General features: G+C 59.2%; 108 protein-coding genes and 3 pseudogenes (1 of these 111 cut by a window edge). 63 read left to right on the top strand and 48 right to left on the bottom strand.

The annotated features are described in order from the left end of the window. Positions 1-446, bottom strand: partial view of an AmpG family muropeptide MFS transporter gene (locus F8N85_RS10975; protein WP_150803644.1) — the start only. It extends 1,099 nt beyond the left edge of the window; the window shows 446 of its 1,545 coding nt (coding positions 1-446); its start codon is at positions 444-446; its stop codon lies off the left edge, out of view. Positions 447-488: 42 nt separating this feature from the next. Continuing rightward, a complete protein-coding gene (locus tag F8N85_RS10970; protein ID WP_150803643.1) occupies positions 489-842 on the bottom strand; it encodes an MGMT family protein in 354 nt (117 codons plus the stop codon). A gap of 163 nt (positions 843-1,005) precedes the next feature. Between F8N85_RS10970 and F8N85_RS10965 the strand changes: the two genes are divergently transcribed. Continuing rightward, on the top strand, positions 1,006-2,013 hold the full coding sequence (locus F8N85_RS10965; RefSeq protein ID WP_150803642.1) for a DUF481 domain-containing protein: 1,008 nt from the start codon (positions 1,006-1,008) through the stop codon (positions 2,011-2,013). A 648-nt stretch (positions 2,014-2,661) separates the two neighbouring features. On the opposite strand, the gene F8N85_RS10960 is transcribed toward F8N85_RS10965, so the two are convergent. Next, the gene (locus tag F8N85_RS10960) at positions 2,662-2,871 is read right to left on the bottom strand and encodes a cold-shock protein (RefSeq protein ID WP_014336857.1); all 210 of its coding nucleotides are present in this window, start codon (positions 2,869-2,871) and stop codon (positions 2,662-2,664) included. Between the two features lie 355 nt (positions 2,872-3,226). Between F8N85_RS10960 and dcd the strand changes: the two genes are divergently transcribed. Both dcd and F8N85_RS10950 read left to right on the top strand, forming a co-directional pair. Further along, positions 3,227-3,793 (top strand): dCTP deaminase, encoded by a 567-nt coding sequence (gene dcd, locus F8N85_RS10955; RefSeq protein ID WP_150803641.1) that lies wholly within the window; start codon positions 3,227-3,229, stop codon positions 3,791-3,793. A gap of 107 nt (positions 3,794-3,900) precedes the next feature. Continuing rightward, positions 3,901-4,110 carry a hypothetical protein gene (locus tag F8N85_RS10950; RefSeq protein WP_150803640.1) on the top strand — a complete coding sequence of 70 codons (210 nt, stop codon included), beginning with the start codon at positions 3,901-3,903 and terminating at the stop codon, positions 4,108-4,110. A 145-nt stretch (positions 4,111-4,255) separates the two neighbouring features. Here the strand turns inward: F8N85_RS10950 and F8N85_RS10945 are convergent, their stop codons facing one another. The 7 genes from F8N85_RS10945 to F8N85_RS10915 form a co-directional block, all read right to left on the bottom strand. Then, positions 4,256-5,020: an ABC transporter ATP-binding protein gene (locus tag F8N85_RS10945; protein ID WP_150803639.1), complete on the bottom strand. Its 765-nt coding sequence runs from the start codon at positions 5,018-5,020 to the stop codon at positions 4,256-4,258. 13 nt (positions 5,021-5,033) lie between these two features. Then, a complete protein-coding gene (locus F8N85_RS10940; protein ID WP_150803638.1) occupies positions 5,034-6,152 on the bottom strand; it encodes a succinylglutamate desuccinylase/aspartoacylase family protein in 1,119 nt (372 codons plus the stop codon). Between the two features lie 9 nt (positions 6,153-6,161). After that, positions 6,162-6,872, bottom strand: coding sequence for an ABC transporter permease (locus tag F8N85_RS10935; RefSeq protein ID WP_150803637.1), 711 nt, complete (start codon positions 6,870-6,872; stop codon positions 6,162-6,164). Further along, positions 6,869-7,597, bottom strand: a complete 729-nt coding sequence (locus F8N85_RS10930; RefSeq protein WP_150803636.1) for an ABC transporter permease — start codon at positions 7,595-7,597, stop codon at positions 6,869-6,871. The genes F8N85_RS10935 and F8N85_RS10930 overlap by 4 nt, the downstream gene beginning before the upstream one ends. Before the next feature lie 57 nt (positions 7,598-7,654). Beyond that, positions 7,655-8,437, bottom strand: a complete 783-nt coding sequence (locus F8N85_RS10925; protein WP_150803635.1) for a transporter substrate-binding domain-containing protein — start codon at positions 8,435-8,437, stop codon at positions 7,655-7,657. Between the two features lie 236 nt (positions 8,438-8,673). Beyond that, positions 8,674-11,124, bottom strand: coding sequence for a penicillin acylase family protein (locus F8N85_RS10920; protein WP_150803634.1), 2,451 nt, complete (start codon positions 11,122-11,124; stop codon positions 8,674-8,676). A gap of 195 nt (positions 11,125-11,319) precedes the next feature. Continuing rightward, a complete protein-coding gene (locus F8N85_RS10915) occupies positions 11,320-11,964 on the bottom strand; it encodes a glutathione binding-like protein (RefSeq protein WP_150803633.1) in 645 nt (214 codons plus the stop codon). 145 nt (positions 11,965-12,109) lie between these two features. Between F8N85_RS10915 and F8N85_RS10910 the strand changes: the two genes are divergently transcribed. Continuing rightward, on the top strand, positions 12,110-12,667 hold the full coding sequence (locus F8N85_RS10910; RefSeq protein ID WP_150803632.1) for a cysteine hydrolase family protein: 558 nt from the start codon (positions 12,110-12,112) through the stop codon (positions 12,665-12,667). A gap of 242 nt (positions 12,668-12,909) precedes the next feature. On the opposite strand, the gene F8N85_RS10905 is transcribed toward F8N85_RS10910, so the two are convergent. From F8N85_RS10905 to F8N85_RS10890, 4 genes are all read right to left on the bottom strand, one after another. Continuing rightward, complete coding sequence (locus F8N85_RS10905; protein WP_150803631.1) at positions 12,910-13,131, bottom strand: SEC-C metal-binding domain-containing protein; 222 nt, start codon at positions 13,129-13,131, stop codon at positions 12,910-12,912. 5 nt (positions 13,132-13,136) lie between these two features. Next, entirely contained in the window at positions 13,137-13,625 is a 489-nt protein-coding gene (locus tag F8N85_RS10900; RefSeq protein WP_150803630.1) for an LEA type 2 family protein, read from the bottom strand. Positions 13,626-13,693: 68 nt separating this feature from the next. Continuing rightward, the gene (locus F8N85_RS10895; RefSeq protein ID WP_150803629.1) at positions 13,694-14,170 is read right to left on the bottom strand and encodes a YchJ family protein; all 477 of its coding nucleotides are present in this window, start codon (positions 14,168-14,170) and stop codon (positions 13,694-13,696) included. A gap of 4 nt (positions 14,171-14,174) precedes the next feature. Then, the gene (locus tag F8N85_RS10890) at positions 14,175-14,672 is read right to left on the bottom strand and encodes a DUF6231 family protein (protein WP_150803628.1); all 498 of its coding nucleotides are present in this window, start codon (positions 14,670-14,672) and stop codon (positions 14,175-14,177) included. 186 nt (positions 14,673-14,858) lie between these two features. On the opposite strand from F8N85_RS10890, the gene F8N85_RS10885 reads away from it, so the two are divergent. The 3 genes from F8N85_RS10885 (at position 14,859) to F8N85_RS10875 (ending at position 16,836) form a co-directional block, all read left to right on the top strand. Beyond that, positions 14,859-15,554 (top strand): OmpA family protein, encoded by a 696-nt coding sequence (locus F8N85_RS10885; RefSeq protein ID WP_150803627.1) that lies wholly within the window; start codon positions 14,859-14,861, stop codon positions 15,552-15,554. Between the two features lie 267 nt (positions 15,555-15,821). Beyond that, complete coding sequence (locus tag F8N85_RS10880) at positions 15,822-16,085, top strand: DUF1145 domain-containing protein (RefSeq protein ID WP_150803626.1); 264 nt, start codon at positions 15,822-15,824, stop codon at positions 16,083-16,085. Next, positions 16,078-16,836, top strand: a complete 759-nt coding sequence (locus F8N85_RS10875; RefSeq protein ID WP_150803625.1) for a collagen-like protein — start codon at positions 16,078-16,080, stop codon at positions 16,834-16,836. Before F8N85_RS10880 ends, F8N85_RS10875 begins: the two co-directional genes overlap by 8 nt. Positions 16,837-16,954: 118 nt before the next feature. Here the strand turns inward: F8N85_RS10875 and F8N85_RS10870 are convergent, their stop codons facing one another. Continuing rightward, positions 16,955-17,419: a CopD family protein gene (locus F8N85_RS10870; protein ID WP_150803624.1), complete on the bottom strand. Its 465-nt coding sequence runs from the start codon at positions 17,417-17,419 to the stop codon at positions 16,955-16,957. 98 nt (positions 17,420-17,517) lie between these two features. On the opposite strand from F8N85_RS10870, the gene dinG reads away from it, so the two are divergent. From dinG to pdxH, 5 genes are all read left to right on the top strand, one after another. Continuing rightward, entirely contained in the window at positions 17,518-19,662 is a 2,145-nt protein-coding gene (gene dinG / locus F8N85_RS10865; protein ID WP_150641636.1) for an ATP-dependent DNA helicase DinG, read from the top strand. A gap of 95 nt (positions 19,663-19,757) precedes the next feature. Then, a complete protein-coding gene (locus F8N85_RS10860; protein WP_150803623.1) occupies positions 19,758-22,181 on the top strand; it encodes a beta-agarase in 2,424 nt (807 codons plus the stop codon). Positions 22,182-22,411: 230 nt separating this feature from the next. Then, entirely contained in the window at positions 22,412-23,557 is a 1,146-nt protein-coding gene (locus F8N85_RS10855) for a serine hydrolase domain-containing protein (protein WP_150803622.1), read from the top strand. Positions 23,558-23,698: 141 nt separating this feature from the next. Continuing rightward, positions 23,699-24,826, top strand: coding sequence for an OmpA family protein (locus F8N85_RS10850; RefSeq protein WP_150803621.1), 1,128 nt, complete (start codon positions 23,699-23,701; stop codon positions 24,824-24,826). A gap of 24 nt (positions 24,827-24,850) precedes the next feature. Beyond that, the gene (gene pdxH / locus F8N85_RS10845) at positions 24,851-25,498 is read left to right on the top strand and encodes a pyridoxamine 5'-phosphate oxidase (protein WP_150803620.1); all 648 of its coding nucleotides are present in this window, start codon (positions 24,851-24,853) and stop codon (positions 25,496-25,498) included. 5 nt (positions 25,499-25,503) lie between these two features. On the opposite strand, the gene F8N85_RS10840 is transcribed toward pdxH, so the two are convergent. Continuing rightward, the gene (locus F8N85_RS10840; protein WP_150803619.1) at positions 25,504-25,740 is read right to left on the bottom strand and encodes a hypothetical protein; all 237 of its coding nucleotides are present in this window, start codon (positions 25,738-25,740) and stop codon (positions 25,504-25,506) included. Between the two features lie 158 nt (positions 25,741-25,898). Between F8N85_RS10840 and F8N85_RS10835 the strand changes: the two genes are divergently transcribed. Further along, the gene (locus F8N85_RS10835; RefSeq protein ID WP_150641629.1) at positions 25,899-26,363 is read left to right on the top strand and encodes a glycine zipper 2TM domain-containing protein; all 465 of its coding nucleotides are present in this window, start codon (positions 25,899-25,901) and stop codon (positions 26,361-26,363) included. Between the two features lie 77 nt (positions 26,364-26,440). On the opposite strand, the gene nhaA is transcribed toward F8N85_RS10835, so the two are convergent. Continuing rightward, complete coding sequence (nhaA, locus tag F8N85_RS10830) at positions 26,441-27,628, bottom strand: Na+/H+ antiporter NhaA (RefSeq protein ID WP_150803618.1); 1,188 nt, start codon at positions 27,626-27,628, stop codon at positions 26,441-26,443. Positions 27,629-27,930: 302 nt separating this feature from the next. Between nhaA and F8N85_RS10825 the strand changes: the two genes are divergently transcribed. Further along, complete coding sequence (locus F8N85_RS10825) at positions 27,931-29,028, top strand: PLP-dependent cysteine synthase family protein (protein WP_191636162.1); 1,098 nt, start codon at positions 27,931-27,933, stop codon at positions 29,026-29,028. Positions 29,029-29,140: 112 nt separating this feature from the next. Here the strand turns inward: F8N85_RS10825 and F8N85_RS10820 are convergent, their stop codons facing one another. Then, entirely contained in the window at positions 29,141-30,754 is a 1,614-nt protein-coding gene (locus F8N85_RS10820) for an NAD(P)/FAD-dependent oxidoreductase (RefSeq protein ID WP_150803616.1), read from the bottom strand. Positions 30,755-30,864: 110 nt separating this feature from the next. After that, positions 30,865-31,536 carry a COG3650 family protein gene (locus F8N85_RS10815; RefSeq protein ID WP_150803615.1) on the bottom strand — a complete coding sequence of 224 codons (672 nt, stop codon included), beginning with the start codon at positions 31,534-31,536 and terminating at the stop codon, positions 30,865-30,867. 174 nt (positions 31,537-31,710) lie between these two features. Here F8N85_RS10815 and F8N85_RS10810 point away from each other — a divergent pair, with 174 nt between their 5' ends. Next, on the top strand, positions 31,711-32,058 hold the full coding sequence (locus F8N85_RS10810; RefSeq protein ID WP_150803614.1) for a hypothetical protein: 348 nt from the start codon (positions 31,711-31,713) through the stop codon (positions 32,056-32,058). A 38-nt stretch (positions 32,059-32,096) separates the two neighbouring features. Here F8N85_RS10810 and F8N85_RS10805 read toward each other — a convergent pair whose 3' ends face one another. Continuing rightward, a complete protein-coding gene (locus F8N85_RS10805; protein ID WP_150803613.1) occupies positions 32,097-32,696 on the bottom strand; it encodes a short chain dehydrogenase in 600 nt (199 codons plus the stop codon). Positions 32,697-32,800: 104 nt separating this feature from the next. Between F8N85_RS10805 and F8N85_RS10800 the strand changes: the two genes are divergently transcribed. Then, positions 32,801-33,709, top strand: coding sequence for a LysR family transcriptional regulator (locus tag F8N85_RS10800; RefSeq protein WP_150803612.1), 909 nt, complete (start codon positions 32,801-32,803; stop codon positions 33,707-33,709). A 134-nt stretch (positions 33,710-33,843) separates the two neighbouring features. On the opposite strand, the gene F8N85_RS10795 is transcribed toward F8N85_RS10800, so the two are convergent. The 5 genes from F8N85_RS10795 to F8N85_RS10775 all read right to left on the bottom strand — a co-directional run bounded on the left by F8N85_RS10795 (position 33,844) and on the right by F8N85_RS10775 (position 38,833). Beyond that, on the bottom strand, positions 33,844-34,545 hold the full coding sequence (locus F8N85_RS10795; RefSeq protein ID WP_150803611.1) for an ABC transporter ATP-binding protein: 702 nt from the start codon (positions 34,543-34,545) through the stop codon (positions 33,844-33,846). Beyond that, positions 34,546-35,313, bottom strand: coding sequence for a high-affinity branched-chain amino acid ABC transporter ATP-binding protein LivG (gene livG, locus F8N85_RS10790; protein WP_150803610.1), 768 nt, complete (start codon positions 35,311-35,313; stop codon positions 34,546-34,548). After that, entirely contained in the window at positions 35,310-36,566 is a 1,257-nt protein-coding gene (locus F8N85_RS10785; RefSeq protein WP_150803609.1) for a high-affinity branched-chain amino acid ABC transporter permease LivM, read from the bottom strand. The genes livG and F8N85_RS10785 overlap by 4 nt, the downstream gene beginning before the upstream one ends. After that, entirely contained in the window at positions 36,563-37,486 is a 924-nt protein-coding gene (gene livH, locus F8N85_RS10780) for a high-affinity branched-chain amino acid ABC transporter permease LivH (protein WP_150803608.1), read from the bottom strand. The genes F8N85_RS10785 and livH overlap by 4 nt, the downstream gene beginning before the upstream one ends. 225 nt (positions 37,487-37,711) lie before the next feature. Then, positions 37,712-38,833, bottom strand: a complete 1,122-nt coding sequence (locus F8N85_RS10775; protein ID WP_150803607.1) for a branched-chain amino acid ABC transporter substrate-binding protein — start codon at positions 38,831-38,833, stop codon at positions 37,712-37,714. Positions 38,834-39,171: 338 nt separating this feature from the next. Here F8N85_RS10775 and F8N85_RS10770 point away from each other — a divergent pair, with 338 nt between their 5' ends. Beyond that, positions 39,172-39,477, top strand: a complete 306-nt coding sequence (locus tag F8N85_RS10770; RefSeq protein ID WP_150803606.1) for a DUF2288 domain-containing protein — start codon at positions 39,172-39,174, stop codon at positions 39,475-39,477. A gap of 308 nt (positions 39,478-39,785) precedes the next feature. On the opposite strand, the gene F8N85_RS10765 is transcribed toward F8N85_RS10770, so the two are convergent. Then, complete coding sequence (locus F8N85_RS10765) at positions 39,786-41,966, bottom strand: hypothetical protein (protein ID WP_150803605.1); 2,181 nt, start codon at positions 41,964-41,966, stop codon at positions 39,786-39,788. A gap of 198 nt (positions 41,967-42,164) precedes the next feature. Here F8N85_RS10765 and F8N85_RS10760 point away from each other — a divergent pair, with 198 nt between their 5' ends. Then, positions 42,165-43,061: an NAD(P)-dependent oxidoreductase gene (locus F8N85_RS10760; RefSeq protein WP_150803604.1), complete on the top strand. Its 897-nt coding sequence runs from the start codon at positions 42,165-42,167 to the stop codon at positions 43,059-43,061. Here F8N85_RS10760 and F8N85_RS10755 read toward each other — a convergent pair. Next, a pseudogene (locus tag F8N85_RS10755) lies at positions 42,952-44,104 on the bottom strand (EAL domain-containing protein); the annotation flags it as partial. The gene F8N85_RS10760 and the pseudogene F8N85_RS10755 sit on opposite strands and share 110 nt — an antisense overlap. Positions 44,105-44,469: 365 nt before the next feature. Between F8N85_RS10755 and F8N85_RS10750 the strand changes: the two are divergent. Then, a complete protein-coding gene (locus F8N85_RS10750) occupies positions 44,470-45,816 on the top strand; it encodes a spinster family MFS transporter (protein ID WP_150803603.1) in 1,347 nt (448 codons plus the stop codon). 190 nt (positions 45,817-46,006) lie between these two features. On the opposite strand, the gene rapA is transcribed toward F8N85_RS10750, so the two are convergent. Next, positions 46,007-48,853 carry an RNA polymerase-associated protein RapA gene (rapA, locus tag F8N85_RS10745; protein ID WP_150803602.1) on the bottom strand — a complete coding sequence of 949 codons (2,847 nt, stop codon included), beginning with the start codon at positions 48,851-48,853 and terminating at the stop codon, positions 46,007-46,009. 155 nt (positions 48,854-49,008) lie between these two features. Between rapA and F8N85_RS10740 the strand changes: the two genes are divergently transcribed. From F8N85_RS10740 to ccoM, 3 genes are all read left to right on the top strand, one after another. Beyond that, entirely contained in the window at positions 49,009-49,350 is a 342-nt protein-coding gene (locus tag F8N85_RS10740) for an aspartate-semialdehyde dehydrogenase (RefSeq protein ID WP_150803601.1), read from the top strand. A gap of 165 nt (positions 49,351-49,515) precedes the next feature. Beyond that, positions 49,516-49,677 carry a hypothetical protein gene (locus tag F8N85_RS34530; protein WP_007935839.1) on the top strand — a complete coding sequence of 54 codons (162 nt, stop codon included), beginning with the start codon at positions 49,516-49,518 and terminating at the stop codon, positions 49,675-49,677. 143 nt (positions 49,678-49,820) lie between these two features. Continuing rightward, entirely contained in the window at positions 49,821-49,937 is a 117-nt protein-coding gene (ccoM, locus tag F8N85_RS35570; protein WP_318183215.1) for a cytochrome c oxidase subunit CcoM, read from the top strand. A gap of 180 nt (positions 49,938-50,117) precedes the next feature. On the opposite strand, the gene F8N85_RS10735 is transcribed toward ccoM, so the two are convergent. Both F8N85_RS10735 and F8N85_RS10730 read right to left on the bottom strand, forming a co-directional pair. After that, complete coding sequence (locus tag F8N85_RS10735) at positions 50,118-51,593, bottom strand: inorganic phosphate transporter (protein ID WP_150803600.1); 1,476 nt, start codon at positions 51,591-51,593, stop codon at positions 50,118-50,120. 378 nt (positions 51,594-51,971) lie between these two features. Beyond that, positions 51,972-52,172, bottom strand: a complete 201-nt coding sequence (locus F8N85_RS10730; RefSeq protein ID WP_150641610.1) for a hypothetical protein — start codon at positions 52,170-52,172, stop codon at positions 51,972-51,974. Between the two features lie 211 nt (positions 52,173-52,383). On the opposite strand from F8N85_RS10730, the gene F8N85_RS10725 reads away from it, so the two are divergent. The 12 genes and pseudogenes from F8N85_RS10725 (at position 52,384) to pcaC (ending at position 62,619) form a co-directional block, all read left to right on the top strand. Further along, a complete protein-coding gene (locus F8N85_RS10725; RefSeq protein ID WP_150803599.1) occupies positions 52,384-52,698 on the top strand; it encodes a hypothetical protein in 315 nt (104 codons plus the stop codon). 186 nt (positions 52,699-52,884) lie between these two features. After that, a complete protein-coding gene (gene pcaR / locus F8N85_RS10720; protein WP_150803598.1) occupies positions 52,885-53,727 on the top strand; it encodes a pca regulon transcriptional regulator PcaR in 843 nt (280 codons plus the stop codon). Between the two features lie 103 nt (positions 53,728-53,830). Further along, positions 53,831-54,036, top strand: a pseudogene (locus F8N85_RS10715) (aromatic acid/H+ symport family MFS transporter); the annotation flags it as partial. Between the two features lie 146 nt (positions 54,037-54,182). Then, positions 54,183-55,040: a CoA transferase subunit A gene (locus F8N85_RS10710; RefSeq protein WP_150803597.1), complete on the top strand. Its 858-nt coding sequence runs from the start codon at positions 54,183-54,185 to the stop codon at positions 55,038-55,040. After that, positions 55,037-55,819, top strand: coding sequence for a CoA-transferase subunit beta (locus F8N85_RS10705; RefSeq protein ID WP_191636161.1), 783 nt, complete (start codon positions 55,037-55,039; stop codon positions 55,817-55,819). The genes F8N85_RS10710 and F8N85_RS10705 overlap by 4 nt, the downstream gene beginning before the upstream one ends. Further along, a complete protein-coding gene (gene pcaF, locus F8N85_RS10700) occupies positions 55,816-57,021 on the top strand; it encodes a 3-oxoadipyl-CoA thiolase (protein ID WP_191636160.1) in 1,206 nt (401 codons plus the stop codon). The genes F8N85_RS10705 and pcaF overlap by 4 nt, the downstream gene beginning before the upstream one ends. Positions 57,022-57,052: 31 nt before the next feature. Then, a complete protein-coding gene (gene pcaH / locus F8N85_RS10695; protein ID WP_150803594.1) occupies positions 57,053-57,757 on the top strand; it encodes a protocatechuate 3,4-dioxygenase subunit beta in 705 nt (234 codons plus the stop codon). A gap of 1 nt (position 57,758) precedes the next feature. After that, positions 57,759-58,325, top strand: coding sequence for a protocatechuate 3,4-dioxygenase subunit alpha (gene pcaG, locus F8N85_RS10690; protein ID WP_150803593.1), 567 nt, complete (start codon positions 57,759-57,761; stop codon positions 58,323-58,325). A 372-nt stretch (positions 58,326-58,697) separates the two neighbouring features. Beyond that, complete coding sequence (locus F8N85_RS10685) at positions 58,698-59,993, top strand: MFS family transporter (RefSeq protein WP_150803592.1); 1,296 nt, start codon at positions 58,698-58,700, stop codon at positions 59,991-59,993. 49 nt (positions 59,994-60,042) lie between these two features. Then, positions 60,043-61,404 (top strand): 3-carboxy-cis,cis-muconate cycloisomerase, encoded by a 1,362-nt coding sequence (locus tag F8N85_RS10680; protein ID WP_150803591.1) that lies wholly within the window; start codon positions 60,043-60,045, stop codon positions 61,402-61,404. 11 nt (positions 61,405-61,415) lie between these two features. Further along, positions 61,416-62,216 (top strand): 3-oxoadipate enol-lactonase, encoded by an 801-nt coding sequence (pcaD, locus tag F8N85_RS10675; protein ID WP_150803590.1) that lies wholly within the window; start codon positions 61,416-61,418, stop codon positions 62,214-62,216. Positions 62,217-62,226: 10 nt separating this feature from the next. Next, positions 62,227-62,619, top strand: a complete 393-nt coding sequence (pcaC, locus tag F8N85_RS10670; RefSeq protein ID WP_150803589.1) for a 4-carboxymuconolactone decarboxylase — start codon at positions 62,227-62,229, stop codon at positions 62,617-62,619. 146 nt (positions 62,620-62,765) lie between these two features. On the opposite strand, the gene F8N85_RS10665 is transcribed toward pcaC, so the two are convergent. The 4 genes from F8N85_RS10665 to F8N85_RS10650 form a co-directional block, all read right to left on the bottom strand. Continuing rightward, on the bottom strand, positions 62,766-64,028 hold the full coding sequence (locus F8N85_RS10665; RefSeq protein WP_150803588.1) for an OprD family porin: 1,263 nt from the start codon (positions 64,026-64,028) through the stop codon (positions 62,766-62,768). A gap of 334 nt (positions 64,029-64,362) precedes the next feature. After that, a complete protein-coding gene (locus F8N85_RS10660; RefSeq protein WP_150803587.1) occupies positions 64,363-65,151 on the bottom strand; it encodes an OmpA family protein in 789 nt (262 codons plus the stop codon). Positions 65,152-65,207: 56 nt separating this feature from the next. Then, the gene (locus tag F8N85_RS10655; RefSeq protein ID WP_150803586.1) at positions 65,208-65,621 is read right to left on the bottom strand and encodes a DUF4398 domain-containing protein; all 414 of its coding nucleotides are present in this window, start codon (positions 65,619-65,621) and stop codon (positions 65,208-65,210) included. Between the two features lie 283 nt (positions 65,622-65,904). After that, positions 65,905-66,249 (bottom strand): pilin assembly protein, encoded by a 345-nt coding sequence (locus tag F8N85_RS10650; protein WP_150803585.1) that lies wholly within the window; start codon positions 66,247-66,249, stop codon positions 65,905-65,907. A 201-nt stretch (positions 66,250-66,450) separates the two neighbouring features. Here F8N85_RS10650 and ppc point away from each other — a divergent pair, with 201 nt between their 5' ends. From ppc to F8N85_RS10615, 7 genes are all read left to right on the top strand, one after another. Next, positions 66,451-69,081 carry a phosphoenolpyruvate carboxylase gene (gene ppc, locus F8N85_RS10645; protein ID WP_150803584.1) on the top strand — a complete coding sequence of 877 codons (2,631 nt, stop codon included), beginning with the start codon at positions 66,451-66,453 and terminating at the stop codon, positions 69,079-69,081. Between the two features lie 289 nt (positions 69,082-69,370). Next, positions 69,371-70,018: an adenylate kinase gene (gene adk / locus F8N85_RS10640; protein ID WP_150803583.1), complete on the top strand. Its 648-nt coding sequence runs from the start codon at positions 69,371-69,373 to the stop codon at positions 70,016-70,018. Between the two features lie 90 nt (positions 70,019-70,108). After that, entirely contained in the window at positions 70,109-70,783 is a 675-nt protein-coding gene (gene tsaB / locus F8N85_RS10635; protein ID WP_150803582.1) for a tRNA (adenosine(37)-N6)-threonylcarbamoyltransferase complex dimerization subunit type 1 TsaB, read from the top strand. Between the two features lie 340 nt (positions 70,784-71,123). Continuing rightward, positions 71,124-71,429 (top strand): hypothetical protein, encoded by a 306-nt coding sequence (locus tag F8N85_RS10630; RefSeq protein WP_150803581.1) that lies wholly within the window; start codon positions 71,124-71,126, stop codon positions 71,427-71,429. Beyond that, positions 71,429-72,289, top strand: a complete 861-nt coding sequence (locus F8N85_RS10625; protein ID WP_150803580.1) for a DUF72 domain-containing protein — start codon at positions 71,429-71,431, stop codon at positions 72,287-72,289. Before F8N85_RS10630 ends, F8N85_RS10625 begins: the two co-directional genes overlap by 1 nt. A 32-nt stretch (positions 72,290-72,321) precedes the next feature. Continuing rightward, a complete protein-coding gene (locus F8N85_RS10620; protein ID WP_150803579.1) occupies positions 72,322-73,143 on the top strand; it encodes an isocitrate lyase/PEP mutase family protein in 822 nt (273 codons plus the stop codon). A gap of 16 nt (positions 73,144-73,159) precedes the next feature. Beyond that, a complete protein-coding gene (locus tag F8N85_RS10615; RefSeq protein WP_150803578.1) occupies positions 73,160-73,858 on the top strand; it encodes an extensin family protein in 699 nt (232 codons plus the stop codon). 14 nt (positions 73,859-73,872) lie between these two features. Here the strand turns inward: F8N85_RS10615 and F8N85_RS10610 are convergent, their stop codons facing one another. Next, the gene (locus F8N85_RS10610; protein ID WP_150803577.1) at positions 73,873-74,493 is read right to left on the bottom strand and encodes an energy transducer TonB; all 621 of its coding nucleotides are present in this window, start codon (positions 74,491-74,493) and stop codon (positions 73,873-73,875) included. 93 nt (positions 74,494-74,586) lie between these two features. Here F8N85_RS10610 and F8N85_RS10605 point away from each other — a divergent pair, with 93 nt between their 5' ends. Beyond that, entirely contained in the window at positions 74,587-75,369 is a 783-nt protein-coding gene (locus F8N85_RS10605; RefSeq protein WP_150803576.1) for a class I SAM-dependent methyltransferase, read from the top strand. A gap of 124 nt (positions 75,370-75,493) precedes the next feature. On the opposite strand, the gene F8N85_RS10600 is transcribed toward F8N85_RS10605, so the two are convergent. Then, positions 75,494-76,129: a TetR/AcrR family transcriptional regulator gene (locus F8N85_RS10600; RefSeq protein WP_150803575.1), complete on the bottom strand. Its 636-nt coding sequence runs from the start codon at positions 76,127-76,129 to the stop codon at positions 75,494-75,496. A gap of 94 nt (positions 76,130-76,223) precedes the next feature. On the opposite strand from F8N85_RS10600, the gene F8N85_RS10595 reads away from it, so the two are divergent. The 4 genes from F8N85_RS10595 to F8N85_RS10580 all read left to right on the top strand — a co-directional run bounded on the left by F8N85_RS10595 (position 76,224) and on the right by F8N85_RS10580 (position 83,853). Next, entirely contained in the window at positions 76,224-77,324 is a 1,101-nt protein-coding gene (locus F8N85_RS10595) for an efflux RND transporter periplasmic adaptor subunit (protein ID WP_150803574.1), read from the top strand. A 6-nt stretch (positions 77,325-77,330) separates the two neighbouring features. Further along, positions 77,331-80,402: an efflux RND transporter permease subunit gene (locus tag F8N85_RS10590; protein WP_150803573.1), complete on the top strand. Its 3,072-nt coding sequence runs from the start codon at positions 77,331-77,333 to the stop codon at positions 80,400-80,402. A 172-nt stretch (positions 80,403-80,574) separates the two neighbouring features. Next, positions 80,575-81,930 carry a Fic family protein gene (locus F8N85_RS10585; RefSeq protein ID WP_150803572.1) on the top strand — a complete coding sequence of 452 codons (1,356 nt, stop codon included), beginning with the start codon at positions 80,575-80,577 and terminating at the stop codon, positions 81,928-81,930. Between the two features lie 252 nt (positions 81,931-82,182). Beyond that, positions 82,183-83,853: an alpha/beta fold hydrolase gene (locus tag F8N85_RS10580; RefSeq protein ID WP_191636156.1), complete on the top strand. Its 1,671-nt coding sequence runs from the start codon at positions 82,183-82,185 to the stop codon at positions 83,851-83,853. 211 nt (positions 83,854-84,064) lie between these two features. Here F8N85_RS10580 and F8N85_RS10575 read toward each other — a convergent pair whose 3' ends face one another. The 6 genes from F8N85_RS10575 to F8N85_RS10550 all read right to left on the bottom strand — a co-directional run bounded on the left by F8N85_RS10575 (position 84,065) and on the right by F8N85_RS10550 (position 89,632). After that, positions 84,065-84,754: a DUF4197 domain-containing protein gene (locus tag F8N85_RS10575; RefSeq protein WP_150803571.1), complete on the bottom strand. Its 690-nt coding sequence runs from the start codon at positions 84,752-84,754 to the stop codon at positions 84,065-84,067. A 27-nt stretch (positions 84,755-84,781) separates the two neighbouring features. Continuing rightward, entirely contained in the window at positions 84,782-85,180 is a 399-nt protein-coding gene (locus F8N85_RS10570) for a YbaY family lipoprotein (RefSeq protein ID WP_150803570.1), read from the bottom strand. A 97-nt stretch (positions 85,181-85,277) separates the two neighbouring features. Next, the gene (locus F8N85_RS10565; RefSeq protein WP_191636155.1) at positions 85,278-85,964 is read right to left on the bottom strand and encodes a YbaY family lipoprotein; all 687 of its coding nucleotides are present in this window, start codon (positions 85,962-85,964) and stop codon (positions 85,278-85,280) included. Positions 85,965-86,179: 215 nt separating this feature from the next. After that, positions 86,180-86,425, bottom strand: coding sequence for a YbaY family lipoprotein (locus F8N85_RS34915; RefSeq protein ID WP_224795670.1), 246 nt, complete (start codon positions 86,423-86,425; stop codon positions 86,180-86,182). Positions 86,426-86,553: 128 nt separating this feature from the next. Then, on the bottom strand, positions 86,554-89,049 hold the full coding sequence (gene plsB / locus F8N85_RS10555; protein WP_150803568.1) for a glycerol-3-phosphate 1-O-acyltransferase PlsB: 2,496 nt from the start codon (positions 89,047-89,049) through the stop codon (positions 86,554-86,556). Positions 89,050-89,254: 205 nt separating this feature from the next. Further along, entirely contained in the window at positions 89,255-89,632 is a 378-nt protein-coding gene (locus F8N85_RS10550) for a hypothetical protein (protein ID WP_150641582.1), read from the bottom strand. Positions 89,633-89,831: 199 nt separating this feature from the next. On the opposite strand from F8N85_RS10550, the gene F8N85_RS10545 reads away from it, so the two are divergent. The 3 genes from F8N85_RS10545 to def all read left to right on the top strand — a co-directional run bounded on the left by F8N85_RS10545 (position 89,832) and on the right by def (position 91,681). Beyond that, positions 89,832-90,023, top strand: coding sequence for a CsbD family protein (locus F8N85_RS10545; RefSeq protein WP_150803567.1), 192 nt, complete (start codon positions 89,832-89,834; stop codon positions 90,021-90,023). Between the two features lie 174 nt (positions 90,024-90,197). Then, positions 90,198-91,145: a YihY/virulence factor BrkB family protein gene (locus F8N85_RS10540; protein ID WP_150803566.1), complete on the top strand. Its 948-nt coding sequence runs from the start codon at positions 90,198-90,200 to the stop codon at positions 91,143-91,145. Then, positions 91,142-91,681: a peptide deformylase gene (gene def / locus F8N85_RS10535; protein WP_150803565.1), complete on the top strand. Its 540-nt coding sequence runs from the start codon at positions 91,142-91,144 to the stop codon at positions 91,679-91,681. Before F8N85_RS10540 ends, def begins: the two co-directional genes overlap by 4 nt. 144 nt (positions 91,682-91,825) lie before the next feature. On the opposite strand, the gene F8N85_RS10530 is transcribed toward def, so the two are convergent. The 4 genes and pseudogenes from F8N85_RS10530 to F8N85_RS10515 form a co-directional block, all read right to left on the bottom strand. Then, positions 91,826-92,281, bottom strand: a complete 456-nt coding sequence (locus tag F8N85_RS10530; protein ID WP_150803564.1) for a GNAT family N-acetyltransferase — start codon at positions 92,279-92,281, stop codon at positions 91,826-91,828. Between the two features lie 400 nt (positions 92,282-92,681). Next, positions 92,682-93,191, bottom strand: a pseudogene (locus tag F8N85_RS10525) (hypothetical protein). Positions 93,192-93,381: 190 nt separating this feature from the next. After that, the gene (locus F8N85_RS10520; RefSeq protein WP_150803563.1) at positions 93,382-94,119 is read right to left on the bottom strand and encodes an NAD-dependent epimerase/dehydratase family protein; all 738 of its coding nucleotides are present in this window, start codon (positions 94,117-94,119) and stop codon (positions 93,382-93,384) included. Positions 94,120-94,251: 132 nt separating this feature from the next. After that, complete coding sequence (locus tag F8N85_RS10515; RefSeq protein ID WP_150803562.1) at positions 94,252-95,283, bottom strand: LacI family DNA-binding transcriptional regulator; 1,032 nt, start codon at positions 95,281-95,283, stop codon at positions 94,252-94,254. A 213-nt stretch (positions 95,284-95,496) separates the two neighbouring features. Here F8N85_RS10515 and F8N85_RS10510 point away from each other — a divergent pair, with 213 nt between their 5' ends. Next, on the top strand, positions 95,497-96,030 hold the full coding sequence (locus F8N85_RS10510; RefSeq protein ID WP_150803561.1) for a gluconokinase: 534 nt from the start codon (positions 95,497-95,499) through the stop codon (positions 96,028-96,030). Between the two features lie 85 nt (positions 96,031-96,115). Next, the gene (locus F8N85_RS10505) at positions 96,116-97,468 is read left to right on the top strand and encodes a GntP family permease (RefSeq protein WP_150803560.1); all 1,353 of its coding nucleotides are present in this window, start codon (positions 96,116-96,118) and stop codon (positions 97,466-97,468) included. A gap of 107 nt (positions 97,469-97,575) precedes the next feature. Here the strand turns inward: F8N85_RS10505 and alaC are convergent, their stop codons facing one another. Continuing rightward, complete coding sequence (gene alaC, locus F8N85_RS10500) at positions 97,576-98,796, bottom strand: alanine transaminase (protein WP_150803559.1); 1,221 nt, start codon at positions 98,794-98,796, stop codon at positions 97,576-97,578. A 278-nt stretch (positions 98,797-99,074) separates the two neighbouring features. Between alaC and F8N85_RS10495 the strand changes: the two genes are divergently transcribed. From F8N85_RS10495 to F8N85_RS10460, 8 genes are all read left to right on the top strand, one after another. After that, the gene (locus F8N85_RS10495; RefSeq protein ID WP_150803558.1) at positions 99,075-99,737 is read left to right on the top strand and encodes a LysE family translocator; all 663 of its coding nucleotides are present in this window, start codon (positions 99,075-99,077) and stop codon (positions 99,735-99,737) included. 68 nt (positions 99,738-99,805) lie between these two features. Beyond that, on the top strand, positions 99,806-100,294 hold the full coding sequence (locus tag F8N85_RS10490) for a GyrI-like domain-containing protein (RefSeq protein WP_150803557.1): 489 nt from the start codon (positions 99,806-99,808) through the stop codon (positions 100,292-100,294). Positions 100,295-100,612: 318 nt separating this feature from the next. Continuing rightward, entirely contained in the window at positions 100,613-100,711 is a 99-nt protein-coding gene (kdpF, locus tag F8N85_RS10485; protein WP_150803556.1) for a K(+)-transporting ATPase subunit F, read from the top strand. Between the two features lie 167 nt (positions 100,712-100,878). Beyond that, the gene (gene kdpA / locus F8N85_RS10480) at positions 100,879-102,585 is read left to right on the top strand and encodes a potassium-transporting ATPase subunit KdpA (protein ID WP_150803555.1); all 1,707 of its coding nucleotides are present in this window, start codon (positions 100,879-100,881) and stop codon (positions 102,583-102,585) included. A 10-nt stretch (positions 102,586-102,595) separates the two neighbouring features. After that, positions 102,596-103,285, top strand: coding sequence for a potassium-transporting ATPase subunit KdpC (gene kdpC, locus F8N85_RS10475; protein ID WP_150803554.1), 690 nt, complete (start codon positions 102,596-102,598; stop codon positions 103,283-103,285). Between the two features lie 11 nt (positions 103,286-103,296). After that, on the top strand, positions 103,297-105,372 hold the full coding sequence (gene kdpB / locus F8N85_RS10470) for a potassium-transporting ATPase subunit KdpB (RefSeq protein ID WP_150803553.1): 2,076 nt from the start codon (positions 103,297-103,299) through the stop codon (positions 105,370-105,372). A 54-nt stretch (positions 105,373-105,426) separates the two neighbouring features. Then, complete coding sequence (locus tag F8N85_RS10465; RefSeq protein ID WP_150803552.1) at positions 105,427-108,120, top strand: sensor histidine kinase; 2,694 nt, start codon at positions 105,427-105,429, stop codon at positions 108,118-108,120. Next, on the top strand, positions 108,117-108,809 hold the full coding sequence (locus F8N85_RS10460) for a response regulator (protein WP_150803551.1): 693 nt from the start codon (positions 108,117-108,119) through the stop codon (positions 108,807-108,809). The genes F8N85_RS10465 and F8N85_RS10460 overlap by 4 nt, the downstream gene beginning before the upstream one ends. Positions 108,810-109,273: 464 nt before the next feature. On the opposite strand, the gene F8N85_RS10455 is transcribed toward F8N85_RS10460, so the two are convergent. After that, positions 109,274-109,759 carry a GNAT family N-acetyltransferase gene (locus F8N85_RS10455; RefSeq protein WP_150803550.1) on the bottom strand — a complete coding sequence of 162 codons (486 nt, stop codon included), beginning with the start codon at positions 109,757-109,759 and terminating at the stop codon, positions 109,274-109,276. Between the two features lie 196 nt (positions 109,760-109,955). Here F8N85_RS10455 and F8N85_RS10450 point away from each other — a divergent pair, with 196 nt between their 5' ends. The 4 genes from F8N85_RS10450 (at position 109,956) to F8N85_RS10435 (ending at position 112,561) form a co-directional block, all read left to right on the top strand. Further along, the gene (locus F8N85_RS10450; protein ID WP_150803549.1) at positions 109,956-110,390 is read left to right on the top strand and encodes a YybH family protein; all 435 of its coding nucleotides are present in this window, start codon (positions 109,956-109,958) and stop codon (positions 110,388-110,390) included. 67 nt (positions 110,391-110,457) lie between these two features. Next, the gene (locus tag F8N85_RS10445; protein WP_150803548.1) at positions 110,458-110,802 is read left to right on the top strand and encodes a YciI family protein; all 345 of its coding nucleotides are present in this window, start codon (positions 110,458-110,460) and stop codon (positions 110,800-110,802) included. A 26-nt stretch (positions 110,803-110,828) separates the two neighbouring features. Beyond that, entirely contained in the window at positions 110,829-111,320 is a 492-nt protein-coding gene (locus F8N85_RS10440) for an SRPBCC family protein (protein WP_150803547.1), read from the top strand. Continuing rightward, positions 111,320-112,561, top strand: coding sequence for an RNA polymerase sigma factor (locus F8N85_RS10435; RefSeq protein ID WP_150803546.1), 1,242 nt, complete (start codon positions 111,320-111,322; stop codon positions 112,559-112,561). The genes F8N85_RS10440 and F8N85_RS10435 overlap by 1 nt, the downstream gene beginning before the upstream one ends. Positions 112,562-112,915: the final 354 nt, after the last annotated feature.

Genomic DNA, 112,915 nt, shown 5'->3' with positions numbered 1-112,915 from the left:
GCTTGCCGGCTGTCTTCGGCAATTTCCAGGCGGTAGGCGTCGACCGCGATGTCCTGGGTGGCCGAGGCGAAGGCCACGACCACTGCGATAGCGATAAGCCATGACAGGTGTTTTTGCGGGTCGCAGAAGCCCATGCCGATCAATCCGAGGATGACCAGTGCCTGGGCCAGGACCAGCCAGGAGCGACGACGACCGAGTTTGCCGAGAAACGGCAGGCGCCATTGGTCGAGCAGCGGCGACCATACCCATTTAAAGGCATAGGCGAGGCCGATCAGGCTTGCGTAGCCGATGGTTTCGCGGGCCACTCCGGCCTCACGCAACCAGACTGAAAGCGTCGAAAACACCAGCATGTAAGGCAGGCCGGCGGCGAAACCCAGCAACAACAACACGAGGGTCGAGGGGCTGGCATAGGCGGCGAGTGCGGCGCGCCAGGTTTGACGGGGCATGGGCTGGAGTCTGCCTCAGATTACGGAAACAAAGCGCGCACTCTAACCGCTGTGCTCTACCGGGCGCCAGCCATGACGCTGAATATCAACACGATTATTCAGGATACTAACGCCTTCCATGCGTAAACGTGCGCGCTGCTCATCCCCGGAAGCGCTCCCGGCCGGCAGGCTGAGGCGTCCACCAGCACCGAGCACGCGATGCCAGGGCAATTTGGTATCGCCGGGCAATTGGCTGAGGGTGCGCCCGACCCAGCGTGCGGCGCGGCCGAGCCCGGCCAGTTCGGCCAGCTGGCCATAGCTCACCACCTTGCCCGCGGGGACTTGAGCAAGTGTCAGATAGAGCGCCGTGCGTCGGATTTGCGCCGGGTTTTCGGATTCAGCAGGTGAGTCAGTCACGCTCTGGGGTCCTCAATGAGGTCGTATGACCGTCTGTAGAGTAAGTCCTTAATTGCTGGATGAGAAATGAACTCAATACTAATCGTCGGGTCAGTCCTTGCTAAGGCTTTCTCTATGGGGATAATGCCGCCTTTTTTTCGCGAACCTGAGTCCTGTTTTGCTTATGTTGTCCAGAACCCTGCTGTGCCTCGCTATTGCTAGTGCCTCCTCTCCCTTGCTTGCCGATACTGTCTGGTTGAAGAACGGTGACAAGCTAAGCGGTAAAATCAGCGTCTTTGATGGCGGCAAACTGCTGATCCAGACCGAATACGCCGGAGCTGTCCCGATTGACTGGAAACAGGTCAAGACTCTGGAGAGCGATCAGCAGCTGCTGGTCAAGCAGGATGCCTACACCGGGGAGAAGGCCAAAGCCCTGCATGCGGCGGAGGACGGCAAGGTGACCCTGGCCAACGGTGATGGTCCCAAGACCGTTGAGCTGGCGAGTATCCAGCAGATCCTCAAACCCAAGCCAGTGGTCGAAGATCTGGTATGGAAGGGCAATGTAGATATGGCGCTGGATTATCAGCGTGCGGAAAAGGATACCGACGATTACGACGTTGGTTTCAAGACCACCGCGCGTCACGGCAAGTGGCGTCATACGGCCGAAGGCGAATATAACCGCGAGTTCCAGGACGATGTGGTGACCACAGACAACTGGAAAGGCGAATATTCGCTCGACCGCTTCCTGACCGAAAAATGGTTCTGGCAGGGGCGTGCAATCTACAAACGCGACAAAGTCGAAGACCTGGCTCGCCAGCGTACCGTGGGTACCGGTCCGGGTTATCAATTCTGGGATAATGAATTGGGCGCGTTTTCCCTGGGCTCGCTGCTGAACCGAACTGACTATGAGTATGCGGACGGCGGCAAGGACAACTTCTATTCCCTGGCGATGAAGTGGGACTACAACCGTTTCCTGATCGGCAAGAGCGTCGAGTTCTTCACCAACGGCGAAGTCGGCAAGCCGCTATCGGGTGTGGCTGATTACTCCCTCGATACCGAAGTCGGTTTGCGTTACCGGGTCACGGAATGGGCATCGCTCAACCTCAAGGCGGAGAAGGATATTGTCAGTGGTTCCCAGGAGGGGGCCTTGGACAAGACCCGTTACACCGCAGGGTTTGGCGTTACCTGGTAAGCCTGTCCTTTGACAGCTCCTGCATTTGACCGGTGCACACGCGTCGCAGGAGCTGCCGCAGGCTGCGATCTCTTGATCTTGCTCCTGTGCCATCTCCAGAACCGCCACAAGATCGCAGGCTGCGCCAGCTCCTACGCCGACCGGGTACGCCTGTGAAATCGCAGGAATGCGCGATCCGACCGGGTACGCCTGTGAAATCGCAGGAGCGCGCGACCTTGTAGGAGCTGCCGCAGGCTGCGATCTCTTGATCTTGCTCCTGTGCCATCTCCAGAATCGCCACAAGATCGCAGGCTGCGCCAGCTCGCCGCCGACCGGGTACACCTGTGAAATCGCAGGGGCGCGCGATCCCGTAGGAGCTGCCGCAGGCTGCGATCTTTTGATCTTGCTCCTGAGCCATTCCCGAACCGCCACAAGATCGCAGGCTGCGCCCGCTCCTACGCCGACCGGGTACACCTGTGAAATCGCAGGGGCACGCGATCTTGTAGGAGCTGCCGCAGGCTGCGATCTTTTGATCTTGCTGCTGTGCCATCTCCAGAACCGCTAAAGGGTCGCAGTCTGCTTTCTGGCGATCTTTTACATCAGACAAAACACACAGGCACAAAAAAGCCCCGCTTTTAAGGGCGGGGCTTTTGCTGTATCAGTTACAAGTTAGATAACTTGAACTTCTTCAGCTTGCATGCCTTTCTGGCCGCGGGTAGCGACGAAAGAGACCTGTTGGCCTTCTTTCAGGCTTTTGAAGCCGTCAGATTGGATAGCTTTGAAGTGAACGAACAGGTCGTCACCGGATTGTGGAGTGATGAAGCCGAAGCCTTTTTCATCGTTGAACCACTTAACGGTACCAGTTTGGCGATTAGACATGGTGTATCTCCTTGGACAAAGTTAACTGCGACTCAGGAAAAGCCCTGGCCGAGACTGAGTGCAAAGAGCAGGAAAAATTCTTGGAGATGGTTGGATCGAAATTCAACATATCGTGTAGAGATTCTCAGTGACACAAGCAGCACAGTGGCGCTACCTTAACCCGTTTTCCGGAACGTGCCAATGGTCTTTGCGAAGGTTTCTCTATTTTCGTGACTGACGGTCCGGTGCTCATGGCTGTGTACTGTAACTATTGCTGGGCATCGACGAGAAAATCCCCCCAGACTTTGAACCCGACGGCGAGCACCGGTAAGATGCCGGACAGAATTTTTCCACCTCGCTATTCAGGACACCCGCCATGAGCATCAAATCGGACAAGTGGATTCGCCGCATGGCGCAAGAGCACGGCATGATCGAGCCCTTTGTAGAGCGTCAGGTGCGCGGCGAAGGCGCTGACCGGGTGATTTCCTACGGCGTCTCGAGCTACGGCTACGACGTGCGTTGCGCGGATGAATTCAAGGTGTTCACCAACATCAACTCGGCGACCGTCGATCCGAAGAACTTCGATGAGAAGAGTTTCGTCGACGTCAAAAGCGATGTGTGCATCATTCCGCCGAACTCCTTCGCCCTGGCCCGTACCGTGGAGTTTTTCCGTATTCCGCGCAATGTGCTGACGATCTGCCTGGGTAAAAGCACCTACGCGCGCTGCGGCATCATCGTCAACGTCACGCCGCTCGAGCCTGAGTGGGAAGGTCATGTGACCCTGGAATTCTCCAACACCACCACGCTGCCGGCGAAGATCTACGCCAATGAAGGCGTGGCGCAGATGCTGTTTTTCGAATCCGACGAAGAGTGTGAAATCTCCTATAAAGACCGTGGTGGCAAGTACCAGGGGCAGCTGGGCGTCACCTTGCCGCGTACCTGACTCCGACATCTGACGAACAGTGGGAATTCTTGAGCGGGCAGATACTCTATTGAAAGTACTGCTCCGGTTCGCGCAATGCGAGCCGGGCCAACGCTCAGGAGTGCCCTATGAAAATCGATCCGCGAATAAGTGCCGAACTGGCAAGACTCGAGCCCAATCAGGTTGGCATGCTGGCCTGGTCTTTGTTGGCGCATCCGTCGGTCACGATGGCGGGCGGCATTCCTGGCCAACCCGATCCGGATACCCCGAACGAACAACCGACCGAACCTGGTGAGCCCACCCTACCGGATGAGCCGCCTCCCGCCCCCGTAGCTTGACGCAACGGGTTCCCGGCTCCACACATTCCTCCCGTAGCAGCTGCCGAAGGTGCGTCCGGCTGTGTGTAGCAGCTGCCGAGCCTGCGGCAGCTGCTACATGGACTGCGAACGGCGTGACCGGCAACAGAGTATCCAGGGAGGGAAGTTATTTCAGGTTGCCGCTGAGAAACTGCCTGAGCCGTTCACTCTTCGGATTGCCCAGCACCTCCTGCGGCGTACCTTCTTCCTCTACCAGCCCCTGGTGCAGAAACAGCACCTGGCTCGACACCTTGCGGGCGAAGCTCATTTCGTGGGTGACCATGATCATGGTCCGGCCTTCTTCGGCCAGACCCTGGATCACCTTGAGCACTTCGCCCACCAGTTCCGGGTCAAGGGCCGAGGTCGGTTCGTCGAACAGCATGACTTCCGGTTCCATCGCCAGAGCCCGGGCGATGGCCACGCGCTGCTGTTGACCGCCGGACAGAAACGCCGGGTATTGATCGGCGACCCGGGCAGCCAGGCCGACCTTGTCGAGATAACGCCGGGCGCGGTCTTCGGCGTCTTTCTTGCTGCAACCCAGTACCCGGCGCGGGGCCATGGTGATGTTTTCCAGCACCGTCATGTGGCTCCACAGGTTGAAGTGCTGGAACACCATCGCCAAACGAGTGCGGATCCGTTGCAACTCGTCCTCGTCGGCCACGCGGATGCCATGCCGGTCCTTGATCAGGCGGATCGGCTGGTCATCCATGGTCATGGCACATTCGTTGGGCTGTTCGAGGAAGTTGATGCAGCGCAAAAAGGTACTTTTGCCTGAGCCGCTGGCGCCGATCAGGCTGATGACGTCGCCGGTTTTGGCCTTGAGCGAAACACCTTTGAGCACTTCATGGTCGCCGTAACACTTATGCAGGCCTTCAATGGTCAGTTTGTACATGGGGCATGCATCCTCAAGGCGAAAGTAGGTAGCCGCTGCGATAGGCTTCGGTGCCTGCGACATGGGCGATCACCATGCCGGCGGTGGCCATGCGCCGCAGCGAGCGGGCGTACATCAACCCGGCGTTGTTGCAATGAACGGGTGTGACGCTGTCGTTGATCGGATCGATGACTTCGGCGACCAGTTGCCCGGCCTCAAGGTATTCACCTGGCAACGCGGCAAATACCAGCAGGCCGCCCACGGACGTTGCCACCGGTTCGACGCCCGCCAGCGGCGTGGCCGGGTAGGACAGTTCGGGCAGAGGCGCCGTTTCGCCAGCGATGGCACCGTACTGTGTCAGATAGTCGATGATCGCCTGGCAGTCCAGGCTGGCCAGCCCGTGATTGACATCACCCTGACCACGCAGCTCGACGGTGACCGAAAAACTGCCCGGCGGAATCTCAAAATGCTCGCCAAAGCGCTGTTGCAATTGCCACCAGAGCAGGGTGAAGCATTCATCGAAGGATTGTCCGCCCGAATCGGTCGCCAGCAGGCTGGCTTCGGCGCCGATGTAGCGCGCCAAAGGCTCGACCTGCGGCCAGGCTTCAGGGGTGGTGTACAGGTGCGCGACGGCTTCGAAATCGCAATGCAGGTCCAGCACCATGTCCGCGTCGCAGGCCAGTCGTTGCAGGGTCAGGCGCTGGGATTGCAGTTGGGTGCTGGCTGTTTGCCGGGCCAAAGCCTTGCGCAAACAGCTGCGGATCAGTTGGAGATTATGTTTAGGGTCATCCTTGAGCTGGCCTTCGATCTCGTTACCGACCTCTTCACTGAGGTCGACGAACCAGCGATTGAAGTTTTGCCCGCTTTCCAGCTCGTAGCGGCCCAGCGGCAGGTCCATCAGCACCTGTTCCAGGCCGACCGGGTTGGCCACCGGCACTAGTACGATTTCACTGCGCAGGCGGCCTTGAGCTTGCAGCTCGGCCAACCGCAGCTTGAGGTGCCAGGCCACCAGCATGCCGGGCAGTTCGTCAGCATGCAGGGATGACTGGATGTAGATCTTGCGTTCGGCCTGCTGCGGACCGAAATGGAAACTGTGAATCTGTCGTGCAGTCCCCGGCAGCGGGGCAAGCAGGTCATGAATCTGGTGGCGCATGTGAAGGTCCTAGTGGGTCGGCCCGAGGAAAGCCAGCCATCGGCGTTCGGCGAGGCGGAACAAACCGACCAGCGCAAAGGTGACGGTCAGGTAGATCAGCGCGGCTATGCCGAACGATTGGAAGGTCAAAAAGGTCGCCGAGTTGGCGTCGCGGGCGACTTTCAGTACATCCGGGATGGTCGCGGTGAAGGCCACGGTGGTCGAATGCAGCATCAGAATCACTTCGTTGCTGTAGTTCGGTAACGAACGGCGCAGCGCCGAAGGCATGATCACATAGGCATACAACTTCCAGCCGGTCAGGCCATAGGCTTTTGCCGCTTCGACTTCACCATGGTGCATGCTGCGGATCGCCCCGGCAAAAATCTCCGTGGTGTAGGCGCAGGTGTTCAGGGCGAAGGCGAGGATGGTGCAGTTCATCGCGTCGCGAAAAAACGCATCGAGCACCGGCTGCGAGCGCACGGCGGCCAGGCTGTAGATCCCGGTGTAGCAGATCAGCAACTGAATATAGAGCGGGGTACCGCGGAACAGGTAGGTGTAGAACTCCACCGGCCAGCGGATGTAGGGTTTGGGTGAAACCCGGGCGATGGACAACGGGATCGACACCAGGAAACCGATGAAGATCGAGGCGCTGAGCAGCCACATCGTCATGGCCAGGCCGGTGATGTGGTAGCCGTCGCTATAGAGGAAGGGTCTCCAGTACTCCTGCAGAAGTTCGATCATCGTACGGCCTCCCGGGAACCAGCCGCGTAACGGCGTGCGAGCCAGCGCAGGACAACGTTCGAGGCGCTGGTGATCAGCAAGTAGATCAGGGCCGCCAGTACCAGAAAGTAGAACAGTTGATAAGTGCTTTTACCGGCATCCTGAGCCGCCTTGACCAGGTCGGCCAGACCGATGATCGACACCAGCGCCGTGGCCTTGAGCATCACCATCCAGTTATTGCCGATGCCCGGCAGGGCAAAGCGCATCATCTGCGGAAACACTACCAGACGAAAACGCTGACCGCGTTTGAGGCCATAGGCGGTGGCGGCTTCGACCTGGCCGCGAGGCACGGCGAGAATCGCGCCGCGGAAGGTCTCGGTGAAATACGCACCATAAATGAAGCCCAGGGTAATCACCCCGGCGCTGAATGGGTTGATCTCGATGTATTCCCATTCCATGAAGTCGGTAAAGGTGGTCAGCCAGGTTTGCAGGCTGTAGAAAATCAGCAGCATCAGCACCAGATCCGGCACCCCACGAATCAACGTGGTGTAGAGCTGGGCCGGAACTCGCAACAGCTTGATGGGGGAAAGCTTGGCACTGGCGCCGATCAGGCCGAGCAGAACGCTCACCAGTAGCGACAACACCGATAATTGGATGGTCATCCAGGTGCCTTCCATCAGCAGCGGGCCGAAGCCCTGCAGGCTGAGGGCGGAGAGCCCCAAGGTTTGTAACAAGTCTTCGAACATGGGTCGTGCCTTTGACAATCGAAAAAACGCCCACCGTTTTCGGTGGGCGCCAAGGGATTATTTCCCGCTGTAAAGATTCAGATCGCCAAAGTGTTTCTTCTGAATGGTGGCGTAGGTGCCATCATCGTGTAACGCTTTGATACCTTTATCGAGTAGTGCCTTGAGATCTTTGTTACCTTTCGAGATACCGATAGCAGTTTTGGATGGCAGCAGTTCGCTTTCGACCGGCTTGCTCACTTCGTAGTCAGCACCTTTTGGCGACTTCAGGAAACCCAGTTCGGCTTGCAACATGTCCTGGATCGAGGCATCGAGACGCCCGGAAGTCAGGTCGGAGTACACTTGGTCCTGATTCTGATAGGCCTGGGTTTTCACCCCCGCCTTGTCCAGTACGGCTTTGGCGTAGGCTTCCTGAATGGTGCCCTGCTCGTAACCGACGGTTTTGCCTTTGAGCGAGGCAAGGTCCGTGCTCAGGCCGGAACCCTTTTTGAAAACATAGGAGGTAGGGCCGGAGAACAGCTCATTGGAGAAGTCGATGACTTTCTCACGGGCCGGAGTCACGGTCATGGAGGAGATCACACCGTCGAATTTATTGGCTTTGAGGCCCGGGATCATGCCGTCGAAATCGCTTTCGACCCATTTGCACTTGACCTTCAGTTCGGCGCAGATCGCATTGCCCAGATCGATATCGAACCCCACCAGGCTACCGTCCGCCGCTTTGGACTCGAACGGCGCGTAGGAAGGGTCAACACCAAAACGCAGCTCTTTATATTCCTTGGCCAGCGCGGAACCGGCTGCCATGCACAACGCCAGTGCAGAAAGGGTCAGCAATGCTTTTTTCATTATTCAATCCTAAAAACCAATATGAGCGCTTGTGGCGCAGAATTATTGTTACTGGAAAGCGTAAGACCCATAGAAGGTAGCAATTTCCGAACCATAGTCCCGAACAAGTGTTTTAAAAGGTTGTTTTCTCCAGAGGTATTGTCATGGCGTGCCCGAAAACGGACAGACGCAAATGACTGCACCAGGCGGGAGCGTATGATCGCTCCCACACTTTGCGTGGGAACGATCATCGGGATTTACTTTCCAGGCACCAAGGTCAATCGCGACTTGCCATAGACCTTGTCGAAGTTCTGCGGCTGCATCGGGAAGCTCATGTATTGGCCCTTGAGCCAGGGATCGATACTGTTGAGGTAATGCGGGCTGGCCGGGTTACCGGATTGGCCGGTGCTGTTGAGGCCCATCATCGGTTCGGCTTGGCCGAAGTCGACGATAAAACGCATGGCCGGGATCAATGTGGTGTCGAAACTCTCGCCCCATGCGTACGCGGCGGTATTCAGCGTGGTGTGATCGCCGCCCGCGGGCTGTGGACCGCGCACGGGCTGGCCACCGGCGTTTTTCCACTCGTAGCGGTGCAGTTTGCCCCACTGCCAGGCGCGGTGATCGGCACCCATCTGACTGTTACCGGCAGTCATCGCCGCGGCCAGGCTGCGCGCAAGGATCGTTGGTTTATCTTCCTTGCTTGGCGTGCGGCTGTCGTCCCAGAACGGACTGTCTTCGCGGCCGAGCAGGTGGTCGGCCTGAGCCGAGTAGGACAGGTTGCCGTTGGCGACGAAGGCTTTCCAGGCCGGGCTGGATTCCGGGCCCAGTTCGTCGAGGAAGATCTGCCGGGCGCTTTCCTGCAGGAACAGCTCATAGATGGCGGCGTCTGCCGAAGTCGGGTTGAGTTTGCCGTCGAACGCCATCAAGCGGCTGTAGGCTTCGCGGGCCTTGCCTCGTTCGGCTTCAGGCAGGGCCTCGATGGCCTGCTTGAGCGGCTGGGACATACCCGGGGTTTCGAACATTTTCTTCAGCTTGGCGGCGAAGGTGGTGGTCTGGTCGTACTGCATGGCGATCATGCTGCGAGTGTCGTGTTTGCCGGCACCGGCCAGTTCAGCGATGCGCTCACCGCGCTCCGGGTAGTACCAGGAGTTGGACAACTGCATGCCGTAGCCGTGGGGGATGATCCGCTGGTTGGCGGTGCCGAGCCAACCCTGGGCCGGATCCTGATCATAGGGGTGCAGCATCGGGTCGGCGTAACCGTCCCAATCGTAGCGACCTTCCCAGCCCGGGGATGGCAGCAGTCCTTCACCTTCACGACGGTTGGGGAAGCGACCGGTGACTTGCCAGCCGATATTGTTTGCGTCGGCGAACACCATGTTCAAGGCGATGGCGCGGATCTCGCGGCTGGCGTCGGAAGCCTTTTCGACGTTTTGCGCACGGGACAGGTCGAAGAAAGCATCCAGGCTCTTGTCGTCCTTGAGGTTCGGCGTTTGCAGCGCCAGTCCGTAACCACTGCTTAGTGTGGTGCCCAGCGCGCTGTTGAGCAGCGGGCCGTGGCGGGTTTCGTACACCACTTCGCGAATCGGCCGCTGGCCTTTGACAAAGTAGGTTTCGTTACGAACGATAGCCGGCTGCCATTTGCCGTCGACTTCGTAATAGAGCGCGTTGCCCTGGCGTTTGAGTTTTTCGAGGAACAGATCCTGGTTGTCGCCCATGACCATGCTCATGCTCCACGCCACCTTGCCGTTGAAACCGGCGACGATGGCCGGGATCCCGGCGACCGAGACACCGGCAGCCTGGTATTTCGGCGCGCGCAGTTGCACGTAGTTCCATAACGACGGCACGGCAATCGGCAGATGGCTGTCGCTGGCCAGCAGGCTTTTACCGCTGCGACTGCGCTGCGGTGCAACGGCCCAGTTGTTCGACGCCGCGACGCTCAGCAGATTCAGCCCGGAAAGTTGCTCGGTGACCTTGCCAAGGTCAGCCAGGCCCGGGATTTGTCCGCTGAGGTTAAGACCCTTGAGTTTTTCCGCTTCGGCGAACGGCAGCGCTTCATCCGGGTAGGACGGAGTCAGCCAGGCAAGTTTGTCGGTGCCGACGTTTTGCGCCAGTACCAGCGAGGCGATTTCTTCCTGCAAGTTTGTCGATTGGCTGAAGTTGAGCAGGCAAAAGATCAGCGCCGAATCTTCCGGTTTCCAGTATTCGGGCTTGTAGCCAGTGGCGGCGAGGTCCGGCGGCAGCTTGTCGCGGTAGCGGAACAGGTAGGCGTTGACGCCACGCGCATAGACCTCGAAGAAGCGCTTGAGGCGGGGCGAAGCGGCGGTATACAGCTCACTGGCGTTTTTCTTCAGATTGACCGCCCGCATCAACCGGTCGGCTTCCAGTACATCAGCGCCGGACATCTCGGCCAGACGTCCCTGAGCCAGCAGGCGCATGGTGAGCATCTGGGTGATGCGATCACTGGCGTGCACGTAACCCAAGGTAAAGAGCGCATCGTGGAACGTGTTGCTCTCGATCAGCGGCATGCCCATGGCATTGCGCCGCACCGATACGTTCTGTGCCAGCCCTTTGAGCGGTTGCACGCCGGAAGTGGGGGGCACGGTGTCTTGTGTGTCCCAGGTCTGACAACCGGTCAGGCCCAGAGCACCGGCCACTGCAGCGGCAACGCCGAACCGGGGAAGAAAATGTGTGAAGGCTGGCGAGGCCATGGCAAGGCTCCTGCGGGGGTAGTGCTGATAAAGGCGCTACGTTAGTGAGCAGGAGGTTGCCGCGCAAGCGGGATGCGAGGGTTATTTCGTCTTTGTCAATTAAAGCGCTTTCGCGGGCAAGCCCGCTCCCACAGGTTTGCGATGTTTTTGTGGGAGCGGGCTTGCCCGCGAATGATCTCAAGGCCGCCGAAAAACTCAGGATTTAGGCGGATTGATTTTCGCTGCCAGGGCATAGGCCCTTACAGTCGCCGGGCGATCCAGGATGTGATTGAACCAGCGTTGCAGGTTGGGGAAGTCCTCCAGGTTCTGGCTTTGCCACTTGTGTGAGACGATCCAGGGGTAGATCGCCATGTCGGCGATGCTGTATTGGGCCCCGGCGACAAAGTCACGGTCGGCCAGTTGCTTGTCGAGGACGCCATACAATCGTGCGGTTTCATCGATGTAGCGCTTCATCGCGTAGGGGATTTTCTCCGGGGCGAATTGGCTGAAGTGATGATTCTGCCCGGCCATAGGCCCCAGGCCTCCCATTTGCCAGAACAGCCATTGCAGGGTTTGCTGGCGACCGCGCAGGTCCTTGGGCAGGAACTTCCCGGTTTTTTCCGCGAGGTACAAAAGAATTGCCCCGGATTCGAACAACGCCAACGGCTCGCCACTATCCACCGGCTCCTGGTCGACAATGGCCGGGATTCTGTTGTTCGGAGAAATCTTCAGGAATTCAGGCTTGAACTGGTCGCCGTTGCTGATATTTACCCCGTGCACTTTGTACGGCAGGCCGGCTTCTTCCAGGAACAGGGAGATTTTGTGGCCATTGGGGGTGGTCCAGTAATACAGGTCGATCATGGAGTTCTCCAGGTGAGATGCGTCTTTGGCTACGGACAGCAAACTCTGGCATCAGGTCGTCCTGTTTGCTTTCGATGGCTTGCCAGTAGGAATAGGTGATGTTGAAGTGCGGAAAATTCAATCTCACCGCAGGAGTAAATTCGGCATGGAGCTCAAGGCAAACGCGGCGCTGATTCTGATCGATCAACAAAAAGGCATTCATCACCCGAAGCTCGGACGGCGCAACAATCCTCACGCCGAGGACCGGATAGCCGAGTTGCTGGGCCATTGGCGTGACACGGCGCGGCCGGTAATTCATGTGCAGCATATGTCCCGCTTACCGGACTCGGTGTTCTGGCCGCGGCAGTCGGGTGTCGAGTTTCAGCAGCGATTTGTGCCATTGCCGGGCGAGCAGGTGATCCAGAAACAGGTGCCGGATGCGTTTTGCGCAACGACGCTGGAGGTCGGCTTGAGAGAGGCGGGGATCGAGCAATTGATCATCGTCGGCGTGGCGACCCATAACTCGGTCGAGTCCACCGCGCGCACGGCGGGCAATCTGGGCTTTCAAACCTGGGTAGTGGAAGACGCCTGCTACACCTTCGACAAGGCAGACTATTTTGGCAATGCGCATACAGCCGAAGCCGTGCATGCGATGTCGTTGGGGAATCTGAATGGGGAGTATGCGACGGTGGTTGATACCGCGCAGATTCTGAAGGAAGGCTGAAATTTGAGGGAAAGCAGTCGCACCTTGGCGCCTGCATCGTCGGAACGCCGCCCGGAGCAAGTCGGATCGCCGCACCGCCGCTCCCACATTGGATTTGCGCCGATCAGATAATCGATAGTCGGCACAGATAAAATGTGGGAGCGAGCTTGCTCGCGATGGCAATTAAACAGGCGATGCATCAGCGAGGTTAGTGTCCGAGAACACTGGAGCCCAGCTGGGGAGGCTTGTTGGACGTTACTGCATCAAGCGCCGTGGCACTTCTTGAACTTCTTGCTGCTGCCGCACGGGCAAGGATCGTTGCGGCCGACGTCTTTCAACGCATTGCGCACGGGCTCCTGGTGAGCGTGACCGCAGTCGGGGCCGTGAACATGGCCATGGTCGTGATCATGGTGCTGGTGCTGGTGCTGGTGCTGGTCATGATCGTGGTTGCAGTCAGGGCCATGGACATGAGGTTCTTGGGTCATTGAGGTCACTCCGGAGTAAAATCGGCGGGAATTATCTCGCCAATGCGCTTCAGGTGCACGTAATAGGCGATGAATAATCCGGTTTCCAGTTCACCTTCAAGTCGATAAGGGATGGGTTGCTGCGGTTTTCGCAGCAATTTCACCACTTCACGCACCTTCGGCCAGAGATTGGTGCGGATCGGCACCTGGAAATAGCCGCTGCTTTTCGGCTTCACGGTGAACCACTTTTCGTACTCGCCTTCGGTCAGCAGCATTTGCCCCAGGTGAATCCGGTATTCCAGTCCGCGCACCGTCAGGTCGCTGTCGTTGGGGTTGTCGACGCGAAAATACAGGCGAAACTTCTGCTCCAGGAGTTTGGCCCGGACCACTTCAACCTTGACCAGATGCACTTGCGGATCGATCCAGTCATTGTCCATAAACCAGGACGCGCAACCGCCCAATGACAGCAGCAGGAGCAGGCTGATTGTCCTGAATGCTCGAAAATCGGAGACCATGCCATTACCTCCTTGATACCCAGTCTAGCAACCGGGTGTTCAGGTGTTGGCCTGGCCTGGGTTGACGCTCAGCTGGCGAAATAGCTCGAGCAGCACTTCTTGAATTTCTGACCGCTGGCGCAAGGGCAGGCGTCGTTGCGTCCGGCCTTGAGTTGCACCGTGGGATCGATGAAGTACCAATGGCCACAGTTCTGCACGAACGACGAGCGTTCGCGGTGACTGTGTTCACCACCGCCATCATGCCAACGGGCGGTAAACGTCACGAACGCATGTTCGGGTTGGCCGCCGAATACCTCGGAGCTTTCCACTTCCAGGCCCAGCCAGGTGCTTTGGGCACTCCACTCACTGATTGATTGACGATCCAGGGCAGCCTGCTGTGCGGGCAGGGTGGTCGCCACCAGATAGTCCACCAGGCCCAGCACATAAGCGCTGTAGCGCGAGCGCATCAAGGACTCGGCGCACGGCGCCGGGTGGCCCGCATGGTAGTGGCCGCAGCAGACATCGAGCAGGTTGCCGCTGCCGCAGGGACAGATCGAGGTACTCATCGCATTACCACCAATACTTGCCGAAGTTTTCCGGGTTGGCCCAGAACCGGGCATTCAACCAGTCGGGCACTTGTTTGTAGTCAAGCAGATCGTAGGTAAACAGGGTCAGCTCCTGCTCGTCACGCTGGAAGCGTTCGCTGGCTTGCAGCGCCAGGGAGAAAAAATCGGTCTCCTGCCAGCCACAGGCCGAAAGATCCGCCAGCACGGCAATACGGCTGGCATTCAGATTACGAATCCCGCCTAACAGGTTCAGACCCTCGCGCTTGGGCAAATGTTCGAGGCAGTCGACCACCAGTGCCAGGTCGAAGCGGCGTGCCGCCAGTTCTGCCGGCAGAGGGCCGGGTGCGGCTTGCGCCACACAGGAGTCCGGATGCGCCAGCTTGAAGGCTGCGAGTGCCGGGAAGTCGCTGGCACCGATCAACAGCAGACGATTCGGTGCATAACGATCGAGCAAAGCGGCGAGGGCTTGCTGGGGTGTGCGCGAAGAAATACCTGCGATCATCGAAAATCCTCAATCAGAACTGCAAAGACTAGCGCGCTCGAACGCTCGGGCCTAGACCAGGTTTTACAAAGTGAAGGCATCTGCGGCGAATACCGGACAAAATCGCAGATGACGGATTGCTGGCGGAGATGAAAACTGCGGTCTTTACTTCTTGAATTGGCAGCCGGTCTTTTCAGGAGAAAGTTAATGAGCATAGTTCGGATAGCGTTACCCCTGGTTCTGCTAACCAGTGTGTTGACTGGTTGCGCAGGTTTGCAGAAAACCGACTGGCCGACCTGTGCCGCTGTCGGGGGCCTCGGTGGTGCGGCGTTGGGCGCGTTCGAGAGCACCTCCTGGGCAGGTGGTGGTGCCTTGTTCGGTGCCGGTATGGCCGCGGCCTACTGCTGGGTGCATGGCGATGGCGACGAAGACGGTGATGGCGTGCCGGACAGCCGCGACAAGTGCCCGGGGACGCCGAGAGGCGTGCAGGTCGATGCCAACGGTTGCCCTCCAGTGCCAGAGCCTGTCGTCGTTGAAGAGGTGGTGGTGGTCAAAGAGGAAACCATCGTGATCCGTGATGTGAACTTCGAGTTCGACTCGGCGAAGCTCACAGCAGCGGATAAAGCCAAACTCGACACCATTGCTACTCGTCTGAAACAAGAAGCGCCGAGTGCCCAACTGCGCGTCACTGGTCATACCGACAGTGTCGGCAGTGATGCCTACAACCAGCGGCTCTCGGAGAAACGTGCACGCTCGGTGACGGAGTACCTGATCAGCTCGGGAGTGCCTCGCAGCAACTTCGTCTCGGTGGTCGGTGCGGGTGAGAGCCAGCCGGTAGCCGACAACAAAACGGCCGACGGGCGCGCCATGAACCGTCGCACGGAAATTCAAATCAACCGCTAAACCCCTCGCATCCCGCGGCTTGTGTGGTCGCGGATGCGGGTCTTTTACTCCTGTGGAACCGGCATGGGCCGGTAACACAGGAGCATTAATCACTAAACCGGCGGGCCGAGTTGATGGCCGGACGCTGATTGGCAGCCGTCGGACCGACGATCCTCGCCGATCCGGCGGCCAAACAGCGCGTGCAGAAGAATTTTTTGTTGGCCACTGGCTAATCCCTCGAGGAACTCGTTACTGTGCATGCAAAGAACAATTCTCGACGGGTGAGCTATGAAGGTGTTGTGGGGGCTCGGAAAGTTGTTGACCTTGCTGTTCTGGTTAGTCGTGGTGGTCAATCTGCTCAGCCCGCTGATAAATCCATTCAACTTAATGATCAATATTGCCGGCAGCCTGCTGTTGCTGACCCATCTGCTGGAGCTGGTACTGTGTAATCGCAGCCTCAAAGGCCGCCCCCATCCTTGGCGTGATCGCTTGAAGATTCTGCTGTCTGGCGTTTTCCATCTGCAAACCATCCCGGAGCGCAAGCATGCGTAATCTCTGTCTGCTGGCCGCTTTGTGCAGCCCTTTGGCCTATGCCCAGGTGGTAACGGTCGAAACCAATTCGTTGCTGCGTTTGCCGAACACCACCAGTGTCCTGCAACTGGAGCGCCTGGAAGTCGCCGATTATGGCACCCTGCTGATTCCTTCCAATGTGACCGAAGTGACTGTCGGCGAACTGCATCTGGGCCATGAAGCGCGGATCGCCATAGTGCCCGCCGAGCAAAGCCTGCAATTGAACGTCAGCCATGCTCAATTGGGCAGCGGCAGCCAGATCACCTCGCGCGGTGCGCCCGGCACTTACTTCAAGGCGGCCAGGCCGGGGCGTAACCTCAATCTGCGGATCAACTCGCTGAATGCTCCCGAGCTTTCGGTGGATGCCCGCGGTGGTGCGGGTGCGCCAGGTTATGCGGGGCTGGATGGCGCCAACGGTCAGGCACCGGGTTGCGCCTGGGGCCAGGCCGGTCGTGGTGCCGACGGTGACAATGGTGGTGATGGCCATCCCGGCGCCGCCGGTGCGCAAGTTCGGCTGCAATTGCCAAAAGACTATCCGGCTGCGCAGCTTAACGTCCGGGTCGACGGTGGCACCGGAGGGGTGGCAGGAGCGGCCGGCAAGCCAGGCGCGGGCGGCAAGTCCAAAGGTTGCTTCGTTTACCGCGCCGATGGCGGCAAGAGCGGACGCCCTGGCGTTGAAGGCCAGCCAGGATCTGCCGGTGAGGCAGGATCGGTGACAGTGCAGCGGTTGTAAGCTGTTTCCGAGATGTTTGGTGCCTGACACACCGCTTTCGCGGGCAAGCCCGCTCCCACAAGGTTCGCGCACTACCTATGTGGGAGCGGGCTTGCCCGCGAAGCTCTTAAGATCTAAATCAAAACATCGGCCTTGCCGAAGCCACCGCCACCAGCAGCAACCCGATAATCAGATTGATCCCCACCAAGCGCCGGATCTTCCCCAGGGTCGCCGCTCCGTTCGGCCAATCCTCGGCCAGCACCGCTATCCTCAGCTCCGGCAGTTGCAATGCCGAAATACGGATAAACAGCGCAGTCATCACCACATACAATCCCATCATCACCTGCACATAACGCGGCGCGGTTTCAAAACCGTTGAAGCGTAAATGGATCAGGCCAACACCACTGATCGGCAAAAGCACCACAGCGACCCAAACCCACACAAAAAAACGTTGAAACACTTCTACCCACAGCTTCAGCCGTGCCGGACCTTCGAGTGCTGCCATAGCGGCCGGGCGCAGGACCAGCCAGGCGAAAAACATACCGCCGACCCAGACCAGGGCCGCCAGTACATGCAGGGTGTAAGCAAGGCTAAAGGGGGTCATTCGGGTACTCCGTTCTGCGCGGGATGAATTAGCGGGTTATGATAGCGACCGATTCGAACCACTGAAAATTTATCCAGCGTTTCTCGCGCCCGAAGACCATGATCAGCAACGAACTCAAATCCCAGATCCAGGGCGCTTATTCGCGTTTTCTCGAAGCCAAGAGCCTCAAGCCGCGTTACGGCCAGCGGTTGATGATCGCCGAAGTGGCCAAAGTCCTAGGTGACATCGCTACCGATGACGAAGGCCGGCGCAGTGGCGACCCCGCGGTAGTGGCGGTGGAAGCCGGCACCGGTACCGGGAAAACCGTGGCCTACAGTCTGGCGGCGATTCCGACCGCCAAGGCCGCCGGCAAACGCCTGGTGATTGCCACCGCGACCGTCGCATTGCAGGAGCAGATCGTTTACAAGGATTTGCCCGACCTGATGCGTAACAGCGGCTTGAACTTCACCTTCGCCCTGGCCAAGGGCCGTGGGCGCTACATGTGCCTGTCCAAGCTCGACATGTTGTTGCAGGAAGGCCATGCGAACACCGCCACGGCGCAGCTTTTCGAGGAAGAAGGCTTCAAGATCGAGGTCGACGAGACCAGTCTGAAGTTGTTTACCAGCATGATCGAAAAGCTCGCCGGGAATAAGTGGGACGGCGACCGCGACAGTTGGTCCACCGCCCTCGAGGATCAGGACTGGGCGCGTCTGACCACCGATCACAGCCAGTGCACCAACCGTCATTGCCCGAACTTCGGCCAGTGTGCCTTTTACAAGGCCCGCGAAGGCATGGGCAAGGTCGACGTGATCGTCACCAACCACGATATGGTCCTGGCCGACCTGGCGCTGGGCGGTGGTGCGGTACTGCCGGACCCGCGCGATACGCTCTATGTGTTCGACGAAGGACACCACCTGCCAGACAAGGCCATCGGCCATTTCGCCCATTACACCCGTCTGCGCTCCACCGCCGACTGGCTGGAACAGACCGCCAAGAATCTCGCCAAACTGCTGGCCCAGCATCCGCTGCCCGGCGACCTGGGCAAGCTGATCGAGCAGGTTCCTGAGCTGGCGCGGGAGATCAAGACCCAGCAACAATTCATGTTCACTGCGTGTGAGCAAGTGGCCGACTTCAAGCCCGGTGAAGACGTGGAAGGCCGTGAACGGCCGCGCCATCGTTTCGTCGGTGGGGTAATTCCCGAGCACATGCGCGAAATGGGTATCGAACTGAAGAAGGGTTTTTCGCGCCTGACCGACGTCTTCACCCGGCTCACCGAGCTGCTCAAGGAAGGCATGGATGGCGAGGTCAACATTGGCATCGCCAGCAATCAGGCAGAAGAGTGGTACCCGTTGTTCGGTAGCCTGCTTTCCCGCTCCCAGGGCAATTGGGAGCTGTGGACCGCATTCACCGCCGAAGACCCGGAAGACAACCCGCCGATGGCCCGCTGGCTGACCCTGGCTGAAAGTGGCTCGCTGTTCGATATCGAAGTCAATGCCAGCCCGATCCTTGCGGCAGAAATGCTCCGGCGCAACCTGTGGAATGTCGCCTACGGCGCGCTGGTGACCTCGGCCACCTTGACCGCGCTCGGTACCTTCGACCGCTTCCGCATGCGCGCCGGCCTGCCGAAAAAAGCCGTGACGGCGGTGGTGCCAAGCCCCTTCCATCACGCCGACGCCGGTGTGCTGCGGGTCCCGGACCTGCGCGCCGACCCTCGGGATGCCCCGGCGCATACGGCGGCGATCATCCGCGATCTGCCGTCATTGGTCGAAGGTTCGCGCGGTACCCTGGTGCTGTTCTCCTCGCGCAAACAGATGCAGGACGTGTTCGATGGCCTGGATCGCGACTGGCGCAAACAGGTGTTCATTCAAGGCAACCTGTCGAAACAGGAAACCCTGAACAAGCACAAGGCGCGGGTTGATAGCGGCGAATCCAGCGTGCTGTTCGGTCTGGCCAGTTTTGCCGAAGGCGTGGATTTGCCCGGCGCCTATTGCGAGCACGTGGTGATCGCCAAGATTCCGTTCTCGGTGCCGGATGATCCCGTCGAAGCGGCGCTGGCCGAATGGATCGAGGCCCGCGGCGGTAATCCGTTCATGGAAATCTCCGTACCGGACGCCTCGCTGAAGCTGGTCCAGGCCTGTGGCCGGCTGCTGCGCACCGAGGAGGACCGCGGCACCATCACCTTGCTTGACCGGCGCCTGGTCACGCAACGTTACGGCAAAGCCATTCTCAATGCGCTGCCGCCCTTTCGCCGGGAAATTTCTTGAGACACGGTGGGCGAAAATCGCCCACCACGTTGTCTATCTCCTATCACCGATTTTCCCCAGGCCGTTAACTGGTCGTTAGAGAGAACCTCGTTCCTATGATTCGCCGTTCGTTGCCCGCCGTTTTTGCTCTGTTGTTCGCCGCTCCGCTGCTGGCTGCGCCTGCCGGACAACAGACGCTGTTCAATTTTGTCCGCCCCGCCGATGTGGTTCAGGTGGCGACTGAAGATGCCAGCCTGCCGCAATCCAACGCCGAGCAAACGGCCGAAGGCGAAGTGTTGCGTCGGGTGACCTTCAACCCGGCAACCCGGCCGAACCTGCGCCTGACGCCGCGATCCGGTGCCTGGGACTGGTCGCAGTCGGGAGCCATGAGTCTGCGGATCCAGAGCGCGATGAACTGGCCGCTGACCCTTTACGTGACCATTCAGAGTAACGATGGCAAGACCCTGGTCAGCCGCATCGACCTGCCAGCCGGGCCGGTCCAGACCCTGTTAGTGCCATTGCAGGCCAGTTCGCCTCTGAGCCAGGGCATGAAAGCCGGGCCACCGATGCCGATGACGGTTGAGGGTCAACGGGTTTTGCTCGCCAGCAGCAGCGGTGAGCTGGATCGCAGCCAGGTGGTGTCGGTCACGCTGTCGATGGACCAGCCAAAAGTTGCCCAAAGCATCATGCTCGAGCGCTTTGGCGTGCAGGACGGTGAATCCGTGGAGAAGGCTGCTTACAGCTCGCTGGTCGATGCCTATGGTCAATCCACTCGGGCCAAATGGCCGGAGAAAGTCGCCACCGATGAGCAGCTCAAAAGCGCCGCCGGCAAGGAACAGCAACAGCTGAAAACCTGGCTTGCCGAGCGTGAACACACATCCCTGGACACCTACGGTGGCTGGAACAAGGGCCCGGCCTTCGAGGCGAGCGGTTTCTTTCGCACGCAAAAGCGTGACGGGCGTTGGTATCTGGTGACCCCGCAAGGTCACCCGTTCTATTCCCTGGGGGTCAACGCGGTCAGCGCCGATACCAACCAGACCTATGTCGCCGGTCGTGAATGGATGTTCGGCGCGCTGCCCAAGGCCGATGAGCCATTGGCCAGCTATTACGGCGAGGGTGACAACCGCGGTGGCAACGGCGTCGACAAGGGCCGCGGCTTCAACGCCGGCAAATGGTATGACTTCTATGGTGCTAACCTGCAGCGGACCTACGGTCAGCCTTGTGCACCGACCAGCGAAACCCAGGCTGGAGTAGCAGCGCCAGCCCAGGCCGATGCCAATGAGGCGCAGGTCGAGAAGCTCGCCGACACACCGGCGTCTGCACCTTGCGCCGCGCCAGTCTTCGACGAAAAGCGCTGGACCGGCCACAACCTTGATCGCCTGCAAGCCTGGGGTTTCAACACCATCGGCAACTGGAGCGAGCCGGCGCTGGGCCTCAAGGGTCGGGTACCGTACACCTTACCGTTGTCGATTGTTGGCGACTACACCAGCATCAGTACCGGCATCGACTGGTGGGGTGGCATGCCTGACCCATTTGATCCGCGGTTTGCCATGGCCACCGAGCGCGCCGTCGCCATCGCCACCCGCGATCATCGGGATGATCCCTGGGTGATCGGCTATTTCGCCGATAACGAGCTGGCCTGGGCCGGCCCCGGGGATGATCCGAAGGCCCGTTACGCGTTGGCTTACGGCACGTTGCGGATGACCACCGACGTCCCCGCCAAGCGTGCATTCCTCAAGCAGCTGCGCGACAAATATCGCAACCAGGCAGGTCTGTCGAAGGCCTGGGGTATCGACCTGCCAGCCTGGGAACTGATGGAAGACCCGGGTTTCGAGCCGCCGCTGCCAAGCGCGGAATATCCGGAAATCGAAGCCGACTTCAAATACTTCCAGAAAGTCTTCGCCGATACCTACTTCAAAACCATTTCCGACTCGCTGAAATGGCATGCGCCGAACCACCTGTTACTGGGCGGTCGATTTGCCGTCAGTACCCCTGAAGCGGTCGAATCCTGCGCGCAGTATTGCGACGTAGTGAGCTTCAACATGTACACGCTCAAACCGCAGGATGGTTATGACTTCACCCGCTTGCGCGAGCTGGACAAGCCGGTCTTGATCACCGAGTTCAACTTCGGCTCTCGGGATCGTGGGCCGTTCTGGGCCGGCGGCACCGAAGTGGCGAAGGAGGAGGATCGTGGCCCGGCCTACGCCAACTTCATCAAGCAAGCGCTGGCCGAGCCGCAGATTGTCGGCGTGCATTGGTTCCAGTACCTCGATCAACCGGTGACCGGTCGTCTGCGGGATGGCGAAAACGGCCACTTTGGTCTGGTGGGTATTACCGACGTGCCGTTCCAGGGCTTTGTCGACAGCGTGCGCAAGAGCAACCTGCAGGCGGTCGATCAACTGGGCAAAGAAACCGAGCAGGCCAAGGCCGCTGCCGATAAAATCGCGACCCACAAGGATGAAGGTGGCAAGCAAGGCAACCCGGGCAAGGGCGCGGGGCAGGGCGGACAGGCCGGTGGGCATTCGGCGAATGGCCACTAAAGGCTGATCGTCATCGTTCTTCGCGAGCAAGCTCGCTCCCACAGGTACAGCGCGGCCGTTGTGGGAGCGAGCTTGCTCCGTGCGGCGCTCCGACGAAAGCGTCCTGACCGGCACCGAAGATTTCGGATCCGACCCGTATAAGTGCGACCGCCCAGCCCAAGTCGGTTCCCAAAACCCTCAAGGGCTGGAACAATACATAACTTTGTAGGGTGTTTGTCGGAGAGGTGTGGGTGCAGATTCAGGGTCATTACGAACTCAAATTCGAAGCAGTGCGCGAAGCCTTTGCGGCACTCTTCGATGATCCCCAGGAACGCGGCGCCGCGTTGTGTATTCAGATCGGCGGAGAAACCGTCGTCGACCTCTGGGCCGGCACGGCAGACAAGGACGGTACCGAGGCCTGGCACAGCGATACTATCGCCAACCTGTTCTCCTGCACCAAGCCCTTTACCGCCGTCACGGCCCTGCAACTGGTGGCCGAAGGCAAGTTGCAACTCGATGCGCCGGTTGCCCGTTACTGGCCCGAGTTTGCTGCCGCCGGCAAGGAATCAGTCACCTTGCGCCAGTTGCTCTGTCATCAGGCCGGTTTGCCGGCGTTGCGTGAGCTGCTGGCGCCCGAAGCGCTTTACGACTGGCAAACCATGGTCGACGCCCTGGCCGCTGAGTCGCCTTGGTGGACACCTGGCGAAGGTCACGGTTATGCGGCGATCACTTACGGCTGGCTGGTCGGCGAATTGTTGCGCCGCGCCGACCGCCGCGGTCCGGGAGAGTCGATCGTGGCGCGGATTGCGCGACCATTGGGACTCGATTTTCATGTGGGCCTGGCAGACGAAGAGTTCCATCGTGTCGCGCATATCGCTCGCGGCAAGGGCAATGTCGGCGACGCCGCGGCACAGCGTTTACTGCAAGTGACCATGCGCGAGCCGACGGCCATGACTACCCGGGCGTTTACCAACCCGCCGTCGATCATGACCAGCACCAACAAGCCTGAATGGCGGCGTATGCAGCAACCGGCGGCCAATGGCCACGGCAATGCCCGCAGCCTGGCGGGGTTCTACAGCGGATTGCTCGACGGCAGCCTGCTGGAGGCCGAAATGCTCGATGAGCTGACCCGTGAACACAGCATCGGGCCGGACAAGACCTTGTTGACCCAGACCCGCTTCGGTCTGGGTTGCATGCTCGATCAGCCAGATGTCGCCAACGCGACCTACGGCCTCGGCCCTCGGGCGTTTGGCCATCCGGGTGCCGGCGGTTCCATCGGCTTTGCCGACCCGGAGTACGACGTGGCCTTCGGCTTTGTAACCAATACCCTGGGCCCGTACGTCCTGATGGACCCGCGGGCACAACAGCTGGTGCGAGTGTTGGCCGGCTGCCTGTAATGGGCGGTTGATCGACAAGGATTCGCAAATGCCGCGGAAAAATCCCTGGGCGGAACCCGGCGGTTTTTCTGCTTTCAAAGCGTCAGTTTATGCGGGGCCTGGTGCCCGATTTTTCTTCATCTCATTTTTGTGGACTATCTAATGTCATCGAATAAATATCTCGGCCTGGCGCTTTGCCTGGCAATCACCGGTTGCGCACAAACCCCGCAGAAAGATGCTGAAGGCGGTCAAAGCTGGTGGCAATTCGGCTCATCCGACAAAGTCGCCAGCAAACAGCCGGCTCCTGAGCCAGTCAAACCGGCGACCCCGGCCCCGGCCCCGGCCCCGGTCTCGGCCCCGGTCGCCAAGGCTGAAAGCACCAGCAATTGGTGGTGGCCGTTTACCGCCGACGAGGTGGTTAAAAAGGCCGAAACCAAAGTCGAGGCCAAGCCTGAAGTCAAACCCGCCGCGCCGGCAACAGTCGCTAAAGCCAATGCCGATGCAGGAAAAAATTGGTGGTGGCCGTTCGGTGGCAAGGATCAGCCCCCGGCCAAGACAGTCGTGCCGATGCCCGATCCAAAAGTCACTCAAGCCTGGCTGGATGACTATGAGCCGCGCCTGCGTGTAGCCATCAAGGACAGCAACCTGCAACTTGAGCGCCGTGAAAACGTGCTGGTAGTGACGGCGCCGGCCGATAGTTCGTTCAACCCGGATCGCCCGGCCATGCTGTTGCCAATCACCCTGGGGCCGTTCACCCGGGTGGCGAAGATCCTCGAAGTCGACCCGAGAACCTCGGTGCTGGTACTCGGCCACGCTGATACCTCGGGCGCCGCTCCAGCGAACCTGAAACTGAGCCAGGAGCGTGCGCAGTCGATCGCCGCGATCTTCCGTCTCAGCGGCTTGCAACGTGACCGCCTGATGCTGCGTGGCATGGGCTCGGAAGCGCCACGTGCGGCCAACGACAGTGTTGAAGGGCGTGCCTTGAACCGCCGGGTGGAAATCATGCTGACGCCGCAAGACACCATGGTCGCGCTGCTGAGCAAATACAATATGCCAGCGCCGCGCCCACTGACCCAGGTTGCTGTCCAGCAGGTCAAGCCGGTTGCCAAGCCTGTGGAACCGGTCGCTGAAACGAAAAAAGCCGTTCCAGCGAAAAAGGCCGCAGTGGCCAAGAAAACCCCGGCCAAGAAACAACCGGCCAAGAAAGCGACCCCGGCGAAAAAGCCAGTCCCGGCCAAAGCCGCCGCGCCAGCGAAGAAAGTCGCAGCGGCTGAACCCGTCAAGAACTGATTATTCACGCACAAGGAAAGCGCCATGACCCAAAGTCTGGCTGATATGCGTCGCGACTACACCCGCGATGGCTTGACCGAGGCCCAGGCCCCGGCCGAGCCCTTCGCGCTATTTCATCAGTGGTTCGCCGAGGCGGTGAAAACCGAACAGCCACCGGTCGAAGCGAACGCAATGACCCTGGCCACCGTCGATCAGGACGGTCGCCCGCATTGCCGCATCCTCCTGCTCAAAGGTCTCGATGAGCAGGGCTTTACCTTCTTCACCAACTACGAGAGTGCGAAGGGGCAGCAGCTGGCGGTTCGTCCATTCGCCGCCATGACCTTTTTCTGGCCGACCCTGGAGCGCCAGGTGCGCATCGAGGGCCGCGTGGTCAAGGTCACGCCGCAGGAATCCGATGCGTATTACCAGGTGCGCCCCTTGGGCAGCCGTATCGGCGCCTGGGCTTCACCACAAAGCCAGGTGATTGCCGGTCGCGATGAGCTGCAAGCGTTGCTCAAAACCACCGAACAGCGTTTCAGCGACGCTCAGCCCCATTGCCCCGAGCATTGGGGTGGCTATCGCCTGCTGCCGGAGCGTATCGAGTTCTGGCAGGGCCGTCCGAGCCGTCTGCATGATCGGCTCAACTACCGTTTTCAGGGCAGCGACTGGGCCCGCGAACGCCTGGCGCCTTAAACAGTCTACTGATCGGGATATTCTGCCGCGGCGGCTTCAAGCCAGCGCGGCAAATCCTTGCGTTTGATTTTCTGCTGCCGAGCGCTGGCCAGTTGCCGCAACATAAAGGCTTTTTTCGGCTCATCGCCATTGGCCAGCGATAACGCCAGGTCGCGGTCCATCCAGCGTTTGATCCGTACGTACAGCCACCAGTGGAAGTACAGCCCGGCAACGGTGGTGACGGCGATGATGAAGTAGTCCATGGAAATCCTTTAGCCGGCGGCGCACATAGTGGAGTTGACGCTACTGAGGTACGTCAGTCCTGTACTGTTGCTGAATGAAACCAATTTTATCTGGTCGATACCGTGACAGGCGTCAAGCTGCGGAGTTTAATGAATATCTGTCCTTTGGAGTTGATGCTATGCGTAAGTCTGTTCTGCTGGTTGCTTCTTTCACCACGATGGCGATGTTGCTCGGTGGCTGCCAATCCAGCCTGACCGGTGACTCTTACTCCCGTGACGAAGCGCGTCGTGTACAGACGATTCGCATGGGCACCATCGAAGCATTGCGTCCGGTGAAAATCGAAGGTACCAAGACCCCGATCGGCAGTGCCGCCGGTGCGGTGGTCGGTGGTGTGGGCGGTAGCTCCATCGGTGGCGGTCGCGGCAGCATTGTTGCGGCAGTGATCGGTGCGGTGGCGGGTGGCCTGATCGGCTCGGCCACTGAAGAAGGTTTCACCCGCACTCAAGGTGTGGAAATCACTGTTCGCGAAGACGACGGCAGCATGCGTGCCTATGTGCAGCAGGTTCAGGAAAACGAAGTTTTCCGTGTCGGCGAGCGCGTTCGTATCGCGACAGTCGACGGTACCAGCCGCGTTACCCACTAAGCGAAGCGCTTAAAACAAAACCCCGATCAGGTGACTGGTCGGGGTTTTGTATTTTGCGCCGGTGAAACCGTCGACGTTTACAAATGCTGCGAGGCGCTCTTGCGACTGGCCGCAGCGGTCACGGCATAGCCGATCAGCGCGGCGAGTATGGAGCCGGTGAGGATGCCCATGCGATCCATCCCGGCGTAATCGCTACTGCCCGGAATAAATGCCAGGGACCCGACAAAGAGACTCATGGTGAAGCCGATCCCGCAGAGGATCGCCACGCCGAACACCTGACCCCAGTTCGCCCCGGTGGGGAGGGCGGCGATGCCGATCTTGACAGCCAGCCAGGTCAGGCCGAAGACGCCGACTGTTTTGCCCAGCAGCAAGCCTGCGGCGATGCCCATTGGCACATGGTGAGTGAAGCTTTCGAGATTGACGCCGGCCAGCGATACCCCGGCATTGGCGAAGGCGAACAGCGGCAGAATGCCGAACGCCACCCAAGGATGCAGCGCGTGTTCCAGGCTCAGCAGGGGCGAAGGTTCGGCGTTTTTGGTGCGCAGCGGAATGCAGAACGCCAGCGTCACACCGGCCAGGGTCGCATGGACTCCGCTCTTGAGCACACAGACCCAGAGGATCAGGCCGATGATCATGTACGGCCCGAGTTTCACCACGCCGAGCCGGTTCATCGCTACCAGTGCCACCAGACATGCCGCCGCCAGCATGAGTGACAGCGTGGACAGTGCGCCTGAGTAGAAGATCGCGATGACGATGATTGCGCCGAGGTCGTCGATGATCGCCAGGGTCATCAGGAACAGTTTCAACGAGACCGGTACGCGTTTGCCCAGCAGGGCGAGTACGCCCAGGGCGAACGCGATGTCGGTGGCCATCGGAATGGCCCAACCGCCCAACGCCGCCGGGTCGTCCTTGTTGAGGAACCAGTAGATCAACGCCGGCACGACCATGCCGCCGATGGCCGCAGCGCCCGGCAGGACGATCTGCGAAGGCTTCGACAGATGGCCTTCGAGGAGTTCGCGTTTGACTTCCAGGCCAATCAGCAGGAAGAACATCGCCATCAGGCCGTCGTTGATCCACAACAGCAAGGGTTTGGCGATTTTCAAGGCGCCGATCTGTGCGACCACGGGGGTGTCCAGCAGACCGTTGTAAAGCCAGGACAGCGGTGAATTGTTGATGATCAAAGCCAGGGCTGCAGCGGCGATCAATAACAGACCGCTGGCAGCTTCCAACTGAAAGAAGCGCGTGAAAGTGCTACGCAGAGGCAAGGTCGCTCTCCATCAGATATCCAAAAGGTGGCACACCCTAACCCGTACTGTTAGTTGTTAAAACAAAAGTTATATTCTATTTTGTTATATGTGTGGGCGAGTCCCGAGTTGCCAAGGAGCCTAGCAGTTGTGTGTCTAATTGAGACGTGGCTGTATCTTTGCGTTGCGTAGGAAATTTCCTAAGATTGAGGTGTAATCCCTTGCGGCCTGGCCCGTGAATTTCCTTTTTCGGTAGGGTCCAGCGCCAATGGCGCAGCCAGATCGTCAGCGCCTTCGAGCGTGCCCGCTTCATAGAGAAACCAATCATGAGCGACAACCGACAGTGGGCCCGCGAAGCCATCCGCATCATCGAGGCCGATTTCCAGCGCAGCGCCGATACTCATTTGATCCCCTTGTCCCTACCGGGCCTGCCGGGTATCGAGCTGTACTTCAAGGATGAGTCCAGTCACCCCACCGGTAGCCTGAAACATCGCCTGGCGCGCTCGTTGTTCCTCTATGCGCTGTGTAACGGCCGGCTCAAGCCGGGCGCGCCAGTGATCGAGGCATCCAGTGGTTCGACGGCGATTTCCGAGGCGTATTTTGCAGGATTGCTGGGCTTGCCGTTTATTGCGGTGATGCCCGCCACCACCTCTCAGGAAAAGATCGCGCAAATCGCCTTCTACGGCGGCAACAGCCATCTGGTCGACGACCCGACGCAGATTTATGCCGAGTCCGAACGCCTGGCCCGCGAAAGCGGCGGGCACTTCATGGATCAGTTCACCTACGCCGAGCGCGCCACTGACTGGCGCGCGAACAACAACATCGCCGAGTCGATTTTCCAGCAACTGCGCTTCGAGCGTCACCCGGAGCCGAGCTGGCTGATTTCCAGCCCCGGCACCGGCGGCACCACGGCGACCCTCGGGCGTTATGTACGTTACCGCCAGCATTGCACCCGGGTACTGTGCGCAGATCCCGAGCGTTCGGTGTTTTTTGACTATTACCAGAGCGGTGACGCCAGCCTGCGTCTGGACTGTGGGTCGGGGATCGAAGGCATCGGTCGGCCACGGGTCGAGGCGTCGTTTTTGCCCAAGGTCATCGATGCAATGATCAAAGTACCGGATGCCTTGTCCCTGGCGGCCATGCATTACCTGGCACGGCGTCTGGGACGGCGCGTGGGCGGTTCCAGCGGTACCAATCTGATCGGCGCCTTGATTGCGGCCCGGCAGATGGTCGAGGCGGGGGAGTCGGGGTCGATCGTGGCGATTCTGTGTGATGGCGGTGAGCGCTATGCGACCACCTACTACGACGAGGATTGGCTGAAAGCCCAGGGGTATGAGTTGAGTGGCTTGATCGGCGCGGTCGCGGCCAGTGTCGAGCGCGGTGAAGCGTTGCCAGCCAGCGTGTTGCGCGCGGGGATCTGACAGACCGGATTTTTCGGTATGCCCAAAAAGATCGCAGCCTGCGGCAGCTCCTACGCCGAATGCGTACATCCTGTAGGAGCTGCCGCAGGCTGCGATCTTTTGATCTTGAGCGTTAAGCCTCAATCCCGAGCATATCCCGCGCCAGCGCTTCGGCGATGCGGATCCCGTCGACACCCGCCGACAGAATCCCGCCGGCGTAACCTGCGCCTTCGCCGGCCGGGAACAGGCCTTTGACGTTCAGGCTCTGCATCGTTTCATTACGGGTAATCCGCAATGGCGATGAGGTGCGGGTTTCGATCCCGGTCAGCACGGCGTCGTGCAGGGAGTAACCCTTGATCTGCTTCTCGAACGCCTGCAAGGCTTCGCGAATGGCTTCGATGGCGTAGTCCGGCAAAGCCAGCGCCAGATCACCCAGTGCCACACCCGGCTTGTAAGACGGCTCGACGCTGCCCAGCGCGGTGGACGGCTTGCCGGCGATGAAGTCGCCGACCAATTGCGCCGGGGCTTCGTAGTTGCTGCCGCCAAGGATGAAAGCGTGGGACTCGAGGCGTTCCTGCAACTCGATACCGGCTAATGGACCACCCGGATAATCCACTTCCGGGGTGATACCGACCACGATCCCCGAGTTGGCGTTGCGCTCGTTGCGTGAGTACTGGCTCATGCCGTTGGTGACCACTCGGTTCGGCTCGGACGTTGCGGCCACCACTGTGCCGCCCGGGCACATGCAGAAGCTGTAGACCGAGCGGCCGTTCTTGGCGTGGTGCACCAGTTTGTAGTCGGCCGCTCCGAGTTTCGGGTGACCGGCGTATTTGCCCAGGCGCGCGCTGTCGATCAGCGATTGCGGATGTTCGATGCGGAAACCCACCGAGAACGGCTTGGCTTCCATATACACGCCGCGACCGTGAAGCATGCGGAAGGTGTCCCGGGCGCTGTGGCCAAGGGCAAGGATCACATGCCGGGAATGGATCTGCTCACCGCTGGCCAACTCTATGCCCTTCAACTGGCCGTCTTCGATCAGCACATCGGTCACCCGCTGCTGGAAGCGCACTTCGCCGCCCAGGGCTTCGATCTGATGGCGCATGTTCTCGACCACCCCAGTCAGGCGGAACGTGCCGATATGCGGCTTGCTGACGTAGAGGATTTCTTCCGGCGCACCAGCCTTGACGAACTCATGCAGGACCTTGCGGCCGTGATGTTTCGGATCCTTGATCTGGCTGTAAAGCTTGCCGTCGGAGAAAGTGCCCGCGCCGCCTTCACCGAACTGCACATTCGATTCAGGGTTGAGCACGTTTTTGCGCCACAGGCCCCAGGTGTCCTTGGTGCGCTGGCGCACTTCGGTGCCACGCTCGAGAATGATCGGCTTGAAGCCCATCTGTGCCAGCAACAACCCGGCGAAGATCCCGCACGGGCCGAAGCCGACCACGATCGGCCGCTCGCTCAGGTCCTGGGGGGCCTGGCCAACGACCTTGTAGCTGACATCCGGCGCCGGGTTGACGTTGCGGTCGTCGGCGAACTTGTGCAGCAACTTCGCCTCATCGCGCACGCTGAGGTCGATGGTGTAGATGAAGCACAGTTCGGAAGACTTCTTGCGCGCGTCGTAACTGCGCTTGAACAAGGTGAAATCGAGCAGGTCATCACTGGCGATGCCCAGGCGCTGCACAATGGCAGGCCGCAGGTCTTCTTCGGGATGGTCGATGGGCAGCTTGAGTTCAGTGATTCGTAACATGACAAGGTCCGATATGCGGCGCAGTTAAGTGCGCAGGCAGTTTTACAGAACCGGCGATTATAAGCCCCAACGGTGGTTTTCCGTGAGGCTAAAACAACCGGTTCGTCGAATCAGTCGTCCCGCGAACCGCCGAACGAGGCGCAACCACGCTGTACCCGGCCATTGACCCGCAGTTCAGCGCTCATGTGTTGCACGCTACCGGTGACGTTGTCGACGCAACGCTGGGGCACCGCCCAGAGCTCGACGTGCTGGCCATTGGCTTCGGTGGCAAGGTTGAAACGCCCTTCACCCAATTGTTCCTCCAGGTAAGGCACCGCCAAGGGGGGCTGGCCTTCGCGCTCCAGGACCAGGCCCTTGCCGCTGACCTTGAGGCTCCACTCCGGCTTATGGCCACTGGCACGCAGAATCATGCGCTTGAATTCCGGGTCGTCGCAGGCAGTGTTCGAATGTTCGAGCCGATAGAGCTGCTGCACATCAACCTGACCTTCGGTGCCGGCAGCGGCGGCGGATAACTTGCCGCGCAGGTCGGCGAAAATCTTGCCGGGCTTGTCGGACAGATCCGCTGTTTCCTGCAAGACACTAGTGCCGCCGGTGTCATTCACCACATAGCGACGAGTGTCCTGGCACGGCTGGAACAGCAATTTGCCATCGGCGGCGCTGAGTTCACCCTGCAGGCGGGTCAACCCTGCCTTGGAGGGGGTTGCAGGTTGACTGCTGAACATCTGGCAGCCGGCGAACAGCGGCAGCAGGGCAAGAATCGCTATGGAACGGGCAGCACGCATCGAGTGGTCTCCTGACAAGTGCCGTCACGTTACGCAGGCTGGCGGAGCATCACAAGACCGGCATTGGCCTACGAACTTTCAGAAACATTCTGAGCATTAACCGAAGAGCATCAGCTTGGCGCAGAAGCTAAGCTTCGAAAGCTTTTTTATGACTGCGATGGATAGAAAATGCCAATGGGTTGGAAATGGGTTGTGTTGTTACTGGTCATGATGGGCGCGATGCCCGTTCAGGCTGCCGAGATCAATTTTTTGTCGGCCTCGGACTTTATCAAAATGGACCTGGTGTTAAAGGATATCCACGGTCCCAACCCCGAACTGGTGATGTTGAACGTCACACTCACTCCTCAAGCAGCCGAGCGAATACAAAAGATCAGCCGTGAGTCGATGAAGCAGCCATTGACCTTGCTGATCAATGGCCAGCGGATTAACACGGCGACCGTGCAATCTGAGCTGGGCGCGCAGCTCAGGGTTTCGATGTCACGAGAGGTTGCCCGTGACCTTTTGCCCACGCTAATCGAATGACCCTGTTTTTGCGCGCCCGGGGTTGATGCTCGAAGGCATCAGCCGACGTGAAACGTCTGCCCCGTCTGCAAGCCTTCCACACTTTTCGCGTACGCAAGCGCTACATCAATGGCTGGAACCGGTTTGAATCCACGGAAGTACGGCGCATAGCTGCCCATGGCTTCGACCAGTACGTTCGGGCTCACCGAGTTGACGCGCAATCCGCGTGGCAATTCGATGGCGGCAGCCCGGACGAAGCTGTCGATGGCGCCGTTGACCAGTGCGGCGGAACTGCCGGTGCGAATAGGGTCATGGCTAAGGACGCCGGTGGTGAAGGTGAACGACGCGCCGTCATTGGCGAACTCGCGACCGATCAGCAGCAGGTTGACCTGGCCCATCAGCTTGTCTTGCAGGCCCAGGGCAAAATCTTTCTCGGTCATCTCGGCCAGGGGGACGAAGTTGACGTTACCGGCGGCGCAGATCAGCGCGTCGAATTTTCCGGTCTGTTCAAACAGTTTGCGGATCGAAGCGCTGTCGCTGATATCCACCTGGAAGTCACCGCTTTTACGGCCGATCCGGATGATTTCATGCCGCGGCGCCAGCTCGCGATCAACGGCTGAACCTATGGTGCCGTTTGCGCCAATCAAAAGAATTTTCATCGTGCTGTTCCTCGAGCGGTTGAATGAGGTTTCAGTCTAGAGTGGTTTTTTCCATTGATAAGCGCGCTAATAGGCAACCTTTGGTTTTTAAATGGAAACAATCCATGAGTGAGATGGATGATCTGGCGGCGTTCGCGGTGCTGATCGAGGCTGGCAGTTTTACCCTGGCGGCGCAGCAACTGGGGTGCAGCAAGGGACAATTGTCCAAGCGCATCAGTCAGTTGGAGGCCCGATTTGCCGTGGTGCTGTTGCAACGCACTACCCGCCGCCTGAGTCTGACGGCAGCGGGTGCGGCGCTGCTGCCGCAAGCCCAGGCGCTGGGGGTGCAGCTCGAGCGAGCGCGCCAGGCCCTGGCCCGCTTGAAGGACGACATGGTCGGTCCGGTGCGCATGACCGTACCGGTGTCCCTCGGCGAGACCTTCTTCGATGGTTTATTGCTGGAGTTTTCTCGGCAATATCCCGAAGTGCAGATCGAACTGGAGTTGAACAACAGCTACCGCGATTTGTCCCGCGATGGCTTCGATCTGGCGATTCGCTCGGAGGTAGCCAACGATGAGCGACTGGTGGCCAAACCGCTGCTGGCCTGGCATGAAATGACCTGCGCCAGCCCGGCGTACCTTGAACAGTACGGCGAGCCACAAACGCCAGCAGATCTGGCCGGACACCGCTGTCTGCTCAACAGCCATTACAGCGGCCGTGAAGAATGGCTCTACCACCAGCAGCATGAGTTGCTCCGGGTCCGCGTCTCGGGGCCGTTTGCCAGTAACCATTACAACCTGCTGAAGAAAGCCGCGCTGGTCGGTGCCGGTATTGCTCGGCTGCCTTCCTACCTGCTGCATACGGAACTGGCCGATGGCCGTCTACGCTGGTTGCTGCGTAACTATCAGACCCGCAGCATGCCGATGTACCTGGTACATCCCTATCAGGGCGGCCTACCCAAGCGCACGCAGGTGCTGGCGGATTACCTGATCGATTGGTTCAAGCGCAGTGGCGAGGCCCTGGATCGCCTGTAGCAGCTGCCGAACGCAGGCTTCGCCAGCTGCTACGGGCATTAGGGCATGCCCCCTCGCCACAAATGCCCATCCATATGCACATTTGTGCTGGCCAAAAAAAACGGCCCGATGGCCGTTTCTTTTGAAGCGAGTGCTTAACCGCCCAGATAGGCTTCGCGCACTTTTGGATCAGTCAGCAAGTCTTCACCAGTGCCTTGCATCACTACCCGACCGTTTTCCAGTACGTAGGCACGGTCGGCGATTTTCAGCGCCTGGTTGGCGTTCTGCTCCACCAGGAACACCGTTACGCCATCGCGACGCAGCTGTTCGATGATGTCGAAGATCTGTTGAATGATGATCGGTGCCAGACCCAGCGACGGCTCGTCGAGCAGCAACAGCTTGGGCTTGCTCATCAGCGCCCGGCCGATGGCGAGCATCTGCTGTTCGCCGCCGGACATGGTGCCGCCGCGTTGGGTGAAGCGTTCCTTGAGCCGCGGGAACAGCTGCAGCACCTTGTCCATCTGCTCCTGAAAGTCGCCCTTGTCGGTGAAGAAACCGCCCATGGCGAGGTTTTCCTCCACGGTCAGGCGAGCGAACACCCGGCGACCTTCCGGCACCACGGCGATGCTCTTGCGCATGATCCGCGAGGAGTCCTGGCCTACCAGCTCTTCGCCCATGTAGCGGATGCTGCCGCTATGGGCTTGCGGCGAACCGCAAAGCGTCATCAGCAGGGTGGACTTACCCGCGCCGTTGGCACCGATCAACGTCACGATCTCGCCTTGGCGGACTTCGACGTTGACGCCGTGCAGCGCCTGGATCTTGCCGTAGAAGGTGGAAACGTTTTCGAATTGCAGCATTTACGCTTCCCCCAGATAGGCTTTGATCACTTCAGGATTGTCGCGGATCTGTTCCGGCGTGCCGTTGGCCAGAGGCGTGCCCTGGTTGATCACGAAAATGTGGTCGGAAATGCTCATGACCAGTTTCATGTCGTGTTCGATCAGCAGCACGGTGACGTTGTGTTCCTCACGCAAGACGCCGATCAGCACCTTGAGGTCTTCGGTTTCCTTCGGGTTCAGGCCGGCGGCCGGTTCGTCGAGCATGAGGATCCGCGGGCGGGTCATCATGCAGCGAGCGATTTCCAGGCGACGTTGCTGCCCGTAGGCCAGGGTACCAGCCGGACGGTTGGCGAATTGGGTCAGGTTGACCTTGTCCAGCCAGTACGCAGCGTAGTCCATCGCGTCGCTCTCGCTTTTGCGGAACGCCGGAGTCTTGAACAGACCGGCCAGGAAGTTGGTGTTCAAGTGACGGTGTTGGGCGATCAACAGGTTCTCGACCGCGGTCATGTCCTTGAACAGGCGCACGTTCTGGAAGGTCCGGACTACGCCTTTATGGGCGATCTTATGGCCCGGCAAGCCCTGGATCTCCTCGCCGTCCAGCACAATGGTGCCGGCGGTGGGCTGGTAGAACCCGGTCAGGCAGTTGAACACGGTGGTCTTGCCGGCGCCGTTGGGGCCGATCATCGACACAACCTGTTTTTCCTTGACGGTCAGGGCCACGCCATTGACCGCCAGCAAGCCGCCGAAGCGCATGCTCAGGTCAGTTACTTTCAGGATCTCGCGGCTCATTTGCGCAGCTCCAGGTGAGGACGTTGCATGGGCAGCAGACCTTGTGGGCGCCAGATCATCATCAGCACCATCAAGGCGCCGAACATCAACATGCGGTATTCGCTGAAGTCACGCATCAGCTCGGGCAGCAGGATCATCACGATCGCGGCGAGGATTACCCCCAATTGCGAGCCCATGCCACCCAATACAACGATGGCGAGGATAGTCGCCGACTCCAGAAAGTTGAACGACTCCGGAGTGATCAGGCCTTGGCGCGCGGCGAAGAAGCTGCCGGCAAAACCGGCGAAGCTGGCACCCAGGGTAAAGGCCGAGAGTTTGATCACGGTCGGGTTCAGGCCCAAGGCACGGCAAGCGATTTCGTCTTCACGCAGCGCTTCCCAGGCACGGCCGATCGGCATGCGCAGCAAGCGGTTGATGATGTACAGGGCGCACAGCGCAAGCACCAACGCGATCAGGTAAAGGAAAATCACCTTGTTGATCGAGTTGTATGGCAGGCCGAAATACTCGTGGAAGGTCTGCATGCCTTCTGCGGCCGTGCGATCGAAGGACAGGCCGAAGAGGGTTGGTTTCTCGATGTTGCTGATGCCGTTCGGGCCGCCAGTGAGCTCGGTCATGTTACGCAGCAACAGGCGAATGATTTCACCGAAACCCAGGGTCACGATCGCCAGATAGTCACCGCGCAGGCGCAGCACCGGGAAACCGAGCAGGAAGCCGAAAGTGGCCGCCATCAACCCGGCAATCGGCAGGCACATCCAGAAGCTCCAGCCGAAGTAATGCGACATCAGCGCATAGCTGTAGGCGCCGACGGCATAGAAACCGACGTAGCCCAGATCGAGCAGCCCGGCCAGACCGACCACGATGTTCAACCCAAGGCCGAGCATCACGTAGATCAGGATCAGCGTGGCGATATCCACCGCGCCGCGCGAACCGAAGAACGGCCACACCAGGGCAATCATGATCAGGCCGAGAATGATCCAGCGCTGGGTCGACGGCAAGGTCAGGAAGTTACTGGCCTTGGCCGGGATCAGCGGCATGCTCGGCGAGGACTTCCAGGCCGCGCTGATCTGCGTGTTGAACAATACCCGCAGGAACATCAGCACCGAACAGGTCGCGATGATGAACAGCGTGACGGGGCTGGTGTTGTGGACGGCAAGGTTGATACCGACGATGGTCAGCTTGAGGCCGAGCACCGGATAGGCAACCGCCCAGACCAGCAGGGCGCTGAAGAACGCCGATTTAAGATTCCTAGTCATACTTTTTCAATCTCCGGACGACCCAGCAGACCGGTTGGCCGGAAGAGCAGCACCAGTACCAACAAGGCGAACGCGACGACGTCCTTGTATTGGTCGCCGAAAATATCGGCACCAAAGGCTTCAGCCACACCCAGCACCAGCCCGCCGAGCATTGCGCCGGGGATGCTGCCGATACCGCCCAGAACAGCCGCGGTGAAGGCTTTTAGCCCGGCCATGAAGCCGGCGTTCGGGTTGATCACCCCGTACTGCATGCTCAGCAGAACCGCAGCGATCGCGGCCAGCGCAGCACCGATGACGAAGGTCAGGGCAATGATGTTGTTGGTGTTGATGCCCAGCAGGTTGGCCATCTTGATGTCTTCGGCGCAAGCGCGGCAGGCACGGCCCAGACGCGAACGGGAGATGAAGAAGGTCAATGCGAGCATGGCGATCAGCGTGACGACAAACACCATGATTTGCATGTACGAGATCAGCACTTCATGTGCACCACCTGGACCGAAGCTGATATTGCCCGGGATCAGGTTGGGGATGGATTTGTCCTTGGAGTCTTGCGAGAGCAGAACCGTGTTCTGCAGGAAAATCGACATGCCGATGGCCGAGATCAGCGGGATCAGGCGGTTACTGCCACGCAAGGGGCGGTAGGCGATCCGTTCGATACTGTAGCCGTAGGCACTGCAGACGACGATGCTCGCAACGAAGGCTGCGGTCATCAACAGCGGCAGGCTTTCCAAACCAAACGCAGCCAGCCCGGCAAGGGCGATAAAAGCCACGTAGGAACCAATCATGTACACCTCGCCGTGGGCGAAGTTGATCATTCCAATAATGCCGTAAACCATCGTATAGCCGATGGCGATCAGGGCATAGGTGCTGCCAACGGTCAGACCGTTAACCAGCTGTTGGAAGAAGTGATAGATGTCAGGCATTACAGCGCTCCTAAAAACCTGATACGCATTTCACTGGTCGAGTCATTTTCCCGCTCATGCCCTGTGGACCTGTATCCACCTGGAACCTGAGTTTTGCCAGCGAACCGCTGATGACGGTTTTGAGATTTTCAGGTGGGGAGGCTTCCGGATCACGGATGCACGGCCCATTACCTCGTAAAACAAAGCCCACGGCTCGCGCAGTGGGCTTTGGCTCAAGCTAAGTAATTACTTGGCTTCGGTTTTGGTGCCGTCTTTGTGCCAGGTGTAGACCACGAATTTGAAGTCTTTGAGGTCACCATTCTTGTCGTAGCTCAGGTCGCCGGTTGGCGTCTTGAAGGTACCGGCATGGATGGCTTCGGCCACTTTGGCAGTGTCTTCGCTCTTGGCTTTTTCGATACCGCCGGCAATCACTTGGACCGCAGCGTAGGCCGGGAACACGAATGGGCCGCTCGGGTCTTCTTTCTTCGCGTTGAAGGCTTCTACCAGGGCTTTGTTTTCAGGAAGCTGGTCGAAGGATTGCGGCAGAGTCACCAGCAGGCCTTCGGAAGCGTCCTGGGCGATTTGCGAGATCGAAGCGTTACCCACGCCTTCCGGGCCCATGAAGCCGGCTTTCAGGCCTTTTTCCTTGGCCTGACGCAGGATCAGACCCAGCTCCGGGTGGTAGCCGCCGTAGTAGACGAAGTCGACGTTGGCTTGCTTGAGCTTGGCGATCATCGAGGAGAAGTCTTTGTCACCGGCGTTGATACCTTCGAACACGGCAACCTTGACGTTTTTGCCTTCGAGGGTTTTCTTCACCGCGGTAGCGATGCCTTCACCGTATTGCTGCTTGTCGTGGATGACGGCAACGACTTTCGGTTTGACGTGATCGGCGATGAAGTTACCGGCGGCAGGGCCCTGGGCGCTGTCCAGACCGATAGTACGGAAGATCATTTTGTAACCGCGGGAAGTGATGTCCGGGCTGGTGGCAGCCGGAGTGATCATGATGATCCCTTCGTCTTCGTAGATGTCCGAAGCCGGTTGAGTGGAGCTGGAGCACAGGTGACCAATCACGAACTTGACGCCGTCGTTGACGACTTTGTTGGCTACGGCTACGGCTTGTTTTGGATCGCAGGCATCATCGTATTCTTTGGCGACGAGTTGCTTGCCAGCGACTCCGCCTTTGGCGTTGATCTGCTCGATGGCCATTTTCGCGCCACTGAACTGCATGTCGCCATATTGCGCCACAGCGCCGGTTTTCGGGCCGGCAATGCCGATGGTGATGGTGTCAGCTGCGAACGAATGGCTGGCAACCCCGGCCAGAACCATAGCGGCAAACAGTTTGGAAATCTGCTTAGTAGCCTTATTCATAGTGCTCCACTCTTACTGTTGTAATTTTTATAGTCCTGGTAGCCAAAGCTTCAGAACCGGATCAGATGACGTAAGTCTCTTTCCGGAAATGCCCCTGACAACTGTACCGGTACAGTGTAGAGCGCCGGTCGTTCGCTTGAAAAGCTGGCTGCTGGGGGCAAAACCCGGGGGTGTCGCTTAATTGAAAGAAAAAGACAGAATTGCGGCGGGTCTGACCTGAATTCAGCAGACAATCCTTGGCTTTCCTGAACTTTTGTATCAATCACTCATTTGTAGCTGGGTTTTTCTACCGGACCACCGACGTTATCATTGCGTCAATTTCTTTTCTGGTGAGACCCATGAACCAAGAACCTAGCACCCTCTATGCCAAGCTGCTTGGTGAAACCGCATCTATTACCTGGAAGGAGCTTGAGCCGTTCTTTGCCAAGGGTGCCCTATTGTGGGTCGACGCCTCTCTGGATTTGATCGAAGCAGCACAAGCCGTGGCCGAGAACCAGGCCGAGAAAGTGGCTGCCTGGTTGGCCACCGATGAACTTGCCAAGGTGTCTGCGCCGCGGGCGCAGGATCTTGTTGAACGTGATCCGCAGCTCTGGGCAGTGGTGGTTTCGCCGTGGATTCTGATCCAGGAAAGGGCTCAGGTTTGAGTGGTTGCACCAATAAGGTGCAACTGCTCGGCGAAAAAAGTGTGTAGGCGAGTAACCGCAATCAGAGTGATGGCACGGTGCCGTAGAGAAAGGCCACAGCCTGAAAAAGGCGAGGGTGACGTTCGCGTAACGGGAACAGTTGAGCGGGTGGCGAATTGGCCGCTGAATTGTTTCTGATTGTGAATAAACGTCAAAAGATCGCAGCCTGCGGCAGCTCCTACACTAGCTCTGTGTCGCCTCGGGTTATCAGGTGAACAGAAGACCGTAGGAGCTGCCGCAGGCTGCGATCTTTTCAGGCTCACACCGACTTAAAAAGCCGTCTTGCCCGTATGGTTATTCAACGAAATAACCTTGGTCTTGCCGATGCGGTGGCGATAGATCTCGCGCAAGTATTTGACGGCCTTTTTCACGCAATCGCGAGACAGGCGGATGTCGTTGATCGAGACGAACTTGTCCTTGTCGTTGATCAGCTCGCGATACTTCTTCTCATACATCGGCTTGATCGCGTACCAGTTGGTGTCGAGGATCTTCGCCGGGTTTTCGAACTCGTTGAGCAATTCGTCGATGAGGCCTTCGTCGAACTCGTCATTGATGATGAAGTCGAGGATCGAGTTGTCCAGCGTCTCGTCGAAGCGGTACGGGGTACGCGCAAAGCAGCGCTTGATGAACGCCACGATCAGGGTCAGGAAGTCGTCGGAGAGGCACGGACTTTTGGCAATCAAGGTGGTCAGCGACAGGTTCGCCGAAGCGCCGATCACCAGGGCATAACGCTTGAGCGTGGTATTGGGGAACAGGCTGTTGAGGTGAGTCTTCAGTCGGTTCAGGTCCATGTACGACAGCTTGTAGTCCTTGGGCAAGGAGACGATCGACACCACCGACGAGCAGTTCTTGAAGAAGTGCAGATCATGCAGAGCCGCAGCGTCGTAGCCCGAGGCCTTGTATTGCTCCAGGGCCGCACGGTAGCGCTTGGACTCGATCGGCAGCAGGCTGATGCCTTCGATGGCCTGGGTCACCTTGTTGAAGTGCGGCAGGTCGATGGAGCGGAAGAACAGGTCGTCGATGTTCAGCCGTTGCGGCTCTTTCTCGAAGACTTTGAACTTGTCACCCGACGGTGCCGGCGTTTCTGGTACCACGGATTCCGCGTAGGCAATCGCTACCGGGCCGGCCAGACTCATGAACAGGTCGTTGGCGTCCAGGCGAATGGTTTCGCCGATGTCGATACCGGCTCGACGGAAATAGTTCTGGTCGTAGTCGGTGGTCACCGCCTGCGCGGTGAGGATGTTGAAGATCTGTTGTGAGATGTACTGGTTGGCGTGCTTTTCCATGGCATTGACATCAATGTTCTGGATGTTGCCGTCATCGCTCTCTTCGGCGTAACGCATGATGTCGTTGGAGATCAGCATCATCGCGTTCCAGGGACGGATTCGGCCCATGACGCTGGCTTCGCTGCTGTCTTCGTTGTCGAAGTTATAGGAGAAGTCCCATTCTTCCGAGAGGTACTTGCAGAGCAAACGACCGGCGTTGATGTGCAGCGCTTCAGACATTTCGCTGCGATGATCGGAAATGTTCGGCAGTACACAAATGCCGCTGGTGAAGATCGGTTCGAAAACGAAAGCGTGGCCGCTCTTGCTGTCATGTTCGTCCATCGGTTTGGTGTCGAACGTCTTGTTCATGTACGAGTATTGCTGTGCCAGGCCGAACTCCGAGGCCATGCCCGAACCGGTACCGCCGCCGGCACTGAAGATCGAGAAGTACAGCCGTGACTGGTTGGCCTTGATCCCGCAGGAATCGATCAGGTAGGAGTGGATCATCTTCCAGTCCGGGCTGGAAAAGCGCTGGGTATCCTTGTTGAGAATGATCTTCGCCAGATACTGGCCGAGGATCGGCGCGTTACCCGCCCCCCCGGCATGGACTTCCGAAAGGTCCATGATTTTCATTTTGCTGTAGTCGCGCAGGAAACCGCTTTTTTCGCCTTTGCGGGAAAAACGGATGCGACCGGCAATGTCTTTGTCCAGGTCGCCCAACATCACTAAAGGCTCGACCAGGAACACCGGTTTACTGGCCTTGCCGGCGCCCAGGCGCAGGTTGTTGCGAATCCACTGTGCAGGGCTGTAGCCCTTGTCGGCGTAGGGCTTTTCGTCGGTGTTGAATTCGTTCAGGTAGAACTTGCGGGCGTTGTACACCAGCTCCGCCACGTCCAGCGCGATGTTCGATCCGCAGCGACCCAGGCCGATCAGGCAGACCGAAGGAAATTCCTGGTCGCGGCGCATTTCGCTGTCGTCTTCCAGGTGCGGCGCGCGGGGGAACACCATGTCGCGCAGGCCATCGAGGTTTTCGAGGATGCGATCGGTGTTGGTCTCGGTGAAGTACAGGTACTGCTGGCTGGCAAGCGGCGGCGAGCTGGTCAATGGCTTCGAGCCTGAGGGTTTATCCGGGGAGGTCAGTGTCAGTTCGGATATCGCGTTGGCAGGGATATTTTTAGAAGTCATTGTGCGCCATGTACTTGGACTGGTCGGCTCGGTGACGAGATATCATCAAGCCATCACGGAATGGGATCTCGCGACTTTACAGTGCGATATGGGCCCGAGCGATAGGGTTTAACCTTAGGGGTCGCTAGGGGGAATCCTTTCCTGAATCAGAATGAATCGGCCAATATTCGACGTTCTTTAATTCGGCAGGAGTGAGTCATGAATGCTGCATTACCTTCTTTGGCCTTTGCCGGCATCGGTTTGATGGGCTTGCCAATGTGCCGCCGCCTGCTGGCTGCGGGCTATTCGTTGACGGTCTGGAATCGCAATCCGCAAAAGTGCGCGACGCTGGTCGAGGCCGGAGCGCGGCAAGTGGCCACCCCCGCGGAACTGTGCCAACAGGCCGATGTGGTGATGCTGTGTCTGGCCGATACGGCGGTCGTGCGAGAGGTGGTATTCGGTACGGAGGGTGTGGCGCAGGGTGCAACGGCCGGGAAATTGCTGGTGGACTTTTCCAGTCTGGAGCCGACCGCAACCCGCGAGATGGCCGCGCAGTTACTCAGTGATACGGGGATGGGCTGGCTTGATGCACCGGTCTCTGGCGGCACCGCAGGAGCCGAATCCGGCAGCCTGGCGATCATGGTTGGCGGGCTCGCGACGGATGTCGAGCGTGTGCGGCCTGTCCTTCTGAATCTGGGGCAGCGGGTCACGCACATGGGCGCGGTGGGGGCAGGGCAGGTGACCAAAACCTGCAATCAGATGATCGTCGCGTGCAATGCGCTGGTGATCGCCGAGGTGGTGGCCCTGGCTGAGCGTTCAGGCGTCGATGCGAAACTGCTTGCCGAGGCACTGGCCGGTGGGTTTGCCGATTCCAGACCGCTGCAGATTCTCGCCCCGCAAATGGCCGAAAGACGTTTCGAACCGGTAAAGTGGCATGTGCGCACCTTGCTCAAGGACCTGGACGCGGCGGTGAAATTTTCCCGCGAGCAAGGCTCGGCCACGCCCATCAGCGGACTGGCTGCTCAATTGATGCGCCTGCATAGCGGCCAGGGTTATCAAGAAAAAGATCCCTCGACATTGGTCCATCTGTACCGTGGGCGATGCCCAGAAAACTGATAGCCATCGGGGTGGGCTGTCTACGCTGGTTGATTTCGTTCAGGACCGGATGCAACTCATCGAGCGGGACCGGCGGGCTGAGCAAATAGCCTTGAACGAAATCACTGCCGAAGAGCTTGAGGAAATCGTATTGCTCGACGCTTTCGATTTCATCGGGGAGTTCTTCGCGTGCCAGGTTGAGGGCCGAACAGTTCACCGCGATTTTCAGCGTTGAACACCCCTGCCGAGAAAGCGTGCTCAGGTCCTCGCAGGCTTTGCGCAGCACCCAATGATCCAGTTCAGCAATCAACCCGTTGGCTTCGGCAATACCGATAAACCGATCGGGCACCAGCAAGCCGTGGGTCGGATGTTGCCAGCGCACCAAGGCTTCAAGCTTGGTCACCTGGCCGCTTTTCAAGTCCAGGATCGGTTGGTAATAGAGCATCAGCCCGCTTTCACCGCGCAATGCGTTGCGCAACTCCTCTTCGAGTTGCAGTTCGAGGGTGGCCTTGGTTTTCAGGTTGGGACTGAAAAAATGCAGGCCGTTACGACCGTTGCCTTTGGATTGATAAAGCGCCAGATCAGCGTTCTTCAGCAGTTCCTCGCAGGTCTTGCCATCGTCGGGAAACACGCTGATGCCGATACTGGTGGTCATGACCATGCGCCGCCCGGCCAGCTCGATGGGCTCCTTCATTTTTTGCATGATCCGTAGCGCCATGAGTCGTGCTTCATCACGATCGTGGAGGTTGATCAGGATGCAGAACTCGTCACCGCCAAAGCGCGCAACCACATCGTCATGGCTGCGGGTCGCGCCTTTGATCCAGTTGGCTGAGCAGCGCGTTGACCCGGCGCAGATCGTGCTCCTTGTTTTGCAGTTTCTTATCGGCCATTGCCGTGCTGATACTGCTGCCGATGATCAACAAGGTGATGACAGCGATGGTCAGCCCCAATTGCATGTGGTTGTTGTCGGCAGGGAGTTGCTCAAGGTTGCCGGCGGGCAGTACCAGGGTCATTGACCACATGCCGGTGAAGTGCGTGCTGACGATCCCGGCCCCCAGCACCAGAAAGGGGTTATGACTGCAATCGAGTACAACCTGTCCGCTCTCTGGAAGCTCGGTAACAAAATGCAAACCAAGCCAATCCATAGCAAGCTCCGTCTCTGAGTCATTCAGCGCACAGTGCCATTAGGGATGATGAGTGGTTGGAGTATAGAGGGCGTATGTGGACTGCAAACGGTGATGGCACATTAATGTCAATGATTTGGCAATGACCCCGAGTGCGCTTAGAACCAAAAGTGACTCAGCGCCCGCGCCGGTCTCCATGAGGGGTTATCAGCTTTACGAATTATTACAGACAGGCCGGACGGCTCTGACTAGATTGCTGATTCCGGGTGGCAGCCACGCCCCAATAACAATAAAAGAGACGGACTATGCAGAACTCGAACCAAGCGGCGAATGCCTGGCGCATTCTGTTCCTGCTGTTTCTGGCCAACCTGTTCAACTTTTTCGATCGCACCATTCCGGCCATCATCATTGAGCCGATCCGGATGGAATGGCACCTGAGTGACTTCCAGATCGGCATCATCGGCACCGCTTTTACCATTGTTTACGCCATCGCCGGGCTGCCGCTGGGGCGGATGGCCGACACCGGCTCTCGCAGCAAACTGATGGGCTGGGGCCTGGCGGCGTGGAGCGGGCTGACCGCGGTCAATGGCCTGGTGGGCAGCTTCTGGGGCTTTCTGCTGGTGCGCATGGGCGTAGGTATTGGCGAGGCCAGCTATGCACCGGCCGCCAACTCGCTGATCGGCGACCTGTTTCCAGCCCACCGACGGGCACGGGCCATGGGCATCTTCATGCTCGGGTTGCCGCTGGGCCTGCTGCTGGCGTTTTTTACCATTGGCGCGATGGTCCAGGCGTTCGACAGTTGGCGCGCCCCGTTTTTTATCGCTGCGGTACCGGGATTGCTGTTGGCGGTGTTCATGTTCTTTATCAAGGAGCCGAAGCGCGGCGCGGCGGAAACCGTCCAGATCTCCCAGGAGCGGGTCGATCGACCGATTCGCCGGGTGCTGGCGATCCCGACCTTCCTGTGGCTGGTGTTGGCGGGGCTGACCTTCAACTTCGCCACCTATGCCTGTAACTCTTTTCTGGTGCCGATGCTGCAGCGCTATTTCCTGATGCCCTTGCAGGAAGCGGCAGTGGCGACCGGGGTGATCGTTGGCGTGACCGGGCTGATCGGCTTGACCCTTGGCGGCTGGGTTGCCGACAAGATTCACCAGCGAGTGGCTAACGGTCGACTGCTGTTTGCCGCCGGCAGCCTGATCATTTCGACCCTGACCACCGCGTGGGCGTTGCATGCCGGGCGGATCGAGATCGGAGTGTTTGTCGCGGTGTTCAGCCTGGGCTGGTTGTTTGCCTACAACTTCTATACCTGCGTCTACACGGCGATTCAGGACGTGGTCGAGCCACGCTTGCGGGCCACCGCCATGGCGTTGTTCTTTGCCGGGCTGTATCTGTTGGGTGGTGGGATGGGGCCGATTGTGGTGGGTGCTCTGTCCGATCACTTCGCACATACCGCGATGCTTGCGGCCGGCGCCGAGCAGATGACTGAAGCATTCAAGGCCGTTGGCCTGCACGATGCGATGTACCTGATCCCGGTGGCGTTGTTCCTGACTATGCTGTTCCTGTTCCAGGCTTCGCGTTGTTTCGTTCGGGATGCGCAGCGGATGAAGGAAGGGCTGGTTGCTGTTGAGCCGGGGATTCCGGTGGTGACTGCTTAAGATCAAAAGATCGCAGCCTGCGGCAGCTCCTACAGTGATCCTGCACACCCGCGAAGTTGCGGGTGGACACAAATTCTGTAGGAGCTGCCGCAGGCTGCGATCTTGGCGATCTTCCTCACACTGATGGTTTTCAGTGGTAAGAAAAAAGGCCCGCATTGCGCGGGCCTTTTTTCTCAAGGGGGAGCGGCAATCAGCCCGCTACCAACACCCTTATCGCTTCCAGGCGCAAAGCCGCTTTGTCGAGCATGGCCAAGCCTTGCTCGCGTTGCTGGCGCAGGGCGATCAGCTCGCTGTCGCGCACGGTCGGGTTGACCGCTTGCAAGGCGGTCAGGCGCGCCAGTTCTTCGTCGGTGTCGGCGGCCAGGCGGCGTTGAGCTTCGGCCACCCGCTCGGCGTGGCGTGGGGCGATCTTCGCTTCGCCGGCGTTGATCTTCGGTGTCAACTGATCGCGCTGGGCCTGGATGAACTTGTTGGCGCTGGCCCGTGGCACGCTTTCGAGCTGGTCGTTCAAGGTCTCGAAGGAGACCCGGGTCGACAGGTCGTTGCCATTGGCATCGAGCAGGCAGCGCAGGGCGGCCGGTGGCAGATAACGACCCAGCTGCAGCGAGCGCGGGGCGACCACTTCACTGACGTAAAGCAATTCCAGCAACACGGTCCCGGGTTTGAGCGCCTTGTTCTTGATCAGTGCGACGGCGGTGTTGCCCATCGAACCAGACAGCACCAGGTCCATGCCACCCTGCACCATGGGGTGCTCCCAGGTGATGAACTGCATGTCTTCGCGAGACAGCGCCTGATTGCGATCGTAGGTGATGGTGACGCCTTCGTCGTCGCCCAGCGGGAAGCTGGCGTCGAGCATTTTTTCGCTCGGCTTGAGGATCAAGGCGTTTTCCGAGTGGTCTTCGCTGTCGATACCAAAGGCGTCAAACAGGGTTTCCATGTAGATCGGCAGGGCGAACTGATCGTCCTGTTCATGGATCGCCTCGACCAGCGCATCACCTTCGCCGGCACCGCCGGAGTTGAGTTCCAACAAGCGGTCACGACCGCTGTGCAGCTCGCTTTCCAGATGCTCACGGGCGCTGCGCGCTTCGTCGATCAGGGCTTGCCATTCACCGTCGTCGGCGCTTTCCAACAGCGGCAACAGGCGCGGGCCGAATTGATGTTGCAGGGCGTTGCCGGTCGGGCAGGTGTTGAGGAACGCATTCAGTGCCTCGTGGTACCACTGGAACAAGCGTTGTTGCGGGCTGGTTTCCAGGTACGGCACGTGCAGTTCGATAGTGTGTTTCTGACCGATCCGGTCCAGACGACCGATACGCTGTTCCAGCAGATCCGGGTGCGACGGCAGATCGAACAGCACCAGGTGGTGGGAGAACTGGAAGTTGCGGCCTTCACTGCCGATTTCCGAGCAGATCAGTACCTGGGCGCCAAACTCTTCATCCGCGAAGTAGGCAGCGGCGCGGTCACGCTCGAGGATATTCATGCCTTCATGGAAGACCGTGGCCGGGATACCCGAGCGCACGCGCAGGGCGTCCTCGAGGTCCATCGCGGTTTCGGCGTGGGCGCAGATCACCAGCACTTTGGTTCGCTTGAGCATCTTCAGCGTGTCGATCAGCCACTCGACGCGAGGGTCGAAGCGCCACCAGCGCTCTTCTTCGTTGGCGTCCGGCTGGGACTGGAAGCTGACTTCCGGGTACAGCTCGGCGTGATCGCCCAGCGGCAACTCGAGGTATTCATCCGGGCACGGCAGCGGGTACGGATGCAGCTTGCGCTCCGGGAAGCCTTGCACGGCGGCGCGAGTGTTGCGGAACAGCACGCGGCCGGTGCCGTGGCGGTCCAGCAGTTCACGCACCAGGCGCCCGCTGGCTTCAATGTCGCCATCGTTGACGGCGGTGAGCAGGGCTTCGCCTTCGTCGCCGAGGAAACCTTGAATGGTTTTATGCGCCGCCGGGGACAAACGCCCCTGGTCCAGCAGCTCCTGAACGGCTTCGGCCACCGGGCGATAGTTTTCGCTCTCGGCGCGGAACGCGTGCAGGTCATGGAAACGGTTCGGGTCGAGCAGGCGCAGTCGCGCGAAGTGGCTGTCCTGGCCCAGCTGTTCCGGGGTCGCGGTCAGCAGCAGCACGCCAGGAATCACTTCCGCAAGCTGCTCGACCAGTGCATATTCTGCGCTGACCTGATCTTCATGCCAGACCAGGTGGTGCGCTTCGTCGACTACCATCAGGTCCCAGCCGGCAGCGAACAGCGCGTCCTGGGCCTTCTCATCGTCCACCAGCCATTCCAGAGCGACCAGTGCAAGCTGGGTGTCTTCGAACGGGTTGGCGGCATCGCTTTCGATGAAGCGTTCCTCATCGAACAGGGCAACCTGCAGGTTGAAGCGCCGGCGCATTTCCACCAGCCACTGGTGCTGGAGGTTTTCCGGAACCAGGATCAGCACCCGATTGGCGCGACCGGAGAGCAGTTGGCGATGGATCACCAAGCCTGCTTCGATGGTCTTGCCCAGGCCCACTTCGTCAGCCAGCAGAACCCGGGGTGCTATCCGGTCGGCCACTTCGCGGGCGATGTGCAACTGGTGAGCGATAGGTTGCGCACGTACGCCACCCAGGCCCCAAAGCGAGGATTGCAGCTGACGGCTGGTGTGTTCGAGGGTGTGGTAACGCAGCGAGAACCACGCCAGCGGGTCGATCTGCCCGGCGAACAGCCGGTCGCTGGCCAGGCGGAACTGGATGAAGTTCGACAGTTGGGTTTCCGGCAGGGTAACCACGTCGTTCTGCCCGTTGAGCCCGTGGTAGACCAGCAGGCCGTCGACATCGTCGACCTCGCGCACGGTCAGTTTCCAGCCTTCGAAGTGAGTGATCGAGTCACCCGGCGAAAACCGCACACGAGTGAGGGGCGCATTCCGTAGCGCATACTGACGAGTGTCGCCAGTGGCCGGATAGAGCACGGTCAGCAAGCGACCGTCCTGTGCCAGAACGGTGCCTAAACCTAGCTCGGCTTCGCTGTCACTAATCCAGCGTTGCCCCGGTTGATACTGCTGCGCCATGCTGCCTGACTCCCGCCTTGAAAAAGCCGACTATATTAACGGATCGAGGCCTCCAGACCAAAGGGTTACGGTGATGAGCGGATCACAAGTTTGCGCCCGACGGCTCAAGTCGCCACCCTGGCAGCCGACAGCCTGCTGACAGGAGACTAATAATTATGCTGCCACCGATACTTCCCTTGAGTGTCGTGCCAATCACTTCTCAGCAGGATCCGGTCCGCTCCACTCCGGATATTCCGCCTGTAGTGCCGGTGCAACCGAGCTCCAATGAAAGCACCATCGACCTGCAAAAGCGCGATGCCGAACATTCGGCGATGTTGTTGCGTGAAGAGCAGCAACGCCAGCAGGAACGCAACAAACGTCGGCATCAAGCCGATGACGACCCGCAAGTGCACCTGGCCCTGCCCGGTGACGAGCTCAACGCGGACAACACCGTGCCCGTGGCGCCACTGATGGAAGATCAGCCGCGCCAGGGGTTGTGGGTGGATGTCGAAGTTTAGCGTCAGGCTCTTTATAGGTATCAAGGCGCAAAATGTTCGCTACCCACCGCGCTGACGACTGGTCAGCGTCGGGATCACGCCGCATTATGGGCAGACCCCGGCGTGCAGTGCGGTTGACTGCTGCGCCTGAATTCGACCGCAATCCCAGACGATGCAATCAACGCCATGAGCCAAGACGACAAGCTGATAGACCTCAATTCCGAACGTGCCAAGCGCGTGCATGATCTCAATGAAAAGCGCCTGAACGAAGTGCGCCAGGCTTTCGAGCAGGCCATGCCATTGGGAAAAGCAAAAAAAAAGCCGAAAAACAAACCGAAAAAACGTTGAATCCCCCTGCGTCCGTTGACGCAGGTCAGTTATTTCCCTTCTTTACTTCTTCTTTCGGGCGCTATTGATCCCGGTCAATTTTTATCGAAGCCGGATTGGTTAACTTAGCCCTATCGCAACAGGGCAAGAGCAGGAGGCCAGTCATGTTTTTCGACAACGTAGTGATCGCCGGAGTGTTGACAGTCGGCCTCATGGTGGCGTTTTTCGCAGGGTTTGGATTCTTTATCTGGAAAGATGCACATAAGAGCAAAAAGCCTTAAGTCTTTCCGGTACACGAGCACGCAAGGCATTTTGGGCGACTTCGGTCGCCTTTTTTTTTGCCTGCGCGCCGTAGGAGCTGCCGCAGGCTGCGATCTTTTCGGGGCTGAACACATTTCCAGCGGGCATAAAAAAAGGTGCGGTCCACGCGGATCGCACCTTTTTTAGCAACAGGCTGAGGATCAGCTGCCGAGGACTTTCGACGCCAGCCAGAACAAACCGGCCGACAGGCCCACCGTCGCCGGCAGGGTCAGGATCCAGGCCAGCAGGATGGTCTTCACGGTACCGCCTTGCAGGCCGCTTTTGTTTGCGACCATGGTACCGGCGACACCCGAGGACAGCACGTGGGTGGTGGATACCGGCAGGCTGAAGATGTTGGCCATGCCGATGGCGCAGGCGGTGGTGATCTGGGCCGACATGCCCTGAGCGTAGGTCATGCCTTGTTTGCCGATCTTCTCACCGATGGTCAGCACCACGCGCTTCCAGCCGACCATGGTGCCGAGACCCAGCGCCAGGGCTACAGCCAGAATTACCCAGAACGGCGCATATTCGGTCGTCGCGGTCAGGTCTTTGCGCAGCTTGTTCAGGTCATCCTTTTCACGGGCATCCAGGCCCGGCAGCTTGCCGACTTTCTTCGCCGTGTCATCCAGGCAGAGCAGGTAACGACGCACTTCGATACGGCTTTCCGCCGGCAGCGAGTGATAGTCCGCTACACCCTTGAGCGTGCCGAGGAGCGCGGAAATAGTCGGCTCGGTCTGTTGCGGATTGCAACGGAATTTCTCCGGCAGGTCACCTTTTACGCTTTTGCCCAGGGCCAGGAACTCACCGAGCGAGGCATTGTTGCGCTGATAAAACTGGCTCAGGTGCAAGGTCGCATCGCGGGTTCGTTCGATCTGGTAGGTGGTGCTGGTCAGGTCGAGCACGAACTGCGACGGGACTATACCGATCAATACCAGCATGATCAGGCCGATGCCTTTCTGGCCATCGTTGGAACCGTGCACGAAGCTCACCGCCATGGCGGAAACCACCAGTACCATGCGATTCCAGAACGGTGGATGCTTCTTGTCATCGATCTTGCGGCGCTGGTCCGGGGTCTTGTGCATCTTGGACAGCGGACGCCACCATTTAAGACCAACGAGCACCAGACCAGCGACCAGGAAGCCGGCCATCGGCGAGAACACCAGCGAGGCACCGATATCAATCGCCTTCTGCCAGTTGACACCATCGGCCAGCGGAATGTCGTTGATCAACGCATTCGCCAGGCCTACACCGAGGATCGAGCCGATCAAGGTGTGCGAGCTGGAGGCCGGGATACCGAAGTACCAGGTGCCCAGGTTCCAGGTGATGGCGGCAGCGAGCAACGAGAACACCATCGCCAGCCCGTGACCGGTGTTCACATTGATCAGCAGCTCTACCGGCAGCAGGTGGACGATTGCATAGGCCACGCCGACCCCGCCCAGTAATACACCGAGGAAGTTGAACACACCGGAAAAGAACACGGCCAGGTGGGGTGGCATGGCTTTGGTGTAGATAACAGTGGCCACCGCGTTAGCGGTGTCATGAAAGCCGTTGATGAACTCGAAGGCGAGGACAAAGGCCAGGGCGAGCAAGAGGCTCACAAGCACCCAAGCATCCAGTCCGCTGAATAAATCGATCATGAAGGTTTTCTGACCCGGTCGTAAGGGGGCGCGATTATGCCAGAAAACCTTAGTAATCGATGCACTACGTGCTCATCGGTAACATTCTTCAACGAATTAGTTTGTAACAGCCCCCCAGACCCCGGGGTTTTAGCCGGTCAGACAAGCTATTGATTTTATTGGTGATGATCGAGAGGTCAGGGTTTTTTTGGAAGTGCCGATGCGCTGAAATAGCCGTGGGAAATTTCAACGGGATAGGCCAGCCATGAACCATTTGCTTCATTCTGGTCGGGCTGAGGCGGCAGCCGCCCGCGTGTGGCGAGCGGAATAGGGGCGGCGATCCAGCCAGCTTCTATCTGGCAGGGAAGTGGCCAGCCCGAAGGATTCAAACCGGAGCGATCATGGCTCTTCGGCTTTGAGTTCCTTTTCCATTTTCTGCAGCTCTTGAGTAAAAGCCTGATCGAGAATGCTCGCGCGTTTGCGCCAAGGTTTGCGTTCCGGCTCGGGCTGGGCGGCGTAAGTGGTGATTTCGCCGCCGTAGACATCCTTGTAGCGTTGTTCCTGGCGCTCAAGTTCCGCGCGCAGTTCGTCTTTCGTCACAGTATTACCTAATTGAGTTGAGGTGAATTCTGGTGATACATCTTGCAGCATCGTTGTTTATCAAGATGGGGTCACAGGCCGGGTTATACAAGCCCTTGGCTTTTGACAGCGGTTCGATAGACAGCATCCTTGTTGCAAGCGCTCACGGCACCAGAGAGGAACAACTGCCGTGCAACAGTTTTCGTGTGCAAGCGCTTTGGCTGAATGTTGAATGAACGCCAAGCGGTTGCTGCAGGGAGCACCGCTGGAACAGGCCCCCCTGGGTGATTGGATCCGAAGGTATAAAGAAACCCCGATCATCACAAGGATCATTATAGCGGTCGATTTGAATAACACTATCACCAAGAAGTTAAAACTCGTCAACTTTGTGCAGAAGTTTTGTTACGGATGTTTTACGTTGCATAGTGCGTTTTTTCTCCTGGGTCAGTTTTGCTCGGTATTTTCAGCCGGGATTAATGCGCACAAAGTTGTGGGGGGTAAGCCGCCGCTCTCCGGGCGCAGGTCGACTCGTCCCGGCAAAGTGTGAACGCTTGTATGTCTGCTACGTTATGCAATGACTCCGAGGGGTAGAAAATCCATCCCGCGAAAGAAGGGCGCCAATTGCGATTATCGATTAATGGTTCGATAATCGCCCAACTCGGCTGCCCGAAGCTTGCGTATCTGCTGTGCAGCAGCCTGTAATAGATGTCGATCTGTGGGCATAGGACCTGAAATGAACGATCAACTGCGCAATTCTTTCGCTTCAGTGGCCCCGCCGATCGTCGCCTCGCCGGCCAAGCGGATCCAGGCATTGACCGGTGATCCGGATTTCATGACCTCCCTGGCGCGCGGTCTGGCGGTGGTGCAGGCCTTTCAGGAGCGCAAGCGCCATCTGACCATCGCCCAGATCAGCCACCGCACGGAGATTCCTCGGGCGGCGGTGCGCCGTTGCCTGCATACGCTGATCAAGCTGGGTTATGCGACCACCGATGGGCGTACCTATTCGTTGTTGCCCAAGGTGCTGACCCTGGGCCATGCCTATCTGTCCTCGACGCCGCTGGCGGTTTCGGCCCAGCCTTATCTGGATCGAATGAGTGAACACCTTCACGAGGCTTGCAACATGGCCACGCTGGAGGGCGATGACATTCTATATATAGCCCGCTCCGCGACCACCCAGCGCCTTATCTCGGTCGATCTGTCAGTGGGCGGACGTCTGCCAGCCTATTGCACCTCCATGGGGCGGATCCTGCTGGCGGCCCTGGATGATGCCTCGCTCCATGAATACCTCGACCACGCGGAGCTGCAAGCCAAGACCAGTCGCACCTTGCACACCCCCGAAGCACTGCTCGAATGCCTGCAACAGGTCCGTCAGCAAGGTTGGTGCATCGTCGATCAGGAGCTCGAGCAGGGCCTGCGTTCCATCGCCGTACCGGTGTACGACGCCTCGGGGCAGGTGCTGGCGGCGTTGAATGTCAGCACCCATGCGGGGCGCGTCAGCCGCAATGAGCTTGAGCAGCGCTTTCTCCCGGAGCTGCTGAGCGCCAGTCGCGATCTGAGTGGGCAGTTGTTTGCCTAGGGTTGGTTGCGAGCTGATGCTCGCTCAAACCTCAGCAAACCCTAAGCTGTTCGATAACCGCACAGATACACCTTTGCTCAATTGACGCTGTTTCCCGTGCGTCATTAATGTTGCTGCAGCCTCATCCGACGCTGTGGGACACCTCAAATCCTTTATCAATGCCCAACCACTGTCCCGCTATCAGTGGCGGGTGGTGATCCTGTGTTTTCTGATTGTTTTCCTCGACGGCCTGGATACCGCGGCCATGGGTTCATTGCGCCGGCGTTATCGCAGGATTGGGGGATCGATCGGGGCAACGCAGAACCGTTAGCCTGACAACAATCTGTTCGATAAACGAACACTTAGTCGATTATCGGATTGTTTGACGATTTTTAGAGGCTTAATCTTCAGTCATCCGGCGCTGCTCATCGCGCCTTATCTTCCACATCGGTTTACTGAATTCGGGAGTCCACTCCATGGCTGAAATACTTTCGCTGCATGACGCGGTGAAGCAGTTCGTCAACGACGGCGATACCGTCGCGCTCGAAGGCTTCACTCACCTGATCCCGACAGCGGCGGGTCATGAAATCATTCGCCAGGGCAAGAAAGACCTGACCCTGGTGCGGATGACGCCTGACCTGGTCTACGACCAACTGATCGGCGCCGGTTGTGCTCGCAAGTTGATTTTCTCCTGGGGCGGCAACCCGGGTGTGGGCTCGCTGCACCGTCTGCGTGACGCAGTCGAGAAGCAATGGCCGCATGCGCTGGAGATCGAAGAACACAGTCACGCCGACCTGGCCAATGCCTACGTGGCGGGTGCCTCTGGCTTGCCCTTCGCGGTATTGCGCGCCTACGCCGGTTCCGACCTGCCGAAGGTCAATCCCTTGATCAAAAGCGTGACCTGCCCATTCACCGGTGAAGTACTGGCAGCGGTGCCTTCGGTGCGCCCGGATATCACCGTTATCCACGCCCAGAAAGCCGACCGTAAAGGCAACGTGTTGCTCTGGGGCATCCTCGGCGTGCAGAAAGAAGCGGCCCTGGCGGCCAAACGCTGCATCGTCACCGTCGAAGAAATCGTCGACGACCTGAAGGCGCCGATGAACGCCTGCGTGTTGCCGACCTGGGCCCTGAGCGCGGTCTGCCATGTGCCAGGTGGTGCGCATCCGTCCTACGCCCACGGTTACACCGAGCGTGACAACCGTTTCTACCAGGCCTGGGATGCGATTGCCCGCGACCGTGAAACCTTCACCGCCTGGATCAACGAATACATCCACGGCAGTGCTGACTTCAGTGAATTCCAGGCCAAGTTGGCCCGCGCTTCGGAGGCCAAATAATGACTTACTCCACCAATGAAATGATGACCGTCGCCGCCGCCCGCCGGTTGAAGAACGGTTCGGTATGCTTCGTCGGTATCGGCCTGCCTTCCAAGGCCGCCAACCTGGCACGGCTGACCTCTTCGCCGGACGTGGTGCTGATCTACGAATCCGGTCCGATTGGCGCCAAGCCGACTGTACTGCCGCTGTCGATCGGTGACGGTGAACTGGCCGAAACCGCTGATACTGTCGTGCCAACCGGTGAGATTTTTCGCTACTGGCTGCAGGGCGGGCGCATCGACGTCGGCTTCCTCGGTGCTGCGCAGGTCGACCGCTTCGGCAACATCAACACCACCGTGGTCGGCGACTATCACCAGCCCAAAGTCCGCCTGCCCGGTGCCGGTGGCGCGCCGGAGATCGCCGGTTCGGCGAAAAGCGTGCTGATCATCCTCAAGCAGTCGGCGCGCTCGTTTGTCGACAAGCTCGACTTCATTACCTCGGTCGGCCATGGCGAAGGCGGTGATTCGCGTAAACGTCTCGGCCTGCCAGGCGCTGGGCCAGTGGGGATCATCACCGATCTGTGCATCATGGAGCCGGAAGCCGACAGCCACGAATTCGTGGTCACCGCGCTGCACCCGGGCGTGACCCGCGAACAGGTGATTGCCGCCACCGGTTGGGCCGTGCGCTTCGCCGATCAGGTCGAGCACAGCGCTGAACCGACTGAAGTTGAGCTCACCGCTTTGCGTGATCTCGAAGCACGCACTGCGGCGGCCCACGGCCAAGCACCGGGAGAAGCCTGATGCGCGAAGTCTTTATCTGTGACGCGATCCGTACCCCCATTGGCCGTTTCGGCGGCGGCCTGGCGGCCGTCCGTGCCGATGATCTGGCCGCCGTGCCGATCAAGGCGCTGATGGAGCGCAATCCTTCGGTGGACTGGAACGCGGTGGACGAGGTGTTCTTCGGCTGCGCCAACCAGGCCGGCGAAGACAACCGCAACGTTGCGCGCATGGCCTTGTTGCTGGCCGGCTTGCCCGAGAGCATTCCCGGCGTGACCCTCAACCGTCTCTGCGCTTCGGGCATGGACGCCATCGGCACCGCGTTCCGGGCGATCGCCAGCGGCGAGATGGAGCTGACGATTGCCGGCGGCGTCGAATCGATGTCCCGTGCGCCGTTTGTCATGGGCAAGGCTGACGCAGCGTACTCGCGCAACATGAAACTGGAAGACACCACCATCGGCTGGCGTTTTATCAACCCGCTGATGAAGGCCCAATACGGCGTCGATGCGATGCCGCAGACCGCCGACAACGTCGCCGATGACTTCCGGGTTTCCCGCGCCGATCAGGACGCTTTCGCCTTGCGCAGTCAGCAACGGACCGCAGCCGCGCAAGCCGCCGGATTCTTCGCTGAAGAAATCGTCCCGGTGCGGATTGCCCATAAAAAGGGCGAAAGTGTGGTTGAGCAGGACGAGCACCCGCGCGCCGACACAACCCTGGAAACCCTGAGCAAGCTCAAGCCGGTGAATGGCCCGGACAAGACCGTCACCGCCGGCAACGCCTCGGGTGTCAATGATGGTGCCGCCGCGTTGATCCTGGCCTCGGCCGAAGCCGTGAAGAAACATGGCCTGACCGCCCGCGCCCGGGTGTTGGGCATGGCCAGTGCCGGTGTCGCGCCACGGGTCATGGGTATTGGCCCGGTGCCCGCGGTGCGTAAATTGACTGAGCGTCTGGGGTTGGCTGTCAGCGATTTCGACGTGATTGAGCTCAACGAAGCCTTCGCCAGCCAGGGCTTGGCGGTGCTGCGTGAACTGGGTCTGGCCGATGACGCCGCGCAGGTCAACCCGAACGGCGGCGCCATTGCCCTGGGTCACCCATTGGGCATGAGTGGTGCGCGGCTGGTGTTGACTGCGTTGCATCATCTGGAAAAGACCGGCGGCAAGAAAGGCCTGGCGACCATGTGTGTCGGCGTCGGCCAGGGCCTGGCGTTGGCTATCGAACGCGTTTGACGCGTTCGTTAACAAGAAAGAGGAGTGTTCCATGACTGACAAGCCTGGTTACCGCCGCCCCCAAGCAGGGACCCAGCCGGAGTATCTGCACCCGGCCTACAAATCCACCAACAGCCGCTCGCCGTCCAAGCCTTTGGTGTTTTTGCCTCATTCGTTGTCGGAAATTACCGGCCCGACCATAGGAGCCGAGTGCCTGCAGGATCAGGACAACGACCTGACCGCCCAGCATCGGGGCGAACCACTGGGTGAACGGATCATCATTCACGGCCGCGTGCTGGATGAAGACGGTCTGCCGGTGCCGGGGATTCTGGTAGAGATCTGGCAGGCTAACGCCGCCGGTCGCTACAACCATGACCGCGACCTGCACGATGCGCCGCTGGACCCGAACTTCACCGGTACCGGTCGCACGGTCACCGACGCGGATGGCGGGTACCAGTTCCAGACCATCAAGCCCGGTGCCTACCCGTGGGGCAACCACCACAACGCCTGGCGCCCGGCGCATATCCATTTTTCGCTGTTCGGCCCGAGCATCCTCACGCGCCTGGTGACCCAGATGTATTTCCCCGGGGATCCGTTGCTGGCCTACGACCCGATCTACAACTGCGTACCCGATACCAGCGCCAAAGAACGCTTGATCGCCAGCTTCGACCTGGAAAAAACCATCCCGTCCTATGCCCTCGGCTATCGCTGGGACATCGTTTTGCGTGGCCGCGAAGCCACGCCGATGGAGAAATAAGATGACGCTGACTGCGACCACTTCACACACCGTCGGCCCGTACTACCACATCGGCCTGACCTGGCTGAACCGTGAAGACCTGACCCAGCCCGAGACCCTCGGCGAGCGCGTGGCAATCACTGGGCAGGTCGTCGATGGCAATGGCGATTTCGTCAATGATGCGATGCTGGAAGTCTGGCAAGCCAACGCTGCCGGCAAGTATCGGCATGTGGAAGACGATCAGGACAAACCCCTGGACCCGAACTTCGAAGGCTTTGGCCGGGTGCCGGTGGATGCCGAAGGGCGATTCCGTTTCACCACCATCAAGCCAGGCACCGTACCGGGCCTCAATGGTACGACCCAGGCACCACATCTGGTGGTGCTGGTGTTCGCTCGCGGGCTGGTCAAGCACTTGCTGACGCGCATTTACTTCGACGGCGAACCGGCCAATGTTGCCGACCCGCTGCTCGAATGTGTACCGGCGGAGCGCCGCGGCACGCTGCTGGCCAAGGCGGATGCGTCAGGCATTTATCAGTGGAATGTGGTCCTGCAGGGCACGGATGCCGAGACGGTGTTTTTCGATTACTGAGTTCACTTGGGGAGGGGGTCATGTAGGAGCGAGCTTGCTCGCGATGGACGTTAACGATAACGCGTGGTTTCTGAATAAACGCGTCGCCCTTGAGTCCATCGCGAGCAAGCTCGCTCCTACAAGTACAGCGGTGCTCTTGTGGCAGCGGACTTTCTGTGGCGAGGGGGCTTGCCCCCGCTGGGGCGCGAAGCGGCCCTAAAATCGGTCATCGCGGTTTTTCAGACAGAACGCATTAGCCGGTTTTACGACCGCTTCGCGGTCCAGCGGGAGCAAGCTCCCTCGCCACATTGATCTGCTGTGTTCCCAGGAGATGGAACGGGACTGTTACTAAATGTGTCTAGACTCTGACAGTCCCCAAAGAGTGAAAAACCCATGACTACAACCACCAGCTATTACACCGGCGAAGAGCGCAGTAAACGAATCTTCGCGATTGTCGGTGCCTCGTCCGGCAACCTGGTCGAATGGTTCGACTTTTACGTCTATGCCTTCTGCGCGATCTATTTTGCTCCGGCATTTTTCCCCTCCGACAACCCCACGGTGCAACTGGTTAACACCGCCGGGGTGTTCGCCGCGGGGTTTTTGATGCGCCCCATTGGTGGCTGGCTGTTCGGCCGGGTGGCCGACAAGCACGGGCGCAAGAACTCCATGATGATTTCGGTGCTGATGATGTGTGCCGGCTCACTGCTGATCGCCTGCTTGCCGACTTACAAGGACATCGGCGTCTGGGCGCCGATCCTGCTGCTGGTGGCCCGCCTGATTCAGGGCGTGTCGGTGGGCGGTGAATACGGCACCACCGCGACCTACATGAGTGAAATCGCGCTCAAGGGCCAGCGCGGTTTCTTCGCCTCGTTCCAGTACGTGACATTGATCGGCGGCCAACTGCTGGCGGTGTCGTTGGTGGTGATCCTGCAACAATTCCTTACTGAGGACGATCTGCGTGCCTGGGGCTGGCGGATTCCGTTCGTGGTCGGTGCTGCCGCGGCAGTGATTTCGCTGTTCCTGCGTCGTTCGCTGGAAGAGACCACCAGCAAGGAAATGCGCGAAGACAAGGATGCCGGCAGCATTACCGCGTTGTTCAAGAACCACACCGCTGCATTTATTACCGTGCTCGGCTTCACCGCCGGTGGTTCGTTGATTTTCTACACCTTCACCACCTATATGCAGAAGTACCTGGTGAACACCGCCGGGATGCCTGCCAAGACCGCCAGTTACATCATGACCGGCGCGCTGTTCCTTTATATGTGCATGCAACCATTTTTCGGCATGCTGGCGGACAGGATCGGCCGGCGTAATTCGATGCTTTGGTTCGGTGCCCTCGGGACGCTGTTCACCGTACCGATCCTGCTGACCTTGAAGTCTGTGACCAATCCGTTCCTGGCGTTTGGGCTGATCACCCTGGTACTGGCGATCATAAGTTTTTACACCTCGATCAGTGGTCTGGTGAAAGCCGAAATGTTCCCGCCGCAAGTCCGTGCGCTGGGGGTGGGCCTGGCCTACGCAGTGGCAAACGCGATCTTCGGCGGTTCGGCCGAGTACGTGGCCTTGAGCTTGAAATCGGTAAGTATGGAAAACTCCTTCTACTGGTACGTGACGGTGATGATGGCGATCGCTTTCCTGTTCAGCCTGCGTCTGCCAAAAAAGGCGGCGTATCTGGAAGACGATCTTTGAGCTGTCGGCGCGCGCCTGAGTCGGGCGCGTGCCGCGTAAGGAACCCCCTATGCAACGACCGAGTAATCAATTGTTCGACACCTACTTCACTGCCCGTGATATGCGTGAAGTGTTTTGCGATCAGGGCCGGGTCCAGGCGATGCTCGATTTCGAAGCGGCGCTGGCTCGGGCCGAGGCGCGAGTCGGGTTGATCCCGCAGACTGCGGTCGCGCCGATCGAAGCGGCATGCCGGGCAGAACACTACGACTTCTTCGTGCTCGGCGAGGCGATTGCCATTGCGGGCAATTCGGCGATCCCGCTGGTCAAGGCACTCGGCAAACAGATCGCCAGCCAAGACGTCGAAGCCGAACGTTATGTGCATCTGGGCGCCACCAGTCAGGACGTGATGGACACTGGTCTGGTGCTGCAACTGCGTAGCGCCTTGCTGCTGATCGAGGCTCAACTGGAGCGCCTTGGCGAGATCCTGGCCATCCAGGCGCAACGCTATGTGGCCACGCCGTTGGCCGGACGCACCTGGCTGCAACACGCGACACCCGTGACCCTGGGCATGAAAATCGCCGGTTGGCTGGGGGCCGTGACCCGCAGCCGCCAACGCCTGCAGGAACTCAAACCGCGTCTGCTGGTGCTGCAATTCGGCGGCGCTTCGGGGACCCTCGCGGCCCTCGGTGAACAAGCCATGCCGATTGCCGTGGCACTGGCGCAGGAACTGCAACTCGCGCTCCCGGAACAGCCTTGGCACACCCAACGCGATCGACTGGTGGAGTTCGGCTCAGTGCTGGGCCTGATTGCCGGTAGCCTGGGCAAGCTCGGTCGCGACATCAGCCTGCTGATGCAGACCGAGGCCGCTGAGGTGTTCGAGCCCGCGGCACCGGGCAAGGGCGGATCGTCGACCATGCCGCACAAACGTAACCCGGTGGGCGCCGCGGTGCTGATCGGCGCCGCGACCCGAGTGCCGGGCTTGCTGGCGACCCTGTTCAGCGCGATGCCCCAGGAGCACGAGCGCAGCCTGGGTCTGTGGCATGCCGAATGGGAAACCCTGCCGGACATTTGCTGCCTGGTTTCCGGTGCCTTGCAGCAAGCCTTGCTGGTGACTGAAGGACTGGAAGTCGACGTCGAGCGCATGGCGAAGAACCTCGACCTGACTCAGGGGCTGGTGCTGGCCGAAGCGGTGAGCATCGTCCTCGCCCAACGGGTCGGCCGCGATGCGGCGCATCATCTGCTCGAACACTGCTGCAAGCGCGCGGTCGCCGAGCAGCGGCATTTGCGTGCGGTACTCGGCGATGAGCCGCAAGTGACCACCTACTTATCGGCCGATGAACTCGATCATCTGCTGGACCCTGCCCATTACCTCGGTCAGGCCCATACCTGGGTCGAGCGAGCCGTGGCTGAACATTTTGCCTTGAACGCATGAAGGAGACTGCTGTGGGATTCGTACAACTCACCGATGGTGAACTGAACTATCAACTCGACGGCCCGGAAGATGCACCGGTGCTGGTACTGTCCAACTCGCTGGGCACCGATCTGCACATGTGGGACCTGCAGATTCCGGCCTTTGCCGAGCATTTGCGGGTGTTGCGTTTCGATACTCGCGGCCATGGTCGTTCGCTGGTGACCCCGGGGCCGTACAGCATCGAGCAATTGGGCCAGGATGTGCTGGCGTTGCTGGATGCCTTGCATATCGAGCGCGCACATTTCTGCGGCTTGTCCATGGGCGGGCTGATCGGCCAGTGGCTGGGGATCAATGCTGGCGAGCGCCTGCGCAAGCTGGTGGTGTGCAACACCGCGGCGAAAATCGGTGATCCTTCGGTATGGAATCCACGGATCGAAACCGTGTTGCGTGATGGTCCGGCAGCTATGGTTGCACTGCGCGATGCGTCGATTGCCCGCTGGTTCACCGCGGACTTTGCCGAGGCCAATCCGCAGCAGGCCAAGCAGATCACCGACATGCTCGCCGCCACCTCGCCGCAAGGCTATGCCGCCAACTGCGCGGCGGTGCGTGATGCCGATTTCCGCGAGCAGTTGTCCTCGATCCAGGTGCCGACACTGGTGATTTGCGGCACTGAAGATGCGGTCACGCCACCGGCGGGCGGGCACTTTATTCAAGAGCACGTGCAGGGCGCCGAATACGCCGAGTTCTATGCCGCGCACCTGTCGAACGTCCAGGCCGGTGCTGCGTTCAGTGACCGGGTGTTGGCCTTCCTGTTAGCTGAACAGCGCGTTTGAGGAGCTGACCGTGGACGAGAAACAGCGTTATGACGAAGGTCTGCAGGTGCGTCGCGCGGTCCTCGGCGATGCCCATGTCGACCGCAGCCTCAATGCTCTGACCGAGTTCAACTCGGAGTTCCAGGAAATGATCACCCGTCACGCCTGGGGTGATATCTGGACCCGCCCGGGCCTGCCTCGTCACACCCGCAGCCTGATCACCATCGCCATGCTGATTGGCATGAACCGCAACGAAGAACTCAAGCTGCATCTGCGCGCCGCCGCCAGCAACGGCGTGACCCGTGCCGAGATCAAGGAAGTGCTGATGCAGAGCGCGATCTACTGCGGCATTCCGGCAGCCAACGCGACCTTCCACCTGGCGGAGTCGGTGTGGGATGAGCTGGGGGTTGAGTCGCGGGAGTAATCGGGCGGCAATCTCTTGGTGCCTCCAAAAGATCGCAGCCTGCGGCAGCTCCTACAGGATTTGCGTACACCGTTTGGTCAACGGTGTATGCGGTCAGTGTAGGAGCTGCCGCAGGCTGCGATCTTGTCCGCGAAGCTGTTTGTGACTTACAGCAAACTGATCGGGTAGCTGACGATCACCCGGTTCTCGTCGAACTCATTGTTGCTGTAGTCGCGGCGGATGCTTGAGTTGCGCCATTTGAGATTGAGGTTTTTCAGCGTGCCGCTTTGCACGGTGTAGGCCAGTTCGGTCTCACGTCCCCATTCCTTGCCGTCGGTGATGGTTCCGGTATGCACATTGTCGCCGCTGATGTAGCGGTTCATCAGGGTCAGGCCGGGCACGCCCATGGCGACGAAGTTGTAGTCATGGCGCAGTTGCCAGGATTTCTCCCGGGCGTTGTCATAGCTTGAGTTGTAGCTGTCGTTGGCCAGGGTGCCGCCGCTGGTGCCATTGACCCGCATCCAGGGGCTGTCGCCGCTGACCTTCTGCAGGCCGACATAGAAGGTGTTACCGCCGTACCTGGCCGAGAACAGCCCGGACCAGGTCTTGTTGTCCAGATCGCCGGCCCGCGCGCTGCCGTCCTCCTTGCCATAGAAGAACCCCAGATTGGCACCCAGGGTCCAGTCGCCCAAGGGCTGCGTGTGGGTCAGGTTGAGGTATTGCTGGCTGTAGATGTCCTGGAGTTCGGCGTTCCACAGACCGATCTGGGTGCGCTTTTCATTGAAGGCGTATTCGGCGCCTTCAAAGTTGAAACGGTCGGAAGTGAATCCGGCTTTACCGGTCATCGACATGTCGCTCATGCTGCTGTCGTCACGCGGGCTGTTGGCGCGGAACTGGCCGCCGTAGAGCGTCAGACCGTCGATTTCCTTTGAGGTGATCTGGCCACCACGAAAGGTCTGTGGCAACGAACGCCCATCGTCCGAACGCAGGATCGGTAACATCGGCATCCATTCGCCGACTTTCAACTCGGTCTGGGACAGCTTCGCCTTGAAGGCCACGCCCAGGCGGCCGAAGTTATCCGCCGGGCGACCGTCGTGATCCAGCGGCAGCAACTGAGTACCGCCGGTACCGCGTCCACCGTTGAGTTTCAACGAGTACAGGCCGAGCACGTCCACGCCGACACCCACCGTACCCTGAGTGAACCCGGACCTGGCATCCAGGATGAAACTCTGGGTCCATTCCTCGGCCTTGCCCTGGGTCTTGGTCGGGTTGGTGAAGTTGCGGTTGAGGTAGAAATTGCGCAGGTTCAGGTTGACCTTGGCGCCTTCGAGAAAGCCGGACTCCTCAGCCATGACCGGCAATGCCGTGCTCGTCAGTGCAATGAACATCACGGCGGGCGCAGTAGCTGAGTAAGAAGTGAATGGCTTCATGGGGATCGGGCTCTCTAATTGTCAGGGATGAAGCAGGGCGCTGCCGCGACGTCGGGTCGCAGACAAAAAAATTGAACGTGGCAGGAAGATCGGGCCGGATCAGCCGGAGCGGGCAGGGCGCGCAGTCATGGGGTCGAACCTGTTGTTATTGGTTGTTGTCGGTGCGAGGGAATGGTGCGTTGGAGGGGCGGAGCGGTTCAATTGGCCATGGCGGGTTTTGGGCGGTAATCGAACGGAAGAGGGGTGATGTTCAGACATAAAAAATCCGGAGCCCTTATCGGACTCCGGATGATCTGTTGCTCAAGGATTTACTCTAGAGACAGGTCTGAACCCATCAGTTGGAGCTGATCGCCGAGCGTGGAATGACCGGCTGGTTGTCGTTGGAAATGGTGACTTCCACACGACGATTCATCGCGCGGCCCGAAACGCTAGCGTTTTCGGCAACCGGATACTCCTTGCCATAACCCTGGGCGACGATGCGCGCGGGGTCTACGCCCATTTTCACCAGGGCCATGCGTACCGAGCCGGCGCGGCGCTCGGACAGCGACTGGTTGTAGGCCTCTGAACCGGTGGCGTCGGTGTAGCCTTCGACTATCACTTTACGGTCGGGGTTTTCCGAGAGGAATTGCGCCAGTTTGTTGATGTTGACCAGGCCGCTGGACTTCAGGTCCGCCTTGTTGGTAGCGAACAGCACATCACCGAAAGTGACCAGGGTGCCGCGATCGGTCTGCTTGGCGTTGAGGCTGGCTTGCAACTGCTTGATCTGCGCGTCGCGGGCATCCAGACGCGCCTGAGCGCGCTGGGCCGCGGAGTTTTTCAGGTTGGTTTCAGCGGCGCGCAGGTTGATGGTCTGTTTGGCTACCTCCACTCGTTGATTGGTCAGGTAGGCGAGTTGGTCGACTTTCGCCTCGTCTTCCTTGTTCTGGTAAGCCTGGTCGGCCTTGTCCAGCCAGTCGCTGGCGTCTTTGGTTTCCAGGGCGGCAATCTTGCTGGCTTGCGGGTTGGCTTGCAGCGCCGAGTAGTTGGTCCGGGCTTGCTCAAGATTCACGTTGGGTTGTGAAGAGCAGGCAGCCAGGCCAACACTCAGGGCCAGAAGGGCAGGGATCATCAGTTGCTTACGCATAATAGTTCGTCCTTTTCATCTATTAAGGGTGCAGGTTTTACGAGGTCGCGCGGTGCTTACTGCACACTGCGCATGCCTTCTTGGCGTAGTTCCTGAACACCTTTCTCGGAGTCCTTGAGGGCTTGCTCGGCTTTGCTGGCCTGGGCTTTACGTTCGGCTACGCGAGCATCCCATTCGGCCTGTTCGGCCAGACGCTTGGCTTCATCGTATTTTTTGTCGTGCATGGCCAGTTCAGCCTGTTTGAGCTTGTCCTGGGCCGACTTCATCTCCACGGCGGCGAACTCGGTGCCGCCGGCACTGACTGCGCTGTTGACCGCAGATTGCGTTACGGCGTACTGCTCGGTCGGTGGATTACCGGCACAACCGGCGAGCACCAGGCTGCTACCCAGTGCCAGTGCGGAGAGTTTGAGCCCACGCAGATAGCTGAACGAGGATTTGCCAGTACTGATTTTCATAGTCTTCAACTCCATTGGATAACTCCTGAAAAGCTTCAAATTCCATCCTGGTACTGGACCCGTCACGTCGATTCGGCGGCTTGGCCAAGGGCGCTTTTTAAACGGCCGTTCCAGTCATGGCCTACTGGCTGTGACCCGAGGCTTTTTTGAATAGTTCAGAGAAGATGGCTAATTGCTTGAAAAAACTTTGACCGGACGGACAAGGCTCTAAACCGGTATTTTTGCCACGGGCAGGGGTATTCCTGGCCCGGAACGGGCTCAGGAATACACATTTTTCTGCAGGAAAGAGGAGGGCTAATCAGTGTTTTTGCTTGTCGGTCTGAGCGGACAAATCGTGCAGGTGGCGCCGTGATAAGGCCAGATAACGGGGGGTAGGGCCAACGTCTTCGTAGAGCGGATCACCTTCTTCGTCGGTGGCGACTACCTGGGATCCCTTGACATAGGGAAAGCTCGCTTCGAGCTCTTCCAGCGCGGCACCGATCAGTTCGCCGAGCAGTTCTTCGGGATGCCGTTTGGGGTACATCTCGGCTATCGCTGCCAGGCGTGCAGCGGCTTCTACGTCCAGGCGGATCGTATAGCCGGTCTTGGTCAAGCGGCCTTTGGCATTTTCTTCCCAATGTTGGGCGAGCTCACGGATTTTCATGGCTACCTCTAATCACCTGCTCGTGGCAGGCAGTGATGAATGACCGGTGTGTGCCGGTGGCAAGCCCTTGTGTGGCTTACTGTTGAGACTAGCTTTATCGCGCAAGGTTTAAAGTCGATTCGTCGCGCCCTTGTAAGAATGTGACGCGAGCGGCACTCTTGAGCCTTCCGAGCCGCCCCGAGTCTGCTGGAGAACACCTGAATGACCGATATTGATGCACGCTTGCGCGAAGACGTACACCTGTTGGGTGAACTGTTGGGCAACACCATTCGTGAACAGTATGGAGAGGATTTTCTCGACAAGATCGAGCAGATCCGCAAGGGCGCCAAGGCCGATCGACGTGGCTCGGCGAATGCCGAACTGAGCGCCAGCCTGAACCAGTTGAGCGAGGACGAATTGCTGCCGGTAGCGCGGGCGTTCAATCAGTTTCTCAACCTGGCGAATATCGCCGAGCAGTATCAATTGATTCATCGGCGCGACGAGGCGGAGCCGGCGCCGTTCGAGTCGCGGGTATTGCCAGAGTTGTTGACGCGGTTGCTCGCTGAAGGGCATAGCGCCGACTCGCTGGCCCGGCAGTTGGGACGGCTGGAGATCGAGCTGGTGCTGACCGCGCACCCGACCGAAGTGGCGCGTCGCACGCTGATCCAGAAATACGATGCCATCGCCGCGCAACTGGCGGCGCAGGATCACCGCGATCTGACCACCGCCGAACGCGAGCAGATCCGCCAGCGCTTGCAGCGGTTGATCGCCGAGGCCTGGCACACCGAAGAAATCCGCCGCACCCGACCGACGCCGGTAGATGAAGCCAAGTGGGGCTTTGCGGTGATCGAGCATTCCCTGTGGCAGGCGATCCCCAACTACATGCGCAAGGCGGACAAGGCGCTTTTTGCCGCAACCGGTCTGCATTTGCCACTGGAAGCCGCACCGATTCGCTTCGCCTCGTGGATGGGCGGCGACCGCGACGGCAACCCGAACGTCACGGCGCCGGTCACCCGCGAGGTGTTGCTGCTGGCGCGCTGGATGGCCGCCGACTTGTACCTGCGCGATATCGATCAACTGGCCGCCGAGCTGTCGATGCAACAGGCCAGCGTCGAATTGCGGGCCAAGGCCGGAGACAGCGCCGAACCCTATCGCGCGGTCCTCAAGCAGCTGCGTGATCGCCTGCGGGCGACCCGCGCCTGGGCCCACGCATCACTCAAAGGCGCGTCAGTGGCGAGCACCGACGTCTTGCAAAACAACCGTGACCTGCTCGATCCGCTGGAACTCTGTTATCACTCGCTGCACGAGTGCGGGATGGGCGTGATCGCCGATGGTCCGTTGCTCGACTGCCTGCGCCGCGCCGTGACGTTCGGCTTGTTCCTGGTGCGCCTGGACGTGCGTCAGGACTCCTCGCGGCATTCGTCGGCGATGACCGAAATCACCGACTACCTCGGGTTGGGGCGTTATGACGACTGGAGCGAGGAGGAACGCATCACCTTCCTCATGCGTGAATTGAACAATCGCCGGCCATTGCTGCCAGCGTATTTCAAACCGTCCGGCGAGACCGCTGAAGTGCTGGCGACCTGCCGGGAAATCGCCGCGGCACCGGCGGCGTCCCTGGGTTCCTATGTGATCTCCATGGCGGGTGCGGCTTCCGATGTGCTTGCCGTGCAACTGCTGCTCAAAGAGGCCGGGGTGCTGCGGCCGATGCGCGTCGTGCCGCTGTTCGAAACCCTGGCCGACCTGGATAACGCTGGGCCGGTAATCGAGAAGCTATTGCTGCTGCCCGGCTATCGCTCGCGGTTGCAGGGGCCGCAGGAAGTCATGATTGGTTACTCCGATTCGGCCAAGGACGCCGGCACCACGGCCGCGGCCTGGGCGCAGTATCGGGCGCAGGAACGGTTGGTGGACATCTGTCGCGAGCAACAGGTCGAACTGCTGTTGTTCCATGGTCGCGGCGGCACGGTGGGACGCGGCGGTGGCCCGGCTCACGCGGCGATCTTGTCGCAGCCGCCGGGTTCGGTGGCGGGGCGCTTCCGCACCACAGAGCAGGGAGAAATGATTCGTTTCAAGTTCGGCCTGCCGGATATTGCCGAGCAAAACCTCAATCTGTACCTGGCCGCGGTGCTGGAAGCCACCTTGTTACCGCCTCCACCACCGGAACCTGCCTGGCGGGTATTGATGGACGAACTGGCCGCTGATGGTGTCAGCGCCTATCGCGCCGTGGTGCGGGACAATCCGCAGTTCGTCGAGTATTTCCGTCAGTCGACGCCGGAACAGGAACTGGGCCGTTTACCGCTGGGCAGTCGTCCGGCCAAACGCCGTGCCGGCGGCATTGAGAGTTTGCGGGCGATCCCGTGGATCTTCGGCTGGACTCAGACGCGCTTGATGCTGCCGGCCTGGCTCGGCTGGGAAACCGCGTTGAGCAAGGCCCTGGAACGCGGTGAAGGTGAACTGTTGGCGCAAATGCGGGATCAGTGGCCGTTCTTCCGCACCCGCATCGATATGCTGGAAATGGTCCTGGCCAAGGCCGACGCGGATATCGCGCAGTCTTACGATGAGCGGTTGGTCGAGCCACAATTGCGACCTTTGGGTGCGCATTTACGCGACCTATTGTCGCAGGCCTGTGCCGTGGTGTTGGGTTTGACCGGTCAGTCACAGCTGCTGGCACATAGCCCTGACACCCTTGAATTCATCCGTCTGCGCAACACCTACCTGGACCCGCTGCATCTATTACAGGCCGAACTGCTGGAGCGTTCGAGGCAACAGGACGCCGAGCAAGGCAGCCCGCTGGAACAGGCGTTGCTGGTGTCTGTGGCGGGGATTGCCGCCGGTTTGCGCAATACCGGCTAAGGCTTTTTCGGCAGTGTGCAGCGACTTGGCGCATCACCCTGATGGTTGGTTCGAGAGGGGTGGTCGCTACTGCCAGGCGACACTTTGTTGTGGGGTTGCGACTTGGAGCACCTCGTCGCAGTGGCAAATTTGTCGCGGGTTTCTGCTACTTTCGGCGGCTTGTGTGGTCCCGGTCTGCTGTGTATCTTGATCAGCCTTTGGCCGTTTGGGCGGCCACAAACCCATTTTTGAGGTTGGCCCCACGAGGCGAATCTGACGTTATCTATATAAAAAATTGAGGAGCACATCGATGCGCGTAATTCTGCTGGGAGCTCCCGGGGCCGGTAAAGGTACTCAGGCAAAGTTCATCACCGAAAAATTCGGCATCCCGCAAATCTCCACTGGCGACATGCTGCGTGCTGCCGTCAAGGCCGGCACCGAGCTGGGCCTGATCGCCAAGAGCGTGATGGACAGCGGTGGCCTGGTGTCCGATGACTTGATCATCAATCTGGTCAAGGAACGCATCAGCCAGTCTGACTGTGCCAACGGCTTCCTGTTCGACGGCTTCCCGCGCACCATTCCGCAGGCCGAAGCACTGGTCAAGGCCGGTGTCGAGCTGGATCACGTGGTTGAAATCGCCGTCGATGACGAAGAAATCGTTCAGCGTATCGCCGGTCGTCGTGTACACGAGGCCAGCGGTCGCGTTTACCACACCGTCTATAACCCGCCAAAAGTGGCAGGCAAAGACGACGTTACCGGCGAAGACCTGGTGCAGCGCAAAGACGACACCGAAGAAACCGTGCGTCATCGCCTGTCGGTCTACCATTCCCAGACCAAGCCGCTGGTGGCCTTCTACCAGAATCTGGCCGAAGGCCAGGGCAAGCCGAAGTACAGCCATATCGTTGGCGTCGGCTCGGTTGAAGCGATCACCGGCAAGGTGCTTGAAGCACTGAGCTGAAAAGTCTGCTGATGCTTCATCTTCAACGGCCCGCTTGCGGGCCGTTGTTGTTTATACTGGCGGACTTTTTTCACACCGATGGAAACACCGATGAGCACCTTGCTGGCCCTGGACACCGCGACTGAAGCTTGCTCCGTTGCCTTGCTGCATGACGGCAAGGTCACGAGCCATTACGAGGTGATCCCGCGCCTGCATGCGCAGAAGCTGTTGCCGATGATCAAGGAGTTGCTGGCCGAGGCGGGGACCAACCTGCAGGCAATCGACGCTATTGCCTTTGGTCGTGGACCGGGTGCCTTTACCGGCGTGCGGATCGCCATCGGCGTGGTTCAGGGCCTGGCCTTTGCTCTGGAGCGCCCGGTTTTGCCAGTGTCCAACCTGGCCGTGCTGGCCCAGCGGGCATTGCGTGAGCACGGTGCGCATCAGGTCGCCGCGGCCATCGATGCGCGGATGGATGAAGTGTATTGGGGCTGCTACCGCGAAACCGCCGGTGAAATGCGCCTGGTCGGCGCTGAAGCGGTGTTGCCGCCTGAAGTGGCCGCCTTGCCGGCCGATGCCAGCGGCGAGTGGTTTGGCGCCGGCACCGGTTGGGGATATGCCGAGCGGATCGGCGTCAGCCTGACGGGGCAGGACGCCGGCATGTTGCCCCATGCCGAAGACCTGTTGACCCTGGCGCGGTTTGCCTGGGAGCGCGGTGAAGGCATACCTGCCGACCAGGCGCAGCCGGTGTACCTGCGCGATAAAGTGGCGACGCCCAAAGCGCGGTAAAACCCGCTTTTTGTGGCGAGGGAGCTTGCTGTGGCGAGGGGGCTTGCCCCCGCTCGGCTGCGAAGCAGTCGCAAAATCGGTGAGCGCGGTGTGTCTGATACAACGCGTTTGTAGTTTTTAGGGCCGCTGCGCGCCCCAGCGGGGCGGGGCGGTGCGGCGTTCCGACAAGCCCCCTCGCCACAAGGGTTCGGTCAAACTCCTGCCAATCATCAGTTTCCCCCAGCAATTTCCGTCCGCTTTTAAACCTTTTGCGTTTTCTGTGTTCTAGTTATCACTTGGGGCATTTGCTTAGTCGGTGATGTGCCGCTAAATTGCCATCATCGATACCGAGCATACACTTATGCGTATAGACGGCCTTTCATCTCAGTCCTATCCCATCAAACGCGCGCCTCGCAAAGGCAATACGCTGGTGGACGAGTCCCGCGAGGATATCGATGGCGAGCTTGATCTCCAGGCCGATACGCCGCTCAGTGCGCGCTCCCAGGCTTCGGCTGGGCGAACCGCTAATCTTCCGGCCCGTCAGCAAGACATGGTTTTCCATCGCGCCATGAGTAAACACGTGGCCAATGCCCTGGCCAGCTACCTGACCACTGCCGGTTTTGTCGAGTGGGACATGGAAGTGCTGGGGCTCGATCTGCACATCTGATGTTGCTCCCTTATTACCTTGGTTGCCCTTCCTGGAGCGAAAACGCCTGGCGTGAGTACCTGTATCCGGAAAACGCGCGGCCGGCGGAGTTTCTCGGCCTGTACTCCCAAGTGTTCAATGCCGTGGAAGGCAATACCACTTTCTACGCTCGTCCTGCTGCCTCGACGGTGCAGCGCTGGGCGCAGATCATGCCTGAACACTTTCGCTTTACTGCCAAATTCCCGGGTGATATCAGCCATGGCGGCGACCTGCGCGAGCAATTGACCGCCGCCGAAACCTTCCTGCAATTGCTCAGCCCGCTGGGTGCCCGCGTCTCGCCACTGTGGCTGCAATTGCCGGCGAGCTTTGCGCCGCAGCGACTGGTGGAGTTGGCCGGTTTTATCGATGGACTGGATCGACCACTGGCGGTAGAAGTGCGCCATCGCGAGTTCTTTGCCAAAGGCGATGCCGAGCGGATGCTCAATCGGCTGTTGCTGGACCGTGGCGTGGAGCGCATCTGTCTCGATCCTCGGGCCTTGTTCAGCTGCACCTCGAGCGATCCGTCGGTGCTGCATGCGCAATCGAAAAAGCCCAAAGTTCCGCCACGTCCGGCGGCCTTCAGCCAGTTTCCGCAGGTGCGCTTTATCGGCCATCCCGAGCTTGAGGCCAACGATCCATTCCTGCTGCCATGGGTCGAGAAGATCGCTGGCTGGATCGAAGAAGGGCGTACGCCGTATATCTTCCTGCACACCGCCGATAACCTGCTCGCGGCCAAACTGGCACAGCGCTTTCACGCCAGGTTGATGCTGCGATTGCCTGGCTTGCCGGCGCTGCCTGAGCTATACAGAGAGCCCGCGGCGGAGCAACTTGGCTTGCTCTGAGGTGGACCAATCCTCTCTTCAGGAGCGAGAAAATGGATGCGCAACACCTTCGTGCCCAGGCCTTCAAGGCCCTCCATGAGCGTGACACTGCTTTCGTGATCCCTAATCCGTGGGACGCCGGCTCGGCCAAAATGCTTGCCAGTCTTGGCTATGGTGCGTTGGCGACCACCAGTGCCGGTTTTGCCTTTTCTCGAGGTCGGCCGGACGGGGCGATGTCGCTGAATGAGACCCTGGAAAACGTCCAGGCGATTGTTGGCGCAACGGATCTTCCGGTGGCGGTGGACCTGGAAAACGGTTTCTCCGACAGCCCCAAGGGCTGCGCCGAGGCTATCCTGCGCGCAGCGGCTGCCGGGGTGGTTGGTGGCTCGATTGAAGACGCCACGGGCCACGCGGATAATCCCATCTACGATTTCCTGCACTCTGTCGAACGGATCGAAGCCTCGGTCGCGGCAGCGCACAGTCTGCCGTTCCCCTTTATGCTGACCGCCCGCGCCGAAAACTTCCTGCATGGCAAATTCGATCTGGCGGACACCATTCGCCGCTTGCAGGCCTATGCCGAGGCTGGCGCCGACGTGCTCTACGCACCGAGCTTGCGCAGCGCTGAAGAGGTGTTGGCGGTGGTCCGGGCGGTGGCGCCGAAACCGGTCAATGTACTGATGTCGGGCGGGCTGAAACTGAACGTGGCGCAGCTCAGCGAGATGGGTGTCAAACGCATCAGCGTCGGCTCGGCCCTGGCATTGGCGGCCTATGGCGAGTTCTTCCGTGCAGCCCGGGAAATTCACGAACAGGGTACGTTCACCTTTACCGCGCAGTCCATGCCGTTCCAGCAAGCCAACCAATTGTTCAAGGATTGATTGATAGGGAGTTGCTGTGCGCTTTGTGAAAGGGCTCGGGCTGTTACTGCTGGTCGCTGGCGGCTTGCTGCTCAGCGTCTGGCGTGGCTGGTTGCCGTTGTCGGCGCAATGGAATCCATGGGCACCTTTGGATGTGCAAGCCACGCCGAACCTGCTGACGCGCTTCAAGCTGATGCGCCTGCGGGGCGACCCGGTGCTGTGTGATCAAGCGCTAGGCAGCTCCGGTTTGCGCGTGACGCGCCAACGTGACAGTGACCCGCAGGCGACTTGCCCGTTGCGCAATACCTTGCGCGTCGAGGGCGGCGAAGTGGCGTTGAACAGCAGTTTTCTGGCCAGTTGCCCCTTGGCGGTGGCGTTCGCGCTGTTCGAGCGCCACGCCCTGCAGCCCGCCGCGCAGGTGGTGTACGGGCAAGCGGTGACGCGGGTCGAGCATCTGGGCAGTTTCGCCTGCCGCAATATGTACAACCGCGAGGATGGTGCCCGCAGTCAGCATGCGACGGCCAACGCCCTGGACATTGCCGGGTTTGGTCTGGCCGATGGTCGAACTATCAGCGTGCTCAAGGATTGGCCGAAAGACAATGCTGATGCACGCTTTCTGCGGCAAGTCCGCGAGGGGGCCTGCGATACCTTCAGTGTGGTGCTGAGCCCGGATTACAACGCCGCCCATCACAACCATTTTCATCTGGACGTGGGGCCGTGGTCGATATGTCGCTGAGGCAGGGCGGAGGGTCAGGCGGCGAGGCGCAGGTTGTGCAGGATCAGCGGGCGAGCCCAGCCGTTATCGAAATCGAAATGTTTCTGTTGTTCGACCAGTTCTTCCGGCGGATAGGGGATGGCCGGTTTGTCCAACAGCTCGAGCTCGAACTCGGCAATTGGCAGGTGCAATGGACGGGGTTGCGGTGCCGGGCCGGGTTCGGGCAGCGGCTGGCCGGCATTGAGCACGATCGGCCGAACCCAGCCGAGGTCGAAATTCTGGTGCTGCTGTTGCGCGATGATTTCTTCTTCCGGGAACGGGATGGCCGGCTTGTCGGCCAGCTCCATTTCGAATTCGGCAATTGGCAGGAACAACGGCTCAGGCGGGCGGACCTCGGTGTCTTGAACGTCGCACAGGCGTTGGCTGACGATCTGGGTCAGCAGGTCAGTGCCACCGCTGGGCTCGATCGGGCCGTCGATGGCGACTTGGGTTTTTTCTCCAGCCACACTCGGCGCATCGCCCAACTGGTCGGCCAGTGCCCGGGCAAAAAAATCCTGCCACAGATGGCTGACGCCGCTCAGTGCTTGGGAATTGCGCAGGCCGTAATCGCCGTGGGGCGAGATAAAGCCTATCGATAGGGGACGAATGTCTGACATTTCTCTCGGTCGACGCTCAGCTCTGGCAAAATGCCTGATAGTTCTTTTATCGGCAGTTTTTGCCGATCATTAATTTTTTGAGCGTGTTTCCCCATGATTGAGCAACCAGCGGCCTGCCGCATCAAAGTCGAGGCGCTAGCCGGAGCGTCTGCCGCGCAAGCGCAGCAGTGGGCCGAGCGACTCGGTCTGCCTTTGACGATGGACGATGCCGAGTTCGCATTACAGCTCACGGAGCAGGGTTTGCAGTTGCAGCAGCTCGGCCCGGATGCGCCGGGACCGGTGCGTGTGGACTTCGTCGAAGGCGGCGCGGCCCATCGACGGCTGTATGGCGGTGGCAGTGGGCAGATGATCGCCAAGGCGGTGGGTGTCGCTCAGGGCGTACGCCCGCGAGTGCTGGATGCCACGGCAGGGCTCGGCAAGGACGCCTTTGTGCTGGCCAGCCTGGGCTGCGAAATGAGCCTGATCGAACGCCAGCCGTTGATTGGCGCATTGCTGGAAGATGGTCTGGCCCGTGGGCTTGAGGATTTCGAAGTGGCGCCCATCGTTTCACGGATGCGATTGCTCAAAGGCAACTCGATCGAGGTGATGCGTAACTGGGAAGGCGAGCCGCCGCAGGTGATCTACCTGGATCCGATGTTTCCCCATCGCGAGAAAACCGCGCTGGTGAAGAAGGAAATGCGTCTGTTCCGGCCGTTGGTGGGTGATGATCCCGATGCTCCAGCGCTGCTAGAGGCGGCGTTGGCGCTGGCCAGCCATAGGGTCGTGGTCAAACGCCCGCGTAAAGCACCGTGTATTGAAGGGCCCAAGCCGAGCCATTCGCTGGACGGCAAATCCAGCCGCTACGATATCTACCCGAAGAAAGCGCTCAAGGGTTGAGATCCGAGGTTAAGCCTGGAAGATCAAAAGATCGCAGCCTGCGGCAGCTCCTACCGGGATTTGTGTACACCCGGGATTGAACGCGGTCGACGTAGGAGCTGCCGCAGGCTGCGATCTTTTAGGCTCAAACCCGATACGCCCGCATAAACAACTCCACCACTTCCCGCACATGGGACTCGGCCGCGTCACCGCTCAGGGGCGCGCCGCAGCCATAGAGCAGGCGAAAATTCGCCGCGCCCTTGAGCAGGCAGAAGAAGTGCTCGGCGGCATTGCGTGGTTTGTCGATGCGCAAGGCACCGACCTGGTCGATCTTCGTCAGTAACCGTTCCATGCCGTGCAGCATGCGCTGCGGTCCGGCCTCGAAAAAAATCTGCGAGAGCTTCGGATCCTGGCTACCCAAGGCCATGATCAGGCGATGCAGGTTCACCGATTCATCGCTATTGATCAGCAGGTGAAAACGCCGTGCGATGTTCAGCAGCACCTGTTCGATCGGGATGCCGTCCGGCAGCTCGAAGAACAGCGTCGGCAGTTGCTCTTCACATTTGGCCACCACAGCGGCGGAGAACAGCGTCTCCTTATCGTTGAAATGGCTGTACACCGTCAGCTTCGACACACCGGCCGCCGCTGCCACCGCATCCATGCTGGTGTTGGCGTAGCCATTGCTCAGGAACAGATTTTTCGCCGCGTCGAGGATGGCCTGGCGTTTTGCCAGGTCCTTGGGGCGGCCGGGACCATTGGATGCAGAAAGATTGTTCGACATTCTTCGCTTTTAATACTGGACTGGTGAGTTTGCTATTAATAACATACCCGTCAGTATAATTATTCAAAGCACCATTAGCGAAAGGTCCTTCACCATGTTCCGCTATGCCTTGTCCCTCGCGTTGCCAGCCGGTCTGGCGTTTTTGTTGTCAGCGTGCGGTCACGAAGAACCGGCGCAAGTCACCGTGCGTCCGGCCATGGTGGTGCAGCCAGAGCCTTCGGCGCAGTCGATGGACAGCTATCCCGGTGAGGTTCGTGCACGCTACGAACCCGATCTGGCATTTCGCATCGGCGGTAAGGTCAGCCGACGAATGGTTGAAGAGGGCGAGCGGGTCAAGGCCAATCAGCCGCTGGCAGAGCTCGACCCCCAGGACGTACGCCTGCAACTGGAAGCCACCCGCGCTCAGGTCGCAGCGGCCCAGGCCAACCTCAACATGGTGCGCGCCGAGCGAGATCGCTATAAGACCTTGATGGAGCGGCAGATGGTCAGCCGTTCGCAGTACGACAATGCGGAAAACCTCTACCGCGCAGGCGACGCCAGGCTCAAGCAGATCAAGGCCGAATTTGATGTTGCCAGCAATCAGGCCAGCTACGCGGTGCTGCGTGCGCCGCAGGATGGCGTGGTGGCCAAGCGCGCGGTCGAAGTCGGGCAAGTGGTGGCGGCCGGGCAGACGGTGTTCACCCTGGCCACCGATGGCGAGCGGGAAGTGCTGATCAGTTTGCCGGAGCAGAATTTTGGTCGTTTCAAGGTCGGTCAGGATGTCTCGGTGGAGCTGTGGACGCAACCGGATCAGCGCTTCGCCGGGCGCATTCGTGAACTGTCGCCGGCCGCCGACCCGAAATCCCGGACCTTTGCCGCACGTATCGCCTTCAGCGCCGGCAAGGTCCCGGCCGAACTCGGTCAGAGCGCCCGGGTATTCATCCAGACCGCAGGCATCGTATCGCTGTCGGTGCCGCTCTCGGCACTCACCGCGGAACACGGTGAGACCTACGTCTGGGTGGTGGACACCAACAACACCCTCAAGCGCGCTCCGGTGCGCGTCGGTGCCTTCGGCGAAAAAACCGTGCCGGTCCTTGAAGGTCTGAGCGCCAGCGACTGGGTGGTCGCCGCGGGTGTGCACGTGTTGCATGAAGGCCAGCAGGTGCGTCCGGTGGATCGCTCCAATCGCGCGGTCAATCTGGCGGTCAAGGAGTAGTCCCCGATGGGTTTCAATCTTTCCGAATGGGCGTTGCGCAATCGCCAGATCGTGCTGTTCCTGATGTTGCTGCTGGCAGTCGTCGGCGCGCTGTCCTACACCAAGCTGGGCCAGAGCGAAGACCCGCCTTTCACCTTCAAGGCCATGGTCATTCGCACCAACTGGCCGGGGGCGACGGCCGAGGAAATGTCGCGGCAAGTCACCGAGCGTATTGAAAAGAAGCTGATGGAAACCGGTGAGTACGAACGGATTGTCTCGTTCTCCCGGCCCGGTGAATCCCAGGTGACCTTCATGGCCCGGGATTCGATGCATTCGGCGCAGATTCCCGAGCTGTGGTATCAGGTCCGCAAGAAGATCAGCGATATTCGTCACACCTTGCCACCGGGGATTCAGGGGCCGTTTTTCAACGATGAGTTCGGCACCACCTTCGGCAATATCTATGCGCTGACCGGCAGCGGTTTCGACTACGCGGTGCTCAAGGACTATGCCGACCGGGTGCAGATTCAGCTGCAGCGGGTCAAGGATATCGGCAAGGTCGACTTGCTGGGGCTACAGGACGAGAAGATCTGGATCGAGCTGTCGAACGTCAAGCTGGCCACCCTCGGGCTGCCGTTGGCCGCAGTCCAGCAAGCGTTGGAAGAGCAGAACGCGGTGTCTACCGCGGGTTTCTTCGAGACACCTGGCGAACGCTTGCAACTGCGGGTTTCGGGGAATTTTCAGACAGTCGAAGAGATCAGGGGCTTCCCGATCCGGGTCGGCGATCGGACGTTCCGCATCTCCGATGTCGCCGACGTGCACCGAGGTTTCAATGATCCCCCAGCGCCGCGCATGCGTTTTATGGGCGAGGACGCCATCGGTCTCGCCGTGGCGATGAAAGAAGGCGGCGACATTCTGGTGCTGGGCAAGGCGCTGGAAGTCGAGTTCGCCCGGATCCAGAAGAACCTCCCGGCCGGCATGGAACTGCGCAAGGTTTCCGATCAGCCGGCCGCGGTGAAAACCGGCGTCGGTGAGTTCGTTCGGGTATTGGTGGAAGCGCTGGCGATAGTCTTGCTGGTGAGTTTCTTTTCCCTCGGAGTGCGCACCGGCATGGTGGTGGCGCTGGCGATTCCGCTGGTGCTGGCGATGACCTTTGCCAGCATGTATTACCTGGGCATCGGCCTGCACAAGATTTCCCTCGGGGCGCTGGTGCTGGCGCTGGGCCTGCTGGTGGACGACGCGATCATCGCCGTGGAAATGATGGCGATCAAAATGGAGCAGGGCTACGACCGAATCAAGGCTGCCAGCTATGCCTGGACCAGCACCGCGTTCCCGATGCTCACCGGGACCTTGATCACCGCCGCGGGCTTCCTGCCGATTGCCACCGCGCAATCCGGTACCGGCGAATACACCCGGTCGATCTTTCAGGTGGTGACCATCGCCTTGGTGGCGTCGTGGATCGCCGCCGTGGTGTTCGTGCCGTATCTGGGGGAAAAACTGCTGCCGGACCTGGCGAAAATCCATGCCGCCAAACACGGTACCGGTGATGGGCAACCCGATCCGTATGGCACGCCGTTCTATCAACGGGTGCGGCGCCTGGTGGAGTGGTGTGTGCGTCGGCGCAAAACCGTCATCGGCCTGACCATTGTGCTGTTCGTGGCTTCGGTGGTGCTGTTTCGCTTCGTGCCGCAACAGTTCTTCCCGGCCTCCGGGCGCCTGGAGTTGATGGTCGACCTCAAGCTGGCCGAAGGTGCGTCGCTGAGCAACACCGCCGATCAGGTCAAGCGTCTGGAAGGGCTGCTCAAGGACCACGCCGGGATCGATAACTACGTGGCCTATGTCGGAACCGGTTCGCCGCGTTTCTATCTGCCACTGGACCAGCAACTGCCGGCGGCGAGCTTTGCGCAGTTTGTGGTGCTGGCCAAAACCATCGAGGATCGTGAAAGCCTGCGTACCTGGCTGATCGAAACCCTCAACGAGCAATTCCCGGCGCTGCGCTCGCGGGTCACGCGACTCGAGAACGGTCCGCCAGTCGGCTACCCGGTGCAGTTCCGGGTGAGCGGCGAGCACATCGAACAAGTCCGGGCACTGGCGCGCAAAGTCGCAGCCAAGGTGCGCGAGAATCCCCACGTGGTCAACGTGCATCTGGACTGGGAGGAGCCGAGCAAAGTCGTCTATTTGAATGTCGATCAGGACCGTGCCCGGGCCTTGGGCGTGAGCACTGTGAACCTGTCGAAGTTCCTGCAAAGTTCGCTCACAGGTTCCAGCGTCAGCCAGTACCGCGAAGACAACGAGTTGATCGAAATCCTGCTGCGCGGCACCTTGCACGAACGCACCGAGCTGTCCTTGCTGCCGAGCCTCGCCGTGCCGACTGACAATGGTAAAAGCGTAGCCCTGTCGCAGATCGCGACCCTGGAATATGGCTTCGAAGAAGGCATCATCTGGCACCGCAACCGCCTGCCGAACGTGACGGTGCGCGCGGACATCTACGGTAAGGAACAGCCGGCCAGCCTGGTCCAGCAGATCCTGCCGACCCTGGAGCCGATTCGCGCGCAATTGCCCGACGGCTACTTGCTGGACGTCGGCGGTACCGTCGAAGACTCGGCCCGAGGGCAGAACTCGGTGAAGGCCGGGGTGCCGTTGTTCATTGTCGTCGTACTGACCTTGTTGATGCTGCAACTGCGCAGCTTCTCGCGCACGATCATGGTGTTCCTCACCGCGCCCCTGGGGTTGATCGGCGTCACCTTGTTCCTGATGGTGTTCCGCCAGCCGTTCGGCTTCGTGGCGATGCTCGGCACCATCGCACTGTCCGGGATGATCATGCGCAACTCGGTGATCCTGGTCGACCAGATCGAACAGGACATCGCCGCCGGGCTGAAACCCTGGCAAGCGATCATCGAGGCCACGGTGCGGCGCTTCCGGCCCATCGTGCTGACCGCGCTGGCCGCCGTCCTGGCGATGATCCCGCTGTCACGCAGCGTGTTCTTCGGGCCGATGGCGGTGGCGATCATGGGCGGGCTGATTGTCGCGACGGCGTTGACTCTATTGTTCCTGCCGGCGCTGTATGCGGCGTGGTTCCGGGTGAAAAAAGAACAGGCGTAGGAGCTGCCGCAGGCTGCGATCTTTTGATCTTTTGATCTTTTGATCTTTTGATCTTTTGATCTTTTGATCTTCACGTTGGGTGTTGTAGGATGTCTCAATTTCTATGGATGTTGAGACATCTTTACGATTGTGCTGTACTCAAAGCTCAGTTTTCAGATTTTTTGAGACAGCGATGATCAAAAGTCCTCCGACAAATCCAGCTAGCATTTTCGATCTATTGGCCCAATCCCCTTACAAGGAGAAGTTGCCCGAGTATCTGGCGTTGCATAAACCGCTGGATGAGCAAGGTCGTTATCTGCCGTTCGACGAACTGCGTTATCGCTGGGGGCCTGGTCTTGATTCGACCTTGTGCTGGGCCCTCGTCAAAAAGGCTCGCGCTGCTCAATACACCAATTTGCTGCCGTTGGGGGAACCCACTCAATGGTGCAAATTCATCCTGACGCCCCTCGCGCAGAAGACCCTCTCGACCGTCGATCGCCAGGCGAGCACCGCTGCCTTGGAATACATGACCGGCAAGATCGGTGAGCGAGCGCATTTCAATTATCTGCTCAATGACTTGATCGAAGACGAAGCCATCAGTAGCAGCCAGCTTGAAGGCGCGGCGACCACCACGCTGGTGGCCAAGGACATGCTCAAGCGCAACCGACTGCCGCGCACCCCGGATGAGCGGATGGTCATTGGCAACTATAAAATGATGATCTATGCCTGGGACCAACGGCATGAGCCGCTGAGCGTCGAGCTGATCACACAGCTGCACCGGGTCGGAGTCGAGGGTATTGACGACCGCCAATACTCACCGGGCACGTTCAGGATCAATGACGAGGTAGTCGTCCAGGACGGTGAAGGCAACACTGTCCATACGCCGCCACCGGCGGCGGGTATTCAGGCCAGGCTCCATGGACTGTCGAACTGGATCAATCATTCTCACGACGATCCTTTGCACAATGATTACCTTCATCCGTTGATCAAGGGCATCGCCCTGCATTTTGCCCTCGGTTACGAGCACCCGTTCCGTGATGGCAATGGACGTGTGGCGCGTGCATTGTTTTACTGGTTCATGTTCAAGAACGACTTCGCGGCGTTTCGCTACATCGCCATCAGCATCCTGTTACGCAATGCGCCGCTGAAATATGGCCGGGCCTATTTGCATAGCGAAACGGATGAGCTGGACCTGACCTATTTCATCGATTATCAGTGTTCGGTGATTGTCCGTGCGGTGACCGGCTTCACTGCGGCTTATCAGAAGAGCCTGGCGTATGCCGAGGGTTTTGATCGATGGCTGGAAGAGTCCGGGCTGTTCCAGCAGTTGAGCGAAAAGCAACGAACCGTGCTTCAGGTGGCCAAGAGCGGCATGGCCAAGGAATTCACGGCCGTGAATGTGAAGGAAAACCTGGATTGCTCGTACAACACGGCGTCGACCGCGTTGAATGGATTGGTCGAGTTGAAAATTTTCGAGAAAAAGAAGCAAGGTCGCGAGTGGGTATTCTTTCTGCGTGACAGCCAGGACATCAAAAAAGCCTGGGCGTAGGGCTGTTGCAGGCTGTGATCTGCGGGTATCGGTGGTCTGCAAAAAGATCCCAGGCTACGCCAGTTCTACCCCGATTCTTGTGTGGCGATGCCGATTACACCTGGGCAGACAAGCATCCTGCAAGGAGTTGTAATAAATACCACAAGGTATAGCTTTATTTGCTGTTGCAATCAGCAACATAGATTTAAGGTTGTGCAATATAAAGGGTACTAATATAACTATTCCATAAGTAACCGAGATGGGGATATTAAATTGATTACTCGCGCGGTGTTTTTTTACAGGCCCCTCAGTTGCCGACTGATCTTCGTGATTGCCATACCTCTGGGGTTGATGGGATGTCAAACCTCCAGTGCAGCAAAACAAAACATCGATTGGCTTGCGGAATGTCTTGATCTTCCCTTGGACCAATACTCACAAGAGTTGCGCGCACGCACCCAGTGTGGCGTCGTGACCGCTCCCCTTGATCATCTTGATCCGGCTAAAGGGACTATCACTTTTGGCATCACCCGCGTTTCTGCAAAAAATCCAGACGTGCGAGAAGGCGCTATATTGACTAATCCAGGCGGGCCTGGGAGTGCCTCAGCAGGGATATTTGCAGTCCATCTTGCTTCTGTGTGGGAGAAATACGCGCAAGATGCTATTAACGGTGACGGTTACCAGCACCTGCTGGCGCGGTACGATGTTGTTGAAATAACGCCACGCGGTGTCGGTGGGAATGCCACCACCACGCTAGAGTGCCATTCCGAAGAGTCTATTGCTCATCAGAATGATGCTACTGAGGATCGTAGCTCTGAGAATGTTCATACGATTGGATTAAACGCGGCAGTTGTCGCGAGAGGGTGTCAGGCTCAGGCCATAGCACCTTATATCAATACTGATCAAACGGCGCGCGACATGGAGTTTGTGCGCATTCAGTTGAAGCAGGACAAACTTCACTACTTGGGCAATTCTTATGGAACATGGCTAGGTGCTTGGTATGCTTCATTGTTCCCGGGAAGTGCCGGGCGCATGGTACTGGATTCAAGCCTGGATTGGACGTCACCATTACAAATGGCCAGTTTGGTTGGTGCGCCGGAAAAAGAGCGGATCTTTAATCATCTGGTAGCGACTCCAGCAGCAAAAAGACCACAGATATACCGCCTGGGTGACGATCCACAGACTGTTAGGGAAGGTTTTCTGACGTTATTGCCAGCCGTTCGCGCTGCAGCTCGCCTTAACTATGCAGAACCAGAAAATCTGATGGCCGCGATAACACTCAGCGCGTGGCTACAACAGTTTCCCGATAGGGACGCTGATAGATTGAATGAAATGAGTGCGGCTCATGTATTTAGCCCCGACTTGATGATAAATGAGCGGGCAAAGGCTTTATTTGGTGAATTGACCCTCGCGGTATTTAGTCAAGCTCCAAATGAATATTTCGAGCCGGGGCCTTTAAGGCTGAGTGGACCAGATTCCGTACGCTCTACCGTTTTGTGTAACGATTCTGTGTCTGGAAATGATGATTTCTGGGTGAGACAAGAGGATGAGTATGCCGAACAGTTTCCAGTGGGTGGAAGCCTTTTTATGGCTCGACACTGTGCTCAATGGAGCGGAGTCAGACCTGAACGCCCAGCGGTCGAGCAACTGGCACAAGTAGAAAGTCTGTTGATGGTGCAGGCTGAATATGATGATCAAACACCTGCTGCGGGTGCGTTGCGTACCTTTGAACAAACAGCCAATGCGCATATGGTGTTCCTTGAAGGCGAAAAGGAGCATGGTGTGTCCTTTTCCGACGTAAGTTCCTGTGTCAATCAATTAGTAGGCGAGTATCTGGCCTATGGCATAAAGCCGGACCGTTTGACTGTATGTAAAAAGAGTGACGCCACTGCGCAAGAGGTATCTTTCAGCACGGAAAGCGCGGTGGGCAGAGTTAATCAAGTTTAATGCGATCAGAACTCTATACCGGTCAGTTAAGAGAAATGCACAGTACTTGGGCATGGATTGGGGTTTGCCGCGAGTGTGAGATCGCCAGGATTGCAGGCCTCGTCAGCGCCTACTGCGACCCCGTACACCCGCGATCTCCCGGGTGTACGCCGCTGCGTAGGAGCTGCCGCAGGTTCGGGCTGCGTTCAGACGATCTTTCGATCTTGGCGTTCTAGAGCGTACCAAACACCTTCTTCGCCAAGCTGGTGGCGGCTGCCGCCGGGTTCTGGCGGATGGTTTCTTCCTGTTTGGCGATCATTTCGAACAGGCCGTTCAGCGCCTGCTCGGTCACGTAACCTTCGATGTTGGCGCTTTTCGCGTCCAGTACGCCAAGGCTCGCCGCCTGGCCGGCGAAGGAGTTGTACTGCTTGGCCAGACCGACCTGGTCGGTGGCTTGTTTGACGATCGGCAGGAACTTGACGCGGATCTGCTCGCGGCTGGTTTTGCTCAGGTACTGGGTGGCTGAATCCTTGCCGCCTTTGAGAATGGCCTTGGCATCGTCCACGCTCATTTTCTTCACCGCGTCCACCAGCAACGACTGGGCTTGCGGCACCGCCGCTTCAGCGGCTTTGTTCATGCTGGCTTCCAGCTCGTCGACCTGGGCACCCATGCCGAACTGCTTCATCTTTTTGGCAACCTTGCCCAGTTGGCCGGGCAACCCAATCTTGACCTCCGGGTTGTTGCTGAAGCCACCAGGAGTGCCCAGTTGCTTGACGGCGACTTGCGCGCCCTGGGTCAACGCATCCTTGAGCCCACCGGTGGCATCTGTCTGCGACAGATCGTTCAGGGACAAGGCCAGCGCACTGGCGGAAATCAGCAAGCCCGCGCACAGGCCGACGAAGCGAAGGGAGGGACGGAGCATGGCAGCTTCCTTAATCAAGAGAGGGAATCAACGTAGCGCATCGACGCGAATTTTCAACGGCTGCGGATCCTTGCCATCGAGTTGTACGGCGTGATGTTCAGTGGAGATGAACATCAACTTGCCATCCACTTCGATCCGCGCGCTGACCGAGTAACGATGGCCGGGTTTGACGTGGGCCGGGTCATAGCTGAGGTGAAACGGCAGAGGCACCTGGCCTTTGACCGGGCCGCTTTGTTCGTCCAGTACCACCGCTGGGGCGTCGGCAAGGGAAACGTCTTGCAGGCTGACACTCAGGGTCGCGGTGGGCGGCAGGGCGATGCGTTGCAGGTAGAACACTTCGCCGTCGAGGCTGGTTTTGGCGGCAGGTTGCATGGTTTGGCAGGCAGCGAGAAACACACTAAGAGCCAGTAAAGCGAGTTTATACATGAGGAAATCTCTATCGTTGACGCCCGAAGTAGACGGGCGGCAACGACAATTTAGCCGATTTCACCGGGAAAGTGCCGATGGATTGACCCAAGAAGTGCTACGAGGGCTGAGTCTGATGCTCGGTGATTACGGGTGAGCCAAATGAAACGGTGGGTCGGGTGGGCTTCAATACATGGTGACGCTGCACAGGACGTACACTATGTTCAAGGTTGGCGAACTTGATCGAGCCAGTCAGCTTGTAGCGTTGTCCGGGTTTTACGTTGTCCTTATCGTAGCGAACGTAAAACGGTCGAGGCGAGCCTTCCAGGAATTTGCTTTCACTGAGTAAGTCGCCAGAGGCCCCACTCTCGGAAATTTCAGTGAGTTTGAGAGTGATAACGGCCGGATACGGGTATTTGAGCAGGATAAGCGGCTGTACAGCCAAGATGCCTGGCGAATTGAGGTAGATGGTTCCCTGCTCCGGCGCACCCTTGTTTTCTGCGTCGGTATCTTTCCAATAGATATTGAATAAATAATCGGAGCAGCTGAATAGTGAAGAACCGTCCCGGGCCAGTTCGAGACTTATTGAATAACTTGCCAGACCTGATGGGTTAACAACACCAAAGGACATTGTTTCAAGTGCATTGGCTAATTGATTCGTTCCCCATACAACGATAGAAACCGGTTTTTTAGGTGATGTGATATCTCGGATGACAATATTTGCACTCACACCCTCCCATGAAGTAACTTCTTCCGGGTAGACAAAATTGAGGGTGAGGGTTCTGACTTTTTCCATGGTTGTCATATTCATTCCTTTGCTGTGACTACAAAAAAAGACGGACGCCAGCAGAGAGTTAGGCGAGTTTTCGCTCAATTCAGGGTGGATTCAGCTTTTTTGTGGAGGGCTGCGCAGTACCTTGGGTAATGCCCGGCTTTCGCCGACGGCTCTGACCAGGATTTCCAATGGTTGCAGATAAGCGGCGCCTGGCTCTACCGGGTGATGCTCTGTGGTGGTAAAAATCAGTTGGCCATTTGATTCAATGTTCGTCTTGATTGCATAGCTATGACGGGTTCGGTATTGGCTGCAGCGTAGACAAGATTGAAGTCCAAACCTGCCGTTTCTGCATTGGGGGTTACGCTGCGGGCAAGTTCCTTGGCGCAAACATCGGCCAGAGGGACGTCCTGCAAGATGACGGTCAACGTTGAATTCGCGGGCAGTCCTGGCCGAACGTTGCCTTCAAGGATATTTTCGGGTTCGCTGGTCATTATGATTTCCTTATCATTAGCGTCGAAAAGCCGACGTACTGAGCAGCGTAGTCGGAGATTCAACTAGAAATTCCGTCAAGGAAGCTTCCTTGCTTCTTTGCTGAATTATCTGACTTTTTAGCAGTTATCTATCCGACGTTTTCTGGCTGATCCGCTGCATCTTCACTGCGATGCAACGCCACCTGGCGAATCGACAAACGGATTTCCGCTGGCAAAACGCGCTTGGCCGCGCCCTCGGCCAGTTCACCGAGCAGTTCGTGATAACTCAGCTTGCCGGCTTCGTCGCGCCGCAGTACGTCGAGATCCAGGAGGGTTTGAATGAAGTGACGGAACAGGCTCTTGTCGAAGAATTCCGGTGCATTCAGACCATGCAGGATCGACAGACGCTGGGCCATGACGGTGCAGAGGTCTTCCAGTTCTTCGGCGCTGATGCTGTTCTGCCCGCTGTTGAGCAACAGCGAGATGGCCATGTAGAAGCGTTGCAGAGTTTGCGCGATGCTCCTGGACAGCAAGGTCAGCAACACAAAATGCCGCGAACTCGGTGCCGGACGCAGGTACACCTCTTTCTCGAAACGCAGCAGCCCTTGCTCGACAAAGGCTTCCAGCCACTGATCGACCACCGCATCCAGTTCATCCAGCGACCAGCGGATGAACAGCTCTGATTGCAAGTACGGATACAGCGCCCGGGTGTAACGCAGGATCTGCTCGCGACTCATGCGCGAACTGCTCTGGAAGAAGCTCGCCAGCAGCGCCGGCAGGGCGAAGATGTGCAGCACGTTGTTGCGGTAGTAAGTCATCAGGACGGCGTTCTGCTCGTCCAGATAGAGGATCTTGCCCAAGGCATCGCTCTGCTCGGAAAGCAGGTCCATGTCTTTGACGTGCTCGATCAACGCGCGGCTATCACCTTCCGGCAGGGTGGTATGGGGCGAGTAGGGTACGCGGCGCAACAACGCCAGATACAGATCCAGGACCCGGACCATGGCGCGATCATCCAGGGCCAGGCGGCTGGTGGAGAGCAAGGCCAGTGCCACCAGATTGACCGGGTTGATGGCCGCGGCTTCGTTCAAGTGCCGGGCTACTCGTTCGCCGAGGCGATGGGTGGTTTCGTTCAGCCACGTCGGGCGAAATTGTGGTCCGAGCTCCTGGGAGCGCCAGTCGGGTTGTTCGCTGTCAAGGAACTCCGCCAGTTTGATCGGTTCGCCAAAGTTCACCGCGACCTGGCCGAAGCGCTGCTTGAGGGCACCGATGACCTTGAAGATGTCGAAGATCGATTCTTTCTTCTTGGTCGCTCCGCGCAGCTCGCCGAGGTAGGTCCGGCCTTCGAGGACGCGCTCGTAACCGATGTACACCGGGATGAAGACGATCGGCATCCGCGATGAGCGCAGGAAACTGCGCAGGGTGATCGCGAGCATCCCGGTCTTGGGTTGCAGCATGCGTCCGGTGCGCGAGCGGCCGCCTTCGACGAAGTACTCCACCGGGAAGCCTTTGGTGAACAGGGTATGCAGGTATTCATTGAACACCGAGGTGTAGAGCGGGTTGCCCTTGAAGGTGCGGCGCATGAAAAACGCCCCGCCGCGACGCAGCAGGCTGCCGATCACCGGCATGTTCAGGTTGATCCCGGCGGCAATGTGCGGCGGGGTCAGGCCGTTGCGAAACAACAGGTAAGACAGCAGCAGATAGTCGATATGGCTGCGATGGCAGGGCACATAGATCACTTCGTGACCTTGGGCGACGGCCTGTACGCCTTCGATATGGTTGACCTTGATTCCGTCGTAGATCTTGTTCCAGAACCAGCTCAACACCACTTCCAGAAAGCGGATCGCGGTGAAGGTGTAGTCCGAGGCGATTTCGTTGCCGTAACGCAGCGCCTGGGCCTTGGCTTTTTCCGCAGAGATGTTCTCGCGTTCGGCTTCCTCGAGGATCGCCTGCTTGACCAGTGGCTGATTCAGCAGGCCCTTGACCAGATTGCGTCGGTGGGAAATGTCGGGGCCGATCACCGCCGCTTTCAGGTTGCGGAAATGCACCCGCAGAATCCGCTGGGCCATGCGTACGGTGCGTTCGTGACCTTTGTTGTGTTCGATCAGCTCGCGCAAATGAATGGGCGCCGAGAATTGCACACGGGTCTTGCGCCCCAGAATCATGATGCTCAGCAGCCGGCGCAGGCGTCCGGTGACGGCCCAGCTGTCGGCGAACAGCAGTTTCCACGGACTCGACTCGCTGTCCGGGGATTGGCCCCAGAACACGCTGACCGGGATGATCTGGGCGTCTTCAGCGGCGTTCTGGCTCAAGGCATTGACCAGTCGGGTCAGGGTCGGCGGTGCCCCGCGTTTGTCCTGGCGGCCAAGCCAGTCGGGCTCTGGCGTCAGGTAAAAAAACGCTGCCGGTTCCAGCAGATTGCCCACCGATACCGGCAACACCGGGCGTGGCAGGCCGGCCTTGCTGCACTCGGTGTCGAGCACCGCCAGGTCGGTCAGCGAAGGGCTTTGCAGGACGTAGAACACCGGACGACTGCGGTCGAGGTTGAGGGTGAAGGACGACTGGTTGATCGTCTCCGAGCGAACCCAGAGGTACAACAGTCGGCGCAAGGTGCCAAATACCAGACGGCGGAACGGGGAGCGGGTCATACGGCTTCTGCATGAGTTAAAAAAACCAAGCAAGCGCTCGGGCCCGGTAGTGTGCCGTATTCATCGAAAATCGGCAAAAACCCAGGGAAGTAAACTGTGTACCTGTTCGCAGCAGTATCCAGATCGAGTGTGACAGGCAAAAAAAATCCGGAATTCGTAGCGGATTCCGGATTCTTCGATGGTAGTGCGCTGGAAACTTCGCGGGTTACAGCAAAAACTTCGCAAAATTCACGCCAGTACCGGCCGGGCGCACGTCTTCAAGGAACGCGTCCTTGTCAGCGCTCAGTTCCAGGCTGACGGTCGGCTTGCGTTTGCCTTGGTTGCGTACCACCAGGCCTTCCATTTTCTCGCGCAGGAACGCCGTTGGCACTTTCAGGTGCAGCAGCTGATCGGTGCTCGGGGTGTGTAGCAGCAAGTGAATCCACTCGTATTGACCGATGGCCAGGCGGCTGACGGGAATATCGAACCACCAGATATTCTTGTTACGGTTCAGTTCGGTGAAGTGGCAGTTGTTGACGCCCAGCACAGCGCCGCCGAGTTCCTGGTTTCTGCGGGCAATGGCCTGCGTTTTATCGAGTTTCATAACCTTCCTACGGATTGGATCTTCAGCGCCACGGCCTGAATACGTCGCGCATTCTCGTGGGTTGATGGGTAAACATAAAGTCAAACCTGCGCGTGGCGATGAAATGACGCAGGGAAAATAAATGAAACTCCGCGCAAAGGCCTCGGGTCAACCCTTACGTAGCGTCTATTACCCCTTCAAGCTTTGCAGGAGAACTATCATGGGCAGTACTGGCGATAAAGTGAAAGGCATGGCCAACGAAGCGGTTGGCAACGTCAAGCAAGGCGTAGGTAAAGCCACCGACAACGAAAAACTGCGCACTGAAGGCAAGATCCAGGAAAACAAAGGCGAAGCCCAGCAAGCCGTTGGCAAGGCCAAGGATGCGATCAAGAAAACCATCGACAAAGCCTGATGTGGACGGCTTGATTGCAGTAGAACGGCCATCCGCGGATGGCCGTTTTCATATCAGTTACAGTTAACAATGAATCGAAATTGTTTCAACGCGGTCAACTGAGCTACTTTTGATGTACAAAACAGCCCCTGAGTCGCCATTGACTTCAACCCATTTGCGGCGAAAGAAGACTTTATGTTTTTTCCAGACTTGAAAGGCTTGCCGCTGCATCGCGTCCTGGCGCGCACAGTCACCGAGTTCGTCGACGACGAAATGTCGACCTATGCCTCGGCGCTTGCCTATCAAATGCTGTTCTCGCTGTTCCCGTTCCTGCTGTTTTTGATCGCCCTGATCGGTTTCCTGCACCTGCCGGACTTTTTTTCCTGGCTGCGTCTGCAGTCGGAGCTGGTACTGCCACCCCAGGCCCTCGAGCAAGTGAACCCGGTGATCGACCAGCTCCAGCAATCCAAGGGCGGTCTGCTTTCGGTGGGTATCGTAATTGCACTGTGGACCGCCTCGGCCGGTGTGCGGCTGATGATGAGCGCGATGAACGCGGCGTACGATGTGGTCGAAGGGCGACCGATGTGGAAACGCTTTCCGCTGTCGATTATCTACACCATCGGCATCGCCGGCATGCTGCTGGTCGCCGCGGCGCTGATGGTCCTGGGGCCGCAAGTGATGGGCTGGCTGGCGGGGCAGATCGGCATGGAGGAGTTTATCGTCACCGTCTGGACCCTGGTGCGCTGGCCATTGATCGTGGTGTTACTGATGGTCGCGGTGGCATTGATTTATTACGTCACACCCGACGTGAAGCAGGAGTTCCGCTTTATCACGCCGGGCTCGGTGCTGGCGGTGGTGGTGTGGATCATCGCGTCTCTGGGCTTTGGTTATTACGTGAAAGCCTTCGCCGATTACAACGCTATGTATGGCAGTATCGGTGCGATCATCGTATTGCTGCTGTATTTCTATATTTCTGCGGCGGCCTTGTTGCTCGGCGCGGAAATGAATGCGGTAATCGACCACATGTCGACCCATGGCAAGCATCCAGGCGAGAAGGACTTGGGGGACGACGAAAAACACCACGTTTCGGGATTGGGACGGGACCACTCGCTCAAACCGACCACTGACGAAGTCGAAACATGATCCGTGAAATTCTGAAAATGGGCGACGAACGCCTGCTGCGCATTGCTCCGCCGGTGCCGGCCGAAATGTTCGACAGCCCGGAGCTCTGGCAGTTGATCGATGACATGTTCCAGACCATGGAGCATGTGGGCGGCGTTGGCCTGGCGGCACCGCAGGTGGGCGTTGACCTGCAACTGGTGATCTTCGGTTTCGAGCACAGTGAGCGCTATCCGGAGGCGGAAGCGGTACCGCAGACCATCCTGATCAACCCACTGATCACGCCGTTGGGACCGGTCCTGGAAGAGGGCTTTGAAGGTTGCCTGTCGGTGCCTGGCATGCGTGGCGCCGTAGAGCGCTATCAGCAGATTCGCTACGAAGGGTTCGACCCCAAGGGTGAGCCCATCGTGCGTATCGCTTCAGGTTTCCATGCCCGCGTTGTGCAACACGAATGCGATCACCTGATCGGCCGGCTGTACCCGTCGCGGATCAGCGACTTCAGCAAGTTCGGTTTTATCGAGGTGATGTTCCCGGATCTGGATCCTGCCGCGGACGATTGAGTCGATTATCCGGTCCAGTGTCTGTGGTAAGTCTTGGTGGGCTTCAAAAGATCGCAGCCTGCGGCAGCTCCTACAGGATTTGTGTGCGCCCCTAAATTCTGAGGTGTGCACGGTCGGCGTAGGAGCTGCCGCAGGCTGCGATCTTTAGCATTCACCGCTCAACCCCACAGTTCCCGAAGTCGATCGAACCGCTGGTTCTATGCCCAGGGCAATCATGGGTTTGCTACGAGCGTAGCGAGCCAGACGCTCTGTCAGTGACTGGGGCAGTCGTGGGTCGCTGGCAAATCCCAAACCCTCGTAAAACGCTTGCAGGTCTGGATGGCAAAACAGCCAGACCGGCCCGTCGACAGTTGCCAGCGCATGCTCCACCAACTGCGTGGCAATCCTTTGGCCCCGGCAGGCCGGATCGACAAATAACCCGGTCAGCCACTGCCCCTCGGCAACCGGTGTCAGGCACAGGCCGGCAATGATTTCCAGCCGTTTGGCTACCCATAACTCTCCCTTGCTGGCCGCGCGCATCGGCGAATTGTGCTGGCGATAGAACTTGTTCAGCAGTGGGCGTAGCGGCTCGGCAAGCGGGCTGAAATGAAGCTCTGGCATGGTTTGAGTGAATTTCTATGAAGGGCGGTGAGCAGCAAAAAATTATAAATCGCTGAAATGAAACTCTGCTACGCAATAGGTGTTATACCTCATCTTACATCCCGTATGAGTGGAGCGTGCATCATGGCCAAAGGCATGGATTCAAAGAAAGCAGCAAAGAAAAAACCATCGAAAACCGCCGATGAAAAACGCGCGGACAAGAAAGCCAAGAAAGTTGGTGTGTTCGGTCACTGAGTCGTCTTTAACGGAGCCCGTCAATCGGGCTCCGCTTTCATTTCTGAATAAATAACCAATCGATCTGCAAGATTTCCCAGGGCCATTACACAGAGGGGATGAAGTCGACGTTTGTCTGTCGGTGCGATCCCTGCTTGGAACCACGCCATGCCCAATTGGATATGAGTCAGACCGCAGCCAGAAACTTGTCGGTAACCTGTGCGTCGGTTGCGCTGCTGTCTTTTTCGGCCTGGGCCAGCTTGATTTTGTCTTGGAGAAGGCGAGCAATTTCCTGACCGATTGCCTGCTGTTTCTCGGGCGGCATCTGCTCAAATTCTTCTTCGGTAATCCCCAGCTCCTTGAGAATACTATCGCGCATCCGCTCTTCAGGAGACTTGCTCATGTAGTCCTTGAACTCGGCCAGCGCGCCTCCCTCGGGGGCAGTGCTCGTTTCCGGTGTGCCGGTGGCCGGAGGGTTGGCTTGCAGTAATACGCGGGTTTTGGCGAAGGCAGCGTCGATGTTGTCGCTCACCTTGGTAGTGACGTGTTACGTTGCCGCATTGACCTGATTGGTCACGATATTTTGCACGTTCTGTATCAAACCGCTTTGAATCGCACTGGCGGCGGCCGTGGTCGGGTCCATATCTGACCGGTGGACGGGCTGCAACAATAGGGCTTTCTGTGGGGTGACCAACATGATTCGAACACCTGGATAGTGGGTATCGACAGGTGGTAGAGCAAATTGCATGCCGGTGCTGCCAGCCCCGGTTTTGCGGGAGATGGCAGCCAGGTGTCTGCCGACAAGGCAACGTCGAGCGGCCAGATCCTGCCGCTTTCGGCCGCTTTGTTTTCAACCAGGGCCGGCAACCTGTTTGACGCTGGAACCCCTAATACTCAATCGGCAAATCAAACATCTGGAATGCATCATCCACCGGTTGATAGCCCAGCACCCGGGTGGTTTCGCTCAGGTCCAGACGCTTGAAGCGATTGTTGGAAATGCCGTGGGCAATCAGGTGTTTCACCCCTTCGACTTCCACCGAGCGTTGCAGCAATTGCACGGCATCCCTTGGGCTGAGCCAGGCGCTCAGGTCGCGGGCGTTGCTCAGTTCGTGACATTCCGGAAACTCGAAGGCGCCGATGCGCAAAGCGATAGTGGAGAGGTGGTGTTTGGCGGAGTAAAACGCGCAGAGAGCTTCGCCATAACATTTGCTGACGCCGTAAAGGTTGGCCGGCATCACTTGCATGCCCGGCGTGATCTGCCGGTCAACCGGGTAGCCCTCGATAGTTTGCGCGCTGCTGGCGAAGACCAGACGTTTGCAACCCGCCGCCACGGCGGCCTCGAACAGGTAGGTGGTGGCCAGAATGTTGTTGGGCAGCAGTTCATCGAACGAGGCCGTTGCGTGAGGAATGCCGGCCAGGTGAACGATTACATCAATGCCTCCCAGTATGGAGTCGAGGGCCTTTCTGTCGGTCAGGTCCAGGCCGATGAATCGATGGTGGCCGATGGCGAAGTCAGGATCGATGCGATCCGTGAGGATGAAGTTATAGCGGTCCTTCGAGGCTTCGAAGAATGTCTTGCCGATCCTGCCGCAGGCGCCTGTCAGCAGTAGGTTGAGTCCTTGCATGGCGAGTCCTTTTTATAGAGGGGTGGCGTGGTTGAACAGCGTTGCGTCCTGTAGGAGCTGGCGCAGCCTGCGATCTTTTGATCTTGCTATTGCTCAAACTGGATCTGCCAACACCGAAGCCGGGAAACCAGGCTAAGTACTCTCGCGAACCATCAACTCAAACCCCATATCCTGCACCGGTTTGGCTACGGTATTGCCAGCCATCAAGGTCAGCATCTGCTCCGCGGCGCGGCGACCAATGGCTTCTCGCGGGGTGCTGATGCTGCTCAGGCGCGGCACCATATGGGCTGAGGCAGGCAGGTCGTTGAAGCCAAGGACCGCCACTTGCTGGGGGATTTTGATTCCGCAGCGCATGGCTTCGAGTAGCGCGCCCTGGGCCAGGTCGTCGTTACCGAAGAAGATCGCGTCGACTTGCGGGTGGCTGGTCATCAGTTGCAGGAACAATTCGCCGCCCAGTCCAACCGACGAAGGGCGCGGGGTCAGAAGTTCCAGGTCCGGATCATACAAGCCGGCTTTTTGCAGGGCTCGGCGAAAACCCTCGCCACGCAACAGGGTGCGCTGGTCGAGTTGCGCGCCGACGTAGGCCAGGCGCCTGCGACCGCGTGAGATCAAATGCTCGGCCGCGGTCTCGCCGGCGCTCAGTTGCGAGAAGCCGACGCAGTTCAATCCGGCACCGGGGTCCAGGTCCATCATGTAGACGCAGGGAATGTTGCTGACCTCGACCATCCGTCGGGCGCTTTCGGTGCGGTCGAAACCGGTCAGTAGCAAACCGCGCGGCTGATAGGCCAGGTAATTGCGCAGCAGATTTTCTTCTTCATCGCGCGAGTAGTGATAGTTGCCGATCAGCACTTCGAAGCCTTTAGGACGCAGCACAGTGTGAATCGCTTCGAGGGTTTCGATGAACAACAGGTTGGACAGCGACGGCACCAGAACCACCACCGAATGGCTCTGAGCCGAGGCCAGGGCGCGGGCTGCGGGGTTGACCACGTAGTTCAGTTCGAGGGCTGCCTGCTGGACTTTTTCCACCAGTTCGGTAGCCACACTGCTAATGCCGCGCAGGGCCCGGGAAGCGGTGATCGGACTGACGCCGGCCAGGCGCGCGACTTCATTGAGGGTAGGGCGTCCCGTGGTACGGGTTCTTTTATCGTTTTTAGAGGAGCTCATCGGACGGCTTGCCAAACAATATTCAAGGTACTAAGGTAGCGCTGTCTCGATGCGGCTGCAAATGCTTGAGTGTGGCGTGCCTGATCCCACTCGTAAGCGACGAAACAGAACGCGCTGCAACCCATAAAAATGACAAGAAGGCGTCGGCAGAATCTATTTTTGCACTAGAGTTTTTTTAGCAAAGGTAGCGCTGTCTGCGTGCTGAGGTGTTACATGAATCAACCCATCACCGCCCTGGTCATCATGGGCGTCGCCGGCTGCGGTAAGACCTGTGTGAGTGAGGCCCTCTGCCAGCTCAGCGGCGCCACCGCCATTGAGGGCGACACTTTCCACCCTGCCGCCAATATCGAAAAGATGAGCGCGGGCATTCCCTTGAACGACGACGACCGTGCTGGCTGGCTCGATAGCCTGTGCGATGAGTTGCGCCGCGTCGATGCCAGTGGCCAGCGTCCGGTGCTGACGTGCTCGGCTCTTAAACTTATCTACCGTGAACGCCTTCGCCGCGCCTTGCCGGGGTTGGGTTTTGTATTTCTTGAACTGACTCCCCAGGTTGCCGCCGAGCGCGTCGCCCATCGTCCGGGCCATTTCATGCCTTCGACACTGATCGAAAGTCAGTTCGCCACGCTCGAGTCGCCAGTGGGCGAACCCTTGACCCTGGCCCTCGACGCGTCCATTCACAGTGTTGAACACCTTGCCGAGCTGGCCAATGCCTGGTGGCTCGAACAGGGTCTGGAACCTAAGGATTAAGTTTTGCTCTATAGAGATAGCGCTATCCCATTAGCAGACGGTTTAAATCCACTTTAATAAAAACAACAAACAGGAGACACCCCCTATGTTTGGCATGTCCCAAGAGACCTATCTGCTAGTCGACGCAGTGGTCACCATCATCGGACTGATCGTATTGATCACCCGATTCAAGATGCACCCGTTCATTGCGTTGATCATTGCTGCCGGTTTCCTCGGGCTGACCTCGGGCATGCCAGTGGACAAGATCATCAAGGCCTTCCAGGACGGCTTCGGTGGCGTTCTCGGGTTCGTCGGCATCATCTTGGCGCTGGGCACCATGCTCGGCAAAATGATGGCCGAATCGGGTGGGGCGGATCAGATTGCCCGCACCCTGATCCAGGCGTTCGGCAAAGAGCGCGTGCAATGGGCAATGATGTTTGCGGCGTTTCTGGTCGGCATTCCGTTGTTCTTTGAAATCGGCTTCGTGCTGCTGATCCCGCTGGTGTTCATCGTCGCCAAGCGTACCGGCGTGTCGCTGATCAAAATCGGTATCCCGCTGCTCGCCGGCCTGTCCGCGGTTCACGGTCTGGTTCCGCCACACCCGGGTCCGTTGCTGGCCATTGGCATATTCGGTGCTGACATCGGCAAAACCATTCTCTATGGTCTGATCGTCGCGCTGCCGACCGCCATCATTGCCGGTCCCCTGTACGGTACGTTCATCGCCAAATACATTCCGGGTCATCCGAATCAGGAACTGGTGGATCAACTGGCCCATGAGCCGGAAGCCTCCACGCTGCCAAGCTTCAGCATCACCCTGATCACTGTGCTGTTGCCGGTGTTCCTGATGTTGCTCAAGACTTTCGCCGATGTGGCGCTGCCTGAAGGTCACGGCGTGCGCAACTGGATGGACATGATCGGCCACCCGATCGCTGCTTTGCTGCTGGCCTTGCTGCTGTCGCTGTACACCTTCGGTTACAAGAGTGGGTTTGATTCGAAGAGAATTCTCAAACTACTCGACTCCAGCCTTGCGCCGACCGCGGCGATCATTCTGATCATCGGTGCTGGCGGTGGCTTCAAGCAGATGCTGGTGACCAGCGGTGTGGGTGATGTGATCGGCCATATGGCGGTGAACGCGCAGATCTCGCCGATTTTGCTGGCGTGGCTGGTAGCGGCGGTGATTCGTATCGCCACCGGTTCGGCGACCGTGGCAACCATCACCGGTGCGGGCATTGTGGTGCCGGTGGTGGGGATGGTTCCGGGCGTCAACCTTGAATTGCTGGTACTGGCAACGGGCGCAGGTTCGTTGGTGCTGTCTCACGTCAACGATGCGGGCTTCTGGCTGGTCAAGCAGTACTTCAACATGACCGTCGCCGAAACCTTCAAGACCTGGACCGCGATGGAAACCATCCTCTCCATTGTCGCCCTGATCTTTATCCTGTTGCTGTCGCTGGTGATCTGACCGAACTCCCGTAGGAGCTGCCGCAGGCTGCGATCTTTTAGCGAACCTGACATCGCCAAGATCAAAAGATCGCAGCCTGCGGCAGCTCCTACAGGGGGTGTTTCGGATTAAATGGCGCTGGTTTTCGGCACCAGTCCATCCGCCCTGAACATCCCGCGAATCCCGCGCACTGCCTGGCGAATCCGGTCCTGGTTTTCGATCAGGGCAAAGCGCACATGGTCGTCGCCGTATTCACCAAACCCCACTCCCGGCGACACACAGACCTTGGCCTCCGCCAGCAGCTTCTTGGCAAATTCCAGCGAGCCGAGGTGCGCGTAGGCCTCGGGAATCTTGGCCCAGACGTACATCGCGGCCTTTGGATTCTCGACCATCCAGCCCAGTTCATGCAGGCCTTTGACCAGCACATTGCGCCGCTGCCGGTATTGCTCGGCGATGTCTTTCACGCACTGCTGATCACCTTCCAGCGCCGCGATGGCCGCGACCTGCAGCGGGGTGAAGGTGCCGTAGTCGTGGTAACTCTTGATCCGCGCCAGGGCGTTGACCAGCTCGGCGTTGCCGACCATGAAACCAATGCGCCAGCCCGCCATGTTGTAGCTCTTGGACAGGGTGAAAAACTCCACCGCGATGTCCTTGGCGCCCGGCACCTGCATGATCGACGGGGCTTTATAGCCGTCGAAGACGATATCGGCGTAGGCCAGGTCGTGGACCACCAGCACGTCGTATTGCTTGGCCAGGGCGATGACCCGCTCAAAGAAGTCCAGCTCCACGCATTGTGCGGTCGGGTTGGACGGGAAGCCGAGGATCATCATCTTCGGTTTCGGGATCGAGCCGCGAATCGCTTGTTCCAGTTCGGCGAAAAAGTCCACGCCAGGAATCAGTGGCACCGAACGCACCTGGGCGCCGGCAATCACCGCGCCATAAATGTGGATCGGGTAGCTGGGGTTCGGCACCAGCACCGTGTCGCCCTGATCGAGGGTGGCGAGCATCAGGTGCGCCAGGCCTTCCTTGGAACCGATGGTGACGATGGCTTCGCTTTCCGGGTCGATGTCGACCTCATAGCGATCCTTGTACCAATTGGCGATTGCCCGACGCAGGCGCGGAATGCCCTTGGACGTGGAGTAGCCATGGGTGTCTTCGCGCTGGGCAACGGTGCAGAGTTTTTCGACGATATGCGGCGGCGTCGGGCCGTCGGGGTTGCCCATGCTGAAGTCGATGATGTCTTCGCCACGACGACGGGCGGCCATCTTCAGCTCGGCAGTGATGTTGAATACGTAAGGGGGGAGTCGATCTATGCGCGCAAAGCGGCGCGGCGAACCTTGGTCAGCCATTGTTGCCTCTGGTACGTAAGCGCCCGGAACCGTCCGAGCGACGTTGGCCACTGCGGTGGCCTGCAGCGCACGATAAGGGCTGGGGTGGCAGGTTGTCCAGCGCATGTAATCAAATATTTCGATGGCCGTTTGCGCCAACTTTCGGCACATTTACCACCGGCGCAGTGTTCTGTGGAACAACGTGCGCCCGCTTCGGGTTAAACAAGCTGCGTCAAAAAGTCTTTTAAACACTGCGTTTGATACCTGCCGACAATTCACCCCATTCGATGGAATGAACGATGGAATTTACCAGTGGCTTCTTGCTGAGCCTCTCTTTGTGCCTGGATATCGGCGTGGCCAATATCGCGATGATCACCCTCGCCATGCAACGTGGGTACTTCCAGGGTTTTGCCCTGGGGCTCGGGACTTGCGTCGGCGATTTGATCTACGCACTGCTGGCGTTGGCCGGCATGACCGTACTGCTGCAGTACTCAGCCGTGCGCTGGGTGCTGTGGATCGGCGGCTCGGCGCTGTTGTTGTACTTCGCTGCGAAGATGATTCATTCGGCGATCTATCATCAAGCGACGCTGGCCGAAGCAGGCGAGGTCAGCAGCGGTTCCCATCGCCGGGAGTTTTTCCGCGGGATCTTCCTGGCGATGTCGTCGCCGAGCGCCATCCTCTGGTTCGCCGCGGTAGGCGGGACGCTCATTGCCCGCTCGGGCGGTGGCAGTCTGCTCAGTTCCGCGCTGTTTCTGGCAGGGTTCTTCTGTGCCGGGTTGGTCTGGGTGATCGGTTTATGCCTGGCCGCCACCCATGGTGGCAAGTTGTTGGGCGACAAACTGCTGCGGTATTCCTATATGGCATCTGCAGCGATCTTCTGCTATTTCGCGGTCTACGTGATCGTTTCTGGCTATAACGAGTTTATCGGTCCGGCGGCTGTCGCTGAGCTGCCAGGTCTTTGATTGGGGAAAATCGAGTTGGCTTCTATACTCCCAGCCGAACCCATTTTTCACCTATCGAGGTTGCTTTCATGGACGAGCAAAAAAATTCCGATCGGCCTGAACCGCGTTTTGAACATGGACATTTTCTGCTGATCGCGGGGCTTGGCGGGCGCTTTACTACCGAGACAACCCAGGGCATCCCACAGCTTTGGGAAAAATTCATTCCGCATATCGGCAAAGTCCCGGGCCAGAAGGGCGACGAGACCTACGGCATCTGCTGTAACCCGGACGGTAAAGGCGGTTTTGAATACATCGCGGGAGTCGAAATCAGCAAGCTCGATGACTTGCCTGAGCAGTACCGCTGGATTGAAGTACAGCCACAATACTATGCGGTGTTCGAGCACAAAGGCCCATTGGATACCTTGCCCCAGACCTTTCAATACATCTGGAAAACCTGGTTGCCCAAGTCCGCCCATGAAGCCGCGGATGCGCCGGAGTTTGAACGTTACAGCGCGGACTTCGATCCGCAGACAGAGGAAGGGACTCTGGAAATCTGGCTGCCGCTCAAGGAGGGCTGATAGACATAGTCGAGGAACGGGTCACCCGTGGCGCCCGTTCCTCGATGCCCTTGATTCTGCGCCCTGATCCGCCGCACGAGCCGTTTGCGCTCAATCTATACGCCGTCTTAATGCCGTCCCCCCCAATCAGTGCCCGACCTTGATACCCCCTCACTTAACCTGCAAGGCGAAGGGGAGGTCGGGGGTATTACGGTATTTTCCGAATGAACACTCCCTGCTTGCGTCCGGTCACGGGCGCTTTGGCCTGGCCTGTCGACAGTCATAAACACGCTACTTATGCCGTCGACAGCGCCTTCCGTTTCGTTAAGGGGAGCTGTCTTGTTAACACTCGAATTCATTTACGTCGCCAGCGGCCTTTGCGCCGTTTCGCTGTTCGTCTATCTGGGTTACGCCCTCATCCGTGCAGAAAAATTCTGATGGTCGCAGGTGTTGCGCCACAAGCTTCTGTATCCGCCCGCGTGGGCTGTCCCGAGAAAGGAAATCGGTAATGTACGACCTGATTTTTGTGGGTGTGACCCTAGTGTTTTTTGTAGCGACAGCCATGGTCATCGTCGCCATGGGCAAGATTTGAACGGAGCATCGACATGTTGAGCACTTTGCTGGAATTTGCGGTGGTTCTCGGTGTAATGACCGGGCTCGCCGTGCTGATGGGCAAGTGGCTGACCCGGGTGTTTACCGGGGTTGCCCATGGGTTGCCGGAACGTTGTACGTATCGCCTGTTGGGTATTGATACCAGCGAGACCATGGGCTGGGCGCGTTACGGTTCGGCGCTGTTGTTGTCGAACGCGGCGATGATGCTGCTGGGTTATCTGTTGTTGCGTCTGCAAGGTGTGATGCCGCTCAACCCTCTGAGGTTGGCTGCGCAAACACCGGACCTGGCGTTCAACACCGCAGCGTCCTTCATTACCAACACTAACTGGCAGGCCTATTCAGGCGAAACCAGTCTGTCCAACTTCAGCCAGATGGCGGTGATTACCTTCCTGATGTTTGTCGGCGCCACCTCCGGCGTGGTGGCCGCAGCGGGTTTCATTCGCGGGTTGAGCCGGGCCAATTCGGCCGACATCGGCAACTACTGGGTGGACTTCACGCGCACGCTGTATCGGGTGATGTTGCCGTTGTGCTTTGTCATGGCGCTGGTCTATGTCTGGCAAGGCATGCCGCAGACGCTGTCTTCCCAAGCACTGGTCACCACCCTGGAGGGCGCGCAGCAACAGCTGATCGTCGGCGCGGTAGCGAGCTTCGAATCGATCAAGCACATCGGCACCAACGGTGGCGGCTTCTTCAGCATGAATGCCGCGCACCCGTTCGAGAACCCGACGCCGCTCACCAACATCCTGCACATTCTCAGCATGTTGCTGATTCCTTCGGCATTGACCTACACCTTCGGCAGCATGCTGATGCGTCGGCGTCAGGGCTGGGTGTTTTTCGGCACCTTCCTGGTGATGTTTGTCGGCTTTCTGAGCATCGTCTACAGCGCCGAACAAAGCGGCAACCCGTTGTTGACCCGAGTGGGCGCGGACCAAATGCTGTCGGCGACCCAGAGCGGCGGCAACATGGAAGGCAAGGAGCTGCGGTTCGGGATTGCCGACACCAGCCTGTTCGTGACCACCACCACCGGTGCAACCACCGGCTCGGTGAACGCGATGCACGACTCGTTGACGCCGATGGGTGGTTTCGTGCCGTTGGCGCAGATGATGCTCAACTGCGTGTTTGGCGGTGACGGCGTGGGCTTTATCAACCTGATTCAGTACGCGCTTCTGACGGTATTTCTGGTCGGCATGATGATCGGTCGCAGCCCTGAGTTCCTCGGCAAGAAGATCGAGGCCCGAGAGATAAAACTGGTGATGCTCTCGGTGCTTGCGCACCCGATCAGCATTCTCGGCTTTACCGCGCTGGCAGCGCTGTGGCCGGACACGATGAACAGTCTCAATAACATGGGACCCCATGGCTTCAGCGAGGTGTTGTACGCCTACACCTCGGGCACCGCCAACAACGGTTCGGCGTTCGCCGGGTTGAATGCCAACACGCCGTTCTTCAATACCACCATCGGCCTGGCCATGTTGCTCGGACGCTTCTTCACCATGCTGCCGATGCTGGCGGTCGCCGGTTCGTTGGCGATGAAGAAGAGCATACCGGCCGGTGCCGGCACTATCCCTACCGCGACACCGTTGTTCATGTTCCTGGTGGTGTTCGTGGTGCTGGTGGTCGGCGGTCTGACTTTCCTGCCGGCGCTTGCGCTCGGCCCGCTGGTGGAGCAACTGCAGTTGCTGTCCGGCCAGACGTACAAGTGAAGGAGCTGTGATGACAACTCAAATTCAATCGAAATCGCCAACACAAACGAAACCGTTGTTCAGGGGGTTGCTGCGCCCGGTGCTGGTCTCGGCGACGTTCTTCATGCTGCTGACGGGACTGGCCTATCCGATGTTCACCACCTTGGTGGCCAATGTGCTGTTCCCGTTTCAGGCCCAGGGCAGCCTCATTGAACGAGGCGGTCTGCTGATCGGCTCCGAGGTGATCGGCCAACACTTCACCCGGCCCGAGTATTTCCAGGGGCGTCCAAGCATGACCATGGGCGTTGATCCGCTGGATCCGGGCAAGACCGCGGCGCAGCCGTACAACGCCGGCTCAAGCGGTGCCAGCAACCTGGGGCCGACCAGCCAGAAGCTGATCGACGCGGTCGCGGCGCGAGTCTCGGCGTACCGTCTGCAGAACGGCCTGGGCGCCGATGTGCAGGTTCCGGTGGATGCCGTCACGGCGTCCGCTTCCGGGTTGGACCCGCACATCTCGGTCGCCAATGCACAGATTCAGGTGGCTCGGGTGGCGCGGTTGCGTCGGTTGCCCGAGGGCGATCTGTTGAAACTGGTTCAAACCCATACCGCTGAGCGCACCTTTGGCTTGCTCGGTGAACCCCGGGTCAATGTGCTGCAACTCAACCTCGCGCTGGATGCACGAGTCTCCGTGCATCAGCAACCCATTGCGGCCAGTGAGTAAGAGAAACAACCATGAGTAACAAGAAAGCGCGTTTGCCGTTGTTCGACCGCGGGATATTGCTCACCGCGTGCCTGGATGCATTCAAGAAATTGTTGCCCCAGGCGCAGTGGAAAAACCCGGTCATGTTCGTGGTCTACCTGGGCAGTATTCTCACCACGCTGCTGTGGTTTCAATCGCTGAGTGGCAAAGGCGAAGCCCCCAGCGGTTTCATCCTGAGCATCACGCTCTGGCTCTGGTTCACCGTGTTGTTCGCCAACTTCGCCGAGGCGCTGGCCGAAGGTCGCAGCCGGGCTCAGGCGGCGAGCCTGCGGAGCATGAAACGCCAGACCCAGGCCAAGCTGTTGCAGCAACCCAGGTACGGATCTGCCTGGCAACCGATCGAGGCCAGCGAACTGCGCAAGGACGCTATGGTGCTGATCGAAGCCGGTGACCTGGTCCCGCTGGATGGCGTGGTGATCGAAGGTGTGGCCTCGGTGGATGAAAGCGCGATTACCGGGGAGTCCGCCCCGGTGATTCGCGAGGCCGGTGGCGACTTCTCCTCGGTGACAGGGGGCACACGGGTGCTCTCGGACTGGTTGGTGGTGCGTATCAGCGTCAATCCGGGAGAGTCGTTCCTTGACCGGATGATCTCCATGGTCGAGTCCGCCAAGCGCCAGAAGACGCCGAACGAAGTCGCGCTGACCATCCTGCTGGTGGGGCTTACACTGCTCTTTTTACTGGTGATCGTGACCCTGAGCCCGTATTCGATTTTCGCGGTGGCCATGAGCGGCAGCGGCAGCATTGTCAGCGCCACTGTGCTGGTGGCACTGCTGGTGTGCCTGATTCCCACCACCATCGGCGGTTTGCTGTCGGCGATCGGTGTGGCGGGCATGAGCCGGATGATGGCGGCGAATGTCATCGCTACCTCCGGGCGTGCGGTCGAGGCTGCGGGTGACGTCGATGTGTTGCTGCTCGACAAGACCGGCACCATTACTTTGGGCAACCGTCAGGCCAGCAGTTTTCTGCCGGCACCGGGCGTCAAGGAAGCGGATCTGGCGGACGCTGCGCAGTTGGCCTCACTGGCCGATGAAACGCCGGAAGGGCGCAGCATTGTGGTGCTGGCCAAGCAGAAGTTCGACCTGCGTGCCCGGGATATTCATGCCCTGGGTGCCAGTTTCGTGCATTTCTCGGCACAGACCCGCATGAGCGGCGTCGATTTGCCAGGAGGCCGGACCATTCGCAAGGGGGCTGCCGACGCCATTCGCCGTCACGTCGAGGCATTAGGCGGCAACTTTGCGGCAGCGCTCCAGGCCAAAGTGGACGAAGTATCGCGACGCGGCAGTACGCCGTTGGTGGTATCCGACGGTGCGCAGGCCCTGGGCGTCATTGAACTCAAGGACGTGGTCAAGGGTGGTATCAAGGAGCGTTTCGCCGAGTTGCGGCGCATGGGCATCAAGACGGTCATGATCACCGGTGACAACCGCCTCACGGCGGCGGCGATTGCCGTGGAAGCCGGTGTCGACGACTTTCTCGCCGAGGCTCGCCCGGAAGACAAGCTGCAACTGATTCGCGACTATCAGGCTCAAGGCAAGCTGGTGGCGATGGCCGGCGACGGCACTAACGACGCTCCGGCGCTGGCCCAGGCGGATGTCGCGGTGGCGATGAACAGCGGCACCCAGGCGGCTAAAGAAGCGGGCAATATGGTCGATCTGGACAGCAACCCGACCAAATTGATTGAAGTGGTCGAGGTCGGCAAGCAGATGCTCATGACCCGTGGTGCATTGACCACCTTCAGTGTGGCCAACGATGTGGCGAAGTATTTTGCTATCGTACCGGCCGCATTCGTCGCTACCTACCCGCAATTGGGCGCCTTGAACGTGATGCAGCTGAGCAGCCCGAACTCGGCGATTCTCAGCGCGGTGATCTTCAATGCCTTGATCATTGTGTTTCTGATCCCGCTGGCACTCAGGGGTGTGGCCTATCGTTCCATCGGTGCGGCCGCTTTGCTCAATCGCAACCTGCTGATTTACGGATTGGGCGGTGTGCTGGTGCCGTTTGCGGGGATCAAGCTGATCGACATGCTGTTGACCGGAATCGGTCTGGTTTGAAAGGACTGACTGCGCGGGGCCGCCTTTGGCGCCGCGCAGTTCACAAGGATTGATATGTCCGTTATTGACACGTTCAACGCTTTACGGGACGGCCGCCCCGACCCTGATGCGCTGCTGGAGAAGCTGCAACAGGACGAGCAAGCGGCCTTGCGCGGGAAACTGCGCATCTATTTCGGTTCCAATGCCGGGGTCGGGAAGACCTGCGCCATGCTCAGCGCCGCCAGGCACGAAGCGGCGCAGGGCCGCGATCTGGTAGCCGGCGTGGTGGAAACCCATGGTCGCCGGGAAACGGCCGATCTGTTGACCGGGTTGGAGCAGTTGCCGCGCTGCAGTGTCCTGCACCGCGAGTACACCCTCAGTGAGTTCGACCTGGATGCCGCCCTGACGCGACGTCCGGCGCTGCTGTTGGTGGATGAACTGGCCCACAGCAACGTTCCGGGTTCACGTCATCCCAAGCGTTGGCAGGATGTAGAAGAGTTGCTGCGGGCCGGCATCGATGTCTGGACCACGCTTAACGTTCAACACTTGGAAAGCCTCAACGATATCGTCAGCGGGATTATCGGCATCCGGGTGCGCGAGACCGTTCCCGATCATATTTTCGATGATGCCCATGAAGTCGTGGTGGTTGACCTGCCGCCGGATGATCTTCTGCGCCGGTTGAAGGAAGGCAAGGTCTACCTGGCGCCTCAGGCCGAGCGCGCTTCTCGGCATTTCTTTCGCAAGGGCAACCTGTTGGCCTTGCGCGAGCTGGCACTGCGACGTACGGCCGATCGGGTCGACGCGCAGATGCGTGTATATCGCCGCGAGCGCTCCATCCATACCCTATGGCCGGCTCGAGAACGATTGCTGGTCGGCGTGGCAGGCGACTCATCGGATGAACGCCTGGTTCGTGGGGCGGCGCGCCTGGCCCAGAAGCTTGAGGCTGACTGGATCGTCGTGCATGTGGCGTCCGCACAGCGCCGGGGTTCGGGGGCGGCCCGCTACGCGGCGGCCATGAAGACGCTGGCGCTGGCAGCCGAGTTCGGTGCCGACACGGCCACATTGTCGGGTATGGATGTGGCTGAGGCACTGGTGGCCTGCGCCCGTGAACACAACGCCAACCGTCTGGTGCTGGGTCACCATCCGCGCAAGGTCTGGCAGTTCTGGCACCAGTCGGTCAGCGATCGCATCAGCCGTCATCATCCACAAATCGACCAGATCGTCATCGCTCACGGCGTGTTGCCCAGGGCCAACCCGGCCCGGGTCGAACCCGAGGCGCCCGGGCGGCCGGGCAAGGCGCTGGCGTATGTATGGGCCAGCCTGGCCTGCTTTGCCGCCACAGCGGTGGCCGCCCTGTTGTTGCAGGTGTTCGATCTGGCCAACGTGGTCATGCTGTTTTTGCTCACGGTGGTGCTGGTTGCCTTGCGTTACGGGCGTGGCCCGGGCGTCTGGGCGGCGATGCTGGCCGTGCTGTGTTTTGACTTCTTCTTCGTCCAGCCGCGCTGGTCGTTTACGGTCAACGATACCCAGTACTTTTTCACCTTTGCCCTGATGCTGGGCATCGCCTTGATCACCGGGCAACTCACTGCACGCCTGCGTCATGAAGCACGCACCGCCGCCGCCGGTGAGCGTCGGGCCACCTCGCTGGCCAGACTGGCCCGCGACCTGTCAGCGGCGCTGACGGTTGAGCAGATCAGCGAAGTCGCGCTGCGCACCTTCAGTGGCGTGTTCGAAGCGCGGGTCGGCCTGGCGCTTCCGGATGCCGCCAATGCCGTTCAGGCGATCGGCGCGGGTGCACTCCCGATCGATGAAAGTATTGCCCAGTGGGCTTACGACCATGATCAACCGGCCGGCAAGGGCACCGACACCCTGGCCGCCGCCCAAGGCTGCTATTTTCCATTGAAGGCGCCGATGCGCGTTCGCGGTGTGCTGGTGCTCGAGCTGACCGAGGCAGAACGGCTGAATGAGCCGCAAGAGCAACGTTTGCTGGAGGCGTGCATGAGTCAGCTGGCCATCGCCCTTGAGCGCGTGCACTTCGTCGAAGTGGCTCAAAGCACCTTGGTGCAAATGGAGGGCGAGCGCATGCGCAACACCTTGCTCGCGGCGATTTCCCATGATTTGCGTACCCCCTTGACCACCATCATCGGTGCCGCCGATGCGGCGGCTCCCCACGCGCCACCCGGGCCGTTGGCGGACCTGTTGTTCGGTATTCACGATCAGGCCACTTCCATGCAGCGGCTGATCGAAAACCTGCTGGACATGGCCCGGATGCAGGAGCGCGGTGTACGCCTCAATCGGCAATGGCATTCGCTGGAAGAGATCGTCGGCAGTGCCTTGCGCCAACTGCGTGAGCCGCTGGCCAGGCATGTGGTACGTACCGAAATTTCTGCGCATTTGCCCTTGGTCGAAGTCGATGCACTGCTGATCGAACGGGTGTTGGTCAACCTGCTCGACAATGCTGCGAAGTACACGCCGGCCGGAACGCTGGTACGGATTGCCGCTCGCCAGGTCGAGGACAATATCCTGCTGGAAGTCATCGACGCCGGACCGGGTTTCCCGCAGGGCAGCGCCCCTCACAGCCTGTTCGAACCCTTCACCCGTGGTCAGCAGGAGTCGGCTGTATCGGGCATCGGCCTGGGGTTGGCGTTGGTCAAACGTATCGTCGAAGCCCATGGTGGCCGCATCGAGGCTCAACCTCACACCGACCATGGCATCACCTTCGCCATCATTTTGCCGGCGGGTCATCCGCCTTCTATGGAATCGCTATGACCAGTGCACGGATCCTTATCGTCGAGGACGAGGCCAATATTCGCCGGTTCGTCGGCATTGCGTTGCAGGACGAAGGTTTTCAAGTGTTCGAGGCCGATGGCATGAAACGCGCCTTGATCCATGCGGCCAGTCGCCAACCGGATCTGGTGATCGTCGATCTGGGTTTGCCCGACGGTGATGGCAAACTCTTGATCAGCGAGCTCAGGGGCTGGTTGGCGGTACCGATTCTGGTGTTGTCGGCCCGTGACCGGGAGGAGGAGAAGGTCGCGGCCCTGGACGCCGGCGCAGATGATTACCTGGTCAAACCGTTCGGCGTGCCCGAGCTGTTGGCGCGTATTCGTGCCCAGCTGCGGCGGCATGCGCAAACGGGGACGGTCGCAGCGACCAGCAAGGTGAGGTTCGGCGATATCGACGTTGACCTGGCCACCCATGAGGTCTGGCGCGAAGGCACGCCGGTTCATTTGACGCCCATCGAGTACCGCTTGCTGTGTGCGCTGATTCGAGGGCAGAGCCGGGTTATGACCCATCGTCAGTTATTGCTGGAGGTCTGGGGCCTGGACTATGTCGAGCGTGCTCATTATCTGCGAGTGCACATGGCCCACTTGCGGCAAAAGCTGGAGGCTGAGCCAGCGCAGCCGCAGCACTTCATCACCGAGCTGCAGGTAGGCTATCGCCTCGTGGGGCTTTAAGGCGCGGCGTGCGGCCTGTGCGGCGCCACGCCGTGCTCTGTTTCATGAGGGTGAAGCTTTTAGGGGCGCGTGCGGTTACTTGTCTTTTTTGACGCGGCGCTCATGCAGAAAATCGATATACAGCGTGATAAAACCTAGCGAGCTTATGCCGAACAATATGAGTAGGCCGATTTGAGTATTGCTCATGATGAGGGTCCTGTACGTGAGACGAGATGCGAGCAAGCTGTTGTGCCGTTGGCGTCGCGGATCGTCGAGGCACAGAGAAATAATATGAACGCTGGGTGATTGCTAGCGCTTATATGAAAGCTTTACGGCCCCGGATTTGATCGATATGGGCTTCATACAAAAGGCCTGCGTTGCGCATCGATAGCCTCTGTATGGCCATGGGGCACGCAAGCGCACAACGCGACAGAACTGTTGTCGGGATCCCCGGAGTTCGTCCGAAATTTATCGGTGCTGCAGGTTCAGAACGCCAGGGCCAGCCTGCGCTCATAGCCGATCCGGCCCTTGTAGGCTTCGCCGGTATCGACCCATCCGAGCTTGAGGTACAGGTTGAGCGCCGCTTCGTTGTGGGCGTCCACCGAGAGCATCAAGCCGTTGATCTCCGGCCAGGCCTGGCGAGCGACGTGTGGCAAGGCTTGCAGGCAGGCTTTGCCATAACCTTTGCCTTGAACGCGGTGGTCGACCTGCAGGGCGTGCAGGGTGGCGGTGTCTTTGTCGGCCCAATGGGGAAGGCACGGTGGCCGTTTGAGCAGCAGGAAGGCTACCGGAACCTCCTGCGCCAGCAGGGCAAAGCCTTTAACGCCGGGGTTGGCGTTGGACTGCAGGGCGTGCAAGGCGCCGTGGATATCGCCGGAGAATTCCCTTTGCTGCGGGTGGATTTCGATGGCTTCGACTTGTCGGCGCTGAACCGGGGTCAGGCTTTCGTAGGGCACAAGTTGAGTGTTCACTGGCGGTGTCCGTTTTCCGGCAAAGGTGAGAGGCCGATTCTATCGAGTTTGCGGCAGGCAAAAATATTTTTGTGGCAACCGGTCGAACATGTCGATTTTGGTTTTTTCCATACGACTATGGGTGTCTTCACGATTTACACCTCGCCCATCAGGCGACTCGATGACCTTCTGCAACTCAATCGCAAGGAGAACCATCATGAGCACGCTCAACACCGAAACTGAAATCCGCGCCCTGATCGAAACCTGGCAGCAAGCCGTGGTCGACAAGGATATCGAAAAAATCGTCAGCTTTTACGCGGACGACATCACCTCGTTCGACGCCGTGATTGCGCTGCAATTCAAGGGCAAAGAGGCCTACCGCGCGCACTGGGTAGAGTGCATGAAAGTCTGCCCCGGCCCGGGCATTTTCGAGTTTCACCAACTGCACGTCGTGCCCGCTGCCGACATCGCCTTTGCCCACTGGCTGGCCCATTGCGGCGGAACAGACGAAAAAGGCGAAAGCAAAGCCTGCTGGATGCGGGTGACCGCCGGTTACCAGCGCATCAACGGCCAATGGTTGGTGGTGCATGAGCACTGGTCGGCACCGTTCGACATGCTGAGCGGTACGACGCTGTTCGACCTGCAACCCTGATCGTCGGGTTTTTCGCCAAACCGTGAATCAGCAGCCATAGTTGATCAGCTTGATGACGGAGAATTTCATGAAATACCTATGCCTGGTCTATAGCGACGAGCGCCTGCTGCACAGTCTGCCCGAGAGCCCGAAGGACGCTGAGTGTATGGCCTACGCCGAGTCGGTGCAGGGCAGTGGCCGGATGCTCGCCGCCGAGGCGCTGGAGTCGGTGCAGACCGCAACCACGGTGCGCATGCGCAACGGCAAGCTGTCGATCACCGATGGTCCCTTCGCTGAAACCAAGGAGCAACTGGCCGGGTTTTATCTGATCGATGCCAAGGACCTCAATGAAGCCCTCCAGGTCGCCGGCAATATCCCGGCGGCCCGGGTCGGCAGTGTCGAGGTGCGCCCGGTACGTGAACTGAATCCCTGAGAACAATCATCAGCAGGAGACCCCCGATGAACGCTCCACTGGCTCCACCGCAGCCCGCAGAATTCGAACTTTCCATCAGCCGTTTGATTGATGCACCGCGCCGCAAGGTATTCCGCGCCTGGACTGAGCCGCAGTTGCTGGCGCAGTGGTGGGGCCCCCATGGCATGACGACGCCGGAGTGTGAGATGGAACTGTGGGTCGGCGGCCTGTTTCGGACTTTGATGCGCGCGCCGGACGGCAGCGAGTATCCGACCCAGGGGGTGTTTCTGGAGATTGTCGTGCCGCGGCGGATTGTCTTCACTGACGCCTTTAAACCGGGTTGGATTCCATCCGGAAAACCTTTCATGACCGCCGAAGTGACCTTCGACGATATCGATGGCAAGACCCTCTACACCGCGCGCGCCATGCACTGGACGGAAGAGGATCGCCAAGCCCATGAGGCGATGGGCTTTCATGATGGCTGGGGGCAAAGCCTGGACCGGCTGGTGACACTGGTCACCGAAGGCATGCCCGACTGATGACGGACCAAGCGAACGGCTCGGTCAAGACTCTGGTCGAGACGGTCTATCGCACCGAGTCGCGACGGATCCTGGCGACCCTGATTCGCCTGCTCGGTGATTTTGACCTCGCCGAAGAGGCGTTGCACGAAGCCTTTTTCGTCGCGGTCGAGCGCTGGCAGCGTGACGGTGTGCCGGATAATCCACGCACCTGGCTGGTGTCGACCGGGCGCTTCAAGGCCATTGATGCATTGCGTCGGCGGGCGCGTTTCAGTGCCTCCCGGGCCGCCCTGGTCAACCAGCTGGAAGAGCTTGAAGAGGCCGACTGGAGCGAGGACGACGTGGAAGACGATCGCCTGCGTTTGATCTTCACCTGTTGTCACCCGGCCCTGGCAGCGGATGCCCAGGTGCCATTGACGCTTCGGGAAATCTGCGACCTGACCACCGAGGAAATCGCCCGGGCTTTTCTCACGACACCGGCCACCATCGCCCAGCGCATCGTGCGCGCCAAGGCGAAGATTCGCGACGCGAAGATCCCTTATCAAGTGCCGTCCCTGGCCGAGTTGCCGGAGCGTCTGGACAGTGTTTTGCGGGTGATTTATCTGGTGTTCAATGAAGGGTATTCGGCGTCGATGGGCGCGCAGTTGACCCGCGAAGAGCTGACCGCAGAGGCCATACGCCTCGCTCGCTTGTTGATGGAGCTGCTGCCGGAACCTGAGGTAATGGGCTTGCTGGCGCTGATGCTGCTGCACGAGTCGCGCCGCCCGGCACGGACCTCAGCGGCGGGTGAGCTGATTGTGCTGGATGAACAGGACCGCTCGCTGTGGAATGCCGAACAGATCGGCGAGGGTTGTCGGCTGGTGGAGAGGGCGCTGGGCACCCGGCGCTTTGGTCCCTACTGTCTGCAAGCGGCGATTGCCGCGGTGCATGCCGAAGCGTCGACTGCCGGGGAAACCGACTGGGCACAGATTGTCGGCCTGTATGACGTGCTGCTGCGGGCGTTGCCTTCGCCAGTGATCGAACTGAATCGCGCAGCGGCCCTGGCCCAGCGCGATGGCCCGTTGGCGGGGCTGGAATTGATCGAGGGCATCCTGGCGCGCGGCGAATTGCTCGACTACCACCTGGCGCATTCGGCTCGGGCGGAGTTTTGCCGGCAACTGGGGCGGGTCGAGCAGGCGAGGGCGGCTTATCAGCGTGCCCTCGAACTGACTCGACAGCTGCCTGAGCGGCGATTTATCGAGCGGCGGCTTGAAGAGCTGTAGGAGCTGCCGCAGGCTGCGATCTTTTGACCTTGGCGTCCGTCGGGGCAACGCATTGTCCGCCGAAAAGATCGCAGCCTGCGGCAGCTCCTACGCCGACCGCGTTTGCCCGTCGGTTCGCCGATCCCCTGTAGGAGCTGCCGCAGGCTGCGATCTTTTGACCTTGGCGTCCGTCGGGGCAACGCATTGTCCGCCGAAAAGATCGCAGCCTGCGGCAGCTCCTACGCCGACCGCGTTTGCCCGTCGGTTCGCCAATCCCCTGTAGGAGCTGCCGCAGGCTGCGATCTTTTGACCTGGCGTCCGTCGGGGCAACGCATTGTCCGCCGAAAAGATCGCAGCCTTCGGCAGCTCCTACGC

The sequence above is a fragment of the Pseudomonas fluorescens genome (genome assembly GCF_902497875.1).
Classification (GTDB): Bacteria; Pseudomonadota; Gammaproteobacteria; order Pseudomonadales; family Pseudomonadaceae; genus Aquipseudomonas; species Aquipseudomonas fluorescens_BR.
This window is presented reverse-complemented; position numbering and strand designations above follow the sequence as displayed.

Excerpts from the sequence above, each read along its gene's own strand:
- F8N85_RS10450 (WP_150803549.1), top strand. The coding sequence starts at position 109,956 with ATGAGCACGCTCAACACCGAAACTGAAATCCGCGCCCTGATCGAAACC.
- kdpA (WP_150803555.1), top strand. The coding sequence starts at position 100,879 with ATGTTGAGCACTTTGCTGGAATTTGCGGTGGTTCTCGGTGTAATGACC.
- ppc (WP_150803584.1), top strand. The coding sequence starts at position 66,451 with ATGACCGATATTGATGCACGCTTGCGCGAAGACGTACACCTGTTGGGT.
- pcaH (WP_150803594.1), top strand. The coding sequence starts at position 57,053 with ATGACTGACAAGCCTGGTTACCGCCGCCCCCAAGCAGGGACCCAGCCG.
- alaC (WP_150803559.1), bottom strand. The coding sequence starts at position 98,796 with ATGGCTGACCAAGGTTCGCCGCGCCGCTTTGCGCGCATAGATCGACTC.
- F8N85_RS10725 (WP_150803599.1), top strand. The coding sequence starts at position 52,384 with ATGAACGCCAAGCGGTTGCTGCAGGGAGCACCGCTGGAACAGGCCCCC.
- F8N85_RS10920 (WP_150803634.1), bottom strand. The coding sequence starts at position 11,124 with ATGGCCTCGCCAGCCTTCACACATTTTCTTCCCCGGTTCGGCGTTGCC.
- F8N85_RS10460 (WP_150803551.1), top strand. The coding sequence starts at position 108,117 with ATGACCAGTGCACGGATCCTTATCGTCGAGGACGAGGCCAATATTCGC.
- F8N85_RS10570 (WP_150803570.1), bottom strand. The coding sequence starts at position 85,180 with ATGTATAAACTCGCTTTACTGGCTCTTAGTGTGTTTCTCGCTGCCTGC.
- F8N85_RS10795 (WP_150803611.1), bottom strand. The coding sequence starts at position 34,545 with ATGCTGCAATTCGAAAACGTTTCCACCTTCTACGGCAAGATCCAGGCG.
- F8N85_RS10905 (WP_150803631.1), bottom strand. The coding sequence starts at position 13,131 with ATGACCCAAGAACCTCATGTCCATGGCCCTGACTGCAACCACGATCAT.
- F8N85_RS10520 (WP_150803563.1), bottom strand. The coding sequence starts at position 94,119 with ATGCAAGGACTCAACCTACTGCTGACAGGCGCCTGCGGCAGGATCGGC.
- F8N85_RS10685 (WP_150803592.1), top strand. The coding sequence starts at position 58,698 with ATGACTACAACCACCAGCTATTACACCGGCGAAGAGCGCAGTAAACGA.
- F8N85_RS10610 (WP_150803577.1), bottom strand. The coding sequence starts at position 74,493 with ATGTCAGACATTCGTCCCCTATCGATAGGCTTTATCTCGCCCCACGGC.
- def (WP_150803565.1), top strand. The coding sequence starts at position 91,142 with ATGATCCGTGAAATTCTGAAAATGGGCGACGAACGCCTGCTGCGCATT.
- F8N85_RS10495 (WP_150803558.1), top strand. The coding sequence starts at position 99,075 with ATGGAATTTACCAGTGGCTTCTTGCTGAGCCTCTCTTTGTGCCTGGAT.
- F8N85_RS34530 (WP_007935839.1), top strand. The coding sequence starts at position 49,516 with ATGAGCCAAGACGACAAGCTGATAGACCTCAATTCCGAACGTGCCAAG.
- dcd (WP_150803641.1), top strand. The coding sequence starts at position 3,227 with ATGAGCATCAAATCGGACAAGTGGATTCGCCGCATGGCGCAAGAGCAC.
- F8N85_RS10665 (WP_150803588.1), bottom strand. The coding sequence starts at position 64,028 with ATGAAGCCATTCACTTCTTACTCAGCTACTGCGCCCGCCGTGATGTTC.
- pdxH (WP_150803620.1), top strand. The coding sequence starts at position 24,851 with ATGACCCAAAGTCTGGCTGATATGCGTCGCGACTACACCCGCGATGGC.
- F8N85_RS34915 (WP_224795670.1), bottom strand. The coding sequence starts at position 86,425 with ATGACCAGCGAACCCGAAAATATCCTTGAAGGCAACGTTCGGCCAGGA.
- F8N85_RS10530 (WP_150803564.1), bottom strand. The coding sequence starts at position 92,281 with ATGCCAGAGCTTCATTTCAGCCCGCTTGCCGAGCCGCTACGCCCACTG.
- F8N85_RS10660 (WP_150803587.1), bottom strand. The coding sequence starts at position 65,151 with ATGCGTAAGCAACTGATGATCCCTGCCCTTCTGGCCCTGAGTGTTGGC.
- F8N85_RS10875 (WP_150803625.1), top strand. The coding sequence starts at position 16,078 with ATGCGTAATCTCTGTCTGCTGGCCGCTTTGTGCAGCCCTTTGGCCTAT.
- F8N85_RS10930 (WP_150803636.1), bottom strand. The coding sequence starts at position 7,597 with ATGTTCGAAGACTTGTTACAAACCTTGGGGCTCTCCGCCCTCAGCCTG.
- F8N85_RS10900 (WP_150803630.1), bottom strand. The coding sequence starts at position 13,625 with ATGGTCTCCGATTTTCGAGCATTCAGGACAATCAGCCTGCTCCTGCTG.
- F8N85_RS10680 (WP_150803591.1), top strand. The coding sequence starts at position 60,043 with ATGCAACGACCGAGTAATCAATTGTTCGACACCTACTTCACTGCCCGT.
- F8N85_RS10815 (WP_150803615.1), bottom strand. The coding sequence starts at position 31,536 with ATGCGTGCTGCCCGTTCCATAGCGATTCTTGCCCTGCTGCCGCTGTTC.
- F8N85_RS10505 (WP_150803560.1), top strand. The coding sequence starts at position 96,116 with ATGTTTGGCATGTCCCAAGAGACCTATCTGCTAGTCGACGCAGTGGTC.
- F8N85_RS10445 (WP_150803548.1), top strand. The coding sequence starts at position 110,458 with ATGAAATACCTATGCCTGGTCTATAGCGACGAGCGCCTGCTGCACAGT.
- F8N85_RS10805 (WP_150803613.1), bottom strand. The coding sequence starts at position 32,696 with ATGAAAATTCTTTTGATTGGCGCAAACGGCACCATAGGTTCAGCCGTT.
- F8N85_RS10655 (WP_150803586.1), bottom strand. The coding sequence starts at position 65,621 with ATGGAGTTGAAGACTATGAAAATCAGTACTGGCAAATCCTCGTTCAGC.
- F8N85_RS10735 (WP_150803600.1), bottom strand. The coding sequence starts at position 51,593 with ATGATCGATTTATTCAGCGGACTGGATGCTTGGGTGCTTGTGAGCCTC.
- F8N85_RS10760 (WP_150803604.1), top strand. The coding sequence starts at position 42,165 with ATGAATGCTGCATTACCTTCTTTGGCCTTTGCCGGCATCGGTTTGATG.
- livG (WP_150803610.1), bottom strand. The coding sequence starts at position 35,313 with ATGAGCCGCGAGATCCTGAAAGTAACTGACCTGAGCATGCGCTTCGGC.
- F8N85_RS10935 (WP_150803637.1), bottom strand. The coding sequence starts at position 6,872 with ATGATCGAACTTCTGCAGGAGTACTGGAGACCCTTCCTCTATAGCGAC.
- F8N85_RS10960 (WP_014336857.1), bottom strand. The coding sequence starts at position 2,871 with ATGTCTAATCGCCAAACTGGTACCGTTAAGTGGTTCAACGATGAAAAA.
- kdpB (WP_150803553.1), top strand. The coding sequence starts at position 103,297 with ATGAGTAACAAGAAAGCGCGTTTGCCGTTGTTCGACCGCGGGATATTG.
- F8N85_RS10965 (WP_150803642.1), top strand. The coding sequence starts at position 1,006 with ATGTTGTCCAGAACCCTGCTGTGCCTCGCTATTGCTAGTGCCTCCTCT.
- pcaG (WP_150803593.1), top strand. The coding sequence starts at position 57,759 with ATGACGCTGACTGCGACCACTTCACACACCGTCGGCCCGTACTACCAC.
- F8N85_RS10510 (WP_150803561.1), top strand. The coding sequence starts at position 95,497 with ATGAATCAACCCATCACCGCCCTGGTCATCATGGGCGTCGCCGGCTGC.
- F8N85_RS10565 (WP_191636155.1), bottom strand. The coding sequence starts at position 85,964 with ATGACAACCATGGAAAAAGTCAGAACCCTCACCCTCAATTTTGTCTAC.
- F8N85_RS10590 (WP_150803573.1), top strand. The coding sequence starts at position 77,331 with ATGGGTTTCAATCTTTCCGAATGGGCGTTGCGCAATCGCCAGATCGTG.
- F8N85_RS10770 (WP_150803606.1), top strand. The coding sequence starts at position 39,172 with ATGAACCAAGAACCTAGCACCCTCTATGCCAAGCTGCTTGGTGAAACC.
- F8N85_RS10440 (WP_150803547.1), top strand. The coding sequence starts at position 110,829 with ATGAACGCTCCACTGGCTCCACCGCAGCCCGCAGAATTCGAACTTTCC.
- F8N85_RS10630 (WP_150803581.1), top strand. The coding sequence starts at position 71,124 with ATGCGTATAGACGGCCTTTCATCTCAGTCCTATCCCATCAAACGCGCG.
- kdpC (WP_150803554.1), top strand. The coding sequence starts at position 102,596 with ATGACAACTCAAATTCAATCGAAATCGCCAACACAAACGAAACCGTTG.
- F8N85_RS10710 (WP_150803597.1), top strand. The coding sequence starts at position 54,183 with ATGGCTGAAATACTTTCGCTGCATGACGCGGTGAAGCAGTTCGTCAAC.
- F8N85_RS10750 (WP_150803603.1), top strand. The coding sequence starts at position 44,470 with ATGCAGAACTCGAACCAAGCGGCGAATGCCTGGCGCATTCTGTTCCTG.
- F8N85_RS10895 (WP_150803629.1), bottom strand. The coding sequence starts at position 14,170 with ATGAGTACCTCGATCTGTCCCTGCGGCAGCGGCAACCTGCTCGATGTC.
- rapA (WP_150803602.1), bottom strand. The coding sequence starts at position 48,853 with ATGGCGCAGCAGTATCAACCGGGGCAACGCTGGATTAGTGACAGCGAA.
- F8N85_RS10585 (WP_150803572.1), top strand. The coding sequence starts at position 80,575 with ATGATCAAAAGTCCTCCGACAAATCCAGCTAGCATTTTCGATCTATTG.
- F8N85_RS10915 (WP_150803633.1), bottom strand. The coding sequence starts at position 11,964 with ATGATCGACCTGTATTACTGGACCACCCCCAATGGCCACAAAATCTCC.
- F8N85_RS10595 (WP_150803574.1), top strand. The coding sequence starts at position 76,224 with ATGTTCCGCTATGCCTTGTCCCTCGCGTTGCCAGCCGGTCTGGCGTTT.
- F8N85_RS10775 (WP_150803607.1), bottom strand. The coding sequence starts at position 38,833 with ATGAATAAGGCTACTAAGCAGATTTCCAAACTGTTTGCCGCTATGGTT.
- F8N85_RS10625 (WP_150803580.1), top strand. The coding sequence starts at position 71,429 with ATGTTGCTCCCTTATTACCTTGGTTGCCCTTCCTGGAGCGAAAACGCC.
- F8N85_RS10765 (WP_150803605.1), bottom strand. The coding sequence starts at position 41,966 with ATGACTTCTAAAAATATCCCTGCCAACGCGATATCCGAACTGACACTG.
- F8N85_RS10870 (WP_150803624.1), bottom strand. The coding sequence starts at position 17,419 with ATGACCCCCTTTAGCCTTGCTTACACCCTGCATGTACTGGCGGCCCTG.
- F8N85_RS10540 (WP_150803566.1), top strand. The coding sequence starts at position 90,198 with ATGTTTTTTCCAGACTTGAAAGGCTTGCCGCTGCATCGCGTCCTGGCG.
- tsaB (WP_150803582.1), top strand. The coding sequence starts at position 70,109 with ATGAGCACCTTGCTGGCCCTGGACACCGCGACTGAAGCTTGCTCCGTT.
- F8N85_RS10550 (WP_150641582.1), bottom strand. The coding sequence starts at position 89,632 with ATGAAACTCGATAAAACGCAGGCCATTGCCCGCAGAAACCAGGAACTC.
- F8N85_RS10850 (WP_150803621.1), top strand. The coding sequence starts at position 23,699 with ATGTCATCGAATAAATATCTCGGCCTGGCGCTTTGCCTGGCAATCACC.
- F8N85_RS10650 (WP_150803585.1), bottom strand. The coding sequence starts at position 66,249 with ATGAAAATCCGTGAGCTCGCCCAACATTGGGAAGAAAATGCCAAAGGC.
- F8N85_RS10890 (WP_150803628.1), bottom strand. The coding sequence starts at position 14,672 with ATGATCGCAGGTATTTCTTCGCGCACACCCCAGCAAGCCCTCGCCGCT.
- F8N85_RS10925 (WP_150803635.1), bottom strand. The coding sequence starts at position 8,437 with ATGAAAAAAGCATTGCTGACCCTTTCTGCACTGGCGTTGTGCATGGCA.
- F8N85_RS10880 (WP_150803626.1), top strand. The coding sequence starts at position 15,822 with ATGAAGGTGTTGTGGGGGCTCGGAAAGTTGTTGACCTTGCTGTTCTGG.
- F8N85_RS10860 (WP_150803623.1), top strand. The coding sequence starts at position 19,758 with ATGATTCGCCGTTCGTTGCCCGCCGTTTTTGCTCTGTTGTTCGCCGCT.
- F8N85_RS10835 (WP_150641629.1), top strand. The coding sequence starts at position 25,899 with ATGCGTAAGTCTGTTCTGCTGGTTGCTTCTTTCACCACGATGGCGATG.
- F8N85_RS10910 (WP_150803632.1), top strand. The coding sequence starts at position 12,110 with ATGGAGCTCAAGGCAAACGCGGCGCTGATTCTGATCGATCAACAAAAA.
- F8N85_RS10605 (WP_150803576.1), top strand. The coding sequence starts at position 74,587 with ATGATTGAGCAACCAGCGGCCTGCCGCATCAAAGTCGAGGCGCTAGCC.
- F8N85_RS10515 (WP_150803562.1), bottom strand. The coding sequence starts at position 95,283 with ATGAGCTCCTCTAAAAACGATAAAAGAACCCGTACCACGGGACGCCCT.
- plsB (WP_150803568.1), bottom strand. The coding sequence starts at position 89,049 with ATGACCCGCTCCCCGTTCCGCCGTCTGGTATTTGGCACCTTGCGCCGA.
- F8N85_RS10465 (WP_150803552.1), top strand. The coding sequence starts at position 105,427 with ATGTCCGTTATTGACACGTTCAACGCTTTACGGGACGGCCGCCCCGAC.
- F8N85_RS10840 (WP_150803619.1), bottom strand. The coding sequence starts at position 25,740 with ATGGACTACTTCATCATCGCCGTCACCACCGTTGCCGGGCTGTACTTC.
- F8N85_RS10800 (WP_150803612.1), top strand. The coding sequence starts at position 32,801 with ATGAGTGAGATGGATGATCTGGCGGCGTTCGCGGTGCTGATCGAGGCT.
- F8N85_RS10600 (WP_150803575.1), bottom strand. The coding sequence starts at position 76,129 with ATGTCGAACAATCTTTCTGCATCCAATGGTCCCGGCCGCCCCAAGGAC.
- adk (WP_150803583.1), top strand. The coding sequence starts at position 69,371 with ATGCGCGTAATTCTGCTGGGAGCTCCCGGGGCCGGTAAAGGTACTCAG.
- F8N85_RS10620 (WP_150803579.1), top strand. The coding sequence starts at position 72,322 with ATGGATGCGCAACACCTTCGTGCCCAGGCCTTCAAGGCCCTCCATGAG.
- F8N85_RS10545 (WP_150803567.1), top strand. The coding sequence starts at position 89,832 with ATGGGCAGTACTGGCGATAAAGTGAAAGGCATGGCCAACGAAGCGGTT.
- F8N85_RS10490 (WP_150803557.1), top strand. The coding sequence starts at position 99,806 with ATGGACGAGCAAAAAAATTCCGATCGGCCTGAACCGCGTTTTGAACAT.
- F8N85_RS10435 (WP_150803546.1), top strand. The coding sequence starts at position 111,320 with ATGACGGACCAAGCGAACGGCTCGGTCAAGACTCTGGTCGAGACGGTC.
- F8N85_RS10885 (WP_150803627.1), top strand. The coding sequence starts at position 14,859 with ATGAGCATAGTTCGGATAGCGTTACCCCTGGTTCTGCTAACCAGTGTG.
- F8N85_RS10945 (WP_150803639.1), bottom strand. The coding sequence starts at position 5,020 with ATGTACAAACTGACCATTGAAGGCCTGCATAAGTGTTACGGCGACCAT.
- F8N85_RS10820 (WP_150803616.1), bottom strand. The coding sequence starts at position 30,754 with ATGTTACGAATCACTGAACTCAAGCTGCCCATCGACCATCCCGAAGAA.
- ccoM (WP_318183215.1), top strand. The coding sequence starts at position 49,821 with ATGTTTTTCGACAACGTAGTGATCGCCGGAGTGTTGACAGTCGGCCTC.
- F8N85_RS10950 (WP_150803640.1), top strand. The coding sequence starts at position 3,901 with ATGAAAATCGATCCGCGAATAAGTGCCGAACTGGCAAGACTCGAGCCC.
- F8N85_RS10810 (WP_150803614.1), top strand. The coding sequence starts at position 31,711 with ATGGGTTGGAAATGGGTTGTGTTGTTACTGGTCATGATGGGCGCGATG.
- pcaR (WP_150803598.1), top strand. The coding sequence starts at position 52,885 with ATGAACGATCAACTGCGCAATTCTTTCGCTTCAGTGGCCCCGCCGATC.
- F8N85_RS10740 (WP_150803601.1), top strand. The coding sequence starts at position 49,009 with ATGCTGCCACCGATACTTCCCTTGAGTGTCGTGCCAATCACTTCTCAG.
- F8N85_RS10575 (WP_150803571.1), bottom strand. The coding sequence starts at position 84,754 with ATGCTCCGTCCCTCCCTTCGCTTCGTCGGCCTGTGCGCGGGCTTGCTG.
- livH (WP_150803608.1), bottom strand. The coding sequence starts at position 37,486 with ATGCCTGACATCTATCACTTCTTCCAACAGCTGGTTAACGGTCTGACC.
- F8N85_RS10785 (WP_150803609.1), bottom strand. The coding sequence starts at position 36,566 with ATGACTAGGAATCTTAAATCGGCGTTCTTCAGCGCCCTGCTGGTCTGG.
- dinG (WP_150641636.1), top strand. The coding sequence starts at position 17,518 with ATGATCAGCAACGAACTCAAATCCCAGATCCAGGGCGCTTATTCGCGT.
- F8N85_RS10940 (WP_150803638.1), bottom strand. The coding sequence starts at position 6,152 with ATGCGCCACCAGATTCATGACCTGCTTGCCCCGCTGCCGGGGACTGCA.